The 115,343-nt window shown below is 63.9% G+C and carries 94 protein-coding genes, 1 rRNA gene and 4 pseudogenes (1 of these 99 running past the window's edge); 47 read left to right on the forward strand and 52 right to left on the reverse strand.

Annotated elements, in window-relative coordinates; translation table 11 throughout:
* Positions 1 to 158: 158 nt before the first annotated feature.
* A 5S ribosomal RNA gene (rrf, locus tag ASF84_RS27250) occupies positions 159 to 274 on the forward strand.
* A gap of 188 nt (positions 275 to 462) precedes the next feature.
* A complete protein-coding gene (locus ASF84_RS27255; RefSeq protein WP_056842025.1) occupies positions 463 to 1,323 on the forward strand; it encodes a DKNYY domain-containing protein in 861 nt (286 codons plus the stop codon).
* A 56-nt stretch (positions 1,324 to 1,379) separates the two neighbouring features.
* Here ASF84_RS27255 and ASF84_RS27260 read toward each other — a convergent pair whose 3' ends face one another.
* From ASF84_RS27260 to ASF84_RS27290, 7 genes are all read right to left on the reverse strand, one after another.
* The gene (locus ASF84_RS27260; RefSeq protein WP_056842026.1) at positions 1,380 to 1,856 is read right to left on the reverse strand and encodes an SRPBCC family protein; all 477 of its coding nucleotides are present in this window, start codon (positions 1,854 to 1,856) and stop codon (positions 1,380 to 1,382) included.
* Positions 1,857 to 1,884: 28 nt separating this feature from the next.
* Positions 1,885 to 5,331 (reverse strand): non-ribosomal peptide synthetase, encoded by a 3,447-nt coding sequence (locus ASF84_RS27265; protein WP_056842027.1) that lies wholly within the window; start codon positions 5,329 to 5,331, stop codon positions 1,885 to 1,887.
* The gene (locus ASF84_RS27270) at positions 5,328 to 6,275 is read right to left on the reverse strand and encodes a diiron oxygenase (protein ID WP_056842028.1); all 948 of its coding nucleotides are present in this window, start codon (positions 6,273 to 6,275) and stop codon (positions 5,328 to 5,330) included. The genes ASF84_RS27265 and ASF84_RS27270 overlap by 4 nt, the downstream gene beginning before the upstream one ends.
* Before the next feature lie 37 nt (positions 6,276 to 6,312).
* Positions 6,313 to 7,089, reverse strand: coding sequence for a DUF3050 domain-containing protein (locus ASF84_RS27275; protein WP_056842029.1), 777 nt, complete (start codon positions 7,087 to 7,089; stop codon positions 6,313 to 6,315).
* Positions 7,090 to 7,870: 781 nt separating this feature from the next.
* Complete coding sequence (locus tag ASF84_RS27280) at positions 7,871 to 8,605, reverse strand: GntR family transcriptional regulator (protein ID WP_056842030.1); 735 nt, start codon at positions 8,603 to 8,605, stop codon at positions 7,871 to 7,873.
* 294 nt (positions 8,606 to 8,899) lie between these two features.
* Positions 8,900 to 9,907 carry an aldo/keto reductase gene (locus tag ASF84_RS27285; RefSeq protein ID WP_056842031.1) on the reverse strand — a complete coding sequence of 336 codons (1,008 nt, stop codon included), beginning with the start codon at positions 9,905 to 9,907 and terminating at the stop codon, positions 8,900 to 8,902.
* A 46-nt stretch (positions 9,908 to 9,953) separates the two neighbouring features.
* A complete protein-coding gene (locus ASF84_RS27290; protein ID WP_056842032.1) occupies positions 9,954 to 10,646 on the reverse strand; it encodes an HAD-IA family hydrolase in 693 nt (230 codons plus the stop codon).
* 262 nt (positions 10,647 to 10,908) lie between these two features.
* On the opposite strand from ASF84_RS27290, the gene ASF84_RS27295 reads away from it, so the two are divergent.
* A complete protein-coding gene (locus ASF84_RS27295) occupies positions 10,909 to 12,393 on the forward strand; it encodes a YdgA family protein (protein ID WP_056842033.1) in 1,485 nt (494 codons plus the stop codon).
* A gap of 24 nt (positions 12,394 to 12,417) precedes the next feature.
* Here ASF84_RS27295 and ASF84_RS27300 read toward each other — a convergent pair whose 3' ends face one another.
* From ASF84_RS27300 to tssA, 24 genes are all read right to left on the reverse strand, one after another.
* Positions 12,418 to 13,233, reverse strand: a complete 816-nt coding sequence (locus ASF84_RS27300; protein WP_056842034.1) for a mechanosensitive ion channel family protein — start codon at positions 13,231 to 13,233, stop codon at positions 12,418 to 12,420.
* A 430-nt stretch (positions 13,234 to 13,663) separates the two neighbouring features.
* Complete coding sequence (locus ASF84_RS27305) at positions 13,664 to 13,924, reverse strand: hypothetical protein (protein WP_056842035.1); 261 nt, start codon at positions 13,922 to 13,924, stop codon at positions 13,664 to 13,666.
* The gene (locus ASF84_RS27310) at positions 13,924 to 18,339 is read right to left on the reverse strand and encodes an RHS repeat-associated core domain-containing protein (RefSeq protein WP_082481883.1); all 4,416 of its coding nucleotides are present in this window, start codon (positions 18,337 to 18,339) and stop codon (positions 13,924 to 13,926) included. Before ASF84_RS27310 ends, ASF84_RS27305 begins: the two co-directional genes overlap by 1 nt.
* Positions 18,340 to 18,493: 154 nt before the next feature.
* On the reverse strand, positions 18,494 to 19,324 hold the full coding sequence (locus ASF84_RS27315; protein WP_177339487.1) for a hypothetical protein: 831 nt from the start codon (positions 19,322 to 19,324) through the stop codon (positions 18,494 to 18,496).
* A gap of 58 nt (positions 19,325 to 19,382) precedes the next feature.
* The gene (locus ASF84_RS27320; RefSeq protein WP_056842036.1) at positions 19,383 to 19,685 is read right to left on the reverse strand and encodes a hypothetical protein; all 303 of its coding nucleotides are present in this window, start codon (positions 19,683 to 19,685) and stop codon (positions 19,383 to 19,385) included.
* A gap of 3 nt (positions 19,686 to 19,688) precedes the next feature.
* Positions 19,689 to 20,213, reverse strand: a complete 525-nt coding sequence (locus ASF84_RS27325) for a hypothetical protein (protein WP_056842037.1) — start codon at positions 20,211 to 20,213, stop codon at positions 19,689 to 19,691.
* 62 nt (positions 20,214 to 20,275) lie between these two features.
* Positions 20,276 to 20,866, reverse strand: coding sequence for a hypothetical protein (locus ASF84_RS27330; RefSeq protein ID WP_056842038.1), 591 nt, complete (start codon positions 20,864 to 20,866; stop codon positions 20,276 to 20,278).
* A 75-nt stretch (positions 20,867 to 20,941) separates the two neighbouring features.
* The gene (locus ASF84_RS27335; protein ID WP_056842039.1) at positions 20,942 to 21,550 is read right to left on the reverse strand and encodes an imm11 family protein; all 609 of its coding nucleotides are present in this window, start codon (positions 21,548 to 21,550) and stop codon (positions 20,942 to 20,944) included.
* An 82-nt stretch (positions 21,551 to 21,632) separates the two neighbouring features.
* Positions 21,633 to 22,487, reverse strand: a complete 855-nt coding sequence (locus ASF84_RS27340) for a leucine-rich repeat domain-containing protein (protein ID WP_056842040.1) — start codon at positions 22,485 to 22,487, stop codon at positions 21,633 to 21,635.
* A 148-nt stretch (positions 22,488 to 22,635) separates the two neighbouring features.
* On the reverse strand, positions 22,636 to 23,352 hold the full coding sequence (locus ASF84_RS27345) for a hypothetical protein (protein ID WP_056842041.1): 717 nt from the start codon (positions 23,350 to 23,352) through the stop codon (positions 22,636 to 22,638).
* 61 nt (positions 23,353 to 23,413) lie between these two features.
* Positions 23,414 to 23,716, reverse strand: a complete 303-nt coding sequence (locus ASF84_RS27350; RefSeq protein ID WP_056842042.1) for a hypothetical protein — start codon at positions 23,714 to 23,716, stop codon at positions 23,414 to 23,416.
* On the reverse strand, positions 23,707 to 28,071 hold the full coding sequence (locus tag ASF84_RS27355; protein WP_082481884.1) for an RHS repeat-associated core domain-containing protein: 4,365 nt from the start codon (positions 28,069 to 28,071) through the stop codon (positions 23,707 to 23,709). The genes ASF84_RS27350 and ASF84_RS27355 overlap by 10 nt, the downstream gene beginning before the upstream one ends.
* Positions 28,072 to 28,104: 33 nt before the next feature.
* Positions 28,105 to 28,539 (reverse strand): DcrB-related protein, encoded by a 435-nt coding sequence (locus tag ASF84_RS27360; RefSeq protein ID WP_056842043.1) that lies wholly within the window; start codon positions 28,537 to 28,539, stop codon positions 28,105 to 28,107.
* Positions 28,540 to 28,702: 163 nt separating this feature from the next.
* Complete coding sequence (locus ASF84_RS27365) at positions 28,703 to 30,631, reverse strand: type VI secretion system Vgr family protein (protein WP_056842044.1); 1,929 nt, start codon at positions 30,629 to 30,631, stop codon at positions 28,703 to 28,705.
* A gap of 302 nt (positions 30,632 to 30,933) precedes the next feature.
* Positions 30,934 to 33,627, reverse strand: coding sequence for a type VI secretion system ATPase TssH (tssH, locus tag ASF84_RS27370; RefSeq protein ID WP_056842045.1), 2,694 nt, complete (start codon positions 33,625 to 33,627; stop codon positions 30,934 to 30,936).
* On the reverse strand, positions 33,620 to 34,690 hold the full coding sequence (gene tssG, locus ASF84_RS27375) for a type VI secretion system baseplate subunit TssG (protein WP_056842046.1): 1,071 nt from the start codon (positions 34,688 to 34,690) through the stop codon (positions 33,620 to 33,622). Before tssG ends, tssH begins: the two co-directional genes overlap by 8 nt.
* Entirely contained in the window at positions 34,654 to 36,510 is a 1,857-nt protein-coding gene (gene tssF, locus ASF84_RS27380) for a type VI secretion system baseplate subunit TssF (protein ID WP_056842047.1), read from the reverse strand. Before tssF ends, tssG begins: the two co-directional genes overlap by 37 nt.
* Positions 36,507 to 37,010 carry a type VI secretion system baseplate subunit TssE gene (tssE, locus tag ASF84_RS27385; RefSeq protein WP_421957996.1) on the reverse strand — a complete coding sequence of 168 codons (504 nt, stop codon included), beginning with the start codon at positions 37,008 to 37,010 and terminating at the stop codon, positions 36,507 to 36,509. The genes tssF and tssE overlap by 4 nt, the downstream gene beginning before the upstream one ends.
* Positions 37,011 to 37,118: 108 nt before the next feature.
* Positions 37,119 to 37,568: a hypothetical protein gene (locus tag ASF84_RS27390; RefSeq protein ID WP_056842048.1), complete on the reverse strand. Its 450-nt coding sequence runs from the start codon at positions 37,566 to 37,568 to the stop codon at positions 37,119 to 37,121.
* Entirely contained in the window at positions 37,565 to 38,002 is a 438-nt protein-coding gene (locus ASF84_RS27395; protein WP_056842049.1) for a type VI secretion system amidase effector protein Tae4, read from the reverse strand. Before ASF84_RS27395 ends, ASF84_RS27390 begins: the two co-directional genes overlap by 4 nt.
* An 81-nt stretch (positions 38,003 to 38,083) precedes the next feature.
* Positions 38,084 to 38,572 (reverse strand): Hcp family type VI secretion system effector, encoded by a 489-nt coding sequence (locus ASF84_RS27400; protein WP_056842050.1) that lies wholly within the window; start codon positions 38,570 to 38,572, stop codon positions 38,084 to 38,086.
* 268 nt (positions 38,573 to 38,840) lie between these two features.
* A complete protein-coding gene (tssC, locus tag ASF84_RS27405) occupies positions 38,841 to 40,334 on the reverse strand; it encodes a type VI secretion system contractile sheath large subunit (protein WP_056842195.1) in 1,494 nt (497 codons plus the stop codon).
* 15 nt (positions 40,335 to 40,349) lie between these two features.
* The gene (tssB, locus tag ASF84_RS27410; protein ID WP_056842051.1) at positions 40,350 to 40,865 is read right to left on the reverse strand and encodes a type VI secretion system contractile sheath small subunit; all 516 of its coding nucleotides are present in this window, start codon (positions 40,863 to 40,865) and stop codon (positions 40,350 to 40,352) included.
* Positions 40,866 to 40,951: 86 nt separating this feature from the next.
* Complete coding sequence (gene tssA / locus ASF84_RS27415; protein WP_056842052.1) at positions 40,952 to 41,986, reverse strand: type VI secretion system protein TssA; 1,035 nt, start codon at positions 41,984 to 41,986, stop codon at positions 40,952 to 40,954.
* 390 nt (positions 41,987 to 42,376) lie between these two features.
* Between tssA and tagH the strand changes: the two genes are divergently transcribed.
* The 17 genes from tagH to ASF84_RS27495 all read left to right on the forward strand — a co-directional run bounded on the left by tagH (position 42,377) and on the right by ASF84_RS27495 (position 64,637).
* The gene (gene tagH / locus ASF84_RS27420; protein ID WP_056842053.1) at positions 42,377 to 43,876 is read left to right on the forward strand and encodes a type VI secretion system-associated FHA domain protein TagH; all 1,500 of its coding nucleotides are present in this window, start codon (positions 42,377 to 42,379) and stop codon (positions 43,874 to 43,876) included.
* 21 nt (positions 43,877 to 43,897) lie between these two features.
* Positions 43,898 to 44,401: a type VI secretion system lipoprotein TssJ gene (gene tssJ / locus ASF84_RS27425; protein ID WP_056842196.1), complete on the forward strand. Its 504-nt coding sequence runs from the start codon at positions 43,898 to 43,900 to the stop codon at positions 44,399 to 44,401.
* 15 nt (positions 44,402 to 44,416) lie between these two features.
* Positions 44,417 to 45,751, forward strand: coding sequence for a type VI secretion system baseplate subunit TssK (gene tssK, locus ASF84_RS27430; protein WP_056842054.1), 1,335 nt, complete (start codon positions 44,417 to 44,419; stop codon positions 45,749 to 45,751).
* Positions 45,752 to 45,756: 5 nt separating this feature from the next.
* A complete protein-coding gene (locus tag ASF84_RS27435) occupies positions 45,757 to 47,049 on the forward strand; it encodes a DotU family type VI secretion system protein (RefSeq protein ID WP_056842055.1) in 1,293 nt (430 codons plus the stop codon).
* Positions 47,046 to 50,570: a type VI secretion system membrane subunit TssM gene (gene tssM / locus ASF84_RS27440; RefSeq protein ID WP_056842056.1), complete on the forward strand. Its 3,525-nt coding sequence runs from the start codon at positions 47,046 to 47,048 to the stop codon at positions 50,568 to 50,570. Before ASF84_RS27435 ends, tssM begins: the two co-directional genes overlap by 4 nt.
* Positions 50,567 to 51,232 carry a type VI secretion system-associated protein TagF gene (tagF, locus tag ASF84_RS27445; protein WP_056842057.1) on the forward strand — a complete coding sequence of 222 codons (666 nt, stop codon included), beginning with the start codon at positions 50,567 to 50,569 and terminating at the stop codon, positions 51,230 to 51,232. The genes tssM and tagF overlap by 4 nt, the downstream gene beginning before the upstream one ends.
* Entirely contained in the window at positions 51,232 to 51,948 is a 717-nt protein-coding gene (locus ASF84_RS27450) for a PP2C family protein-serine/threonine phosphatase (RefSeq protein ID WP_056842058.1), read from the forward strand. Before tagF ends, ASF84_RS27450 begins: the two co-directional genes overlap by 1 nt.
* An 8-nt stretch (positions 51,949 to 51,956) precedes the next feature.
* On the forward strand, positions 51,957 to 55,184 hold the full coding sequence (locus ASF84_RS27455) for a serine/threonine-protein kinase (RefSeq protein ID WP_056842059.1): 3,228 nt from the start codon (positions 51,957 to 51,959) through the stop codon (positions 55,182 to 55,184).
* Positions 55,184 to 55,903 carry an ABC transporter ATP-binding protein gene (locus ASF84_RS27460; RefSeq protein ID WP_056842060.1) on the forward strand — a complete coding sequence of 240 codons (720 nt, stop codon included), beginning with the start codon at positions 55,184 to 55,186 and terminating at the stop codon, positions 55,901 to 55,903. The genes ASF84_RS27455 and ASF84_RS27460 overlap by 1 nt, the downstream gene beginning before the upstream one ends.
* Positions 55,900 to 57,108, forward strand: a complete 1,209-nt coding sequence (locus tag ASF84_RS27465) for an ABC transporter permease (RefSeq protein WP_056842061.1) — start codon at positions 55,900 to 55,902, stop codon at positions 57,106 to 57,108. Before ASF84_RS27460 ends, ASF84_RS27465 begins: the two co-directional genes overlap by 4 nt.
* Positions 57,101 to 58,828 (forward strand): formylglycine-generating enzyme family protein, encoded by a 1,728-nt coding sequence (locus tag ASF84_RS27470; protein ID WP_056842062.1) that lies wholly within the window; start codon positions 57,101 to 57,103, stop codon positions 58,826 to 58,828. The genes ASF84_RS27465 and ASF84_RS27470 overlap by 8 nt, the downstream gene beginning before the upstream one ends.
* An 86-nt stretch (positions 58,829 to 58,914) precedes the next feature.
* Positions 58,915 to 59,862: a type VI secretion system-associated lipoprotein TagQ gene (tagQ, locus tag ASF84_RS27475; RefSeq protein ID WP_056842063.1), complete on the forward strand. Its 948-nt coding sequence runs from the start codon at positions 58,915 to 58,917 to the stop codon at positions 59,860 to 59,862.
* A 247-nt stretch (positions 59,863 to 60,109) separates the two neighbouring features.
* Positions 60,110 to 61,015, forward strand: a complete 906-nt coding sequence (locus ASF84_RS27480) for a hypothetical protein (RefSeq protein ID WP_056842064.1) — start codon at positions 60,110 to 60,112, stop codon at positions 61,013 to 61,015.
* Positions 61,012 to 61,452 (forward strand): hypothetical protein, encoded by a 441-nt coding sequence (locus tag ASF84_RS27485; protein WP_056842065.1) that lies wholly within the window; start codon positions 61,012 to 61,014, stop codon positions 61,450 to 61,452. The genes ASF84_RS27480 and ASF84_RS27485 overlap by 4 nt, the downstream gene beginning before the upstream one ends.
* A 64-nt stretch (positions 61,453 to 61,516) precedes the next feature.
* Complete coding sequence (locus ASF84_RS27490; RefSeq protein WP_056842066.1) at positions 61,517 to 63,664, forward strand: M48 family metallopeptidase; 2,148 nt, start codon at positions 61,517 to 61,519, stop codon at positions 63,662 to 63,664.
* A 208-nt stretch (positions 63,665 to 63,872) separates the two neighbouring features.
* Positions 63,873 to 64,022 carry a hypothetical protein gene (locus tag ASF84_RS29345; protein ID WP_156684418.1) on the forward strand — a complete coding sequence of 50 codons (150 nt, stop codon included), beginning with the start codon at positions 63,873 to 63,875 and terminating at the stop codon, positions 64,020 to 64,022.
* A 186-nt stretch (positions 64,023 to 64,208) separates the two neighbouring features.
* Entirely contained in the window at positions 64,209 to 64,637 is a 429-nt protein-coding gene (locus tag ASF84_RS27495; RefSeq protein ID WP_056842067.1) for an acyl-CoA thioesterase, read from the forward strand.
* Between the two features lie 75 nt (positions 64,638 to 64,712).
* Here the strand turns inward: ASF84_RS27495 and ASF84_RS27500 are convergent, their stop codons facing one another.
* The 4 genes from ASF84_RS27500 to ASF84_RS27515 all read right to left on the reverse strand — a co-directional run bounded on the left by ASF84_RS27500 (position 64,713) and on the right by ASF84_RS27515 (position 69,645).
* Positions 64,713 to 65,192 (reverse strand): YMGG-like glycine zipper-containing protein, encoded by a 480-nt coding sequence (locus tag ASF84_RS27500; protein WP_056842068.1) that lies wholly within the window; start codon positions 65,190 to 65,192, stop codon positions 64,713 to 64,715.
* A 301-nt stretch (positions 65,193 to 65,493) separates the two neighbouring features.
* The gene (locus tag ASF84_RS27505) at positions 65,494 to 67,827 is read right to left on the reverse strand and encodes an FdhF/YdeP family oxidoreductase (RefSeq protein WP_056842069.1); all 2,334 of its coding nucleotides are present in this window, start codon (positions 67,825 to 67,827) and stop codon (positions 65,494 to 65,496) included.
* Complete coding sequence (gene fdhD / locus ASF84_RS27510; protein ID WP_056842070.1) at positions 67,824 to 68,663, reverse strand: formate dehydrogenase accessory sulfurtransferase FdhD; 840 nt, start codon at positions 68,661 to 68,663, stop codon at positions 67,824 to 67,826. Before fdhD ends, ASF84_RS27505 begins: the two co-directional genes overlap by 4 nt.
* 94 nt (positions 68,664 to 68,757) lie before the next feature.
* Positions 68,758 to 69,645, reverse strand: a complete 888-nt coding sequence (locus ASF84_RS27515) for a LysR family transcriptional regulator (RefSeq protein WP_056842071.1) — start codon at positions 69,643 to 69,645, stop codon at positions 68,758 to 68,760.
* 133 nt (positions 69,646 to 69,778) lie between these two features.
* On the opposite strand from ASF84_RS27515, the gene lysM reads away from it, so the two are divergent.
* Positions 69,779 to 70,222: a peptidoglycan-binding protein LysM gene (gene lysM, locus ASF84_RS27520; protein ID WP_056842072.1), complete on the forward strand. Its 444-nt coding sequence runs from the start codon at positions 69,779 to 69,781 to the stop codon at positions 70,220 to 70,222.
* A 240-nt stretch (positions 70,223 to 70,462) separates the two neighbouring features.
* Here the strand turns inward: lysM and yrfG are convergent, their stop codons facing one another.
* Positions 70,463 to 71,125, reverse strand: a complete 663-nt coding sequence (gene yrfG, locus ASF84_RS27525; protein WP_056842073.1) for a GMP/IMP nucleotidase — start codon at positions 71,123 to 71,125, stop codon at positions 70,463 to 70,465.
* Between the two features lie 93 nt (positions 71,126 to 71,218).
* Here yrfG and nudE point away from each other — a divergent pair, with 93 nt between their 5' ends.
* Both nudE and cysQ read left to right on the forward strand, forming a co-directional pair.
* Positions 71,219 to 71,785, forward strand: coding sequence for an ADP compounds hydrolase NudE (gene nudE / locus ASF84_RS27530; RefSeq protein WP_056842074.1), 567 nt, complete (start codon positions 71,219 to 71,221; stop codon positions 71,783 to 71,785).
* Positions 71,782 to 72,624, forward strand: coding sequence for a 3'(2'),5'-bisphosphate nucleotidase CysQ (gene cysQ, locus ASF84_RS27535; protein WP_056842075.1), 843 nt, complete (start codon positions 71,782 to 71,784; stop codon positions 72,622 to 72,624). The genes nudE and cysQ overlap by 4 nt, the downstream gene beginning before the upstream one ends.
* Positions 72,625 to 72,804: 180 nt before the next feature.
* Here cysQ and ASF84_RS27540 read toward each other — a convergent pair whose 3' ends face one another.
* The 7 genes from ASF84_RS27540 to rfbB are packed head-to-tail and all read right to left on the reverse strand — an operon-like array spanning position 72,805 to position 79,882.
* Entirely contained in the window at positions 72,805 to 73,263 is a 459-nt protein-coding gene (locus ASF84_RS27540) for a YiiD C-terminal domain-containing protein (RefSeq protein WP_056842076.1), read from the reverse strand.
* On the reverse strand, positions 73,260 to 74,645 hold the full coding sequence (locus ASF84_RS27545; RefSeq protein WP_056842077.1) for a sigma-54-dependent transcriptional regulator: 1,386 nt from the start codon (positions 74,643 to 74,645) through the stop codon (positions 73,260 to 73,262). The genes ASF84_RS27540 and ASF84_RS27545 overlap by 4 nt, the downstream gene beginning before the upstream one ends.
* A complete protein-coding gene (locus tag ASF84_RS27550) occupies positions 74,642 to 76,456 on the reverse strand; it encodes a sensor histidine kinase (RefSeq protein ID WP_056842078.1) in 1,815 nt (604 codons plus the stop codon). Before ASF84_RS27550 ends, ASF84_RS27545 begins: the two co-directional genes overlap by 4 nt.
* Before the next feature lie 54 nt (positions 76,457 to 76,510).
* Positions 76,511 to 77,386 carry a dTDP-4-dehydrorhamnose reductase gene (rfbD, locus tag ASF84_RS27555; protein WP_056842079.1) on the reverse strand — a complete coding sequence of 292 codons (876 nt, stop codon included), beginning with the start codon at positions 77,384 to 77,386 and terminating at the stop codon, positions 76,511 to 76,513.
* Entirely contained in the window at positions 77,383 to 77,931 is a 549-nt protein-coding gene (gene rfbC, locus ASF84_RS27560; RefSeq protein ID WP_056842080.1) for a dTDP-4-dehydrorhamnose 3,5-epimerase, read from the reverse strand. The genes rfbD and rfbC overlap by 4 nt, the downstream gene beginning before the upstream one ends.
* Entirely contained in the window at positions 77,928 to 78,803 is an 876-nt protein-coding gene (gene rfbA / locus ASF84_RS27565; RefSeq protein ID WP_056842081.1) for a glucose-1-phosphate thymidylyltransferase RfbA, read from the reverse strand. Before rfbA ends, rfbC begins: the two co-directional genes overlap by 4 nt.
* The gene (gene rfbB / locus ASF84_RS27570; RefSeq protein WP_056842082.1) at positions 78,800 to 79,882 is read right to left on the reverse strand and encodes a dTDP-glucose 4,6-dehydratase; all 1,083 of its coding nucleotides are present in this window, start codon (positions 79,880 to 79,882) and stop codon (positions 78,800 to 78,802) included. The genes rfbA and rfbB overlap by 4 nt, the downstream gene beginning before the upstream one ends.
* A 257-nt stretch (positions 79,883 to 80,139) precedes the next feature.
* Here rfbB and ASF84_RS27575 point away from each other — a divergent pair, with 257 nt between their 5' ends.
* The 4 genes from ASF84_RS27575 (at position 80,140) to ASF84_RS27590 (ending at position 86,267) form a co-directional block, all read left to right on the forward strand.
* Positions 80,140 to 83,052: an aminotransferase gene (locus tag ASF84_RS27575; protein ID WP_056842083.1), complete on the forward strand. Its 2,913-nt coding sequence runs from the start codon at positions 80,140 to 80,142 to the stop codon at positions 83,050 to 83,052.
* Positions 83,053 to 83,249: 197 nt separating this feature from the next.
* Complete coding sequence (gene aguA, locus ASF84_RS27580) at positions 83,250 to 84,362, forward strand: agmatine deiminase (RefSeq protein WP_056842084.1); 1,113 nt, start codon at positions 83,250 to 83,252, stop codon at positions 84,360 to 84,362.
* Positions 84,363 to 84,610: 248 nt separating this feature from the next.
* Entirely contained in the window at positions 84,611 to 84,745 is a 135-nt protein-coding gene (locus tag ASF84_RS27585; protein WP_330219676.1) for a hypothetical protein, read from the forward strand.
* A 241-nt stretch (positions 84,746 to 84,986) separates the two neighbouring features.
* Positions 84,987 to 86,267: an OprD family porin gene (locus ASF84_RS27590; RefSeq protein ID WP_056842086.1), complete on the forward strand. Its 1,281-nt coding sequence runs from the start codon at positions 84,987 to 84,989 to the stop codon at positions 86,265 to 86,267.
* An 80-nt stretch (positions 86,268 to 86,347) separates the two neighbouring features.
* On the opposite strand, the gene ASF84_RS27595 is transcribed toward ASF84_RS27590, so the two are convergent.
* The 3 genes and pseudogenes from ASF84_RS27595 to ASF84_RS28865 all read right to left on the reverse strand — a co-directional run.
* Positions 86,348 to 86,859, reverse strand: a 512-nt coding sequence (locus tag ASF84_RS27595; RefSeq protein WP_156684425.1) for an isochorismatase family protein, incomplete at its 5' end; no start/stop codon positions are given.
* 1 nt (position 86,860) lies between these two features.
* A pseudogene (locus tag ASF84_RS27600) lies at positions 86,861 to 87,254 on the reverse strand (isochorismatase family protein); the annotation flags it as partial.
* Between the two features lie 19 nt (positions 87,255 to 87,273).
* Positions 87,274 to 87,426: pseudogene (locus ASF84_RS28865) on the reverse strand (hydrolase); the annotation flags it as partial.
* Between the two features lie 222 nt (positions 87,427 to 87,648).
* Between ASF84_RS28865 and ASF84_RS27610 the strand changes: the two are divergent.
* The 3 genes from ASF84_RS27610 (at position 87,649) to ASF84_RS27615 (ending at position 89,919) form a co-directional block, all read left to right on the forward strand.
* A complete protein-coding gene (locus ASF84_RS27610; protein WP_056842088.1) occupies positions 87,649 to 88,446 on the forward strand; it encodes an AraC family transcriptional regulator in 798 nt (265 codons plus the stop codon).
* Between the two features lie 309 nt (positions 88,447 to 88,755).
* Positions 88,756 to 88,929: a DUF1427 family protein gene (locus ASF84_RS28870; RefSeq protein WP_082481885.1), complete on the forward strand. Its 174-nt coding sequence runs from the start codon at positions 88,756 to 88,758 to the stop codon at positions 88,927 to 88,929.
* A gap of 30 nt (positions 88,930 to 88,959) precedes the next feature.
* Positions 88,960 to 89,919 (forward strand): quinone oxidoreductase family protein, encoded by a 960-nt coding sequence (locus tag ASF84_RS27615; protein ID WP_056842089.1) that lies wholly within the window; start codon positions 88,960 to 88,962, stop codon positions 89,917 to 89,919.
* 2 nt (positions 89,920 to 89,921) lie between these two features.
* On the opposite strand, the gene ASF84_RS27620 is transcribed toward ASF84_RS27615, so the two are convergent.
* Positions 89,922 to 90,458, reverse strand: a complete 537-nt coding sequence (locus ASF84_RS27620) for a hypothetical protein (RefSeq protein ID WP_109513800.1) — start codon at positions 90,456 to 90,458, stop codon at positions 89,922 to 89,924.
* A 133-nt stretch (positions 90,459 to 90,591) separates the two neighbouring features.
* On the opposite strand from ASF84_RS27620, the gene ASF84_RS27625 reads away from it, so the two are divergent.
* Genes ASF84_RS27625 through ASF84_RS27635 form a run of 3 tightly spaced genes read left to right on the forward strand, consistent with a single transcriptional unit; the run spans position 90,592 to position 92,288 of the window.
* Complete coding sequence (locus ASF84_RS27625) at positions 90,592 to 90,954, forward strand: SMI1/KNR4 family protein (protein ID WP_056842090.1); 363 nt, start codon at positions 90,592 to 90,594, stop codon at positions 90,952 to 90,954.
* Between the two features lie 17 nt (positions 90,955 to 90,971).
* Complete coding sequence (locus tag ASF84_RS27630) at positions 90,972 to 91,925, forward strand: ankyrin repeat domain-containing protein (RefSeq protein WP_056842091.1); 954 nt, start codon at positions 90,972 to 90,974, stop codon at positions 91,923 to 91,925.
* Between the two features lie 21 nt (positions 91,926 to 91,946).
* Positions 91,947 to 92,288: a DUF5713 family protein gene (locus ASF84_RS27635; protein WP_056842092.1), complete on the forward strand. Its 342-nt coding sequence runs from the start codon at positions 91,947 to 91,949 to the stop codon at positions 92,286 to 92,288.
* Between the two features lie 375 nt (positions 92,289 to 92,663).
* On the opposite strand, the gene ASF84_RS27640 is transcribed toward ASF84_RS27635, so the two are convergent.
* Positions 92,664 to 94,004 (reverse strand): aminotransferase-like domain-containing protein, encoded by a 1,341-nt coding sequence (locus ASF84_RS27640; RefSeq protein ID WP_056842093.1) that lies wholly within the window; start codon positions 94,002 to 94,004, stop codon positions 92,664 to 92,666.
* A gap of 249 nt (positions 94,005 to 94,253) precedes the next feature.
* Here ASF84_RS27640 and ASF84_RS27645 point away from each other — a divergent pair, with 249 nt between their 5' ends.
* On the forward strand, positions 94,254 to 95,378 hold the full coding sequence (locus ASF84_RS27645) for an MFS transporter (protein ID WP_442963095.1): 1,125 nt from the start codon (positions 94,254 to 94,256) through the stop codon (positions 95,376 to 95,378).
* 184 nt (positions 95,379 to 95,562) lie between these two features.
* Here ASF84_RS27645 and ASF84_RS27650 read toward each other — a convergent pair whose 3' ends face one another.
* Both ASF84_RS27650 and ASF84_RS27655 read right to left on the reverse strand, forming a co-directional pair.
* Complete coding sequence (locus ASF84_RS27650; RefSeq protein ID WP_056842095.1) at positions 95,563 to 96,921, reverse strand: ATP-binding protein; 1,359 nt, start codon at positions 96,919 to 96,921, stop codon at positions 95,563 to 95,565.
* Positions 96,918 to 97,583, reverse strand: coding sequence for a response regulator (locus ASF84_RS27655; RefSeq protein WP_056842096.1), 666 nt, complete (start codon positions 97,581 to 97,583; stop codon positions 96,918 to 96,920). Before ASF84_RS27655 ends, ASF84_RS27650 begins: the two co-directional genes overlap by 4 nt.
* Positions 97,584 to 97,739: 156 nt before the next feature.
* On the opposite strand from ASF84_RS27655, the gene ASF84_RS27660 reads away from it, so the two are divergent.
* The 10 genes from ASF84_RS27660 to ASF84_RS27705 all read left to right on the forward strand — a co-directional run bounded on the left by ASF84_RS27660 (position 97,740) and on the right by ASF84_RS27705 (position 110,051).
* Entirely contained in the window at positions 97,740 to 98,006 is a 267-nt protein-coding gene (locus tag ASF84_RS27660; RefSeq protein ID WP_056842198.1) for a PepSY domain-containing protein, read from the forward strand.
* On the forward strand, positions 98,006 to 98,560 hold the full coding sequence (locus tag ASF84_RS27665; RefSeq protein WP_056842097.1) for a cytochrome b/b6 domain-containing protein: 555 nt from the start codon (positions 98,006 to 98,008) through the stop codon (positions 98,558 to 98,560). Before ASF84_RS27660 ends, ASF84_RS27665 begins: the two co-directional genes overlap by 1 nt.
* Before the next feature lie 18 nt (positions 98,561 to 98,578).
* Positions 98,579 to 98,788, forward strand: coding sequence for a hypothetical protein (locus ASF84_RS27670; protein ID WP_056842098.1), 210 nt, complete (start codon positions 98,579 to 98,581; stop codon positions 98,786 to 98,788).
* Between the two features lie 1,170 nt (positions 98,789 to 99,958).
* Positions 99,959 to 101,248, forward strand: coding sequence for an MFS transporter (locus ASF84_RS27675; protein ID WP_082481888.1), 1,290 nt, complete (start codon positions 99,959 to 99,961; stop codon positions 101,246 to 101,248).
* Positions 101,249 to 101,389: 141 nt separating this feature from the next.
* On the forward strand, positions 101,390 to 102,751 hold the full coding sequence (locus tag ASF84_RS27680) for an SWIM zinc finger family protein (RefSeq protein WP_056842099.1): 1,362 nt from the start codon (positions 101,390 to 101,392) through the stop codon (positions 102,749 to 102,751).
* Positions 102,748 to 104,361 (forward strand): DUF5691 domain-containing protein, encoded by a 1,614-nt coding sequence (locus ASF84_RS27685; RefSeq protein WP_056842100.1) that lies wholly within the window; start codon positions 102,748 to 102,750, stop codon positions 104,359 to 104,361. The genes ASF84_RS27680 and ASF84_RS27685 overlap by 4 nt, the downstream gene beginning before the upstream one ends.
* 13 nt (positions 104,362 to 104,374) lie before the next feature.
* Positions 104,375 to 105,457: an ATP-binding protein gene (locus ASF84_RS27690; RefSeq protein ID WP_056842101.1), complete on the forward strand. Its 1,083-nt coding sequence runs from the start codon at positions 104,375 to 104,377 to the stop codon at positions 105,455 to 105,457.
* Between the two features lie 6 nt (positions 105,458 to 105,463).
* Positions 105,464 to 107,839, forward strand: coding sequence for a DUF5682 family protein (locus ASF84_RS27695; RefSeq protein ID WP_056842102.1), 2,376 nt, complete (start codon positions 105,464 to 105,466; stop codon positions 107,837 to 107,839).
* On the forward strand, positions 107,836 to 109,032 hold the full coding sequence (locus ASF84_RS27700) for a VWA domain-containing protein (protein WP_056842103.1): 1,197 nt from the start codon (positions 107,836 to 107,838) through the stop codon (positions 109,030 to 109,032). Before ASF84_RS27695 ends, ASF84_RS27700 begins: the two co-directional genes overlap by 4 nt.
* 323 nt (positions 109,033 to 109,355) lie before the next feature.
* Complete coding sequence (locus ASF84_RS27705) at positions 109,356 to 110,051, forward strand: DUF6933 domain-containing protein (protein WP_056842104.1); 696 nt, start codon at positions 109,356 to 109,358, stop codon at positions 110,049 to 110,051.
* A 79-nt stretch (positions 110,052 to 110,130) separates the two neighbouring features.
* On the opposite strand, the gene ASF84_RS27710 is transcribed toward ASF84_RS27705, so the two are convergent.
* Positions 110,131 to 110,982: a DUF4087 domain-containing protein gene (locus tag ASF84_RS27710; protein ID WP_056842105.1), complete on the reverse strand. Its 852-nt coding sequence runs from the start codon at positions 110,980 to 110,982 to the stop codon at positions 110,131 to 110,133.
* A gap of 455 nt (positions 110,983 to 111,437) precedes the next feature.
* Between ASF84_RS27710 and ASF84_RS30390 the strand changes: the two are divergent.
* Positions 111,438 to 112,472, forward strand: a pseudogene (locus tag ASF84_RS30390) (methyl-accepting chemotaxis protein); the annotation flags it as partial.
* Positions 112,473 to 112,733: 261 nt separating this feature from the next.
* A pseudogene (locus tag ASF84_RS30395) lies at positions 112,734 to 113,333 on the forward strand (methyl-accepting chemotaxis protein); the annotation flags it as partial.
* Positions 113,334 to 113,411: 78 nt separating this feature from the next.
* Here ASF84_RS30395 and ASF84_RS27720 read toward each other — a convergent pair.
* Complete coding sequence (locus ASF84_RS27720) at positions 113,412 to 113,930, reverse strand: GAF domain-containing protein (RefSeq protein ID WP_056842107.1); 519 nt, start codon at positions 113,928 to 113,930, stop codon at positions 113,412 to 113,414.
* A gap of 426 nt (positions 113,931 to 114,356) precedes the next feature.
* On the opposite strand from ASF84_RS27720, the gene ASF84_RS27725 reads away from it, so the two are divergent.
* Positions 114,357 to 115,343, forward strand: the 5' portion of a protein-coding gene (locus ASF84_RS27725; RefSeq protein WP_056842108.1) for a DUF1963 domain-containing protein. It continues 567 nt past the right edge of the window; 987 of the gene's 1,554 nt are visible here — the first part of the coding sequence; its start codon is at positions 114,357 to 114,359; its stop codon lies off the right edge, out of view.

Here is a 115,343-nt window from a genome sequence, read left to right on the forward strand (position 1 = left end):
CGCCGATGGTAGTGTGGAGCTTCTCCATGTGAGAGTAGGTCATCGTCAAGATTCAAACCCAGAACCCCTGATCGCTCTGCGATCGGGGGTTTTGCTTTAAGTAGAAGTCACACGAATTCGCTGGAACGTTGTCATCGACGCGCCGGCACACAGAATTTCTTGACGACAATAGAGCGCTGGAACCACCTGATCCCATCCCGAACTCAGCAGTGAAACGGTGCATCGCCGATGGTAGTGTGGAGCTTCTCCATGTGAGAGTAGGTCATCGTCAAGATTCAATTCCGAAACCCCTGATCGCCCTGCGGTCAGGGGTTTTGTTTTTGGGTCGAAAAAAGTATTTGGCCCCCCAAGGTAGCCCCCAGCAGGAGTCATGCAGTGAACACGCAATGGATATGCACGGCCGCCTCATCCAGAACAGCCACCGCATCGGCTCTGGCCGCCCTCGGCCTGCTTTGTGGCATATTGACGGCACCCCCCGCCGCCCAGGCATTCGAGCGCCATACCTGCACTGAAAAGTGGTACGACGGTAATATCCACGACTCGATCCGGGACCGCCGCGTACCCTACAAAACCCAGGATTGCCCTGCACCCAAGGACAGTGAGACCCCCATCCCGACCGGTTACCAGGTCATCGATGGGCGTATCTTCTATGTCACCTCGTCAAGCAATCGTTACAACGACTGCGGCGGTACCGGTGTCGGTTCGCTGGGCAAGATCCTGATGCCCAAGTGTTATATGCCCGACAAGCTGCAAACCCACGAAAACGTCGAAGAGCGCACGTTCTGGCTGGTCAGCGAGGACGGTGCCCACCTGCGCACGCTGGCGTCCAGTCAGACCAACCTGACGCCCGTGCAGCGGCGTAGTGCCGCGTCTTATGCGATGGACAGCACGTCGGTGTACCTGGATTCGGAAAAGATCAATGGAGCCGACCCTGAAAGTTTCGAGGTGATCTTCCCCTTCGAGGACGACACCCGCCTGGACCGGTTCTCGTTCGCCAGGGATCGCCAGCACCTGTTCATCAATGGTGCCCCCGTGCCGCTCCTCGACCTGGCGCAGCTGAAGTGGCTGCCTGTACCCTGTACTGGCGAGAAAATGGAGTGTGACAACACTCAGTACTCAGCGCCCATGATTGGCAAGGTCGGGCGCGACATCCTGTATCTGGATTACGGGACGAGCCCTACCGTCTTTCCCAGCCTGGCCACGCCGGATGTGGAATGCTCGCGCAAAGGCTTCAAGAATTATTGTGCCAGCGCCGGCAAGCGCTACCTGTTCGATGCGGGGGTCATGACCCCGGCCACCCTGGTAGTGCAACCGGCTGAATAAAGCGCACTTGAGTGCCCGCCCGGTGCCAGGCACCGGGCGGGCTCAGTGAGCACGTGTCAGCCGAACAGGCCGCGCAGGTTATTCATCGAGGTGTCGGCAAAGCCCTGCAGGAAGGCTTCAAAGGCCGCCAGGTCCTGCGCGGCGCCAGGCAGAGGGTCGGCAACAATGGTCCAGGTCACCATGCTGGCCTGGTCATCGACCGCCGCCACCGTCATGGCCGCCCACAAGTTGCCGACCGGCAGACTGGTATGGATCAGCGTCCAGGTCATGCAACGGGCCTGGTCATCGCGGGTGTTCAACTGCTCGATGGCCACATGGCCGTCCTTGAAACGCTTATGACGCACCGAGCCCGGCCCTTGGCCGATCACCTCGGTGCTCTCCATGCCTGGGACAAAGGCCTGAAAACCACCAAAGTCGCCCGCCACGGCCCAGGCACGCGTGGCGTCGGCCGGCACATGCACACTGGACACGACACGGCAGGCCGCGGCGTTGTGGATGCGAGTGTCGGGTTGCAGCGTAGTGAATACAGTCATGTCATTCTCCGTTGTCTTAAAAACAAGATCAGATAAAGGCGATTTCTTTCAGGTAGGTGCAGCCCTTGCTCAGCAGCGCCGGCGTCTTGGGCGGGTAGTGCTCGCCCATCCGGTGAATACCGGCCAGGGCGTTGTGGTACTCGATCATCGAGATGTCACCGATGTCCTCCTGGAAGCCGTCCAGATAGAACCCCAGCACACCGAACAGCGCGTTCTGGCTGTCGACCCGATTCAGTTGGGTCTGCCAGTGCGCCACGCTGACCAGCTCGAATTCCCGGCCGGCGTCCCGGAAGGCCTGCACATAGCTGTCCCAACTCAGGGGTTCAGGGTTGTGCAGGTTGAACACCGCCTTGTCGGGCTGGTGGCGACTGGCATGAAAACCGATGAAGCGGGCCAGGAAATCCACCGGCATCAGATCGAAATTGATGGCGAAGTCCGGCACCTGGCCCAGTTGCAGCGAGCCCTTGAGCATCAGCATCAGCCGATTCTTCTGCGGCTGGCAGACCCCGGTGACGCTGTTGAAGGCGATGTTGCCGGGGCGATAGATATTCACCCACGCCCCTAGCGCTCGCGCCTGCTCCAGCACCCGCTCGGCCACCCATTTGGACAGGTTGTAGCCGTTCTTGATGTAGATCGGTGGCGTGGCGGCGGCCGGTTGTTCCAGCACGCTGCCCGCGGCATCGACGGTACTGGACGCCGACAGCGTCGAGACAAAATTGAACACTTTCTTGCTGCGCCCCTCGCACAGCTTCAGGCACTCGAAAATCGGCGCCACGTTGTCGCGGGCCAGGGTCTCGTAGTCCTGTACGTGATTGACGTTGGCGGCGTTATGCACCAGCGCCCCGAACTCACGGTCCAGCCGTTCATAAACCGTGTCATCCAGGCCCAGCTGCGGCCGGGTAACGTCGGCGGCATGAATGCTCACCCGGCTCAGGTCCAGGTGCGCCAGGCGGTTTTCCTGCAGCGCCTGGATGAAACGCTCGCGCGCACTCAGGCCGTTGCCCTCACGCACCAGGCAGGCCACTTCGGTCGCGCCCCAGTCCAGCAGCGCCTGCACGATGTGCACACCGAGAAAGCCGTTGGCGCCAGTGACGATGACCTTGTGCACATCGCCCAGGGCACTGACCGGCAGCACCGGCAGGTGCAGCGGTGCGCTGGCATCACGCAAGGCCTGCGGACTGACTGTCCAGCCCGTGCCCTCGTCACTGGCGAGCAACCGGGCCAGGGTCTGGATGCTCGGCGCTTCGATAAAGCGATTGATCGGAATGCTGCGCCCGAACTGCTCACGGACCCCCAGCAACAAGCGCGACAACAGAATCGAATGCCCGCCCAGATTAAAGAAGCTTTCATCGGTGGCAATGTCCTGCGCCGGAAGCTCCAGCAGCTCGGCCCACAACATCAGCAGCCGCTGCTCCTGTTCGTTGTCGGGCTGCCGACGCACACCGGCCCCGGCAATCTGCAGCGGTATCTTCAGCAGCGCCACACGGTCGACCTTGCCATTGCTGGCAAACGGCATGTGCTCCAGCACGGTGTACAGCGTGGGCTGCATGTAGTCCGGCAACAGGCGCTGCACATGATCTTTGAGCGTTTGCAGGGTGGTCGTCAGCCGGGCGTCGTGGGGCTGGGCGACAAAGGCCAGGACCCGCCGCTGCTCGTCGATGACCACCGCCACCTGGCGAAACAACTGTGCGCTGCGCAGGCCATGCTCGATCTCTTCGGGCTCGACCCGAAAACCCCGGATCTTGACCTGATTGTCCCGTCGCCCGCCCAGCTCGATGCCTTCCGGGGTCCATTTGCCCAGGTCACCGGTGCGATAGACGCGCAGGTGCTGGCCATCGGGCAACTGCAGCTCGACATAACGCTCGGCGTTCAACTGCGGGTTATTCACATAACCCAGGCCCACGCCGGGTCCTGCGATATACAACTCGCCCTGCACCTGCTCGGCCACCGGCTGCAGATCCTCATCCAGAATCCACACCTGGCTGTTGGCAATCGGCCGCCCCAGGCTACGGTTGCTGCTGCCGGCCTCGAAGGGCCGGGCCGTGACCAGCACCGTGGCCTCGGTCGGCCCGTACAGGTTGTAAAAGTGACACTGGCCGGCCAGGCGTTCAATCACGTACGGCTCACAGACATCACCGCCGGTCACCAGGTGTGTCAGGCCCAGCGGCTCCTCAAGCGGCAACAGGCTCAGCAGCGCCGGTGGCAGAAACGCGTGACTGATGCCCTGGCGCAGCAGGGCCAGCAATTGCAGCGGGTCGCGGCGCTGATCCTCGTCGGCCACCACCAGCTCGGCGCCACTGAGCAGCGTAGGGAAGATATCGATCACCGACGAGTCGAAACTCAAGGTCGAGAACTGCAAGACCCGGCTGTGCTCGGACAACGCCACGTAGTCGGCATACCAGGCCGTGAAGTGGCTGAGGTTGTGCTGGCTGAGCAACACCCCCTTGGGCTGGCCGGTGGTGCCTGAGGTGTACAGCGCCATGCACGGGCTGTCGCTGGCAAACGCCACGCGCGCCAGCGGCTGATCACACGCCGTCACCGCGATGTCGGTGATAGCCAGCGCCGGAAACCCGGACGCTGCCAGTGAGTGCTCGCCATCGTGCAGCAGCAACACGGCCCCGGCATTTTCCAGGATGTACTGCTGGCGTTGCAGCGGCTGGTTGGGGTCCAGCGGCAGATAGATTGCGCCGCTGCCCAGAATCGCCAGCACACCGGCAAACAATGCTGCCGATTTGGGCAGGCAGATGCCGACTACTGGCACCGCTTGCCCTTGGCGCAGCGTGGCCAGGCGATCCAGCAACGGTTGCTGGATGGCCACCGCCTGTGCCTGTAGCTGCCGGTAGCTCAGCGTCTGCCCGCCCAGCGTCAGCGCCGGGCGTTCGGCAAACACGGCCAGGCTGTGCGCCAGACGGATGCTCAGCGGCGTGGCGGCCACTTCCAGCAGGGCCGGATGTGCGGTCTGGTTCAAGCGATGCTTGAACACCAGGCAATCGAGCGCCTGCAAACCCTCTACAGTCTCGATCGGTGTCGCGGCCACCTCGCTCAAGCCGGCAAGGTAATTCGCATCCCGGGACAGTCGGCTGACCTGCAAGGCCAGCAGGTCCACCAGCGTCGCCACGGTGTCATCGCGCAATTGCCGGCCATTGCCCGCCGCCTGTTCGGGCTGCCACTGGCGCACGATGAGGCGCCGGCCATGCCAGCACAACAGTTCCAGCGCTGGCAGGTCCTGCAAGGCGTCGGTCTTGAAACCGACCCGCACGCTCAGGCAATGCTCGGCGGCAAACGCACCCAGACACGTTTCATCCAGTGCCAGGCTGCCGTCGTCGATCAGCAGTGCCGGCTCATTGACTGCAGCCGCGCGCACAGCCTGCGGCTCGCGCAGGTGATGCACGGCATGGCCATGCTCCAGCAGCTCACGGTGCAGCGCCTCCAGCACGCCGCTGCAACCGGCCAGTACAATCTCCAGGCGTCTCATGCGCACACCTCGCGGGCCGGAAGGTAGTCGACCAGCGCTTCGCGCACGCACGCGGCTTCAAGCAGCGTGCTGTTACGAAAGAAGCGCACGATATTGCTCACCAGCGGGTGATGGCTGTTGATCGGAAAACTCAACGCCAGGGTTTCGGCCTTCAGGGCCTGCTTCACGGTGTCGGCCACCGGCAGGTGATCGATGAGGGCAAAGTCGAAGCCGTTCTGGATCTCGTTGGTCAGGTACTGATGGATGAACACCGGCAGGATCTGTGCAATCGCCTCGCGGTCGGCCTGCGCGGCGGTCTGCCAGTAGATGCGCACCAGCCGTGTCCAGAAGCCCGAATGACGGCCTTCGTCGAGCAGGTGATCGGCCATCAGGCCCTTGACCGACTGCTTGACCGAATCGTCCTTGGCAAACGCAGCCACATCATTGGTCACGGTGTTCTCGGCAATGGCCACGCAAATCAGCTCCACGGCACTGCGCAGGTGATCAGGGGCCTGTGCCAGGGCCGCCGGAATGGCCCGGCTCAGCTCGATCTCGGTGGGCAGCGCAATGGGCTCGATGCCGGTCAGGGCGATGGTCTGCTGCATGAAGTCCATCGCCACCAGGGCGTGATAATCCTCATCGACCACCACGCTCATGGCATCGAAGCGGCACGCGAATGGAAAACGGATCGCGAAGCGGTCCTTGGCGATGCTGCGGGCGGTCTTGTCGACGATTTCGGTCTCGAAAATCACCACATCGTTGATGAACTTGTAGAGGCTCTGCACCAGGGCGTAATCGCGCAGTTCCGGGCACTGGCGGGTGAAGGTTTCGCTGAGCACCAGGGGCTGGCGGCTCAGCGGGTAGATCAGGCGTTCATCGTCCTCGACGATACGCCGTGGGCGCGTGCGGATCGTGGCGCGTGCTTCCCAGGCCTCGACGAATGACACGTAGTCTTCAGCTTTCATGATGGCGTCCTTTCAGGCTGCAAGGGGAGGCGGCGCGTCATGCACTGGCCTGCATCAACGGGGCGTGCAAGTGCAGGCGCAAGGTGTCCCACAGCGCCATGCGGCTCTCCACGGCAGCGATGGCGGCCTGGTAGACCTCGCGCTCGCGTTGCTCATCGCCGGCGACCAGGCGTGCCAGCAAATGCTCGGCCGCCGGCCCGTGGTCCTCGGAGTCGAGTTCGATATGCCGTTGCAGGTAATAGCGAAAGGTCGGGGCCTGTGCGGTGCCGATCTCCCACTTGTCGAGCAGGGCCTGGAACATCGCCGGTATCACGCTTTCACGGCCGTGCAGGAACGAGGCGGCGACGCAGTGCGCCGGTGCATGCAGTGCCGTGGCCAGGGTCTGGGTGACGAACAGGGCGGCGGCCGGATCGGCATTGACCCGTTGCAACGCGGTGGTGTGGTGCACGCCCTGGCGCTGCAACTCGATGAAGCGCTCGGCCTGGGCGGTGCTGGCACCGATCTCACGCATGGCATCCAGGTACAGTTCAAAGTGGCTGTAGTGACCGTGCCCGGGCCGGTCATCCGACTCTTCGCCGAGCACGATGTCATTGATCAGACGTGCGGCGGCAGGGTCGCGCGGCGGCAGCCACGGCAGTTGCGTGCACGTCAGCTCCTGTTGCAGGCGCTTGGTCAGCGACATGAAGTCCCACACGGCGAATACATGGACTTCCATAAAGCGCCGTAACACGGGTAATGAATCAATTTCAGCAAAAACGGGGTGCTGGCTAAGTTCTTGTTTCTTACGTTCAAGTCGCGTTTTCTGACAAGTCATGACGGTATCCCGGTGGTTGTAAATACGCCGGAAAGTTGCAACTCTGTAGGCCTGTTTCGCCGTTGACAACATTCCATGTTGGTTGCAGTCACCCGGGGTTCATGAATAGGAAAGGCGAGCGCAAGCCGACGTCCGTACACGTCAATGCTCTGGAGACACGCCAGTATTCATGAGGGTTGGGCGCCTTTGTCAGGCACGGGTGGTCTGCGGTACAGCCGGTGGGCAGAACAGACGAAGTGTTTCCCGATCTGTTCATGACCGGCTGCCCATAAAAGTTAAAGCACTTGGAATGCGTCTCGCAATGTTTTTTTGTATTATTTTAAATGCACTTTTTTCAAGTATGAAGAAGGGCGTGTAAAACATTTAATTATGATTTACAGGCGCGTGAGTGATCCTTTCAGCTAATAAAAGCCAAAATTGAAGTTAATGAACGAATGCCTCGTTCGGCGTCACTCGTATGATCGGATTATCAAGGTCGTGATAAAGGGGTGGGCGATAGCGCAACTGACACGCGCGATCATGCGGCCCTGGGCAAGCACTCCTTTTGCCGTGTCGTTCAAACAGATGAACACTGTCCTGTGCCATAGAGGCAGTCAGGGATGCCCCGACCGGTGCCATGCGCATGGCGCAGCCGGGGTCACCGCGAGTTTGCCTTATCCGCAGGACAGTCCAAGCAAGTGGCCAGAAAAAAGGCAAGCGCACAGCCCGGGCGATATACCGGGCTGGCGAATGGCGTCAGATCACGATCAGGGGCGAGCCGGGCTGCGTGCAGCCCGGTGCATCACGCGAGGCTTTTCTTGCGTTGCCGCTTTGGCCGGGTTTCGGCTGCCTTGCTGGCCAGGTAGCCGGTAATGGCATTGACGGCGCGATTGAGGTGAAGCTGCAACTTGGCCACGGTCTGCTCGACATCCCGGGCTTGCGCCAGGCGCAGCAGCTCCCAGTGGTCATCCTGAGCCAGCTTGCCCAGGCCCATGGCCGACAGGTTGAAGCGCAGGAAGCGCTCCTCCTCGTTCAGGCCGGACTCGACCAGGCGCATCAGGCGCTTGTTCGGGGTCTTGGCGTACAGCGCCATGTGAAACAGACGGTTGAGGGTGCCGATCCGGGTGTAATCGGTCTCGACTTCCAGCGCCTCTATATAGCCGCGCGCCTGGGCGTAGTCGTCCTCGTCCAGCAGCGGAATCGACAGGCGCAGCGCCTCGCATTCAAACAGCATGCGCAGGGCGTAGGCCTCGACGGCATCCTCGGTAATCAGCGGCGCCACCACGGCGCCCTTGTGCAGCTCGACCCGCACCAGCGACTGCGCCTCAAGCTGACGCAAGGCTTCGCGTACCGGCATGCGGCTGACGCCGAACAAGGTGGCCAGTTCCTGTTGTCGCAAGGCCGTGCCACTGGGCAGGCGGCCATCGATAATGGCGCTGCGCAGCTTCTCTTCGATCACGGTCCTGGCAAGGTGCGCAGGCGGCTGCTCGTTACCGAGCACCTCGTATAAAAAAGCTTCTCTATCGATCTTGCGCATCGCCATAAATCTTTATCAACCTGGCCGAATAGGATCCAATTAACAAGCGGGCTGTCCATAGACTAGCCAAAACCCCTGCAATGGGTAGAAAAAATACGGCATGACCCGCATCAGCGCCCGGCGCAGCCCTGTGGCGCGCAAAGCGAGACGCATTTTTCGGATTCAAGGGGCATTCATCAACACATTCGTTGCGTATTTTAATGTCGTTCGTCGGCCTGTCTGATATGAGCATTTACCTACATACCAGAAAAAACGCAGCCGCCATGCCGGTTCAACCCTGCACGGCGGAACGCATCAGCGCAGCAGACGACCTGACACAAAGTGCTGAACATCGTTGAAGCCGGGCGTCGAGGCGTGGCCTGGCGTCACCAGCGAGTCGATGAACGCTTCGTCTTCGGCACTGATGCGCACCTCCAGCGCCTTGAGGTAACTGTCCCATTGCTGTTCGGTGCGCGGACCGACGATGGCCGAGGTCACCGCCTGGTTGTTCAGCACCCAGGCAATGGCAAACTCGACGATGCCGACGCCCTTGTCGCGAGTGTAGTCCTGGATCTGCCGGGCGATGCGCAGCGACTCCACGCGCCATTCGGTCTCCAGCAGGCGCTTGTCCTGGCGCCCGGCCCGGCTGTCGCCGCTGGGGGCGATGTCCGGTGCGTACTTGCCACTGAGCACCCCCCGCGCCAGCGGGCTGTAGGGCACCACGCCAAGGCCGTGGAAGGCCGCTGCCGGGATCTGTTCAAGCTCGGCCTGGCGGTTGACGATGTTGTACAGCGGCTGGCTGATGATCGGTTTGTCCACCCCCAGGCGCTGGGCGACATTGGCAATCTCGGCGATGCGCCAGCCACGAAAGTTCGACACGCCCCAGTAACGGACCTTGCCCTGGGCGATCAGGTCGCCGATGGCCGACACCGTCACCTCAAGTGGCGTGTCGTGGTCCTCCTTGTGCAGGTAGTAGATATCCACGTAATCAGTATCCAGCCGGCGCAGGCTGTTCTCGATGGCGTTGAAAATGTGCTTGCGGTTGAGTCCTGCGCGATTGGGGATACCGTCGTGGGGACCCACGGCCACCTTGGTGGCCAGCACCCACTCGCTGCGGCGTGCGGCAATGGCTTCACCGACGATTTCCTCGGAACGCCCACTGTTGTACACATCGGCCGTGTCGATGAAATTGACCCCCTGGTCCCAGGCCTTGTCGATGATGCGCAGCGACTCCTCGGTGCCGGTCTGTTCGCCGAACATCATCGAGCCCAGGGTCAGCGTGGAAACCTTCAGGCCCGATTGGCCCAGTGTGCGATAAGTCATGTTCAACACCCTCCATGTCATTGAATAGATTTGCAGGTGCGCAGCGTTAGGCCGGCATGGCAGGCAGGCCCCATTGCGCCAGCGGCGCCTCGCCTAGCGAGCCCAGGATCAGGTCGGCATGCCGGTAGCGCTCGGGCGGCATGTGCACATCCGGGATGGCCACGGCCATCATGCCGGCGGCCTTGGCGGCGGTCACGCCGAACGGCGAGTCCTCGAACACCAGGCAGTCGGCAGGATCGATGCCCAGGCGCTCGGCGGCCACCAGGAAGATGTCCGGCGCCGGCTTGGCGGCCGTCACCTGCGGGTCATCGGCGGTGACCACGGTGTCGAACAATTCGAACCAGGCCTGGTGGCGGGTGATCTTGGCGTGAAAGTAATGCACCGACGAACTGGTACCCACCGCAATGGGAATGCCGTGGGTGGCCAGATGGCGCACCAGCGCTTCGGCCCCGGGCATGGCCTGCGCCTGCGGGAAGCGTTCGTCGAGCATGGGCTGGCGCATGGCGAGAAACTCATCCACCGACAACGGCAACTGCAGGGTGTCGATGATGTAGCCGGAGAAATCCCGGGCGCCACGCCCGATGGTGTTCTGCTTGATGCTCCAGTCGAAATGCTTGCCATAGCGGCGGGCAATCATTTCGGTGACCTCGGTATAGATCCCTTCGGTGTCCAGCAACAAACCATCCATATCGAAAATCACGGCCTTGATCGGCCGGCGGTTGTCCTGCTGTGCACTCATGTGATCGGCCTCTGTGTCAGTCCGCATCCAGCCTAACGCGACAAACGAGACTATGGCTACCCGATAACCTTTTCCGCGACGTGCAACGAAATCTCCAGAAATGTGTCGAACCGCGCATTCAGGCCACGTCGCCGCGTCATCGGGCGCGGTGCAGTGTTAATCTCCTGCAACTTTTTGTCAGGCCTCCACCGGTCCGGTGCCGTGTTGTGATCGGGTGCAGGGAAGGCTTATCAACCATCAGAACGGACATCTCCAGGTCGACATGAATAAATCAGCAGGTATCGTTGCAGGCGTCATCATCGTAGTCGGCGCCGTGGTAACCGGGGGCGCCTGGTACACCGGCCAACAATTGCCCGGCGTGCTCAACGACACGCTCGCCAAGGGCAATCAGGAACTGGCCAAGGCATTCGCCGGCAGCGAGTACAAGGCCACGGTGCAAATGGAGTCGCTCGACAGCGGCCTGTTCAGCAGCACCGCGCGCTACCGCACCACATTCCAGGCGCCAAACGCGGAAGGCCAGATGCAGACCCTGGAGCTGTACTTCGTCGACCATATCGAACACGGCCCGCTGCCGCTGTCGCGCCTGACTTCGCTCAAGCTGCTGCCGGTCATGGCGGTCAGCAATGGCGAGATCGAAAAGACCAAGGACTCCGAAAAATGGTTTGCCTTGAGCCAGGGCGCGACGCCGTTCAAGAGCCAGGCCAGCATCGGTTATGACCGCGCCGTCAATGGCTCGCTGACCTTCGCCCCGATGCAGATGAAAGACGCCGATGGCGAGTTCAACTTCTCCGGCATGGTCCTGCACAGCGATGTGTCGGCCGATGCCGAGAAGATCAAGGTCACCGGCAACATGGACAGCCTGCAGCTCAACGTCCAGTCCCCGGATGGCCCGGTGGCCATGCAGGTCAAGGGCATGAGCTTCGACACCGGCGGCACCAAGGGCAAGGTCGGTTTCTACCTGGGCCACAGCAACGTCAAGGTCGAGCAGATGACCTTCCAGCCGGCCGGGGCCGCAACGGTGCAGCTTGATCAGCTCGCCAACACCAACCTGATGCAGGAAGAGGGCGACAAGCTCTCGGCGCAGATCAACTACGACATCGGCAAGATCGCCTACAACGGCAAGGAAATCGGCGCAGCGCACATGGGCCTGCGTTTCGGCAATTTCGACATTGTCGCCACCAAGGCGCTGTATCAGTTGTTCCAAGAGAAAGTGGTGCCGCAACAACAGGCCGCCGCCGCCGCCCAGGAGCCGCTTGATATCGAGCTGACCCCGGCCGACCAAGCCTTGGTAGATGCCCAGATGAGCAAGCTGCTGGCCGGCAAGCCGCACCTGGAGCTGGAAAAACTCTCGCTGCGTACCGCCAACGGTGAAAGCCATGCACGCATCAGCATCGACCTGGCCGATCCGGGCCCGCTCGACCAGCCACAGGATGAGCTGGTGAGCAAGAGCATCGGTGCGCTGGACGCGCGCTTCGTGCTGTCCAAGGGCATGGTCCAGGACCTGGTCGGTCTGCAGGCCTCGATGCAAGGCATGACCGATGCCAAGGAAATCAGCGAGCAAGCCACCACCACCAGCGAAATGATCGGCGCCATGGCCCAGGGCATGCAGCTGGCCAAGGTTGAAGGCGACAACATCGTCACCTCCTTGCAGTACGCCAATAACAGCGTCGACTTCAACGGCCGCAAGATGACCGTCGAAGAATTCGTTGCCTTCGTCATGGCCAGCTCTGGCGCCATGGGCCAGTAAGCGCCGCTTCAGCGGCGCACAGGTTCAGCCCCTGTCGCCGCCTGCCTGCTCGCGCAGCAACCGGCGAATCACCTCCAGGCTCTGGTGATACACCGGCCAGTAATGATCGTTGTGGCAATACGGCCTGACCGCCAGGGTCAGGCTGTCGGCGCTCATACTGGTCAGCTGCACGTCCACCGGCGGCGTTGCCAGCACATGCGGGATGGCCTGCAACTGCTCGCTCAGCCGGGCACTGACGGCCTGCTCATCCACGGTCGCCGGCAACGTCGCGGTCAGTTCCACGCGGCGATAATCGTTGACCGAGTAGTTGACGATGGTGCTTGAAAACACCTTGTTGTTGGCCACCAGCACCCGCACGTTTTCCGCTGTATCCAGAGCGGTTGAAAACAGCCCGATCTCTTCCACCCGTCCACTGACCGTGTCCACGGCAATCGAGTCGCCCACCTTGAACGGGCGCAGCACGATGATGAAGCCACCTGCCGCCAGATTGGCCAGCAACCCCGACCAGGCCATGCCGATCGCCAGGCCCACCGCCGCCAGCAAGGCCGCAAAGCTGGTGGTCTCGATACCGCAATACCCCAGGATCGCCACCACCAGGATGATGTTCAGGGTCACCGTCACGAACGAGCCCAGGTAGCGCAGCACCGTCGGGTCGAACCGCTGTCGGGTCAGGTAGCGTTGCAGCATCCGCACCACCATGCCGATCGACCAGCGCCCGACAATCCATATCAGGGCGGCGACCAGCAGCTTCAGGCCAAAGGTGGCCGCGTACTGTAAAACCAGATTAAGCAACGAATTGACCTTGTCGGTCCCGATGTTGATGACATTCAGCGCATCCATGGGTGGCACCTCCGCAGGTAAGGCCACACAGGCTCCCAGGCGCACTCAGGCACCGCCCGTGCGACAGAACCCCACAGTGTGCAAGGGCGCTGGCAAACGTCTACTGACAGTTCTGACAGGAGGCAAAGTGCCTTGCGCGGTCCTGCGCGACCCGCTGCAACAAGTGGCCAAGCAACACCTCGCCATCGTCCTGGCAGGTGTCGATCACAAACTCCGGCGCCAGCGGGGCTTCATAAGGGCTGTCGATACCGGTGAAAACAACGCAGGTAGTTTTTAGAGGTGCCCGAAACAGACGTGGCGGTTTTTCTGGCCCTGTCACCGGCCACTCTCACTGTATTGAGGCCGGGCACTCATTCCAGCAACGACATTGATCTCTGTGGGAGGCGGCTTGCCGGCGATGGCTGCGCGGCAGGCACCGCCGGCCTCCCGGTCAGGGCGTGGTCAGGCACTCATGGGCCAGGTCGACGACCTTGCCCAGCAGCGCTTCCTGTTCCAGCGAGAAGTCGCCGTACTGGGCCATGGCCATGCAGGTCGACAGGCGCTTGAGGCTTTCATGATGCCCGGTGGCGCCCAGGTTGGGCTGGCGCAGTTCGGCGGCACGGTCGGCAAAGAATTCGGCCGAGGGCTTGCCGTCCTTGTTCAGCGCCTGGATCAGGTTATCCAGGGCAATCAGCAGTTCGTTCAAGGGCATTACCAGGGCACTCCTTTGGTATTGATGACCCAGGCGCGGGGCAGGTTGGTGACGACGCCTTGATATGCACCACCGGGATAACCCGGGCCTTGCGGGGCGGCGGTGCCTTCGCTGATCCAGGTGCCTTTGGGCACCTCGAACTCCGAGACCTTGGTGATCTTGATGTTCCAGGCCCGGTCGATGGCCAGGTCCTTGCGCAACTGGTCTTCGGTGCCGAATTTCTTGTTGGCCAGCCACGACACCTTGCGCCCGGTGCGGTTATCCACGCCATGGTACTTGTAGTAGCGCTCGTTACGCGTCAACTGCCGGTTCTTGTACACGCCACCGGTAAAGCTGTCGGTGGTGCGCTGGTCATGCACAGGCCCCGGCGGGCGCTTGCCGCTGGCGGTGCCGCACTTGCTCAGGCCCAGCGGGTCGGCCCATACCAACGGGTTGGGCGCATAGGCATACAGGTTCAGGCCGCCGGCCAGGCCGATCGGGTCGGGGGTGGTGAAGCGGCCGATGTCCGGGTCGAAGAAGCGCAGGGTGTTGTAGTGCAGCCCGGTCTCGCGGTCCAGGTACTGGCCCTGAAAGCGCAGGTTCTGCTCTTCGACATAATGCGCGGCGCGACGCTCGCGCACGGTGTTGCCCCACACCTGGTATTGCGCCTGCCACACCGGCTGGCCGTCGCTGTCGGTCAGTTGTTCGGGCAGGCCGTTGAGGTCGTTGTGGTAGTAGCGCACCTGTTGCTGGCTGCCGCTGCCATCGACCCGCGCCAGCGGCTCGAAACTGCCCTGGGTATAAAGGTACAGGCTGGTCAGGTGGTTCTTGTGCTCCTGCAACAGGCGCATGCCGTCCCAGACAAAACGGGTCTCGCCCAGCACCAGGCCGCTGGCGTGCCGCTCGACCTTGGCGATGCGCCGGCCCAGCGGGTCGTACTGCATGCACACGCGATGACCGTTGGCGTTGCGCACCTCGATCAGGCGGTGTTCGGCGTCGTAGGCAAAGCGTTGCACGCCGTGGCGGGTGCTGCGCTTTTCGATCAGCCGGCCAAAGCCGTCGTAGTAGTAGCGCTTGTCCTGCCACACCAGCAGCCTGTTATGCCGTACCAGGCCGCCGTTTTGCGGCCCGTCGAGCAAGTTGGCGGCGGCGTCGTAGGCGAAGGTTTCGCTCTGGCCGGTCAGGCTGTCCTGGCTGGCGATGATGCGCCCGGTGCTGTCATGGCCCAGCAACTGGCGCCCGTCGCCGGGCGGCTGGCGATCGCGCCGGATACGGGCCACCAGGTTATCGATCTGGTCGAACTGATAGTCGGTCTCGCCCAGCCCCGGCAAGGCCGCCGGCTGGCCGGTCGGTCGGCGCAAGCGGCTGCGCAGCCGGCCACTGCGGTCGTACTGGCTGCGGGTGCTGATCTGCCCCTGGGTGCGCAGCACTTCGCGGTGCAGGCGGTCGCGCTCGAAATCGCTGATCACCCGGCCATCGAGGTTCAACTGGTGTAAATGCCCGCTGCCGTAATACAAGCGGTTGAGCCAGCGCCCGTCAGGCAGGCAGGTCTGCACCAGATTGCCCAGCTCATCGTGACGATGCGCCAGGCGCCCGGCCGCACTGCGCTCTTCGCGCAACTGGCCCAGGGCGTCATAGGCAAAGTCCAGTTGTTGCCGCTCGCCAGCCGGGTCGGTGAAACTCACCGCCGTCAGGTTGTCCAGCGCATCGTACTGGTAGTCGGTGCGTCCGTTGCCGGTGATCTTGGTCGTCAGACGGCCGGCGGCATCGTGCTGCAACTCGTGGATGATGGGCGCCGCGGGCGGCTCGACCAGGGTCGCCACGGCGGTGGCCAGCAGCGCCGGCAGGTGCTCGACACGGGTCAACTGGTCGCGGGCGTCATAGGCATAGCGACGACGTCCGCCATCAAGGCCCTGTTGCTCGACCAGCCGGTCGCCGGCGTCCCAGGCAAAGCGGTAGCGCTCGCCGTTTTCATTGCTCAGCGCCAGCAGCCGCGCATAAGCGTCGTATTCGAACTGCACCTGCCGGCCCTGGGCATCGATGCGCTGGCGCACCTGGCCACGGCGGTCATAGCGATAGCGGGTGGTGTGGCCGGCCGCATCGGTATGGCCGATCAACTGGCCGTGGGCGTCGCGCAGGTACTGCTCGCGGCGTCCGTCAGGCAACTCGTGCGCCAACAGCCGGCCCTGGGCATCGTGCTGATACAACGAGCGTTCGCCCAGCGCATCGGTGATGCAGGTCAGGTTGCCGTGCCGGTCGTAGGCGTAGTCGGTGGGGTAGCCGGAACAGTCACTGCGCTGGATCAACTGGCCAAAGCGGTTCCAGCGCAACTGCTGGCGCTTGTCGGCGGCATCGATGATCTCAACGGTCTGGCCATGGGCGTCGTAGCGGTAGCGGGTCACCTGGCCAAGCGGATCGGTCTCGCGAATGCAGTTGCCGCGGGCGTCATAGTGAAACTGCCAGGTGTTGCCGGCCGCATCGGTCTCGGCCTGCGGCAGCGCCCAGTGCTCCAGCCACACCGTGGTGGTGCGCCGGCCCAGCGGGTCGAGGCTGGCGCTGAGGTTGCCAGACTCGTCGTAGTCAAAGCGGTACTGCCCGCCTTGCGGGTCGGTGGCGCCGAGCAACTGGCGCTCGTCGTCCCACTCGAAGCACCAGGTCTGGCCGAGGTTGTCGCGGTATTCAGTGACCTGATGCCGGGCGTTCCACCGGCGCTCGCTGGTGCGGCCCAGGCCATCGCGCACGGTGGTGCGCCCGGCCTCCAGGTCGTAGTCGAAAGCATACTCGTCGCCGTCATCGGTCCAGTGCCGCACCACCCGCCATTCGCGATCCTCGACCAGTGCCCAGGCATAGAAACAGCGCAACCCGGACGGCAACTGATGCTCGACCATGCGCCGCCCGGCGTCATAGGCAAAGCGCCGGCGTACCTGATCCTCGGCGTCACGCACTTCGCTCAGGTCGCCGGCCGCATCGTAGGCATAGCGGCTGAGCACATCGCGCAGGCCGTCCGGATGCAGACGCTCGATATGGCTGACCCGTTGTGGCCATTGCGCGCTGTAGCCCAGTTCGACCTGCACCGCGTTGTCGTCGTCGTGCAGGCGCTGCAGGCGGCCGTGCTCGTCGTACACCAGGTAGATGCGATTGTCGTTGCGGTCGCCCTGTTGGGTCAGGCGCAGGTGCCGGGTGTCGTGGGGGCTGGGCTCGAACAGACGGTACAGGCCGTCGTCGCTCTCGATCAGCAACTGGCCATTGCTGTGCCGGCGTACGACCAGGCCTTCGCCGGCACTGAATACCGCGCCACCCAAGGGGATGCTGCCCATGTCGATGCGCCGGCCCTGTTCGTCGACATACAGCAGCGACTCACCGCCGTCGGCATGCGCTTCAAGCGTCACGCTCACTTCCCAGCCCACGCTCCAGCCGGCGCCGAACAGGCCATCGCGGCGCTCGTCACGGCTGTTGTAGACGCGCTGCCAGTCGATGGGCAGCAAGGCCGGCACAACAAAGTCCAGCTCCATCGCCTCGCCCAGCACCTTGGCGCCAGTGGGCGCATGCACCGGGTTGGGCGAACCGACAATGGCCTGGGTGAGGGCATTGGTGGCCTGGCCGACGACAAAGGCATTGACGCCCCCGAGCAGCATGCACGGCAGGTTGCTGAGGAACTTGCCCTTGCTGCCCTTGAGCATCAACAGTGCGGTCACCGCCAGGCCCACGCCCGGGGTCTTGCCGCTGCGAATCTCGCGCACAGTCAGCGTGCCGCCGCCGATGCGCACATTCGACGAAATCGGCCCGGACGACACCACCACCGCCTCGCAGGTGCTGCGGTCGCCGCTGCGCACCGCCGGCTGGCTGTTGATGGTGACCTTGTCCGAGCCTTCGGCCAGGTATTGCGGCGGCATCGGCGGGTGCTTGGCGCACAGCACCAGGTCCTCGGGCAGCGGCTGCGCCCCTGGTGCCGGCATGGCCACCGTAGGCCGCCACATCTGCGAAAAGAAGCCCTTGGCGATGTCGAGGTAACTGGCTTCAGCGTCGTCCGAGCCTTCCTGGTCACTGGGCGCTGCACCGGGCGGCACCCAGCCGGCGGCGCGCGCGGCCGGACGGCTGTTGGTCAGGGTGTCGAGCGAGCCGGTGCTGATGGTGGCCTGGACGGTGGGCGGGAACAGGCTGTTGCCGATGCCCTCGCATAATCGCGACAGCCCGGTGTCGGCACCGGTCTTGGCCATGACCACGCCGACCACCAGCCCGACCACCGCCCCCAGCAGGCAGGCGCCCAGCCCGCCGGTGGCGACCGTGATCCCGGTGGCGGCGACCACCGCTGCGGTGGCCAGTGCGCCAATCGCTACGCTGGCGGCCACCTCCAGCACGCCGCCGACAATGTCGGCCAGCATCGAGGTGTGTTCGAGTCCATCCCCCAGCCGGGCGGCCCAGATCGCGTCAGACATGCCGGCAGCTCATCAACGCGCTGCAAGCGGTGTGGACGGCGGCTTGCCGGCGATGACGGCGGTACAGGTCTAGCAGGCTGAAACGTCGAGATCGAGCCAATTGAGTGGCCATCCATTCTGGCAGGCTGAGTGTGGCTGTAGAAGTCGCGGCACCTTACCGCAAGTCGGGGTATTGCACCTGATTTACCACGCCAGGTCGCCGCTTTTTGACTGCCGAAAACAGAACGTGGTTCTCCTCAAACACAAAATAACCTACTGATTTTTCAGGATATGAATTCACCGCTTGTAGGAGCGCGCTTGCCCGCGACCGAGTGCGCAGCGCTCGCAAAAATTGTGTAGACGCTGAAAATTTACGACTGCTAACGCAGCCGGTCGCGGTGGTCAGGGCAAGGTCGAACGCCTTGTTTTTGACAATCGCCCGGCGCGTCCTGAGGGTTTCCATCAGCCCTGAGGCCAGCAGGTCCGGATTGCATGCGGCGGCACAATGAATGAACACGGCGGGGTAGCTGTAATCCCCCGGCGCCTCCAGCACATGGGCCAGGGTGGACTCATCCGGAAAAATGCACCTGGTGATCAGCGGGATGTAGTGGTTTTCCAGCACGCCCTTGATGTGCTCGCACACCTGCGCCGTGGCGCTGGCCGGCGGAATGGGAATCACACCATCGATGCGCGGGCTGAATTTCTTGTCCTGCCTGCCGCTGGTGCAGAAAGAAAAACACCCCGGGTTGCCCGCATTCAGGTTGCTGCGGTAGGGCGGGCTGATGCCTTGCATGCGCTCGAACACCGGACCACCTGTGACCATGCCACTCAAGTAATAGGCCCGCGAGTTGATCGAATAGAGAAAATACAGCTCGGCCACCACGACCTTGTTCAGGCGAAACTTCAGGTGGAATTTGGAAGCACTCATGGGCAGCGCCGAGCATTTCAGGGTCTTGAGCATGCTGTTCAGGGCGGTCTGGAAGGCGAGCTTGTCGTCGGCGAACATGATTTTCCGGGTCCGGGTAATTGGGCAATGAGGGGGCGTTGCGATTGCGCAACAGACCCTAGTCACCGGCGAATGCAATCTCTGCCAGATCAACGTCGCCAAGCAGAGCCAGCACATTCTCCAGCGCCTGGGCATGCTCTGCAGGCAGACGGGTTTTCTCTGATTCGAGCGCCGTCACAAGCCTGAGAATCTCGTCGTTCCTGAATGAACAGTCGGTCAGGTAATAGTCCTTCAAATGATAAAGAATGGATGTTTTCCTGATCCTCACGTCGTTCCTGAACAGGGCTTGATGAAGACCCTCCGGGAATTCGGCCCTCGACGTGGTGCCGTCGGTTTTACGAATCATGATATCCAGCGCCATCGTTCAACCTCGTACCTGTTCGGTTCCCGTGTCCATCGCTTCCTGTTCGACCCTGGCTTCGTAATCTTCAGGATGCTGCTCCAGCGGCGCCGGTGCCCATGCTGTGTGCGTTTTTTCATAGCAGGCCGCACGGTAGGCGTAGCGGGCAACTATTTGGCTGATCTCACGTTGTAGAGCCGCTTCGTGATACCACTGGCTGCCGCACTCGCCGCAACCCAGAAAGGCAGGCGTATCAGCAATCCACTCGACCCACCCGGAACACTGCGCAACAGGGCACCGGTAGGCACCCGATTGCTCCTGCGGCGACACCTGAATGTCGCGACTGTCCACATACTGCGTAGAAGTGCCGCAATAAGGGCACTCGATCATCATGAAAGGCTGCCCTTTATCCTTCATTGCCTTAACGAATACCTGCTGTTGTTCGTCAAGGTTGAAGGCGTGCCTGCACACTTGGCAGCGTGCACGTTCAAGGGTGTCCACAAGGCGTTCATCCGGTTTGGGTATGCGTTTGGTCTGCGACTTTTGCATGCAGTGCCCTCCTTGTATTTCAATCGCTTTTTTCGTCAGGGCAGGCGATCAGCCCGGCCCCATCAGCACGACTGTTGAAGGGTGAGATAAGAGTGGTCATGCGCGTTGAAAAAAACGTAGGCCTGTGAGGTGTCATGACTCAGCCCGCTGACATCCAGTTGCCCGACAAACACCAGGGGTTTGCCCTGGTCAATAGGCCAGGCAGGCGCCTGTAGCCACTTGGGCGGTGTTTTCAGGTAGCGAAATTCATGTTTGATCCTGTCTTTGAGCCAGGCCTGTAGCGCCTTGGGTTTTTGCGACGGCGCACTGTCCAGAAGGGTCGATAGATAATCAGCCGACAGGCTCAGCCATTTTGGCTGGACGCTGAGCAGCAGATTGAATAAATCCTCATACTTCTGGCTGCGTTCATGCTCGACAGAGCGGCTGTTCAAGAACCCGGACAGCAGGACTTGAGTGTTGAAGATTGACGCGATATCGGTGTAATCCTGCTCGCTTAAAAACGTATGCAAGTCAGGCGCCTCGACATAGGCCGGAAGCGCAAATGGCTCTTTGAGGACTGTCAGTAATGTGGGCGTTTCTGCCACGTGGTGCGCGAACGCTGCAGGCGTTATCGACCCGTCTACGAATGCCTTTATGAGGCTCAGCGGTGGCATGGAGGTCTCCTTGAATGTCCCTTCACCAAGGGCGTAGCTCGGTACCGCGTACGCTTGAATAACATAGGGAACGATTCAATTCTGAGCGTAGGGAATAGGCTTGCGTTGCAGGCTATAGAAGCTTATTCCGGTTCCCGTATCGAACCCGCCAGCAATAAGTTTTTCCGCCAATATTTCCGAGACAAGAAGATCCAGGGATTGTGCCTCCCTGGCAATGGCGTGCTGAGTCATGGCGTCCTCCATCAAGTGGATTTTTTTGAAATAAATAATCATTCCTTCTTCGTCAGCTTTCGCATCGGATTTTTCAAGGTCGATGGCATTTATTGCATGCGTGGCATTGAGGATTAAATAGTCAAGTTGCGTCTTGCTGCCTGCCGCATGAATGGCCTTGGGGCGGACAGTTTGAATATCTGCGCTCACCTGTGCGAGAAGAAACTCAGCCAGCCGGGCGCTGACCAACGGGATGCCACCCAACAGCCACAAACAATCAAAACGGCTTATTTTTTTCTCTGGATCAGCAAAATAAAGAGTGGGGATGTCCCTGTCGACAGGGTAACGCTTGCCTTGTAACAGCGCGAGGTAATCGAAGTCTGAGCCGGGCGCCTCATAAGCCCCTTCTTCATTATCGTAGGCGCCAATCGATTTTCCTCGGTAGTCGATGGGGGCTTTCCAGGTCAGTGTCATGGTGTCTCCTCGATCATCAAGGCGCCTGGCACAGGGGCAGGCGGACAGAAAAGTGGCCGTATCAGCGGCCTATCCGACCTGCTCAGCTTCTTTTCTTCAGACACTGCTCAACCTCAGGCCGGGTATGCGTGTAGTGTTTTTTCTGGGGAAAAAAGTCGACCTGTTCCAGGCCGACAGCCGCCAAGAGTGGATTTAAATTGCCATCCTTCAAATCCCAAAACTTGAAGGCCTTCAATGATTTCATCGCGGGAACAAAAGCGACGGAGTCAAGCGAGGAAATAAAGACATGTTCCAGACTTTCCTGTCTGGCCAGCAGACTGAAATCAGTTAATCCTTTGCATTTTTCAATGGCTAGACGGCGCAGGTGAGCCAGTCCGTTTATCGCGGAAATGTCGTTCAATTTACTGCAATGATCAATGTTCAGATAATCGAGCTGCTTGAGCCTGTCCAGACCGTCAAGAGTGCTTATCGAGCCTCCGCTGATTCTTAATGTCGTCACGCCGGGCGCATCAAGAAATGAAAGGTTCGTATTCTTGAGCCCCGTCAGGAGCAGGTCCTTGACGCCAGGCAGTGACAGGGGGGCGATAACATCGCTCGAACGCGTCAAGTAAAGCGTATTCAGTGTGTGCAGCCGACCATAGTCCAGCGCTCCGGCGAGGTGGGGCAGGCTCAGCGAGGTCAGGGATCGACACGCATAAAGGGGCGACAGGTCAGTCTTTTTCAGGTTGATGTCACTGGCAATATCCAGTGAGAAGACATCATGGTCATCGGCCAGGGGGCTCAAATCCAGAGGCGTGTCAGACGCACCTGCGGTTTCGTCCTTGAGGACTCTTATGCGGTGATGGCCTTTGCTTTTGGCCTGTTTGAAGCCCGACGAAAAGTAGGGGGCAAGAATATCAAAGGTGTCGATTTCTTCATTGTAGGTGTGGTTTTTCATCTTCGGATTATCCCGCAATCAGGCTGGCGGCTCGTCAAGACACTGGCCGTCTGGAGGGTCGATCAGCACGACTGCTGGTCTTTCAGGTGAGAAAGGGCACAGCTTTCTTGATCCATGGCGATGACTTTTCATGACAACCGTTTGCCTTTCAATTATCCAACGCGCTAGCGTGCTGCCCGCTGTTGTTGTCGGTGGACTCTTTCGCTTGCGTTATATCGGAGCGAGTGGCGATGAAGGCCAGAAGGGCCTCCTTTTCTGCCGCCTTGAGATGATTGGCATGCAGGGCACAAAGGCGGGCATCGTCAAACTCATGGTTCAAGGCATGGATAATGGACAGGTATTGTGGGTAGCCGTATTTATAATCCCAGGTCAGGCCTGTGCCAAAGTTTTTGCGCAGGTGCGGTGTTTTCATAAGGCGCTCATTCGAGAGTTTACGAATGTCGACCAGGCTCGATGCAAACTGATCAAACAGCGTAATGTCCTTTATCAAGACCTCAAGGTGGGTATCCTCGTGCGTGGAGAGATCAACGTAGTAATTAGTGTCCTGTGCGCTATTGGCAGGTGTGAAAAGTCTGATATTGCCCCACAGCGTAGCCGGATTGACAGCAGGCGGCACAAACAGGCTTGCCCCCAAGGCGTTGACATCAAGTAAATCAATGAATACCAAAATATTCACGGCAATGATATTTTTCGGATAGCCAGCCGTATTGAGATCACAGGCTATTCTGATTTCAAGGCGGTCCAGCGCCTTTACATAGGCGGCCCGCTTTTTTTGCTCGCTGTACCCAAGGCCTGCAAGCGTGTCTGCCAAGCCTTGGGAAACTGTTTTTTTCAATGCGGTTTTTAGGGGCTTTAGCGATAGCATAGTTGCCTCATTGGACGATGGGTCCAGCCAATACGCGCCACCAGCGATCGATGATCGAGCCTCAATCACCCGCGAATGAAACCTCTGCCGCATCAACCTCAGTGAGGGCAGTGAGTACATTTTCCAGTGCCTGCACCTGGTCTTCAGGCAGTCGGGATTTTGCTGATTCGAGAGCCGCTATAAGCTTGGGAATGTCGTCGCCCCTAAATGAACAATCGGTCAGGTAGTAATCCTTCAGGGGAAAAAGAATGTTGTTTTTCTTGATCTTGACGTCTTTCCTGAACAGTGACTGATGAAGGCCTTCCGGAAACTCATGCCTTGATGTGGCGCCCTCTCGTTTACGAATGATGATGTCTAAGGCCATTCTGTTATCTCTCCTCGTTCCAGCGGTTTGAAGTCTTTTTGCGGAAAACTGGTAACAATGTCACCATTTTTCTCGACGACGACACGCACCTTGCTCAAGGGCGCTCCGTCAGGATCAACCCCGAAGACCTTGCCCTTGTAGTCTTTTTCATAAATGTATCGATCACCGGATTTCACGATCCTGTCAGGATTTCGAAACACATTGCGCGCTGTTTTTTTCCACTCTGCATTGGAGACCGTCCATTTGCTCTTGTGAGCCTTGCCTGGCCGGTTGCCAACATGGCCCTCCTTGATATGTGCCACACCTTTCCTGCTTAGTTTCAGCTTGGTTGGCCGGCAACTCCACCCCCACGGATCCACCCACCCCAGCGGATTCGGCGCGTACTGGTACAGGTTGATCCCACCCGCCAACCCGATCGGGTCGGGCGTGGTGAAGCGTCCGATGTCCGGGTCGTAGAACCTGAAAGTGTTGTAGTGCAGGCCGGTTTCCCGGTCCAGGTACTGGCCTTGGAAGCGCAGGTTCTGTTCTTCGACGTACCAAGGCTCGCGCACTTCGCGCAGGGTGTTGCCCCACACCTGGTACTGCGCCTGCCACACGGTCTGGCCGTCGTGGTCGGTGAGTTGTTCGGGCAGGCCGTTGAGGTCGTTGTGGTAGTAGCGGATGCGCTGTTGTTCGCCGCTGCCATCGACACGGGCCAGGGGTTCGTAGCTGTCTTCGCGGTAGACGTAGAGGCTTTGCAGGCCGTTGCGGCATTCCTGCAGCAGGCGCAGGCCGTCCCAGGTAAAGCGGGTTTCGCTCAACAACTGGCCGTGGCGGTCGTGTTCGGTCTTGGCAATGCGTCGGCCCAGGGGGTCGTAGTGCATGCGCAGCCGGTGGCCATTGTCGTGGCTCACTTCGATCAGCCGGTGCTCGGCGTCGTAGGCGAAGCGCTGCACGCCGTGGCGGGTGCTGCGCTTTTCCACGGTGCGGCCGAAGGCGTCGTAGCGGTAGCGCTTGTCCTGGTAGGTTAGCACCTGGTTGTACCGCACATATGCTGCGCCATCCAGCGGGCGGTCGAGCAGGTTGGCGGCGGCGTCCCAAGTGAAGGTTTCGCTGTGCCCGGTGAGATTGTCGTGGCCGGCGACGATGCGGCCGCTGGCGTCGTACTGCAACAGGTCGCGGCGGTCCTGGCGTGTGGCGCGATCACGCTGCAGGCGCCCGACCAGGTTGTCGGCCGGGTCGAAGTCGTATTGCTTTTCAGCCTGGGCCGGCAGTTGCGGCGGCTGCTGGGTCGGCCGGCGCAGTCGTGCGCGCAGGCGGCCGGCGCGATCGTACTGGCTGCGGGTGCTGACCTGCCCTTGGGTGCGCAGCACTTCGCGGTGCAGGCGGTCACGTTCGAAGTCGCAGATCACCTGGCCGTCGAGGTTGACCTGGTGCAAATGGCCGCTGCCGTAGTACAGCTGGTTGAGCCAGCGCCCGTCGGGCAGGCCGGTACGGATCAGGTTGCCCAGTTCGTCGTACTCATGCTGCAAGGTGCCGTCGCGGCTGTGCTGCTCGCGCATCTGCCCCAGGGCATCGTAGACAAAGCCCAGTTGCTGCACCTGGCCGTCAAGGCCGGTGAAGTCCACCCCCGCGAGCAGGTCCAGCGGGGTGTAGCGATAGGCGGTCAGGCCATCGGCCGTGGTCTTGGCCACCAGCCGGCCCAGGGCGTCGCGTTCGAAGTGCTGCTCAAGCGCCGGCAGCGGCTGCTCGGGCATCAAGGCCAGGCCATTGCCATGCGCGGCCGGCAGGTGCACCAGGCCGATCAGGTTGTCTTGTGCGTCATAGGTGTAGCGTTGGGCGCTGCGGTCCAGGTCCTGCTGCTCGACCAGGCGGTCGGCGGCATCCCAGGCAAAGCGGTAGCGTTCGTCGTTCTCGTTGCTCAGCGCCTGCAGGCGGCCATAGGTGTCGTACTCGAACCGCACCCGATGCCCGAGCGGGTCGAGGCGCTGCTGCACCTGGCCACGGCGGTTGTAGCCATAGCGGGTGGCGTGGCCGGCCGGGTCGATGTAGGCGGTCAGCAGGCCGCTGGCATCGCGCTGGAACTGCTCCACCCGGCCATCGGGCAGCTCGCTGCGCAGCAGGCGGCCCTGGGCGTCGTGTTCGAACAGCGTCTGTTCGCCCAGGGCGTCGGTGATGCTGCGCAGGTAGCCATGATGGTCGTAGACGTAATCGGTGCTGTAGCCTGTGCAGTCGGTGTATTGCAGCAACTGGCCGGTCGCGTTCCAGCGCAGGTGCTTGTGCCGGCCGGCCGCGTCGGTGATCGCCACCACCTGGCCCTGGCTGTCGTAGCGGTAGCGGGTCACCTGTCCCAGCGGATCGGTCTCGCGGATGCAGTTACCGCGCGCGTCGTAGCGATACTGCCACTGGCCGCCGGCCTTGTCGGTGTCGCTCTGTGGCAGCGACCAGTGCTCCAGCCACGCGGTCGACTCGGTCTGCCCCAGCGGGTCGCTGGTGGTGGTCAGGTTGCCGGCCTCGTCGTAGCTGAACTGCCATTGACCGCCCTGCGGGTCGGTAGCGCCCAGCCACTGGCGCTCGTCATTCCACTCGAAATGCCAGGTGTGGCCCAGCGGATCGACGGACTCGACGATCTGGTGCTGGGCGTTCCAGCGTCGCCGGCTGACGCGGTTCAGGCTGTCGCGAATGGTGGTGGTGCCGGCCGCCAGGTCATAGTCGAACGCGTAGTCCTCACCCTCGTCGGTCCAGTGCCGCGTCACGCGCCATTCACGGTCCTCGACGTGCGCCCAGGCGTAGAAGCAGCGCAGGCCGGTGGGCAACTGGTGCTCGACCATGCGCAGGCCGTCGTCGTAGCAGAAACGCCGTTGCACCCGGCCGGTGGCATCGCACACCTCGGCCAGTTGTCCCAGATCATCGAAGGCATAACGGGCCAGCACCAAGGGTGGCGCGTCCGGGTAGAGGCGCTCGACATGACTGAGCCGGCGCGGCCATTGCGCGCAGTACACCAGCGCCAGGCGCACGTCGTCGAAGGTGTCGCGCAGGCCGCTTATCCGGCCCAGTTCGTCGTAGTCGATGAAAATGCGGTTGTCATTGCGATCGCCCAGCTGGCTCAGGCGCAAACAAGTGGCCTCCAGCGGACTGGGCTCGAACAGCCGGTACAGGCCGTCGTCGCTCTCGATCAGCAGCGTGCCACGGGCATGGCGGCGCACCACCAGGCCTTCGCCGGCGCTGAACACCGCCCCGCCCAAGGGGACAGTGCCCATGTCGATGCGCCGGCCCTGTTCATCGGTATACACCAGCCGTTCGCCGCCCTCAGGGTGCGCCTCGACCTGCACGCCGACTTCATAGGCCACGCTCCAGCCGGCGCCGAACAGCCCGTCGCGCCGTTCATCGCGGCTGTTGTAGAAGCGCTGCCAGTCGATGGGCAGGATGCCGGGCAGGACGAAATCCAGCTCGTCCTGGCCGCTGAGCACCTTGGCCCCGGTGGCGGCATGTACCGGGTTGGGCGAGGCGCTGGTGGCATTGACGATGGCCTGGGTGGCCTGGCCCATCACGTAGCTGTTGGCCAGGCCCAGCGCCATGCACGGCAGGTTGCTGAGAAACTTGCCCTTGCCGCCCTTGAGCATCAGCAGCACGGTCACCGCCAGGCCCACGCCTGGGGTCTTGCCGCTGCGAATCTCACGCACGGTCAGCGTGCCACCACCGATGCGCACGTTCGACGAAATGGGCCCGGCCGACACCACCACCGCCTCGCAGGTGCTGCGGTCGCCGCTGCGCACCGCCGGCTGGCCGTTGATGGACACCTTGTCCGAGCCTTCGGCGAGAAACTGCGGGGGCATGGGCGGGTGCTTGGCGCAGAGCACCAGGTCCTCGGGCAGCGGTTCGGCACCGGGGGCCGGGGTGGCGACGGTGGGGCGCCACATCTGCGAAAAGAACTCACCGGCCATATCGAGGTAGCTGGCCTCGGGGGCCTCGCCTTCCTGTTCGACAAGCTGCACACCCGGCGGCACCCAGCCGGCGGCACGGGCGGCCGGGCGGTTATTGGTCAGGGTGTCGAGCGAGCCGGTGCTGATGGTGGCCTGAATGGTCGGGGGAAACAGGCTGTTGCCGATGCCCTCGCATAATCGCGACAGGCCGGTGTCGGCGCCGGTCTTGGCCATGACCACGCCCACCACCAGCCCGACCACCGCCCCCAACAGGCACGCGCCCAGCCCGCCGGTGGCGACGGTAATGCCGGCGGCGGCGGCCACGGCGGCGGTGGCCAGTGCGCCGATCGCCACATGGGCGGCCACCTCCAGCACGCCGCCGACAATGTCGGCCAGCATCGAGGTGTGTTCAAGGCCATCGCCCAGGCGGGCGGCCCAGATGGCGTCAGACATGCCTGCGGTCCATCACATTCACCCCGTCCAGGTTCAGATCACCGTGTTGAAGCTCAGTGACTGCTTGATGCCTGCCCAATGCGCGGCTTCCGCCGCCCCCAGTGGCTGGGCCTTGACGTAGCTGAGCGCCAGCATGCGCCGGGTGTCGGGCAGCACCAGCGCCAGCTGGAATTGCCAGATCTTCTCGTTGCCCTTGCTGAACTGGCTGCGCAGCTCGATGGCTTCGATTTCCTGGTTCAGGCCCACGTGCAGCGTCTGCACCGGCTCATGGCGCAGGTCCTGCACCTGCTGGCCCAGGCGCTCCAGTTGCGCGGCAAAGTTGCTGTGCAGCGTCTCGCCGTCGGCCAGCACACTGCGGCTGACGATCAACGATGTGCCCAGCTCGCCGAACTTAAGGATGTTGATGGTTGCATCCTGCACCTGTGGGTCGGGCAGGGCGAAACTGAATTCATTGAGGCGGTAAGTCATAAAACGATTCCGTCTGGTTTACACAAATGACGCGCGTAGGAGCGCGCTTGCCCGCGACCGGCTGCGTTAGCAGTCGTAAATTTTCAGCGTCTACACAATTTTTGCGAGCGCTACGCACTCGGTCGCGGGCAGAGCGCGCTCCTACAGGGCCCAGGCACTGGCGTCAGGTCTTGGGAAATATTTGCTTTACCGCCGCGTCGATCTCGCCCTTGACGCCCTGGCCCTTGGGTTCGGTGCCGGCGCCGGAGCCGTTGTTCAGGTGCAGGATGTCGCCGGTGTTGATCGTCGCGGTGCCGCTGGCGTAGACGCTGATGTTCACCCCCGTCAGGTTGATCTGCCCGCTGGCATTGAGCTCCAGCACGCTTTTACCGCACACCAGGCGCAGGTTCTCGCCGACCTCGATCAGGTAGCTGCGGCTGATGGCATCGGTCTTGGTATTGCCCACCAGCAACAGGTCGTCATGCGCCACCGCACGGATGCGGTCGACGCCGATGGTCACCGTCTCGGTGTGGTCCACCACCTTGGTGCGGTTGTTGCCCACCCAATGACTCTCGTCGTTCTCGACCTCGATGTCCTGGTTGCGCTCGGCATGAATGAACAGCTGCTCCTGGCCCTTCTTGTCCTCCATGCGGATTTCGTTGAAGTTGGCCGGCGTGCCGCCCTTGCTCGAGCGGCTCTTCATGCCGCTCTGGGTCGCGTTGGCCGGCAGGTCGTAAGGCACGGTCTGCTCGGCGTTGTACACCCGCCCGGTGATGATCGGCCGGTCGGGGTCGCCTTCGAGAAAGCTGACAATCACTTCCTGACCGATGCGCGGCACCTGCATCGAGCCCCAGTTCTTGCCGGCCCAGGACTGTGACACGCGAATCCAGCACGAGCTGTTCTCGTTGGACTGGTCGTGCCGGTCCCAGTAGAAATGCACCTTGACCCGGCCGTATTGGTCGGTCCAGATCTCTTCGCCGGCCGGGCCCACCACGCGCGCGGTCTGCGGGCCCATGACCTGCGGCTTGAGGGTGCTGGCCAGCGGCTTGAAGCTTTGCTGGGCGTCGATGCAGGTCAGCCCGACCTCGAACTGCAGGCCGCCGCCACCGCCGGTTTCCAGACTCTCCTGGGCCACGTAGTAGCGCGCCGCGACAATCAGGTATTCGCGGTTCTGGTCCTGGCGACCGAAGCCGGTGAGGCTGAACAGGTGCCCGGCACTCACGCCACGGGCGTTGCCGCTCAGCTCGATGCGCTCGTGCAGGCTTTGCAGGGCTTCCAGGCGCGTGCGGGCATAATGCTCGCCGTCCTGGTTCTGTTCGTAGGCGCCAGGGTAGTCGTACAGCGGGTAGTCGCCGGCAGTGTGCGGGCGCGGCATGCTCGAGCGCACTTCCAGGCGCGCACTGGGGCGCTGGAAGTCATAGTCGTTGAGCTCCAGCGAACCTGGCTGCACTTCCTGGGCCAGGCGCCAGTCGTTGAAATGGTCGCGCTCGCGGTGCTGGCCGTCAGGCGGGTAGTACGGCACCGACTCATAGCCCGGTGCACTCTGGTGCGCGCCATAGGCGTCGGCCAGCACCAGCACGTGGCGGTCTTTTTCATGGCGGAAAAAGTAGTAGATGCCTTCGTGTTCCATCAGCCGGCTGACGAAATCCAGGCTGGTCTCGCGGTACTGCACGCAGTATTCCCACTCCCGGTAGGGGCGGCTGAGCGCATCTTCGAAATCGGAAAAGCCCAGGTCGCGAAACACCTGCTTGATGATCTGCGGCACGCTCTGGTGCTGGAAGATCCGGCAGTCCGAGGTGCGGCTGAGCAGCCATAGCCACGGCCGCAGGGTCACCTGGTAGCTGGCGAACTGGCCACGGTCGACGTTCTGGCTGCAGCGCGCGACGATGCCGTGGAAATGCCGCTGCGCGCCGCCGGTCAGTTGCAACGACAGGCACATCGGCTTGCCGAGCAACTGGTTGAGGTCCAGGGCGCCGTCGGTGGAGGTCAGCTGCAGTTCATAGTTGAACAGCCGCCCCAGCTCATCGCCGCCGCCCATATCCTTGAGCAACAGCACATCCGGCCCCAGGGGGCTGGTGATCTGCGCCATGCGTGTGAGTTGCTGGAAATTCATGGGTTATCTCGTCATGCGAAATTCATCGGCTATACACGAACGCTGTTGCTGTGCAAATGACGCTCCTGCACGAACGCCGCTGTTCCTGTGCGAATGACGCTGTGTAGGAGCGCGCTTGCCCGCGACCGAGTGCGCAGCGCTCGCAAAAATTGTGTAGACGCTGAAAATTTACGACTGTAAATCTGCGAAACGCCACAAATTTACGACTGTAAATCTGCGAAACGCCACAAATTTACGACTGCTAACGCAGCCGGTCGCGGGCAAGCGCGCTCCTACAACAGATCATGCCGGGATACAACGGGTCATGCCGGCGCGTCATCGAATTCATAGTGCAATTGTCCGTCCTGCTGGCGGATGCGTACGCCGGCCAGGGGTTTGCCTTCGAGCATGCGGGTCAGGAACTCGCGGCTCATGTCCGGCAACAGGGTGTTGGTCAGGATCGCATCGATCATCCGTCCGCCGCTTTCGGTTTCGGTGCAGCGCGAGACGATCAGGTCGATCACCTCGGCATCGTAATCGAAGGCCACCTTGTGGGTGCTTTCCACGCGCTTCTTGATCCGTCCCAGTTGCAGGTCGGTAATCGCCTTGAGCATCGTGTCGCTGAGCGGGTAGTACGGGATGGTCACCAGGCGGCCGAGCAGGGCCGGCGGGAAAATCTCCAGCAGCGGGCCGCGCAGGGCCTTGGCGATCTCCTCAGGGTCAGGCACGTTGGCCGGGTCCTGGCACACACGCGCAATCAGCTCGGTGCCGGCGTTGGTGGTCAGCAGGATCAGGGTGTTCTTGAAGTCGATCACCCGGCCTTCGCCGTCTTCCATCACGCCCTTGTCGAACACCTGGAAGAACATCTCGTGCACATCCGGGTGGGCCTTCTCCACCTCGTCGAGCAACACCACACTGTAGGGCTTGCGCCGGACTGCCTCGGTCAGCACGCCGCCTTCGCCGTAGCCGACATAACCGGGTGGCGCGCCCTTGAGAGTCGAGACCGTGTGTGCTTCCTGGAACTCGCTCATGTTGATGGTGATGACGTTCTGCTCGCCGCCATACAGCGCCTCGGCCAGCGCCAGCGCGGTTTCGGTCTTGCCCACCCCGGAGGTGCCGGCCAGCATGAACACGCCGATCGGCTTGCTCGGGTTATCAAGCCCGGCGCGCGAGGTCTGGATGCGCTTGGCGATCATCTGCAAGGCATGGTCCTGGCCGATGATGCGCTTGCTCAGGTGCTGGTCCAGCTTGAGCACGGTCTCCAGTTCGTTGCGCGCCATGCGACCCACCGGAATCCCGGTCCAGTCGGCGACCACCGAGGCCACCGCCTGATAGTCCACGGTGGGCAGGATGAGCGGCGTTTCGCCTTGCAGCACGCTCAATTGCTGCTGCAACTCGACCAGCCGGATGCGCAGTTCATGGCCGCTGTCGCCGGCGGCCGCGGCGGTCACATCGCTGTCGACCACTCCCACGCTGTCGCGCAGTTGCGCGCGCAGCTTGAGCAGTTCGTCCACTAGGGTTTTTTCATCGGCCCAGCGCACTTCCAGCCCGGTCAGGCGTTCCTGCTCGGCGTCCAGCAGCGCCTGGGCCTGGCCCTGGCGGCTGCCGGTGTGCACGCCGATGGCGTGCTCGCGGGCGATGATCTGCAATTCGGTCTGCAGCGCTTCGATGCGCCGTCGGCTGTCGTCGACCTCGGCCGGCACCGCATGCAGGCTGATGGCAACCCGGGCACAGGCGGTGTCCAGCAGGCTGACCGACTTGTCGGGCAACTGGCGCGCCGGAATGTAGCGGTGCGAGAGCTTGACCGAGGCTTCCAGCGCTTCATCGAGCACCTGCACCTGATGGTGCTGCTCCATGGTCGAGGCCACGCCGCGCATCATCAGCAGCGCCTTGTCTTCGGACGGCTCGGCCACTTGCACGACCTGGAAGCGCCGGGTCAGCGCCGGGTCCTTCTCGATGTGCTTCTTGTACTCGGCCCAGGTGGTGGCCGCCACGGTGCGCAGGCTGCCGCGGGCCAGCGCTGGCTTGAGCAGGTTGGCCGCGTCACCGGTGCCCGCCGCACCGCCGGCACCGACCAGCGTGTGGGCTTCGTCGATGAACAGGATGATCGGCCTGGGCGAGGCCTGGACGTCCTCGATGACCTGGCGCAGGCGCTGTTCGAACTCGCCCTTCATGCTGGCGCCGGCCTGCAACAGGCCGACATCCAGGCTGCGCAGCTCGACGTCCTTGAGCGCCGGCGGCACGTCGCCGGCGACGATGCGCAGGGCAAAGCCTTCGACCACGGCGGTCTTGCCCACGCCGGCTTCGCCGGTGAGGATCGGGTTGTTCTGCCGGCGGCGCATGAGGATGTCCACCAGTTGGCGGATTTCTTCGTCACGGCCGACGATCGGGTCCAGCTCGCCGTTGCGCGCCTGGGCGGTCAGGTCGATGGTGTACTTGTTCAGCGCTTCCTGCTTGCCCAGCGCGCTGGGCGCCATGGCGCCGCTGGCTTCGCCGGGCACGGCGCCGGCATTGAAGCCGTCGCTGGCGCGCAGGGCGTTTTCCGGCGAATCACCGACGTACTCGTCGAAGCGCTCGGTCAGGCTTTCGATCTTCAGCTTGCCGAACTCGGCCGACAAGCCCAGCAGGGCATTGCGCAGGCTCGGGGTCTTGAGAATGCCGATCAGCAGGTAGCCGGTGCGCACCTGGCTTTCACCGAACATCAGGCTGCCGTACACCCAGCCGCGCTCCACGGCTTCTTCGACATGCGACGACAGGTCGGTGATCGAGGTCGAGCCACGGGGCAGGCGGTCCAGCGCCTCGGTCAGGTCGCTGGCCAGGCGTGCCGGCTCCACGTTGAACTGGCGGATGATGCGGTGCAGGTCCGAGTCCTGCAGCTGCAGCAACTGGTGCAGCCAGTGCGACAGCTCCACATACGGGTTGCCGCGCAACTTGCAGAACACCGTGGCCGCTTCGATGGCCTTGTAGGCCACGCTGTTGAGTTTGCCGAACAACGCGGCGCGACTGATTTCACTCATCTGACAGGTTCCTTGAAGTGGGGGTCGAACCGGGCTGTCGGGCATCGCCAGCCTGATCGGCGTAGTGCCGGGCCAGGATCAGTTCGTCGGCATCTTTGTTGCGGTGCCCCAGCCAGGTGTTGAAACCCAGCCGCTGGCGCCCGTTGAGTTGCAGGCGTGGTACCTGTGGTTGCTCCAGCACCAGGTTCAGGTCCCAGTCCAGTTCAAAGCCCAGGTACTCGGCGACCCAGGCCACCAGCTCGCGAAACGGCTGGCCACCGGGAAGCATGCCCATGTACTGCTCAAGCGTGAGCGGTCCCAGGCGAATGCGAAACTTATGCTGGCGGTCCCAGACATGCCGGCCCAGGCACAGGTCGACGCCCAGCCGGTTGGCACTGACGCTCACGCGACTGCGCTCGGGCAGTTCCAGCCATTGGCCAACGTATTCCTCGATGTGCACCGGCAGGCCGAAGTACTCGCCCAGGATCGCTTTCAGGCCATCCGGGTAACGGGTCTGCGCGGCCAGGTGGCCGCTGTAGTGCAGCTTGGCGGTGCCGGGCAGTTCGCCCTGTTCCAGCTGGCCGGGCAGGCCGCGCCCGCACAGGGCCGCCAGGCGCCCGGACCAGTAATCGTCATCGGCGCGGTCATGGCTGACGGTCGGCCGGGCCTCGGCCCACGCGCGGTAGAACAGGCTCAGCAGGCGATGGTGAAACACATCCAGGAAGCGCTTGCTGGTGCTGTCGGCGTGGTTGCGCTGGCGCTCGCGCACGTATTCGGTCAGGTGCAGCGGCAGCGGCCCGTTGGGCCCGCCCAGACCAAAAAAGAACTGCTCCAGGCGCGCCGCGTTGTCGTCGTCGCCCGGCTGCACGCTGGCGAGCGTGGAGGGCGCAAAGGCACTGTCCTGGCGCTGGCCGAGGCGCACCGGGTCATCGCCCAGGCGCAGCGAATGGCCAAAGCGCGGCAGCTCGGGGTGCTCGCACTCGATGCGTCGCAGGGCCTGGAAGAAGTCGTACTCCCAGGGCTGGTCGTGCATGGCATCAAGCGTACTCACAGCGTCGGCCGCCGGCCGGGCTGGGCTTTCCAGCGCATGATCTCGCCACGCTCGGTGCTGCGCAGGACGGTTTCGGTAAAGCTGTTGATCGACACGTAGCGGCTCAGAAAGCGCTCGAACACCGCGCCCAACAGAAACACGCCGGTGCCCCGAAAGGCGTTTTCATCGAATTCCAGCGTGATCTCCAGGCCGCGTCCGAACACGATCGGCCCCGGCATCGGCAAGCGCCGCGTGCACGGCTTGCTGCTGACTTCGCGCAGCCCCTCGATCTGCAGTTGCAGCGCCGCGTCCTGATCATCGCCGTACAGGCGCAGCAGTTCGCGCAGGGCGGCGGCGCCCTGGCCTTGCTCGCTCAGCGACAGGTAGTTGAGCGACAACTGGCTGATCAGGCGCCAGGCCTTGTTGTCGTGGGCATGGCTGGCGCGGGGGCGGCTGGGCCCGGCCAGGCAGCGAATGGCTTGCACCGGCGCGCTGTCGGCCAGGGTGAAGTCACTGGCACCGCCCAGGCGCATGAACAGCGGCAGGTCGCGGTTGGTGCACAAGGCCGTCAGGCCCAGCTGGCGCAGGTCGTGGCGATAGGGCGCCTGCTGGCTGTCGACCAGGCTGATGAAGCTTTCGCTGCCCACGTAGGTCGAGCGCGTGCCGGTGCGCCGTTGCTCGCTGGACAACACCCGTGGCTCGCGGCGCAGGCTGTAATAGGCCTTGTCGCGGCCATAGCGCGACGGGTCGCGCACCGCGTAGAACGGCAGGAACGGCTGGTCGGGCCCGGTGCCAAAGCCGGTCACACCGGTCAGCGAGTGAATCTCGAAATCCATCGGCCGGGTGCGGTCGGCAATGGCATGGTGCTCATGCACCCGGTCGGTCAGGTGAATGCGGTCCAGGCGCTTGGGAAACAGGTTGATCGCCGGGGTGCAGTAGGGCACGAACTGCTCGCGTCCCACGCTGTTTTCCAGGCTCTGGTCAAAGCGTTCCAGCAGCACGATCAGTTCCAGCTCTTGCCCGGTGCAACGGCCCACTGCGCGTTCCAGGCCACTGAAGTCGATGAACAGAAAACGCTGTGGCAAGGCGAAGTATTCCTGCAGCAGGCGATAGCCCTGGAACGCCTGCGGCACCACCGGCAGCGCCGCCTCGCGGTCATCGAAGCCGCACGCACGCAAGGCATCCACCGGCAGGCGCTCGACCCAGTCGCTGCCGGGCTGGCGGGCAAACACCGCGCAGGTGTTGGCCAGCAGTTGCTCATACAGGCGATAGGGCAACTCATCGGCGCCGTGCAGGTACAGAGGCAGATTGCTCAGGGCCAGGCTGTCGAACGGCAATTCGGCGCCGGTGCGCAGGGTGATGCGCAAGGCCGCCCTGGCCTTGGGTTCGCTGGCGGCCAGGCGCCCGAGCACGGCCGCCGGGTTGCCGAAATAGTCGGCCTGGCTGACTTGCACCGGCCACAGGGTCACCGCCTGGGTGCTGCGGTATTCGCACGAAGTCTGCGAGTCGCGACCCAGGGCGGCGCGCAGCACGCTGTCGCGCGGCAGGGTAAAGCCATCGGCCAGCGAGCCTTCGTCGGGGTCGGCGTGCATCTGCACTACGGTCATCGATGGCGTGGGCGCCAGGTAGTGCGGGTAGGCGATTTCCAGCAGGTTGTGGGTGAAAGTCGGGTATTCGGCCTCCAGCTTGAGCTGCACACGGGCGGTCAGGTAGGCAAAGCCTTCGAGCAGGCGCTCGACATACGGGTCGGCGCAATCGAGCCCCGACAGCGTCAGGCGCCCGGCGATCTTGGGGTACTCGCGGGCAAACTCCTGGGCGCTCTCGCGGATGTGCTGCAGCTCTTGGTTGTACAGCCCGAGCAGGCGCGGATTCATGGGCGTCTCCGTTGTTCGGCAGGCAAGACTTTTACATGGCCCGATTCCAGGTCCAGCTCGGTGCGCAGCAGCAGCGGCAGGGCCACCGGTTGCGCCCACAGGTCGCCCTGGATCTCGAAGCTCAGGGCGTTATGGTTCATCTGTTCATGCCCCACATGGGCGCGCACCCGTACGGTGTGTGCCAGCAGGCGTGGCTCGAAAGTGGTAATCGCCCGATGGATCAGGCTTTCGAGCACCGCAATGTCGACCCCCGACACACTGCTGCCGGCCAGCGCCGGCAGCCCGTAATTGACCACCGAGGTGCCCGCAGGCGTGTGCAGCGTGGCGTCGGCGTCGAGCAACGAGGTGGTGTTGAGCAGCCAGGTCAGGTCGCGCAGCACCGAAGCCTTGAGCTGGCTCAGCGACAGCACGCGCTTGTCCGTGCCCTCTTGCAGGTTGCCCGGATCATCATCAGTGAGGCGATCCAGCAGGGAAGGCTGCAGGCGCTCGCGCGGGGTCATGTTGGTCACCAGTCGAAATTCCAGATCAAGGCTTTCTGATCCCAGTGAGCAGGGCCACACCCCGCAATCCGGCTGACAGGGCTGTAACTCGGCAAAGTGCCTTCGTGGTTACCAACGGAACAACCCCGTGAACATTTTCTGATCTTGCTGACCGATATGGCACATAGCGCTTCTGTTCACCCTTGAGGTTTCCAGTGTGTTGTCACGCAACCGCACGGCTTGAGATGTTTTCACGCAGTCTGTGTCAGGTGCCGGGTTGGGCTGACTGTGCTCTACCAGCACGATAGGGACCGAATTGTGCACTTCAGTCTGAACCTTGCCCTGTTTGTCCGGAGTGAACTGGCAAGGCCAGTTCATCTCCAGTTTCAGGTCACTGTTGTCTGGCTTGCGCAGCACACATTGCCCCTCATGCTCTACCAACTGCAAAGGCTGGCCGGCGAGCGTGGCCTGGGTCAGAGGCGTCGACGGTGCGGGTACTTGCTCTTGCGGCTGTGCACAAGCGCTGAGGCTGAACAGAGCTCCCATGAGGAGGGTAATGCCTGAGTATGTTCTGGTCATGGCAGCTCCCAGAACCAGATTTTCTTGGACATGTAGTTGCCGTCGTCAAAGCCTTGAGTGATACCGCGATTCCATAGGTCAATGTGGTCTCCGGTGCGGTCCTCCAGTTTCTCCGAAGCTCTGGCAAAACAGTCCTTGAAAAAGATGATGCCGCGCTTGTCACGAATAGTCTGTCGAGCGCTGGCAGTACCTTCAATGATCAAGGGCCTGCCCAAATGATGGCGCCATAACCAGTTGGCCAGAGACTCGGCACCGCGAGCGTGTTCATGCTTGCATTTCGGATCTGTGTAGGTGGAGTTGTTGACGCGGATGCTTCGCTCACCGTTCAGGGCAATGCTCATGCGAATGGCGCACTGGTTTCCCCACGGTTGATCACAAGGGCTAGCCACTTTGGGATAGGCCTGCTGCAAATTGATAAACGAAGGTTTGGCCATCTGTGTGTCTCCTTACCGCCTGCCTGGCAGGCATCCTGATGCCAATTGCCCCCGGCCGGAGCGGCCGGGGACGCCAAGACCTTAGCGCTTGGTATTGGAGCGGATGTTCCAGCCGTACTTGATCGGGCCGCCTTCCTTGCTGCCGTCGGCTTTCTGAGGCTGGTAGTCGACCAGGACCTGGGCGAAGTTCAGGGTCACGTTCTCGATCAGGCGGTCATCGGCGCCCGAGCCACCGGTGCTCAGCGAGGTGACCAGCACTTCTTCGAGGTTGATGATCAGGTACTCGACCTGGTTGTCGCCGCCGGCCTTGCGCACGGTCAGGGTGACCTTGTCGATGTGCTTGCCGCTGGAGCAATGCATCATCAGGTTGGGGGTCGCCTTGTCGACGTACTTGGTAATCGACAGGTCCTGAATGTTGACCTTGCCCGCACCGCCACCGGTGCCCATGTGCATGTTGCCGGACTGGGACATGCCCCAGCTCCAGTTCAGCACTTCGATTTCGTCCTTGTGAGTCTTGTCGACCGACTCGCCCTTGATGTCACCGATCTTGATGAAAATATCGACAGCCATGGTTTCTCCTGATGTGGCACAGCGCCACTGAGTGATTTGTGCGACAACACCGCTTTTCTAACTACGCCGCCTATGACGCCTATGACGCCTATGACGCCTATGCCGCTTACGCCGCTTACGCCGCCTATGCCGCTTACGCCGTCTATGTAGGAGCGCGCTTGCCCGCGACCGGCTGCGTTAGCAGTCGTAAATTTTCAGCGCCTACACAATTTTTACGAGCGCTACGCACTCGGTCGCGGGCAAGCGCGCTCCTACGGCGGTTTCAGGGTCAGGCGCCTTTTGTCGATGGCAGCTTGGATACCAGGCGCAGCGACACGGTCAAGCCTTCAAGCTGGTAATGCGGACGCAGGAAGAACTTCGAGGTGTAGTAGCCCGGGTTGCCTTCGACGTCCTCGACCACCACTTCGGCGGCAGCCAGCGGATGCTGGGCCTTGGTGGTTTCGGTGGAATGCGCCGGGTCCCCGTCGACGTAGTTGAGGATCCAGTTCTGCAGCCAGCGCTGCATCTCGTCGCGCTCTTTGAACGAGCCGATCTTGTCGCGCACGATGCACTTGAGGTAATGCGCAAAGCGGCAGGTGGCGAACAGGTACGGCAGGCGCGCGGCCAGGTTGGCGTTGGCGGTGGCGTCCGGGTCGTCGTATTCGGCCGGTTTCTGCAGCGACTGGGCACCGATGAACGCGGCAAAGTCAGTGTTCTTCTTGTGCAGCAGCGGCATGAAGCCGTTCTTGGCCAGCTCGGCCTCGCGGCGGTCGGAAATGGCGATCTCGGTCGGGCACTTCATGTCCACGCCACCGTCGTCGGTGGGGAAGGTGTGCGCCGGCAGGTTCTCGACCTCACCACCCGATTCCACGCCACGAATGCGCGAGCACCAGCCGTAGTGCTTGAACGAGCGGTTGATGTTCACGCCCATCGCGTAGGCCGCGTTGGCCCAGGTGTACTTGGCGCTGTCGGCGCCGTCGGTGTTCTCTTCGAACGCAAAGGCTTCGACCGGGTCGGTCTTGGCGCCATACGGCAGGCGGGCCAGGAAACGCGGCATGGTCAGGCCGATGTAGCGCGAATCTTCGGACTCACGCAGCGAGCGCCAGCCGGCGTACTCGGGGGTGGTGAAGATCTTGGTCAGGTCGCGCGGGTTGGACAGCTCCTGCCAGGAACCCATGCCCATCACTGTCGGCGAAGCGGCGGCAATAAACGGCGCGTGCATCGCGGCGCAGACCTTCGACAGCTCGCCCAGCAGCTCGACATCCGGGGGCGACTGGTCGAAATAGTAATCGCCGATCAGGCAGCCATAGGGCTCGCCGCCGAACTGGCCGTATTCCTCTTCGTACATCTTCTTGAACAGCGGGCTCTGGTCCCAGGCCGTGCCCTTGAACTTCTTAAGGGTCTTGTGCAGCTCCGGCTTGGAGATGTTCAGCACGCGAATCTTCAGTTGCTCGTCGGTCTCGGTGTTGTTGACCAGGTAATGCAGGCCGCGCCAGGCACTTTCGACCTGCTGGAACTGCGGGTGATGAATGATCTGGTTGACCTGGGCGGTGAGCTTGGCGTCGATGGCCGCGATGATCGACTCGATGGACTTGATCGCGTCGTTGGACACCAGGTCGGTCTGGGCCAGGGCCTGTTCGGCCAGGGTGCGCACGGCGGTCTCGACCGCTTCGCGGGCGCGCTCGGTCTTGGGCTTGAATTCCTGCAGCAGCAGCGAGGCGAACTCGTTGGTGTGCTCTACGGTGCCCGCCGGGGCCTGATTGTCACGCTGTAAATCGGTCATGGTCATGGGTCCTGATCAAGCGGAGGGCTCGGAGTCCTTGGGCTTAGGCGCACTGGCCAGGGCTTGCAGCAGCGCCGGGTCCTTGATGGCTTTCAGAATGATTTCTTCGGCGCCGGTCTTGCCGTCCATGTAGGTCAGCAGGTTGGCCAGCTGGGTACGGGCTTCGAGCAACTGGTTCAGCGAGTCGACCTTGCGCGCCACGGCCGCCGGGCTGAAGTCGTCCATGCTCTCGAAGGTGATGTCCAGGCTCAGGTTGCCTTCGCCGGTCAGCTCGTTGGGCACATGAAAGGCCACCCGCGGCTGCATGGCCTTGAGCCGCGAGTCGAAATTGTCGACGTCGACTTCCAGGAACTTGCGCTCGTTCACCGGCGCCAGGGGTTCTGCGGGCTTGCCGGTCAGGTCGGCCATCACGCCCATCACGAACGGCAGCTGCACCTTCTTCTCGGCGCCGTACAGTTCCACGTCGTACTCGATCTGCACGCGAGGCGCACGGTTGCGCGCAATGAATTTCTGCGAACTGGTTTTCGCCACGTTGCTTCTCCTGGTCGCTGCTGCGACGGTGTTGGCCTCAAAGCCGATAACAGGTTGCGCATCCCAAGCGTGATCCGCCTCGCGGGTCAGTCAGGCTCGGGACCGCGCAGGGTTTCAAACTGGGACATGCCGTCGGGAATCAGGTTGCGCACGATCGCCTCGAAGTCGGCATTGACCAGGCTCTTGGCACGGTTCAACAGCATCGGCAGCGGGCTGGAGGGCTCGTGGCGGGCGTAGTAGGCCAGCAATCGGTCGAGGCTGCGCAGCACGTCTTCACGGCTGTTGATCTCGGCACTCGGACGCGGTGCGGCGGGTGCGGCAAAGGCCTGTACCTGGGCGGTGCCGGCGTCGTCGGCGGCCTGCGGGGCCGGGACCTCGTCGTCGGTGCCCGCTTCAGCGGCCGGGGCATGCTCGCCCAACACCTGCAAGGCCTGGCGCAAGGGCTGTTTCAGCGCGGCCAGGTCGATGCCATGCTCGGAGCCTACATGTTCATTGACGAACGCTTCGATGGCCGCTGCCCGTTGCAAGGCCTGGCGCAGGGCCGCGTGGGTGTCCTGCAGGGTCTGCGGGTCGCTGTCGCGCAAGGCGGCGCCCAGGGCTTCGAGGCTCAGCGACTCGTCGCTGGCGTGTTGCAGGCCACCGGCGTGCAGCGCGGCGCGCACGCTCAAGGTGCCGAAGGCGCGTGAGCGCACCAGCGGGCTTTCACGCAGCAGGCGCAGGTTGGTGTCGCAGGCCAGGCCCGCCAGTGCATTGATACGCAGGGTCGGGTCGTTGTCGTCATCGGCGTCCAGCAGCGGGTACAGCGTGTCCCAGTACTGGCGCAGCAACTGGTCGATCAGGTCGAGGGTATTGGCCAGGCCGGCAATGCCGTCCAAAGCCACGGCGCTCTGCACCAGAAAGTGGGTGATGCGCAGGTCCTTGCTGCGTTGTAGCAAGCCGCTGGCCGACTGCTCGATCAAGCGCCAGGCAGGCGGTTCGGCAGCTTGCACGGCATCACCCATGACGCGCTCGGGTTTGCCCTGTGCGTCACGCTCCAGCTGCAGGAAGTCGGCGTCGTATTCCAGATCCTCGCCACAGGGCGCGTCGGCTGAAACAGCGCTGAGTAACAGTGCGACATCCATCAAACGTGATCTCCTTATCGACTCAGATGATGTCTACGGTTATGTGGGAAAATTTTTGGAACTATTTGAAGAGGCTGTAGTCAGCCATAACTTGCTAGATGTCATAGTGACACTATCGAGTTTTTAAAGTGGTGCATTTTTGGAGTAGTTAAAGGGCAATGTCAAGGTTAGGATAGGCGCCCTTTCGGGAAGTTGTGACACAGCTAACAGCTTGCATGTTATTTTGACATCGCTTGGCGGGGCGTGATTATCATGCGCGCAAAGTCGCCGATCTGCAGGCTTTTAGTTGTTATCCCGGAGATTGAACTTTTTCGGAAGTTGCCGGTCAGGCTTGGATTGTCAGGGCGCAGAGCGGCCATTTGATCAAATGCGATATAGCAGGGAGGCACGATGTCGCTGTGTTTGACCATCACCAGTTACCACAAGATTACGCCGGGCCAGTGTGCAGAAAAGACCCTGGATCAAGGCGTAATGGCAATTGGCCGTAGTTCGGAAAATGACTGGATACTTCCTGACCCGGAGCGACTGGTGTCGTCGCGGCACTGCGTCATTCAATATAAGGACGGCCGTTATTACCTGACCGACCACAGCACCAACGGCGTCGAACTGGTCGAGGCGGGTATTCGCCTGCGGCGCGGTAACAGCGAAGTGTTACAGGACGGTGAACTTGTGCGCATCGGCGAATACGAGATTCGCGTGCGCATCGATTTCAACATGCAGTTGCCCGAGGCAGGGCTGAAGGCGGGTGAAACGGCGAACAGTTTCGAAGCGCTGATGAGCCGCCAGGACAACCACTGGCAGGCGTCGCCCTGCGCTCAACATCCGGGTTTGCCACCGATCGACGCCCCCGGCATGGCCCGGCTGCAAGGCGGTTCGGCGCAGGACACCTTTGCCGACCTGTTCGATTTCCTGGCACCGGGCAGTGTCGCGCCGGCCACCCAGCCCGACCATGTGCCGGCCCGCCAGCATGACTTCCGGCCACCGACACCAGTGCTGCCTGCCGCCCCGGTTGCCGCCCCTGTCGAAGCGCCGCCACCGGCACCGACCGCTGCCGCGCCGGGCATGATTCCCGATGACTGGGACCCGCTGGCCGATCTGGTCGCGCCAGCGCCTGTCCCTGTTGCGCCGGCGCCGGTACGCCCGGCCGTGGTTGCCGCGCCAATCCTGCCCGCCGCCCCGGCGCCTGAGCCCGTTACCGCCTTGCCGCCGCCGGTTGAGCCTGCACCTGTGCCACCCGCCGCCGTGCAGCCCCCGGCGGCGCCCGTTGCACAACCTCCGGCGCCACCGCCGGGTGCTCAGCAGCAGGACCTCTTGCAAGCCTTCCTGCGCGGTGCAGGCCTGGACCAGTTGACCCTCGACCCCGCCCAGGCCGCCGCGCAGATGGAAGCCATCGGCCGCAGCTACCGGCTGATGGTCGAAGGCCTGATCGATGTGTTGCGGGCCCGCACCAGCCTCAAGGGCGAATTCCGCATGCAACAGACCATGATCCGCCCGGTGGAAAACAACCCGCTCAAGTTCGCCCCGAATGCCGATGAAGCGCTGCTGTTGCTGCTGCGTCATGGCAACCAGGCGTTCATGGGGCCCGAACAGGCGATCGAAGACAGTTTCGACGACCTGCGCGCCCACCAGCTGGCCGTCATGGCCGGGGTCGAAGCGGCCATCAAGCACCTGCTCAAGCGCTTCGAGCCGGCCGCGCTGGAAACCCGCATGGGCAAGCCCGGCGGGCTGACCAACCTGTTTGGCGGCACGCGCCAGGCGCAGTACTGGCAGCAATTCACCGCGCTTTACCAGCGCATTTCGCAGGAAGCCGAAGACGACTTCCAGGACCTGTTCGGCCGCGAGTTCAGCCGTGCCTACGAAGCGCACAGCCAACGCTTGCGCCGCCCCTGAGACCCTGCCGTGAGCATTGCGATGTTGCGTATCTTTGCCCCCCTGATTGCCCTGGCCTTGCTGCTCGGTGGCTGTTCGTCGAAGCCTGGCGAGCCGCCCGCGCTGGCGCCGGTCGAGGCCGCCGAAGACGGTGCCATCACCCTCTACCTGCAAGCCGCGGCCGGCCTCAATCCTGGCGCCAGTGGCCAGCCGGCCCCGGTGCGGGTGCGGATCTTCGAACTCAAGAACAGTGCGGCCTTCAGCCGTGCCGATTATTTTGCCCTGGCCGAACGGGCCGGCGATGCGCTGGGCGCGGACCTGATCGATCAGGACGAAGTGCTGGTGCGTCCCGGTGAAAGCCGCCGCGTGACGCGCACCCTCAACCCGGCCACCCGGCACATTGGCCTGGTGGTCGGCTACCGCGAAATCGACCGCGCCCTGTGGCGCCTGGTGTTGCCGGTCGCGCCCCGACAAGACCCGCCTTACCGCATCGAACTCGATGCGCAGGCTATCCGCAGCGCCCCTGTAACCCTTCCTGCTCACTAGGCAATCGGAGAACCCATGTCCTGGAACAATCGTGTGGTCTGGTCGGAAGGCATGTTCATTGGAACCCAGCATTTCCAGCAGCATGACCGCTACCTGGAAAACCTGGTCGACGCCCGCAGCCGTCCGCTGTCGGCCGCGGCCTGGGGGTTTTCCGAACTGCTCATCGACCAGGGCCTGCTGGCCCAGGGCAAGCTGGCGATCATCAGCGCGCGCGGGCTGCTGCCCGACGGCACGCCGTTCAACATTCCCCATGACGACCCGGCACCCAGCCCGTTGATCCTCGACGACAACGTGCGCGACGGCCTGGTGTACCTGGGCCTGCCGCTGCGCCGCGCTGGCGTGCGCGACACGGTCGATGAAGGCGAGGCCGCCGGCGCGGCCCGCTATGTCAGCCAGGTGCGCGAAGTGCGCGACGACAATGCACCGTTCGAAAACCGCGCCCCGGTGGCCGTTGGCGCCCGCGCCTTGCGCCTGCTCACCGAACAGGAAGGCCTGGGCGACTACGCCGTGCTGGGCGTGGTGCGGGTCATCGAGAAACGCGCCGACCACGTCTTGCTGCTCGACGAGCAGTACATCCCGCCGCTGCTGGACATCGCTGTCAGCCGTCCGCTCAGTGCCTTTCGCAGCGAGCTGCAAGGCCTGCTGCGCCAGCGTGGGGAAGCCCTGGCCGGGCGCGTGGTGGCCTCCGGCGCCGGCGGTGCTTCGGAAATCGCCGACTTCATGCTGCTGCAACTGGTCAACCGCGCCGAGCCGCTGGTCCAGCACCTGGGCCACCTTAGCCCGCTGCATCCGGAGCGGCTGTACAGCGAGCTGGTCAGCCTGGCCGGCGAGTTCGCCACCTTCTCGACCCGCGAGCACCGCCCGCAGGAATTCCCGCGTTACCAGCACGACGACCTGCAAGCCAGTTTTGCCCCGGTCATGCAGGCGCTGCGCGAAGCCTTGTCGATGTTGATCGACAGCAAGGCGGTGCCGATCCCGATCGTCGAGAAAGCCTACGGCGTGCACGTGGCCATGCTGGCCGACAAGAGCCTGCTGGACAATGCCAGCTTCATCCTGGTGGTACGTGCCGACATCCCCGGCGAAACCCTGCGCGGTCGCTTCGGCCAGCAGAGCAAGGTCGGTTCGGTGGAGCACATCCGCGACCTGGTCAACCTGCAATTGCCGGGCATCGGCCTGTTGCCGCTGCCGGTGGCGCCGCGCCAGTTGCCGTTCCATGTCGGCTCGACCTACTACGAACTCGACCGGGGCAGCGAGCACTGGCAGCAATTGAGCCGCTCCGGCGGTTTTGCATTCCATATCGCGGGTGAATTCCCGGGCCTGAACCTGGCGTTCTGGGCAATCCGAGGATAAGCGGCATGCACCCCACCGATGACCGTACTCAATTCATGCCGCGCCCCGGTGGCCGCCCGGCCAGCACCGGCGAGGCCGCGCCGGCTGCGCGTGAACCCGAGCCGCAAGGCCCGGCGCTGACGCCCGGCCAGGCTCAAGGCCTGAACCCGCTGGAGGCGGCCGCCGGCCCCCTGCTGGCCTTGCTGACCCGCCTGCGCAACACCATCGCCCACCCGGCGCCGGCCAGCCTGCGCGCCCAGTTGCTGGCGCAGCTGCGCCAGTTCGAAGAGCGTGCCGAGGCGGCCGGTGTGGCGCGCAATGACGTGCTGCTGGCGCGCTACGTGCTGTGCACCGCGCTTGATGAAGCGGTGATGAGCACGCCATGGGGCAGCAGCAGCGAGTGGACCCAGCAAAGCCTACTGATCACCGTGCACAACGAAGCCTGGGGCGGCGAAAAGTGCTTCCAGCTGCTGGAGCACTGCCTGCAAACCCCGCGTGAGCGCCTGTACCTGCTGGAGCTGTTGTACCTGTGCATGAGCCTGGGCTTCGAAGGCCGCTACCGGGTCATGAACAACGGCCGCAGCCAGCTCGACGCCCTGCGTGAACGCACCAGTGCCGCGATTCGCAGCGCCCGTGGCGAGCGCGAGCAGGGGCTGTCGCCGCGCTGGCGCGGCCTGCTGATGGCCCGCGACCGCCTGGCGCAGTTCATGCCGCCCTGGGTCGGCGTGGCCATCGGTATCGCGCTGTTGCTGCTGTTGCTGTTCATCCTGCGCCTGCAACTGGCCGCCGAGGCCGAGCCGGTGTTCAAGCGTATCCATCTGTTGGGCGAGATCCCGGTGCAGGCCATCGACCGGCCGGTGGTGCAGCCCAAGCTGGTTGAGCGTCCGCGCCTGGCAGGATTTTTGTCCGACGAGATCCGCGCCGGCAAGGTCGCCGTGCAAGACGCGGTGGACCGCTCGGTGGTGACCATTCGCGGCGACGAGCTGTTTGCCTCCGGCAGCGCCACTGTGGTCGACGCCTACCAGCCGCTGATGCTGCGCATCGCCGAGGCGCTGGGCAAGGTCAAGGGTGAGGTGCGCATCACCGGCCACAGCGACAACCGGCCCATCGCCACGTTGCGCTTTCCGTCCAACTGGGCCTTGTCCCAGGCCCGGGCCGAACAGGTGTTGCAGATCCTGGCGGCGCGCACCGGGCAACCACAACGCTTCACCGCCGAAGGGCGCAGCGACACCGAGCCTCTGGCCCCCAACGCCACCAGCGAAGGGCGCGCGAAGAATCGCCGGGTTGAAATCACGGTATTGGCGGAGGGCGTGGAGTGAAGGCGTTTCTGGGGTTTGTCATTCGCTGGGTGATCCCGGTGCTGGGGCTGCTCGCCCTGAGCCTGATCATCTGGTTCGTCGGTCCGCTGCTCGATGCGCTGGTGCCCGAAGGCCGGCGCTGGCTGATTATCGGCCTGCTGTGGGCGGTGTGGATCGGCTGGCGGGTGTTTCGCATCATCCAGGCCCGGCGCCAGGCGGCGCGGGTCATCGAAGGCCTGGCCGCCGAGACTGAACCGGACGCGGCCAGCGTGGCCACCGCCGAAGAACTGGCCACCCTGCGCCAGCGCATGGACGAGGCCCTGGCCCTGCTGAAAAAGGCGCGGCTGGGCGGTGATCAGCGGCGCAACCTGTATGAACTGCCGTGGTACGTGATCATCGGCCCGCCCGGTTCCGGCAAGACCACTGCGCTGGTCAACTCGGGGCTGGACTTTCCGCTGGCCGCGCAAATGGGCAGCGGGGCCATCCGTGGCGTGGGCGGTACGCGCAACTGTGACTGGTGGTTCACCGACCAGGCCGTGCTGCTCGACACCGCCGGGCGCTACACCACGCAAGACAGCCATGCGCAGGTCGACAAGGCCGCCTGGCTGGGCTTTCTCGATTTGCTCAAGACCCAGCGGCCGCGCCGGCCCATCGACGGCGCGTTCATCGCCATCAGCCTGTCGGACCTGCTGCTGGGCAGCGACGAAGAGCGCGCCGCCCATGCGGTGGCGATCCGCAGCCGGGTGCAGGAGCTGCACGACCAGTTGGGCGTGCGCTTTCCGATCTACCTGATGCTCACCAAGCTCGACCTGCTGCCCGGCTTCATGGAGTTCTTCGATGCCTTGAGCAAGGAAGAGCGCGCCCAGGTGTGGGGCACCACCTTCGCCTTGGACGACGGCAAGCAGGCCGCCGGTCCCCTGCAGGATTTCCCGGCCGAGTTCGCGGCGCTGGAGCAACGCCTCAACGAGCGGCTGGTCGAGCGTCTGCAACAGGAGCGCGACCCGGCCCGCCGCGACCTGATCTATGGTTTCTCACAGCAGTTCGCCGCCTTGCGCCAGGCGCTGCAAGGCTTTCTCGAAGGCGTGTTCAAGCCCAACCCGTACGAAGAACGGCCCCTGCTGCGCGGCGTGTATTTCACCAGCGGTACCCAGGAAGGCAGCCCTATCGATCGCCTGATCGGGGTCATGGCGCAGAGCATGAGCCTGGACCGCCAGCACCTGGCGCGGCAGAACGGCACCGGGCGCAGCTACTTCATCGAGAAACTGTTTACCGACGTGGCCTTTGCCGAGCAGGGCCTGATGAGCGCCGACCCCAAGGTCGAGCGCCGGCGGCGCTGGATCGCCCGCGGCGTGCTGGCCGCCACCGTGGCGGTGGTGCTGACCGTGGCCTCGCTGTGGTGGGTCAGCTACCGCGCCAACCAGAACTACATTGCCCAGGTCGACGGCAAGGTCGCACCCCTGGGCCCGCAAGTGCAGAACCTCAGCCCCGCACAGCGCGACGTGCTGGCGGTGCTGCCGCTGCTCGATGCGGTGCGCAACCTGGCCGGTGACGCACCGGACTGGTCCGAGGGCCTGGGGCTGTACCAGGGCGACATGCTCGAAGCCGAGTCCGGCAGCGTCTACCGCAAGCTGTTGATCGCGGTGTTCGCGCCACGCCTGGTCAGCCGCATCGAAGAGCAATTGCGCTCCGGTGGCTCGTCGGACTACCTGTACGAAGGCCTGAAGGCCTACCTGATGCTTGCCGACCAGGAGCACTACGACGCCGACTTCATCAAGGCCTGGATTGCCCTGGACTGGGAGCGCAGCCTGCCGCGCGATCTGCCGGCGCAGCAGCGCCAGGCCCTGGACGGCCACTTGCAGGCGCTGTTCGAGCGTCATCCGCCCAAGGCGCGGCTGGACCAGCCGCTGATCGACGACCTGCGCCGCCAGTTGCAGCAGTTGCCGATGGCCCAGCGCGTCTATGACCGGGTCAAGCGCCAGAAGCTGCCGGCCGGCGTGCCGGATTTTCGCCTCAACGAAGCGGCCGGGCGCGATGCCGCGCTGGTGTTCAGCCGCAAGAGCGGCAAGCCGCTGGGCGAACCGCTGAATGGCCTGTTCACCGCCAAGGGCTACCGCGAAGGTTTCCTGCGCAACAGCCTGAGCCAGGCCGGCACCCTGGCCGAAGAGCAATGGGTGCTGGGCGGCGGGCAGGGCAGCGTGCCTGGCGCGGCGCTGGACGTTGCCAGCCTGGCCGGTGAAGTACGGCGCCTGTACTTCCAGGATTTTGTCCGCGAATGGGACGCGCTGCTGGCTGACATCGACTTTGTGCCCATCACCAGCGTGGCCCAGGCGGCCGACGTGCTGCGGGTGATTTCCGGCCCGGATTCGCCGCTGAAAAAACTGCTGGTCGAGGTGGCGAAACAGACGGACCTGCAAGAAGAACAACGCTTGCTCAATGCCCAGGGCAAGAAAGCCGACGACGGCGTCGACCAGCTCAAGCAACGCCTGGGTTCCTTGCTCGGCCAGGAACAACAGAGCGGCGCGGCGCCGACCCCGGCAACCACCGACGACCCGGTCAGCGCGCACTTTGCCGAGCTGCGCCGGCTGGTCGGGCAGGGCGCCGACAACAATCAACCCGCCGGCATCGACGCCCTGCTGGCTGACATGAATGCCCTGTACGTGCAGGTCAGCGCCATGGTCGGCGCCAGCGGCGATGCGCTCTTGGGCGAGGCCAAGAACCAGACCACCGCCGCGGCCAACCGCGTCAACCTCAGTGCCGAACGCCAGCCGGCGCTGGTGCGCGGGCTGGTCAAGTCGGTAGTCAACTCCACCACCAACACCATGATGGGCGGGGTGCGCAACCAGTTGAACGCAGCCTGGACCAGCGAGGTGCTGAACGTCTATCGCCAGTCGCTCAGCGGCCGCTACCCGATGTCGCCCGGCAGCAGCCGCGACGCCACGCTGGATGACTTCGGCATGTTCTTCGGCGTCGGCGGGGTGATGGACAATTACTTCCGCAAGTACCTGCAACCCTACGTCGACACCTCGACCAACCCGTGGCGCTGGCAGCCGGGTGCGGCGCAGAAGCTGGGCATCAACAGCGGCGTGCTGCAGACCTTCCAGCGCGCCAGCGTGATCCGTGATGCGTTCTTCCGTGCCGGCGGCACTCAGCCGGTGGTGCGTTTCGAGCTCAAGCCGGTGGCGATGGACGCCTCGATCACCCAGTTCCTGCTCGACCTCGACGGCCAGCAGATCAGCTACGACCACGGCCCCAGCCGCCCGGTGGCCATGCAATGGCCCAACCCCGGCAGCATCGGCGTGGTGCGCCTGTCGATCAGCCCGCCCTCGGCCAGCGGCCGCTCCGGCGTCACCCTGGATGGCCCGTGGGCGTGGTTCCGCCTGCTGGAGCAATCGGACCTGACCGGCGGCAACGGCCCTGACCGCTTCAACCTGCGCTTGCGCGTCGACGGCGCCAGCATTGCCTACGAGTTGCGCGCCAATAGCGCCTTCAACCCTTTCAAAAGCCGTGTCCTGAGCGGTTTCAGCCTGCCGGAGCGGTTATGACCTACGCCGGGTTCTACGGAAAACTGGCCAGCCGCGGCGACTTTGTCAGCCGCGACTTGCCGCAATCGTTCATCCAGCCCTGGGACCGGTGGCTGGCCGCCGGCCTGCTGGCCAGCCAGCAGCAACTGGGCAACGACTGGTTGCAGGCCTACCTGGTCAGCCCGCTGTGGCGCTTCGTGCTGGCGCCAGGGGTGTGCGGGCCGCAGGCCGTGGCCGGGGTGCTGATGCCGAGCATCGACCGGGTCGGGCGGTACTTTCCGCTGACCGTGGCCGTAGTACTGGATGAGTCGCAACCGATGAATGCCTGGCTGGCGGTGGACGACTGGTTCGAACAGGTCGAGGCGCTGATGCTCGACAGCCTGACACCGGACAACCGCTTCGAAGCCTTCGAGGCCGGCCTGCAAGCCTTGCCGGTGCCGGCGTTCGACGCCGTGGCGGCTACCGAGGTGCAGGGCGACCTGCAACGCCTGGCCGCCACCACCGCGCCGATGCGCCTGGCCGCATTGGCCGAGCAGGGCTGCGTGGGCGCCAGTCTGTGGTGGGGCCGCGGTGGCGAGCACATTGAGCCTGGTCTGTGGCGCTGCCACGGGTTGCCGGCGGCCGCCGACTTTGCCCGGGCCTTGCTGGGGCTCGACAGCGTCGGTCAGGAGGGCCAGGCCTGATGGCACTGACTTTCCAATCGGCCAGCTACAGCCACACCGGCATGGTTCGCCAATTGAACGAAGACGCCTGCCTGGCGCTGTCCGAACGCGGCCTGTGGGTGGTGGCCGACGGCATGGGCGGGCACGCCGCCGGCGACTATGTCAGCAGCCTGATCGTCGATGCCCTGCGCGGGGTGCCGCCTTTGGCGGACCTGACGATCTACGGCGAGGCGCTGGTGCAGCGCCTGCAGGACCTCAATGCCGAGGTGCGCCAGGAAACTGCACGCCGGGGGCTGTCGATGATGGGCAGCACGGTGGTGGTGCTGGCTGTGCGCGAGGATCAGGGCGAGTGCGTGTGGGCCGGCGACAGCCGCCTGTACCGCTTGCGCGACGGCGTGCTGCAAGGCTTGTCGAGCGATCACAGCTACGTGCAGGAACTGATCGACAGCGGCCTGCTCAACGAAGCCCAGGCGCGGGTGCACCCGCGGGCCAATATCGTCACCCGCGCCATCGGTGTCGAGGCGCGTCTGGCGCTGTCGCGGGTGACGCTGGACATCCTGCCCGGCGACACCTTCCTGCTGTGCAGCGATGGCCTGAACAAGACCGCCGAGGACCATGAGATCCGTGACGTCCTCGCGCACCCCAACCCTTATGAAGTGGTTCGCAGCCTGGTGCACCTGGGGTTGACCCGTGGTGCGCCGGACAACATCACCGCCATCGTCGTCAAGGCCACTTGAGAGCCGTTATGGACATGCAGATTCCTGGATTCGACATCGACGGTGAAATTGGCGAAGGCGCCATGGCCACGGTGTACCTGGCCACCCAGCGTTCGCTGGAGCGCAAGGTCGCGCTCAAGGTCATGGCTGCCAGTCTCGCCGAAGACCCCAGCTTCTGCGAGCGCTTCCTGCGCGAAGGCCGCACCCTGGCGCGGCTGTCGCACCCGCACATCGCGACCATCCATGACATCGGCAATGTCGGCCCGCTGTATTACATGGCGATGGAATACCTGCCCAGCGGCACGCTCAAGGAGCGCATCGGCGCCGGGCTGGCAGCCGAATACGGCCTGGTCTATATCCGCCAGATCGCCGCTGCGCTCGGCTACGCCCATGCCCAGGGCCTGGTGCACCGCGACGTCAAGCCGGCCAACATTCTGTTCCGGGCCGACGGCACCGCCGTGCTCTCAGACTTCGGCATTGCCAAGTCGATGGACGACCGCACCCAGTTCACCCAGGCCGGCTTTGCCATCGGCACGCCGAGCTACATGAGCCCGGAGCAGGCGCGTGGCCAGGACATCGACGGTCGCGCCGACCTCTACGCGCTGGGCGTGGTGCTCTACGAAATCCTGGTCGGACGCCTGCCGTACAGCGGCCCCGACGCGCTGTCCACTGCCCTGGCACACCTGACCGAGCCGCTGCCGGAGCTGCCGCTGCAGCATGACCGTTACCAGGACATCCTCAGCCGCCTGCTGGCCAAGGACCCGGCCGACCGCTTTGCCACGGCCCAGGCGCTGGTCGCCGCCCTTGATGAACTGGCCCAGGCCGACCCCGTCCGCGACAGCGAGCGCACGCAGTTCCGGCCCTTGCCCGACCCACAGGCGATCAAGCCGCTGCCGGCCCCCGGCGACGACCTGGCCGGGCTGACGCCGGTGTCCATCGATATTCCGGGTCAGGCGCCGTTGAGCCTGGACAAGCCGCACGCCGGGCCGTCATCGCCGCCGCAACCCGCGCCAGGCCCGGACAAGCCCCAGGCTCCGCCACCGCCCAGGCCCGGCTCGTCGCCGCAGCCATCGCCATCACCGAACCGCCGTGGCCCGGCCAAGGCCCTGCTGGCCGTGGCGGTGGCCGCCGCGCTGGGCATCGGCATCGGCGGCTACCTGTGGCTGGGCGTGGGCCAGCCGCAGCCGGCGGCGCAGCCGCCCTCGAACGTCGACTATGCCACGAGCGCCGACACACCGGCCCAAGGCGGCACGGCCCCGGTGCCGGCCTCGACGCCCACTACGCCAGCCACTGCCACGGCCCCCACCACCGCCGCCGCGCAAGCCCCTGGCGATACCGGCCGGCCCTTACTGATGGCCGGCAAGAAGACCCTGTACCAGCGCGTGCTGAGCAAGCCCGACGCGCAACTGGCCGCCGAGCCAGGCGGTGCCGGAGGGCAAGCCTTGCCGGCGTTTTCGGTGCTGTATGTCTATGAGCGCCGCGACGCGGCCGACGGCCAGTGGCTGCGGGTCGGCGCCGGCAGTGACGGGCGCAGCGAGGGCTGGTTGCCGGCCGCGCAGGTCAGCGACTGGAAGCAGAGCCTGGTGCTCAAGTTCACCGAACGCTCTGGCCGTTCGCCGGTGATGTTCGTGCGCGACGCCAAGCAACTGGAAAATCTGATCGCCAGCCCGATCACCGCGCGCAAATTGCTGATGCAGGCGCAGAACGACCCTCAGGACAACAGCCAGGTGCTGGCCCTTGAACCGACCGCCAGTGCGGTGCCGCAGGAGCAGTTCTACCTGCTGCCGATCTTCGAGGCCAAAGAAGGCTTCGACGAAGACGGCCAGCCGATGCAGATGCTCAACGTGGCGTCCATCGACCCCGGTCGCCAGGCCGCCGGAAATGACCTGAACCTGGCCGGCGCCCTGGGTGCCAGCGCCGCCAACCAGGCTCACGGCCAGACCCAGGCCGCCCAGGCCCAGACACAAGCCCAGGCCCAGGCCAAAGCCTTTCGCACCGCCGTGGTGCTGGTGGTCGACACCTCGGTGTCGATGCAGCCCTACATCGATCAGGTGCGCGAGGTGGTGCATCAGTTGCAGAGCAAGATCGCCCAGCGCGGCGAGCTCGACAGCGTCAGCTTCGGCCTGGTGGGCTTTCGCAACAACACCACCAAGACGCCGGGCCTGCAGTACCTGGCCAAGACGCTGGTTACTTTGGAGCAGGGCAGCGACCCGCAGCGCTTCATGCAACTGGCGCAACAGGTCAAGGCCACCTCGGTGTCCAGCCACTCGTTCAACGAAGACGCCTTCGCCGGCATCATGCAGGCCGTCGACGGCATGGACTGGTCCGGCTACGGCGGGCGCCTGATCCTGTTGGTCAGCGACGCCGGTGCCCTGCGCAAGAGCGACCCGCTGAGCAGCACGCAGATGAACGAAGCCGAAGTGCGCCAGGCCGCGCTGGGCAAGCAGATCAAGATCTACGCCTTGCACCTGCGCACCGACGCCGGCAAGAAAAACCACGACTCGGCCGAGCAGCAATACCGGGTGCTGACCGCCGACGCCAACCCGCGCATCGGTGACCTGTACGTGCCGGTGGCCGGCGGTGACGTGGCGCAGTTCGGCCAGCGGGTCGACGAGATCGGCACGGTGTTCGCCGACCTGGTGCACCAGGTGCGCAGCAACCAGCCGCAGGCCGTGCCGCTGCTGGCCAAGGCGCCAAGCCTGGGCGAAAAATCCGCCGCCGTCGGCTACGCCATGCACATGGACTTTCTCGGCCGCAAGCAGGCCAGCCAGGCGCCGCAGCTGGTCAGCGCCTGGGCCGCCGACCGCGACCTGACCAACCCGGCGCTGCCAGCCTTCCAAGTCTGCGTGATGCTCACCAAGCTGCAGCTCAACGACCTGCAACAGTCGCTGAAGCTGATCGTCGATGCGGCGCGCAAGACCCAGAGTTCGCCCAAGGATTTCTTCCAGGAAATCGCCAGCGCCAGCGCCTATATGAGCCGCGACCCGCAAGCCCTGCGCTCGGGGGCCAACCTGGCCCGTGGCGGGGTGCTGGGTGAGTACCTCGAAGGCCTGCCGTACCGCAGCAAGTCGCTGAACATGACCCAGGACCTGTGGCTGTCGCTGAGCGTGGCCGAGCAGGAAGACTTCATCGACGAGCTGGAATCGAAGATCCGCCTGTACGAGACCTTCCACAACGACCTGGCCAACTGGGTGCGGTTCGGTGACGCGGAGCCGGGGGACGCGCTGTACCGCGTGCCCCTGTCGACGCTGCCGTGATGCTCAGCCTGCGCGACGTGCGCAAGACCCGTGGCGTCGGTGCCCAGCGCTACAGCCTGGAGGTCCCGCGCCTGGAACTGCAAGGCGGCCAGCACTGTGCGCTGGTCGGCCCCAGCGGCTGCGGCAAGAGCACCTTGCTTGACCTGCTGGCGCTGGTGCTGGCGCCGGATCATGCCCAGCGCTTCGATTTTTCCACGCCGCAAGGCGAGTTCGACATCAAGGGCCTGTGGCGCGAAGGCCAGCAGACCCAACTGGCCGCACTGCGCAGCCGGCACCTGGGCTATGTGCTGCAGACCGGCGGGTTGCTGGGCTTTCTCGATGTGCGCGGCAATATCGATCTGTCACGGCGCCTGCTCGGGTTGGGCAACGACGGCAGTGTCGAGCACCTGGCCGAGCAACTGGAAATCGCCGATCAGTTGCGCAAGAAGCCCGGCGCCCTGTCGGTGGGCCAGCGCCAGCGGGTCAGTTGCGCCCGCGCCCTGGCGCATGGCCCGCAATTGCTGCTGGCCGACGAACCCACGGCCGCGCTGGACCCGCTCAATGCCGGTCGGGTCATGCAACTGCTGCTCAAGCAGGCGCACAAGCAGCGCGCCTGCTGCATCATCGCCACCCATGACGAAGGCCTGGCGCGCCAGGCCGGCTTGAGCGTGCTGCGCATCAGTTGCCGGCGCGACGCCGATGGCGGCGTGACCGCGACCCTGGGCGAGGTGCGCGCATGAAGCCGGCCACCCACCTGATGCTGGTGGCCAGCCTGGCCTGGCAGGATTACCGTGCCGACCGGCGCTTGTCGGCCTGCAGTGTGCTGGCGCTGGTGGCGGTGATCGCGCCGCTGCTGGTGCTGTTCGGGCTCAAGTTCGGCCTGATCGGCAGCCTGACCGAGCGCCTGGAACAGGACCCGGCTGTGCGCGAAATCATTCCGCTGGGCGGCGGGCGCTTCAACGGCGAGGCGATCACGGCGCTGGGGATGCGTGCGGACGTCGCCTTCGTGGTGCCGCGCACCCGGCAGATCGCCGCCACGGCAGACGTGAGCCTGCCCGGGCAGGCAGCGCTGAACGTCGAGATGATCCCCAGCGCCGAGGGCGACCCGCTGCTGGGCCCGATCATGCCGCCGCGGGGCCTGGACAGCGTGCTGCTGAGCAAGACCGCCGCTGAAAAGCTCAAGGCCCAGACCGGTGACTGGCTTGATGCAGTCTTCACCCGCCAGGTGGCCGGAAGGGTCGAATCGCGCCGGGTGCAGGTCAACGTCATGGCCGTGCTGCCGCTTGAAGCGTTCCAGCGCGATGCCCTGTTTGCCGACCTGGCGCTATTGCAGGCGGCCGAGGATTACCGTGACGGGCGCGCGGTGCCGGCGTTGGGCTGGCCGGGCGAGCCTCGTAGCGACGTGGCGCGTATCTACCCGGCGTTTCGCCTGTATGCCCGCAGTCTGAACGATGTCGAAACCCTGCGCCGGCATTTTGCCGACGCCGGCTTGCTGGTGTCGACCCAGGCCCAGGCCATCGCCCAGGTGCAGTCGCTGAGCCGCAACCTGTCGATCGTGTTCTGGGTGATTGCCGCCCTGGCCATGGGCGGCGGCTGTGCGGCCATCGTCGCTGGCACCCTGGCGACCATCGAACGCAAGCGCCGCGAGCTGTCGGTATTGCGTTTGCTGGGGTTTGGTACGGGGGCCTTGCTGGCCTTCGTGGTGTTGCAGGCGCTGTACAGCGGTGTGATGGCCGCCGCAATTGGCGCACTTTTATATGCAATTGCAGAGCTGGGGCTGAACCGTTTATTCGTTCAGGTGTCTGGCGAGTATGCCAGTCAGCTATTGCCTCGCCATTACCTGGTGGCACTGGTGGCAGTGCTCGGCATCAGCGCCGTCGCGGCGCTGCTGGGCGGCTGGCGCGTATCACGGATCGAAGCTTCGGAAGGAATCAGAGATGTTTGAGTTGCGCAGGGCCTCACAGGCACTGGCGGTCGCGGCGTTGTGCCTGGCGGCGACAGCCGTGCAGGCCGAAGAAGTCCCGAACAAGCTGGATAACCCCAAGCCCTTGCCCGATGACGTCAGCCTGCCGCTGCCGTGCGGTGGCGAGATGGTCATGCGCTATGTGTACATCCTCGCCGAAGGCAGCCTGGACGACCGCGAGATCAGCCTGGGCTACCCGTTCAACGAGGGTGAAGCCGGCTACAAGCAGTCGTTCATCTCCGGCTACCGGCGCGACTTCATCAATGGCCAGTTCACCTTGCAGGACCTGTCGGCCGACTGGCGCAAAAGCATCGGCCCGATGCTGCCCAAGGCCGAGGCCGGCACGCCGCTCAAGCCGATGATGTATTTCATTGGCAAATATGAAGTGACCCAGCGCCAGTACAGCCAGGTCATGGCCCAGGCGCAATCACTGGCCAGCGGCGAACCGGCCCCGGCTTGCGAAGCGGTCGAGGGCATGGCCGGGCGTCTGCCCCAGGTCAGCCTGTCGCGCTTCGAGGCCGAGCGCTTTGCCGCGGTGTACAGCGCCTGGCTGATGAAAAACCACCGTGACCTGCTGCCGGTCAGCGGCCGGGGCAAGAGTGACGACGACGGCGGCATCGGCTTTGTGCGCCTGCCCACGGAAGTGGAGTGGGAGTTCGCCGCCCGTGGCGCCCAGGCGGTCAGTCGCCAGGACCTGGAGGGCCGGTTGTTCCCGCGCCGCCAGGAAGGCCAGGAGGGCGATGGCCCGCTGGCCGACTGGGCGGTGTACAACCAGGTGGCCGGTGGCACCGGCCAGGCGGCGCGGCTGATGCCCGTCGGCACTAAACAACCCAACCCGATCGGCCTGTTCGATGTGATCGGCAACGCCGCCGAGATGGTCCAGGAGTCGTTCCAGCTGGTGCACGCCGGGCGCCGCCAGGGCACCTACGGCGGTTTTGTGGCCAAGGGCGGCAACTACCTGGAAGGCGAGGGCACGCTGTTCACCGGCATGCGCCGCGAGTACCCGCTGTTCGCCGCCGACGGCACCGAGCAGCGCAACGAGACCACCGGCTTTCGGGTTGCACTGGGCGCCTTGTCGGCGCCGCGCTCGCGCTACAAGGAGCTGTTCGAGCAATGGCAGAAGGACGGTCGGCTGGCCTCGCTGACCGACGATATCGCCGCCGTCAATGACCCGACCCAGCGCCTGGACACCCTGATCGGCACCACCGCCGACCCGCGCCTGCAAGCCGAGCTGGGGCTGGTCAACGAAGAGCTCAAGCGCAACGTGGCGCTGATCGCGATGCAACGCGAAGAAGCCGCCGGCAACCTGATCCAGTCGGCGGCCCTGGTGGCCGAGACCATCAATAACTACAACATCCGCCTGACCAACCTGCAGAAAAGCCAGAAGCAGGCGGCTGACGCCAAGGACCAGGCCAGCGCCGCGATGTTCGACGCGGCCATTGCCAACGGTCGCAGCGCGCTGGACGGCGCGGTGGCGATCTACATCGACAACCTGGCCACCGGCACGCGCTACACCGATGCGGTGATCCAGGCCCAGTTTCAGCGGGTCAAGGAAGAGCTCAATCGCAAGCCGGTCATCGGCAAGAGCCTGATGAACCGCGCCACGCTGTTCGTGCGTCATGTCGGCGAGTACCGCCAGAACAAGCGCGCCGACCCGGCCTTGATCCTCAAGCAATTGCTTGCATCGGTCAGCACTCAGTGACTGTCCGTTGCAAGCAGGCAACGCAAGAAATCCGGACGGCATGGGGCCGTACCGGGTTGGTTGAAACCTCAAGAAGAGAAGCCGTCATGTCCCTGTCCCGCAACCCCCTCGCAAGCTTCGTGAAAAGCCGCACCCTGATGATGGCCACGGCCGGATTCAGCGCTGTCCTGCTGACCGGTTGCGCCAGCTCCCCGGTGTCCAAGGTTGGCGCGACCACCAAGGTCGAGTACTACCCGAGCTGCTACGAGCCGGTGCAGCACCTGCGCCAGACCGACTCGGACATGACCAAGTCGGTGGTCACCGGTGCTGCGATCGGCGCTGTCGGCGGTGCGCTGACCGGTGTGCTGACCGGCAACAAGGAAAATCGCGGCCGCAATGCCGCCATCGGTGCGGCCGGCGGCGCTTTGGTAGGCGGTGCGGCCGGTTACTACACCGAGCGCCAGAAGCAGATCGCCGATGACAACCAGCGCATTGCCTCCTACGCCACCGACTTCAGCAAGAGCTCGGCCGACATCGACCGCAGCACGGCCTACGCCCAGGCCTCGCAATCGTGCTACCAGCGCGAGTTCACCAGCCTGGTGTCGGGTCGCAAGGCCAACACCATCAACGAAACCGAAGGCCGCAAGCGCCTGGCGGAAATCGTGGCCGGCCTGAAGGAGTCCAACGACCTGATCGCCGCCGTCAACGGCCGCGCCAGCGAAGACCTGAGCAACTACACCCAGGCCTACGAGGCCGACCTGCAGCAAGTGGGCGTCAAGCGTAACGACGTCGTGGTCGTGGCCGCAGCCGAAGAGCCGAAAGTGGTGACCACCTCGAGCAACGGCGGCAAGAAACCGCCGGTCAAGAACCCGAAATCCGGCGGCAAGCTGCCTGTCGTGCCAAGAGAAGCGGTCAGCACCGAGAAGTCCCTGCGCGACGCCAAGGACAAGCAGGAGCAAGGCAAGCAGGTCGCCGCTGCCGGTCAGACCCAGGTCAACAGCATGTGCAAGAACCCCGACGTGGGCGACTGGGCACCGGTGCCTTGCCCGGCGTGATCTGATCCAGGCTGACGCCTGATCCGGGCTGACGCCTGATCCGGGCTGACGCCTGACTCGGGCTGACGCCTGATCCGGATAGGCGCCTGTAGGAGCGCGCTCTGCCCGCGACCGGCTGCGTTAGCAGTCGTAGATTTTCAGCGTTTCCGAGATTTTGCGAGCGCTTCGCACTCGGTCGCGGTGGTCCGGCATTCCGGCAAGCGCGCTCCTACCAGGGCGTCTGTTTCTATCGTTTCAAGGAAGACCCATGTCTGAAGTCATGATCGGGCTGCGTAACAGCCCTTCGCAAGTAATGGCCCGGCAACGGATCGAGGCCAGGATCAATACCCGCAAGCTGTTCGCCGCCATTGACGCCGACCCTGCAATCGTCGGCGCCGGGGTGGTGTACATCGATGCCGATTTCAATGTCGTGACGCTGCGCGAATTTACCCCGCTGTGCAGTCTCAAGCCCAAGCGCATCATCGTGCGCGAGGCGCAGCGCAATATTTCGCCGCAGCAGTTTGCCCAGCATGTGCAGAGCAACCCGCGCGAATCGCGGCTGCTATACGAGGGTTTCAATGCCACGATGGCCTGCACCGGCGCCGTACTGGGCTGGATCGCGGTCATCGGTGGTACGGCCATCGTGCCGTTTACCGGCGGTGCGAGCCTGGTGATCACCTCGCTGGGGCTGGCCGCCACGGCGGCCAGTACTGCGCAGTGCGGCATTGGCCTTGCACGGGTCGGTAATGAAGTGCTCAGCCCGGCCAACAACGACGCGCTCGACAGCAACGAGTGGTACCAAGGCATCTCGCAAGCGCTGGACATCGTGGCCCTGTCGGGCGTGGGTGCGGCAGGACTGACCGTTGCCAAGCTGCTCAATGCGCGCAAGGCCATGACCGGGCGTAGCTGGTTCCAGAGCCTGAAGAATCTCAACCGGCAGGAGCGCAAGCGTCTGACCGATGAGCTGCTGCAGATCGAGAACCCGACCCTGACGCCCAAGTTGCGCAAGGCGCTGCAAGAGGCCGGCGCCATGCCCAAGCGCTACGGGGCTACGGAAATCTCGGCGAAGTTTGCCGTGACGCTCAAGGATGCTCTGGGCATCGGCACGGGACTGGCCGGCAGCGGCATCGTGCAAAGCTATGCGATCGGCCTGTATGAGGAGCTGGGCGAGTGAGGCAGGACACGGACTTTCTGACGATCCTGCGCCGGCATTTTCCCGTGTTCATCGGCGCCTTCTTCCTGGCGCTGTTTGCCTTGTCAGTGTCCCTGATCCTGCTGTTCGCGCTGTACCCTTCGGCACAGGCCGACTACGCACAGCACCTGGTCATGGCCAACCTGGGCCTGGCGGTCTACTTGTGCTCGGCCAATTTCCTGGTCATTCGCGGACGCCCCTGGGGCGTGTGGCCGGTGGTGGCGGCGATGGTGGTGTGCCTGCTGGTGGTCGTCTTCAACTGGGGCCACCGGGGCGTGCCGCAGGCAATGTACATCGTTGGCGTGCTGCTGCCGCTGCTGACCTTACTGGTACTCAACAGCTCCCGCTACCGGGCCATGCTGGCCGCCATGGTGCAGGTGCGCGAGCAACGGACCCTGGCGCGCAAACAGAAAAAGTAACCGCTGTATTCCATGAACGGGCCATCGCCCCTGTGCGGCTCATGCCGCTTTTCAAGTGAAGCCCATGAAGAACCTGAAGCTGATTGCTGTTCTGGTCCTGCTGCCCTTGTGCCTGGTGTTGCTGGGCGGCTGGCAGCTGCAGCGCAGCCTGTCGAGCGACGCTGAGCACGAAAGGCGGCTGGCCGAAATGACCACACTGCGTCCGGCGCTCATTGCCATGCAGGCACGCTCCAGCACCGCGACGCTCGACGTCGGCTCCCAGCGCATCTCGATCCCTGAGGCCTTGAAGCGCCAGGCGCGTGTCAGTGCGCACCTGGAGACGCAGCTGTCGATCGACAGGGCCCGGCATGGGCTGGCCATCATGGTGATGGTGACCAGCCTTCTGGCGGCGCTGATCGGCTTGATCGGGTTGCTGGGGGTATCGCGGGCGGCGGCGCGGGCCGCGCACTCGCGTGAGCGTCTGCTGCAGACCTTTACCTGGGTCAGCCAACGGCTGCCGTACGTGCTGATGGGCCATGTCCTGGCCATGAGCGCCGCCGTCGCTGGCATCATGGGGTTCGAAGCGCTGAGCCTTTGGCCTGAAGGCAAGCTGTCGCAAATGCGGCTTGGCGTCATGATCGTGGTCGGGGCATTCGGGCTGCTGTGTGTGTACATGCTGTGGCGCGCCATCCGGCAACTGCGTGTCATCCTGCACATGTTCGAGCCGGCGCCCTTGCCGGTGCTTGGGCAGGCCGTGGGTCGCGAGCAGGCCCCTGGCCTGTGGGCGTTCGTCGACACCCTGGCCGAGCGCCTGGGCGCGCTGGCGCCGCAGCATATCGTCGTCGGTCTCAGCGAAGGCTTTTACGTCACCTCCAGTGATGTTCAACTGCAGCCGTGCGGCACGAGCGTGTCCGGGCGCACGCTGCATGTGCCCATCACCTACCTGGGGGTGCTCGACAGCGCTGAGGTCAGTGCGGTGATTGGTCATGAGCTGGCGCATTTCGCCGGTGAAGACACCGAGTACAGCCTGCGCTTTCTGCCGATCTACGACGGCATTGGCCGCAGCATGACGGTGATGGTCGATATCCTGGTCGAAGGCGGGCTGCTGCAACGCTTGATCATGCAGCCGTCCTTCATGCTGGGGCTGCATTTCCTGGCGTCGTTCGACCACTCGGTGAGCCACTGGAGCCGCCAGCGCGAGCTGGCCGCCGATGCGGCCGGCGCGCAACTGGGCGGGCAACTGGCCGCCGCCTCGGCGCTGGTCAGAATCAGTGCCATCGAGCCATTGCTCGTCCAGGGGCTGGAGGCGCGCATGGTCCCGGCGATGGCGGCCGATCCCGAACAGCCCCGGGAGGTCGACCTGCCGGCCAGCCTGCTCAACGAGCTGGCGCAACAGGCGCTGGTGTTGCCCGACGACTACCTGACAGTGCAACTGCCGCACCCTTCCGACACCCACCCTTGTAACGGCGAGCGCCTGGTGGCCTTGCAGGTCGAGACCGAGGTGGCCATCAGCCGCGGGGTGCGGCCTGTGGATGCCGTGCAGGCCGGGCACGTCCTGCACGGGTATTTCAGTGATGCGCCAGGGTTGTGCGCGCGCCTGGGCCAGGACTTTCTCGACTATTACGCCGTTCAGGATGCCGAGCTGGTCCAGCAACTGCGCGACACGGCCGGTCGGGTCGAAGGCGAGGTGCACCTGCACGAAGGCGCCAGGATCCACGGCTGGGTGACGACTGTGCTGTTCGGCCTGATGACCGGGGTCGGCCTGGTGGCGCTGCTGGCGCCGCTGTTTTTGCCGCAGGAAACCTCGGACGCCAAGGACGTGCTGCTGATCGTCGGCTTCATCGCCACCGGGGTCGGGGCCTCCTTGCTGCCTTCGTCCGTGCGCCTGATCCGCCGCGCCGACCAGACCGCACTGTCATTGACACCCGATCACCTGGTGTTTGCCAATATCAAGACACCGGTGCCGATCTGGGACATTGCGCTCTTCAATCTGGAGATTCATCAGGGCACCCAACTGAGCTTTATCCTGGAAGAACAGGTGCCCTTGCCCGAGATCACCCGGCGTGGGTATTTCCAGCCCGGGGCCAAGGTTGACCGCAAGCAACGATTGGTAACCCTGAAGCTGGAGAAATTCTGCCGCGATGGCAAGACGCTCCAGATCGATGAGCTGGCCGAACTGGTGCAGACCTACATCAATGCCGGCCATGCCCGGCACGTGCTGCAGCAACTGTAGGAGCGACCAACGGTCGCGACCACTGACTTGACCGCAGGCAATAAAAAACCCGCCGAGGCGGGTTTGTTGTCCAAAACCATTCCAACTCCCTGTCAGCAGCGTCCAGGCAATGGTTGATCATCCTTGATCCTGACCCGCGTCCTGCTTGTCAGTGGATTGGATCCAATATATGCGTATCCGGACGGGCTTCAAAGAGCGATTATCCTAAATGCGTGTAAGCCTTTGGCTATACATGCTGATCGGCCTGATTCGCATTTTCTTTTTCACGGGCAATAAAAAACCCGCCGAAGCGGGTTCTTGTTCCAAGACCATTCCAACATCCTGTCAGGAGCATCCGGGCATGGTCGATCGTCCTTGATCCTGGCGGGCTTCCTGCTCACCAGTGGTTGGATCCAAATATAGGCTTATGCGCAGGGTGTGCAAAGGGCAATGTTGCTCTATTGCGTGTAAGCCTTTGGCTATACATCACCTCCCGGGCGGTCGGCAAACACGCTTTGTCCCTGTACCGTAGTCAGCCGTTTCGCCGTCTTCATGAGCCCGGACCATGTCTGAAGAGATTCCAGCACGCCATCACTATCGTCACTTCCAGCCCATCACTACGCGCTGGCAGGACAACGATATCTACGGCCACATCAATAACGTCACCTATTACGGTTTTTTCGACAGCGCCATCAATGCCTGGCTGATCGAGCGCGGCGCGCTGGATATTCACGACGGCCCGGTGGCAGGGCTGGTGGTGAGTTCGTCCTGTGACTATTTCGCGTCCATCGCCTACCCAGAACTGATCGAAGTGGGGCTGCGCGTGGCGCGTTTCGGCGGCAGTTCAGTGCAATACGACGTGGCGGTGTTCAGGGTCGGTGAGCCAGAACCCTGCGCGGCCGGGCGATTCGTACATGTGTTCGTGGACCGTGTGTCACAGCAGCCAGCGCCGCTGCCCGAAGCCCTGCGCGAGGCGTTGCAAGCGTTGTCCTGAAAGCGTTGCCCTGAAACCAGACTGGCCGCTCGAGAGCGGCCAGTGGGCTTTATGCAGCAGGTTGTGCGTCCGGGCTTAACGATGACGCCAGTGGCGATCGTGCTTGCGGTGACCGTAATGATTGCCACGGTTGCCGCGGCCGCCACGGTACTCACGACGGTCATTGCCGCCACGGTAGCGACGGTCGTCGTCGCGGCTTTCGTTGCCCATGTAGTTGCCCAGCGCACCACCGGCACCGCCGCCGGCGGCCGCGCCGATCAGGCTGCCGGTGTTGCCGCCGACGCTGCGGCCGACGACGTTGCCGCCCGCTGCGCCCAGGCCGCCACCGATGGCTGCTTCAGTACGGTTACGGCGATCGGCACCGACCGCACCACCGGCTGCGCCGCCCAGGCCGGCGCCGATGGCCGAACCTGTGCTGCCGCCGATCTGCTGACCGACGACCGAACCCAGTACCCCGCCCAATGCACCACCAACGCCCGCTTCCAGGTTACTGCCCGCCAGGGCGGAACCGGTCACGAGAGAAAGAGACAACAACAGAATCGAGGAGAGTTTCATAAAGGAATCTCGGATTGATGACGAGGCGATCCTGCAATTAACAAATGCTTCATGCAATGCAAATCCGACGAGTAACACGATTGCCGCACAAAGCGCTAAGTTACTGTTTTTACTAGGGAACTTAATTGTTTTTTAACAGTCATAGCTCACTTGATCACGGCCTGTTTCTTTAAAAAACAGGCCTTTTTTGTGCCTGCAGCCTGAAAGGTAACAGTTTGTTACAGCCGCTTGGGAAATAATTCAGCGCATAAAAAACGCCTGTTTTTGCAGGCGTTTTTTGCAGGCCGCTATTGGACCGTGATCAGACAATCCGTGCCGACGCGCCCGAGCGTTCCAGGCGGATGGCCACGAACTTCGACGTTGGCGTATGGCTGCCGTCGCCGACGCTCTCCAGCGGTACCAGCGGGTTGACCTCCGGGTAGTAGGCCGCCGCCTGGCCGGCAGGAATGTCGAAGGCCAGCAAGGTGAAGCCCTTGACGCGCCGCTCGTGCGCATCGCCCCAGATAGAGATCAGGTCGACCTTCTGCCCGGGCTGGAACCCCAGGCGAACGATGTCCGCCTCGTTGACGAATACCACGTCACGCTGGCCCTTGACCCCGCGATAGCGGTCATCGAGCCCGTAGATGGTGGTGTTGTACTGATCGTGCGAACGCATCGATTGCAGGATCAGGTCCGGCACCTGGCCGGTGGCATGCACACGCTCGTCGATCAGGCTGCCGGGCAGCGGGTTGGGCTTGAAGTTGGCGCGGGCCGTGGCGGTGTTCCAGTGCCGGGCGCCGGCCGCGTTGCCCAGGTAGAAGCCACCCGGGTGCTTGAGCCGCTCGTTGAAATCCTTGAAGCCGGGCAGGGTGTCGGCAATCAGGTCACGGATGCGGCGGTAGTCCTCGACCAGCCACAGCCAGTCCACCGGTTGCTTGCCCAGCGTGGCGTTGGCGATGCCGGCCAGGATCGCAGGCTCCGAGCGCATCTGCTTCGACAAGGGCTGCAACTGACCATTGGAGGCGTGGACCATGCTGAACGAGTCTTCCACCGTCACCGCTTGCGGGCCGTCGGCCTGCAGGTCGATGTCGGTACGACCCAGGCACGGCAGGATCAGGGCCTGCTTGCCATGAAACAGATGACTGCGGTTGAGCTTGGTGCTGATCTGCACGGTCAGGTCGCAGTTCTGCAAGGCGGCGGCGGTGCGTGGGCTGTCGGGGGTGGCCTGGGCGAAGTTGCCGCCCAGGGCGATGAACACCCTGGCCCGGCCCTCGGCCATGGCATGGATGGCCTCGACCACGTTATGGCCGTTGACGCGCGGCACCTTGAAGCCGAAGCGCTGTTCCAGGGCGTCGAGCAGGAACGCCGGCGGGCGCTCGTTGATGCCCATGGTACGGTCGCCCTGCACGTTGCTGTGGCCACGCACCGGGCACAGTCCGGCGCCTGGCCTGCCGATATTGCCGCGCAGCAGCATCAGGCTGGCGATTTCCTGGATGGTCGCCACCGAGTGGCGGTGCTGGGTAATGCCCATCGCCCAGCACATGATGACGTTCTTGCCCTTGGCGTACATGCGCGCGGCGCGCTCGATGTCTTCCATCGGCAGGCCGGACTGTTCGACCAGGACGCTCCACGGCGTGTCGTCGACCACGGCCAGGTAGTCGAGCAGGCCATGGGTGTGCTCGTTGAGAAATGTGTGGTCGAACACCGGCTCGCTGTTGCTGGCCTGGGCTTCGCGCTCCCACTGCAACAGGAACTTGGCCATGCCGCGCAGCAGTGCCATGTCGCCGCCCAGTGCCGGGCGCAGGTAGGCGGTGTTGGTCGGCTTGTCGCTGTTGGTGAGCATCTCCAGCGGGTGCTGCGGGTGCTGGAAGCGTTCCAGGCCGCGTTCCTTGAGCGGGTTGACGCACACCACCTGGGCACCGCGCTTGACCGCATCGCGCAGCGGATCGAGCATGCGCGGGTGGTTGGTGCCGGGGTTCTGGCCCAGCACGAAAATCGCATCGGCGTGTTCGAAGTCATCGAACGTCACCGTGCCCTTGCCGACCCCCACGCTCTGCGACAAGGCCACGCCGCTGGCCTCGTGGCACATGTTCGAGCAGTCAGGGAAGTTGTTGGTGCCAAAGGCGCGTACGAACAACTGGTACAGGTACGCCGCTTCGTTGCTGGCCCGGCCCGAGGTGTAGAACTCGGCCATGTTCGGGTCAGGCAGGGCATTGAGGTGCCGGGCAATCAGCGCAAAGGCATCATCCCAGGCGATGGGCTTGTAGCGGTCGCTCTGCGGGTCATAGACCATCGGCTCGGTCAGGCGGCCCTGGTATTCGAGCCAGTAGTCGCTCTGCTCCAGCAACTGGCTGACGCTATGGCGGGCAAAGAACGCGGCGTCGACGCGGCGCTTGGTGGCCTCCCAGTTGACCGCCTTGGCGCCGTTTTCACAGAACTTGACCATGCCGCTTTCCGGCGAGTCGCCCCAAGCGCAACCGGGGCAGTCGAAGCCGCCGTTCTGGTTGGTCTTGAGCATGGCCCGCAGGTTTTTCAGGGCGTTGTCGCTGCCCAGCCAGGCCTGGGTCACGCTGATCAGTGCCCCCCAGCCGCCGGCCGGCCCTTTATAGGGCTTGTAGCGCGGGGTCGGGGTCTTGTCGGCTTGATGATGAGTCACGGTCGGTTCTCCATCGCAGGGCTGTAAACCCGCGGCGCGCTGTGCTGCGGCAGGTGGATCAGGTTGAGGTTATGGCTGCGCGCCCATTGCAGGGCCAGTACCGTGGGCGACGACAGGCTGACCAGGGTCTGGAGGCCGGCGCGCAGGGCCTTCTGGATCAGTTCCAGGCTGCAGCGGCTGGTGACGACGGCCACGCCGCCGTCCAGAGCAATGTTCTGCCGGACCAGCGTGCCGATGAGTTTGTCCAGGGCGTTGTGCCGGCCGATGTCTTCGCGGCCCAGCAGCAACTCACCTTGATCATTCATGAACAAGGCGGCATGCACCGCACCGCTGTGCTGCCCCAATGGCTGAAAGGCGCCGATGCGCTGGCGCAGGCCGTCCAGCCACGCGGCCGGCGGCAGGGGTGCGCCGGGTAATACGGCAAGCTCCGGCAGGGCCTGATCGACTGCCTCCACACCGCACAGGCCGCAGCCGGTGGTACCGGTCAACTGGCGACGGTGTTCTTTCAGGGCCCAGAAAGCGCGGCTGGCGATCTCGACTTCGGCCTGCATGGACGAGCCACAGCCACTAAGGGTGAAATCGTAGATTTCGTCGGCCGAGGCCACGATGCCGCTGCCCAGGCTGAAACCGACCACGAAGTCTTCAAGGTCGGTGGGGCTGACCAGCATCACTGCCTGGCTGATGCCGTTATAGGCGATGGCCAGGGCGACTTCTTCGGCCAAGACGGCTTCGGCTGTTGGCGAGCCGTCGAGGCTGGCGTACTGATAGGCCTGGCTGGCGCCGGGCGCGGGCGCTTCCAGGGCCGACGCCGTACTGATCGTGCGCTTGGCATGCATGACTGGAGTACCGGCAGATTGATGGCTGTAAGCCTAGGCCGGTTGCCGCTGTGCGTCTAATCGCTAGTTCCGATGCCGTGATAGAGCAGGTCGATCATTGCGGGCCCAGGGATTGCTTCATCAACTCGAAGCACACTTCGGCCAAGGCCGAGCGCGGTGCGGTGTTACGCATGATCAACCCCAGCCCGGCCAGGGTGCGGGCGTCTTCGATGGGGTGCAGGCGCAGGGTTTCGCTCAGGGTGTCGAGGCCGCCTTCCAGCGGCATGATGGCGCAGCACAGGCCGCCCTGGACGGCCTGCAACAGTTGGTGCACCGCGTCGGTCTGCAACAGCGGTTGTGGCTGCAGGCCACGGCTGTGGAAGTTGTGGTCGATGGACTGGCGAAAATGCATGCTGCCGGTCAGCAGGCCCAGCGGCAGCTCGATCAGGTCGGCCCAGCCCAGCGGCGCCTCGGTGAACTGGAAGTGGCGAGGGTCATACAACAGGCCCATGCGCGTCTCGCCCAGGGGCAGGGCTTCGAAGCGCTTGGCGTCCAGGCGCTCGAAGTACGACACGCCCAGGTCGATGCGATTGCTCGCCAACTGTTCCAGGATCTGTTCGGAGCTGAGCGACGACAATTCGAAGCTCAGGTTCGGGTGCGCCTGATGCAAGCGTTGCAGCAACGCCAGCGGATCAAAACTCGACAGCGGCACCACGCCCAGGCGCAAGGTGCCTACCAGATTGCCGCGGCAGGCCGCAGCCTCGGCCTGCAGCCCTTCGTAGGCGGCCGCAACGGTACGCGCCCAGGCCAGCACCCGCTCACCCGGTGCGGTAAAGCCTTCGAAACGCTGCCCACGCGTGACCAGTTCCAGCCCCAGCTCCTGCTCCAGGCTGCGCAGGCGCATCGACAGGGTCGGCTGGGTGATATTGCAACGCGCCGCCGCCTGGCCGAAATGCCGGGTCTCGTCGAGGGCGATCAGAAATTTCAATTGCTTGATGTCCATGCTCACTCCGGGGGACAGGCGGTCGATCGATTCTACGCACTGGCGCTACGTTTGTCGGGCCGGCACTCGGACCGGGCGTCGCGGTCTATGGTTGAAGGGGCACCTATGCTTCGTATCTTGAGGAGGAACCACAGTGAGTATTTTCAGTTTCCTGAAAGACGCCGGAGAAAGCATCATCGATGCGCTGACACCCGGCGACGCACACGCCGATGCGCTGAAAGATCATATCGCCAAGGTGGGCCTGGGTAATCCCAACGTCCAGGCGAGTGTGGAAGGCGACACCGTCACCGTCACCGGCGAAGTGGCCAGCCAGGAAGAAAAGGAAAAGATTCTGCTGGCGCTGGGCAATATCAAAGGTGTGGAAAAGGTCGACGACCAGATGACCATCGCTGCCGGCGCCCCGGCTACGGCCGCTGCAAAATTTGTCACCGTCGAAAAAGGCGACACCCTGAGCGCCATCTCCAAGCGTGTGTACGGTGACGCGAACAAGTACCAGAAGATCTTCGACGCCAACAAACCCATGCTCAAGGACGTGAACAAGATCTACCCCGGCCAGACCCTGCGTATACCGGAGTAACAACCGTGGTAGGAGCGCGCTTGCCCGCGACCGGCTGCGTTAGCAGTCGTAAATTTTCAGCGTTTCGCAGATTTATAGCCGTGAATTTTCAGCGTTTCGCAGATTTACAGCCGTAAATTTTCAGCGTTTCGCAGATTTACAGTCGTGAATTTTCAGCGTCTACACAATTTTTGCGAGCGCTGCGCACTCGGTCGCGGGCAAGCGCGCTCCTACGTCGGACATCCATACCCTGTGTGGATGTCATAAGCCTTCGATCAACACCCGGTAATCCTCCACCGCTGCAAACTCCTCAGTGTCCTTCGGGCCCTTGCTGCTGTCCGGTTCGCTGACCGCCAGCAGGTGGGCGATGCCGTAGGTGCGGGCGCTGCGCAGGATCGGCAGGGTGTCGTCGATGAACAGGCTGCGGGCCGGGTCGAAGGCGGTGTCGGCGTGCAGGGCGTCCCAGAACTGCTGGTTTTCCTTGGGAAAGCCATAGTCGTGCGAACTGATCAGGCGTTCGAAGTAGGGCGCCAGCTCGATGCGTTCCATCTTCAGCGACAACGAGTCGCGGTGGGCGTTGGTGATCATGATCACCCGCTTGCCGGCGCCTTGCAGCGCCGCCAGGAACGTCTCGGCGTCCGGGCGCAGGGCGATCAGGTGGGCGACCTCCTGCTTGAGCTCGCGGATCGGCAGTTTCAGCTCGCGGCTCCAGAAATCCAGGCAGTACCAGTTCAGGGTGCCGGCATGGTCGACGAACAGCGGTTTGATCTCAAGCCACGCCATCGCCAGGCTGATGCCGTGCAGCTCGGCATAGCGCTGCGGCAGGTGATGCAGCCAGAAATGTTCGTCGAAATGCAGGTCGAGCAGCGTGCCGTCCATGTCCAGCAGGACGGTGTCGATCTCGCTCCAGGGCAGGGCAGGCATACGGGGCTCTCTTGACGATGAAGGGGCAATATATCTGAGACAGATGACGGAAAAAGCCACGTATAGTACCGCGCTCATGCCAAGGAGTTTGTCATGCGTCAGAAACCCACTGTACTTGACCGTGAAATCGTCGCCAGCAGCCGCCTGTTCCGTGTCGAGGCCGTGCAGCTGCGCTTTGCCAACGGTGTCGAGCGCACCTACGAACGGCTGGTCGGGCGCGGCAACGGGTATGGCGCGGTGATGATCGTCGCCATGCGCGATGCCGACCACGCCCTGCTGATCGAAGAGTACTGCGGCGGCACCGAAGACTACGAGCTGTCATTGCCCAAGGGCCTGATCGAACCTGGCGAAGACGTGCTGGCCGCCGCCAATCGCGAGCTCAAGGAAGAAGCCGGCTTCGGCGCCCGCCAGCTTGAACACCTGACCGAACTGTCGCTGTCGCCGGGCTACATGAGCCAGAAAATCCAGGTGGTGCTGGCCACCGACCTGTACGAAGAGCGCCTTGAAGGTGACGAGCCCGAGCCGATCCGGGTCGAGGCCATCAACCTGCGCGACCTGGCCAGCCTGGCGCAACACCCGCACTTCAGCGAAGGTCGTGCCCTGGCCGCCCTGTACCTGGCCCGCGATCTGTTGACCCAACGAGGAACCTTCCTGCCATGACCGACGTGCTCGACAACCTGCCTCATCCACTGCTGGCGCCGGTCGTGCGCCTGGCCCTGAAGGCAGGTGAGGCGATCCTGCCGTTCTGGCGCAATGGCGTGGCGGTGACGGCCAAGGCCGATGATTCGCCGGTGACCGCCGCCGACCTGGCCGCGCATCAGGTGCTGGTCGACGGCTTGCAGGCACTGGACCCGAGCATTCACGTGCTGTCCGAAGAAGACGCCAACATTGCCCAGGCCGAGCGCGCCACCTGGGAGCGCTGGTGGCTGGTCGATCCGCTGGACGGCACCAAGGAATTCATTGCCGGCAGCGAGGAGTTCACCGTCAACGTCGCGCTGATCGAGCGCGGGCAGGTGGTGTTCGGCGTGGTGTCGATGCCCACCAATGGTCGCTGCTGGCTGGGCGGCAAGGGCCTGGGCGCCTGGCGCCGTGAAGCCGACGGGGCAGGCCAGGCCATCAGCGTGCGCACCGGGCCACCGGCCGGGCAGGGCGTGACCGTGGTTGCCAGCCGCCGCCATTCCAGCCCCGATCAGGAGCGCCTGCTGGCGGGACTGGCCGAGGCGGTGGGCGAGTTGCAACTGGCCAATATCGGCAGCTCGCTGAAATTCTGCCTGCTGGCCGAAGGCAGTGCCGATTGCTACCCGCGCCTGGCCCCGACCTCGCAATGGGACACCGCGGCGGCACAAGGCGTACTCGAAGGCGCCGGCGGCGTGGTATTGCAGCTCGACGGCCAGCCGTTCAGCTATCCGTCGCGTGAATCACTGCTCAACCCGTTCTTCCTCGCCCTGCCCGCCAACGCCCCCTGGCGCACCCGGCTGCTGGAGCTGGCCAGGGCGTGATGCCACCATCGTGGTTCGCGACCGATGGTCGCTGCTGCGTAATCCGCGTCATGACAAAGCCGTGGGAGCGACCAACGGTCGCGAAAGGGCCGATGCAGGCATCGCCTCTTCTGCATGGGATCGTCATTAGTCGCGGCTGAAGCGGATCGCCGCCCGGCCGCTCCTACGGTGCGTGCCTTGTTACCGATGCACCACGAATTGTCCGACAAACCGCACCGCGGCTGCCTCACTGGCCTGTTCGTGGATAAACGTGTGCAACGCCAGCCGCGCACGGCCACGGCGCTGGTAGGTGGCGAGAAACCGCTCCCATGACGCCGGCAGCGGCGCCTGGCACACCGCCACCGCGTCGCCGCGCACTGGCAGCGGGTAGCTGATCTGCCCGTCCTGAATCACGATATGCCCGTCGGTGATGCCCGCCTCGCGCAGGCGCAGGTGCAGCCAGCCCCAGCCGGCCAGCACGGCGCCGCAATACAGGCTGCCGCCGAACAGCGTGCTCTTGTGGTTGACGTTGGGTGCCAGTGGCAGGTGCAGACGCAGGCTGTGGTCCTGCCAGTCGATGACCTTCACGCCCATGTCGCGGGTCAGCGGAATGTCGTGGTGCAGCAGTTGCTCAAGGGCTTGCGCGGTGTGGGCGCTCATTCGTTGTCGTCCGGGTGGGTGCTGTGGTCACCAAAACTCAGGCCGTGCTTGCGCAGCTTGTCGTGCAGGGTCTTGCGCGGCAGGCCCAGGGCCTCGGCCAGGCTGCGCACCGAGGTGTGCGGGCGGGTCAGTTCGGCGGCGATCAGGGTGCGCTCGAAGTGCTCGACCTGCTCGCTCAGGCCGCCGCTGCTCAGCGGTGCCGGCGTGCCGGTCATGCCTTCCAGTTCCAGCTCCAGGCCCAGGGCAAAGCGCTCGGCGGCGTTTTGCAGCTCGCGTACATTGCCTGGCCAGTTGTGGCGCAGCAGCAAGGCCCGCTGGCCGGGCGTCAGCTCACGCTTGGGAATGCCATGGCGCTGGCTGGCGGCGTCGCTGTAGTGCTCGAACAGCATCAGTGCATCTTCACCGCGCTCGCGCAGCGGCGGAATGCGCAGCGAGGCGACATTGAGCCGGTAATACAGGTCGGCGCGGAAGCGGCCCTGGTCGGCGGCCTGACGCAGGTCTTCCTTGGTGGCGGCAATGACGCGGATGTCCAGCGGGATCAACTGATTACTGCCCATGCGTTCCACGGCGCGTTCCTGCAGCAAACGCAGGAGCTTGACCTGCACGTCCAGGCTCATGCTTTCGATTTCATCGAGAAACAGCGTGCCGCCATTGGCGAATTCGAACTTGCCGATGCGCCGCTTCTGCGCGCCGGTAAAGGCCCCCGGCTCATGGCCGAACAGCTCGCTCTCGACCACCGATTCAGCCAGGGCGCCGGCGTTGATGGCCACGAACGGCCCGTTGCGCCGTGCCGACAGGTCGTGCAGCGCGCGAGCAACCACCTCTTTGCCGGCGCCGGTTTCGCCCAGGATCAGCACGTCGGCGCGGGTGCCGGCCAGCGCGCCGATCTGCTCGCGCAGGCGCAGCATGGAGGCCGACTGGCCCACCAGGCGGGTGCTCAGTTGCTGGCGGTCGCTCAGGGCCAGGCGCAGGCTGCGGTTGTCCAGCACCAGCCGGCGCAGGGCCAGGGCGCGGCGTACGCTGTCGAGCATGGCGTCACTGGGGAAGGGTTTTTCCAGAAAGTCGTAGGCGCCGGCGCGCATGGCCTTGACCGCCAGCGGCACGTCGCCGTGACCGGTGATCAGCAACACCGGCAGTTCCGGGTCCTGCTCGTGCAACTGGGCCAGCAGCTCCATGCCGTCCATGCCGTCCATGCGGATGTCACTGATCACCACCCCCGGCCAGTCGCGGCCGATGCGGCTGGCAAGGCCGGTGGCCGCCGGCAGGCTCAGGACGTTCAGGCCGGCCAGGTCCAGGGTCTGTTTCAGGGCCTGGCGCAGCAGTGAATCGTCGTCGATCAGCACCACTTGCACCTGGCTGTCGATGGCGGTATCGGCACTCATGCAGAAAGATCCTCGGGAGGTTGAAGGTTGGCTCCGGACAACCCGGCGCGCAGCCGCAGGGTGATCAGCGCGCCGCCGCTGGTGTGATTGGCGAACAACAGCTCGCCGCCCAGCGCCCGCATCAGCGTGTCGCAGATCGCCAGGCCCAGCCCCAGGCCCTGGGTACGGGTCTTGGTGGTGAAGAACGGCTCACGCGCCCGCGCCATCGCTTCTTGCGAGAAGCCCGGGCCGTTGTCACGAATGTACAGGTTGACGCCCTCAGGGGTCGCCTCGGCACTGATCCACAGTTTACGCGGCGGCCCTTTTTCGGTCAGCGCGTCCAGCGCGTTGGCCAGCAGATTGCCCAACACCTGGCGCAGGCGGGTCTCGCCGGCCTGCACCCACAAGGTGGCCGCCGGCAGGTCGCGAATCAATTCTACCTCCATGGCCCGGCGACGCTTGGCCAGCAAGGCCAGGGCGTCTTCGAGCGCCGGTTGCAGGGCCACGCTTTCCGGGGCATGCGCGTCGCGCCGGGCAAAGGCGCGCAAGTGAGCGATGATCGAAGCCATGCGCCCGGTCAGTTCGCCGATCAGCTTGAGGTTGCCCCGGGCGTCGTCGGTGCGCTGGTGATCAAGCAGGATCTCGGCATTTTCCGCGTAGGTACGGATCGCCGCCAGCGGCTGGTTGAGCTCGTGGCTGATGCTGGCCGACATGGTGCCCAGCGCCGACAGTTTGCCGGCCTGCACCAGTTCGTCCTGGGCGCGCACCAGTTCCTGCTGGGCCTGTTCGCGTTCCAGCACTTCCTGGCGCAGGCGGCTGTTGAGGCCTTCCAGGTCGCTGGTGCGCTCCATGACCCGGCGCTCCAGTTCGCGGCGGGTCTTGCCCTCGAAGGCGATGCGCTCCAGGTAGTGTCGGCGGCGCTGCATCACCAGGCTGAGCAACAGCATGAGCACCAGCAAGGCGGCGCCACCGACTGCGACCACGGTGCGCACGGGACGGTCGATCAGCACGCGCGGGGCCAGGGCGTTGACCGTCCAGCCGGTTTCATCGATGGTCCGGGTCTGGGTCAGCCAGGCGCGTTCGTCGAGCTTGAGCGGGCGCGGGTCGCGGGTCGGGTAGGGCTGGATGGCGACGATGGCTTTCTTTTCTTCATCGCTCAAGGTCCGGGTGGCGTGGAAGCGCCAGGCCGGGTTGGAGGTCAGGATCACCACGCCGTTCTGGTCGGTCAGCAACAGCTGCACCGGGGTCTTGCCCCACAGGGTCTCGGTGTAGTCCAGGTCGATCTTGATCACCAGCACGCCGATCACGCTGTCGCCGTCGCGCACCGGGGCGGCGAAGAAGTAGCCGCGCTTGACCGAGGTGGTGCCCAGGCCGAAGAAACGCCCCAGCTTGCCGGCCAGCGCGTCGTTGAAGTACGGCCGGAACGAGAAATTGCGCCCCACGAAGCTGTCGTGCTGGTCGAAATTGGACGCCGCCAGGGTGCGGCCTTCCTTGTTCATCAGGTAGATGACGTCGGCGCCGGTCTGCCCGGTGATTTCGCGCAGCGCCTGGTTGGCGCCGTCGATGGCGCCGGGGTCGGCCGGAGTGCCCAGCGCGGTGCGCAGCGCCGGCAGATCGCCCAGAATCGGCGGCAGGGACTCGTAGCGGTGCAGGGTGCCCAGCAGGTTGGCGACGTACAGGTCCAGGGTCTGTCGGTTCTGGCTGGTCAACTCGCTGTGGTAATAACGCTCGGCCAGGTGCTCCAGCGGCCACAGCAAGGGCGCCAGGCACAGCGCCAGCAGGGCAAGGCTGCGCCAGCGAGGGCGGCGCGCAGGGGCGGCAGGTGTGCTCATCGATCCAGGGCCCGGGTGGTGGCCCGGGATCGGCGCCCGGGCATCAGGCCCGCATTATGCCTGCCGGGCGCTGGCCAGGCACTCCAGTAATGCGTGCTGCCAGTCGGGCTGGCTCACGCCCCATTCACGCGCCAGCCGGCTACAGTCCAGGCGTGAATTGAGCGGGCGGGCCGCCGGCGTCGGGTAGGCGCTGGAGGCAATCGGCTCCAGCACCGCGCAGGGCTTGCCCTCGGCCAGCAACTGTTTGCCGATGGCCTGGGCAAAGCCGTACCAGGACGTCTCGCCACTGGCCGTCAGGTGGTAGACCCCCCAGGTCCCCGGCTGGCCGTCACGCCAGCGCTCGATCAGTTGCCGGGTGCTGTGGGCGATGGTGCCGGCCCAGGTCGGCGCGCCGATCTGGTCGGCGACCACGCTCAGGGTTTCGCGCTCCTGCAGCAGCTTTTGTATGGTCAGCAGGAAGTTGCGCCCGTGCAGTGAATACACCCAGCTGGTGCGCAGGATCAGGTGCTGCCCGCCCACCGCCTGGATGGCCTGTTCGCCGGCCAGCTTGCTGCTGCCGTAGATGCCCAGCGGGTGTGGTGCATCCTGCTCGGTGTAGGGCGAAGCCTTGCGCCCGTCGAACACGTAGTCGGTGGAATAGTGGATCAGCGGCACGCCAAGCCCGGCCGCCGCTTCGGCCAGCAGGCCGGGGGCAGTGGCGTTGATGGCGCGGGCCAGGCCCGGCTCCTTCTCGGCCTGGTCGACCGCCGTGTGCGCGGCGGCATTGATGATCAGGTCCGGTTGCGCGGCCTGCACGGCCTGGAGAATGGCATGTGGCTGGCTCAGGTCCAGTTGTTCGCGGCCCAGCACCTGCAGTTCGCCCAGGTCGGCCAGGCTGTGCTGCAAGTGGCGTGAAACCTGGCCGTGCTGGCCGGTAATCAGGATTTTCATAGGAACAGGTCAGCCTCGCTCAAGCGTTTGCCCTGCCGGTCCTTGGCCGACAACTGCGGCACCAGGCCGTCGAGCTGCCAGTCGATGGCCAGTTCCGGGTCGTCCCAGCGGATGCAACGCTCGGCGTCAGGGGTATAGAAGTCGGTGGTCTTGTACAGGAACTCGGCGCTTTCGCTCAACACCAGAAAGCCATGGGCAAAGCCCTCGGGAATCCATAGCTGGCGAAAATTGCTGCCCGACAGCCGGACCCCGACCCATTGCCCGAAGGTCATCGAGCTGCGGCGGATGTCCACGGCGATGTCGAGCACCTCGCCGGCGGTGACGCGCACCAGTTTGCCCTGCGGGTTGTCGATCTGGTAGTGCAGCCCGCGCAACACGCCTTGCTGCGAGCGCGAATGGTTGTCCTGGACGAACTGCGGGCGCAGGCCGGTGGCTTGGTTGAAGGCACGGGCGTTGAAGCTTTCGTAGAAGAAGCCCCGCTCGTCACCGAACACCTTGGGTTCGATGATGAGCACTTCGGGCAACTGGGTGGCAATGACATTCACGGATGTTCCCCTGCAATCTTGAACAGGTAGCGGCCGTAGCCGGTCTTGCCGAAGTATCCGGCGCGTTCGAGCAACTGGTCGCGGTCGATCCAGCCGTTCTGGTAAGCGATTTCTTCAAGGCATGCGACCTGCAGACCCTGGCGATGTTCGATGGTTTGCACATAGGCCGACGCATCGAGCAGGCTGTCATGGGTGCCGGTGTCGAGCCAGGCGAAGCCGCGACCGAAACGCTCGACACGCAAGGTGCCGCGTTGCAGGTAGGCGTTGTTGACGTCAGTGATCTCCAGCTCGCCGCGCGGCGAGGGCCTGACGTCCCGGGCGATGCGGATGACGTCGTTGTCATAGAAATACAGGCCGGTGACGGCATAGCTGGACTTGGGGACGGCGGGTTTTTCTTCGATCGACAGCGCCCGGCCCTGGGCGTCGAAGTCGACCACGCCGAAGCGCTCCGGGTCCTTGACCCAGTAGCCGAACACCGTGGCGCCTTCGGTCCGGTCCGCCGCCTGGCGCAGTTGTTCGCTGAAGTGCTGGCCGTGAAAGATGTTGTCGCCCAGGATCAGGCACACCGGATCGGTGCCGATGAACGACTCGCCGATCAGGAAGGCCTGCGCCAGTCCTTCAGGGCGGGGTTGTTCGGCATAGTGGAAGTTGACGCCGAACTGGCGGCCGTCCCCCAGCAGTTGCCGGTATTGCGGCAGGTCCTGCGGGGTGGAAATCACCAGGATGTCCTGGATGCCGGCCAGCATCAGTACCGAGATCGGGTAATAGATCATCGGTTTGTCGTAGACCGGCAACAACTGCTTGGAAATGCCCAGGGTAATAGGGTGCAAGCGGGTGCCGGAACCTCCGGCCAGAACAATCCCTTTTGTCATGCAATCAGATCCTTGTGTTCGGTAAAGCCCAGTCGTTGGCCTTGATAGCTGCCGTCCTGGACCCGGCGGCACCACTCCAGGTTGTCCAGGTACCACTGCACGGTCTTGCGCAGGCCGGTTGCAAAAGTTTCTTCAGGTGTCCAGCCCAGCTCGCGCTCGATCTTGCCGGCGTCGATGGCATAGCGCTGGTCGTGGCCGGGACGGTCGACCACGTGGGTGATCAGGTCGCTGTAGCGGGCCACGCCGGCCGGGTGCTGTGGCGCCAGCTCTTCAAGCAGCGCGCAGATGCCGCGCACCACGTCGATGTTCTTCTGCTCGTTATGGCCGCCGATGTTGTAGGTCTCGCCCACCGCGCCTTCGGTGACCACCTTGAGCAGCGCCCGGGCATGGTCTTCGACGTACAACCAGTCGCGCACCTGCAGACCGTCGCCATACACCGGCAGCGGCTTGCCGGCCAGGGCATTAAGGATGATCAGCGGAATCAGCTTCTCCGGGAAATGGAACGGGCCGTAGTTGTTCGAGCAGTTGGTGACGATCACCGGCAGCCCATAGGTGCGCTGCCAGGCACGTACCAGGTGGTCGGACGCCGCCTTGCTGGCCGAGTAGGGCGAGCTGGGCGCGTAGGAAGTGGTTTCGGTGAACAGGTCGTCGACACCGTGCAGGTCGCCGTACACCTCGTCGGTGGAGATGTGATGGAAGCGAAACGCCTCGCGCTCGGCCGGCGCCAGGGTCAGCCAATAGCCTCGCGTGGCTTCGAGCAGGCTGTAGGTGCCGACGATGTTGGTGTGGATGAACTCGGCCGGGCCGTCGATGGAGCGGTCGACGTGGGACTCGGCGGCCAGGTGCATGATGGCGTGCGGTGCAAAACGTGCCAGCACCGCACTGACGGCGGCCTGGTCGGCGATGTCGGCCTGCACGAATTCATAACGGGTGTCGCTGGCAATGCCGGCCAGCGATTCGAGGTTGCCGGCGTAGGTCAGCTTGTCGAGGTTCAACACTTCATGGGCGGTGTGCCGGATCAGGTGGCGGATCAGCGCGGAGCCGATGAAACCTGCGCCGCCGGTAACGAGAATTCGCATGGATGGACCTTTTCCTTGTGAACAATGAGGGTTTGATGGACATTCGCCACAGCATAGCGCGATCCCCCTGTGCGCAAGCAGGATCAGCCAAGACGACCGGCGGCCGTAATGAAATTATTCGATGGCAGGCGGCATAAGTGCCGGTAATCCGCCGTCGTCAAATCGCTGCGATTTTGGCCAATGGCCTGCCGCATCCTATAGTGCTCAATTGCATTGTCATGCCGGTCTGCTCCAGCAATCACTCCCTGAGGTCTTCCATGCCGCTTGCCACCCTGATTCGCCGTTCCAGCCTGCCTTGCCCGCTCGTCAGCCTCGATCAGGCCCGGATGCTGTTGGCGCAGCATTACGGCCTCGGCGGTACGCTCAAGGTGCTGGGCAGCCAGCAGGACTGCAACCTGCTGCTCGACACCGGCGAGGCGCGCTATGTGCTGAAAATCTGCCACGGCGACTACAGCCCGCTGGAGCTGGACGCCCAGCATGCCGCCTTGCAGCACCTGGCCGGCCAGCCGGGTATCTGCGTGCCCGAGGTGGTCACCGCCGGCAATGGCGAAACACGACTGTCGTTGAATCTGGAGGGGCAGGCGGTGCATGCCCGGCTGCTGACGTTCATCGACGGCCAGTCGCTGGGCCATGCCGGTTACCTGGGGCATGACGTGGTGACGGCCCTGGGCGAGCTGTGCGCACTGGTCGACCGGGCGCTGCAAGACTTCACGCACCCGGGCCTTGAGCGGGTACTGCAGTGGGACCCGCGCCACGCCAATGCCCTGGCGCGCCACCTGCTGCCGGTCATCGATGACACCGACGAGCGCGCCTGCCTGCACGAAGCCGTCGAGCAGGCCCGCCAGCGCCTGGTGCCGTTGATTCCGGCACTGCCGTTACAGGCGGTGCACCTGGACATCACCGACCACAACGTGGTCTGGGCCCGCAGCCCACAGCGCGCCTGGCACGTACAGGGGCTGATCGACTTCGGCGACCTGCTGACCACCTGGCGGGTGGCCGACCTGTCGGTCACCTGCGCCGCCTTGCTGCACCATGCCGGCGGTGACCCGCTGTACATCCTGCCGGCCATCCGTGCCTACCACGCGATCAACCCGCTGTGCCTCGAGGAGCTCCAGGCCCTGTGGCCGCTGATTGTCGCCCGCGCCACCGTGCTGGTGCTCAGCAGCGAGCAACACGTCAGCATCGAGCCAGGCAATGCCTATATCCAGGCCAACCTGGACGGCGAATGGTCGATTTTCGACGTTGCCACCTCGATGCCGATGGCGCTGATGGAGGCGGCGATCCTGTATGCCGTGGGCCTGGAGGCACCGCCCAAGGTCCAGCCCGCCTGGCGCCCGTTGCTGCCGGGCCTGGCCGGGCGCGGCTTCTGCACGGTGGACCTGGGTGTGCTCAGCGAGCATTTCGAGGCCGGCAACTGGGAGCAGGACGGCATCGACGAACGCCTGCTGGCGCAGACCGCCCGGCAGACCGGGCTGGCCGCCAGCCGCTATGGCGAATACCGCCTGTCACGCACGCTGCCCGATTGCAGCCGCGAGCCCGACACCTGCGCACTGCACGTCGAGTTGCACCTGCCGCCGGACACGGTGGTGCATGTGCCGTTTACCGCCACCCTGCGCCAGACTGCCGATGCCGCCCTGGTACTGGTCGGCGAGACCTTCAGCCTCAAGCTGTGGGGCGTGGCCTGCGACCTGCCGTCCGGCTGCCCGCTGGCGGCAGGTCAGGTGCTGGGGGTCAGCGACGGTGTATTGCTGTTGCAACTGTGCAGTGAGGCCGGGATCACGCCGCCGTTGTTCACCACCCCGGCCTGGGCGCCGGCCTGGCAGCAGCTGTCGCCGTCGCCGGCGGCCCTGCTGGGCTTTGATTGCAATGCCCCGGCGCTGCAGGACGCGGCTGTGCTGCTGGCCCGGCGCGACGCCAGTTTTGCCCGCTCGCAGAAGCACTATTACCAGGCGCCGCCCCAGATCGAGCGCGGCTGGCGCAACCACCTGATCGACATGCAGGGTCGCTCGTACCTGGACATGCTCAACAACGTGGCAGTGCTCGGCCACGGCCATCCACGCATGGCCCGTGAAGCGGCACGCCAATGGTCGCTGTTGAACACCAATTCGCGCTTTCACTACGCGGCCATTGCCGAATTTTCCGAGCGCCTGCTCGAACGCGCCCCGGCCGGCATGGACCGGGTGTTCCTGGTCAACAGCGGCACCGAGGCCAACGACCTGGCGATCCGCCTGGCCTGGGCCTACAGCGGCGGGCGCGACATGCTCAGCGTGCTGGAGGCCTACCACGGCTGGTCGGTGGCCACCGATGCGATTTCCACCTCCATCGCCGACAACCCGCAAGCGTTGACCACCCGGCCCGACTGGGTGCACCCGGTCACTGCACCCAACACCTATCGCGGGCCGTTTCGCGGTCCTGAGAGCACTGCCGACTATGTGCGCCATGTCGATGAAACCCTGGCCACGCTGGACGGGCAGGGCCGCCAGGTGGCCGGGTTCATCTGCGAGCCGGTGTATGGCAACGCCGGGGGTATTTCCCTGCCGCCGGGCTACCTGCAACAGGTGTATGGCCAGATTCGTCAGCGCGGCGGGGTGTGCATCGCCGATGAGGTGCAGGTTGGCTATGGCCGGCTGGGCGAATATTTCTGGGGCTTCGAAGAGCAGGGCGTGGTGCCGGACATCATTACCCTGGCCAAGGGCATGGGCAACGGCCACCCATTGGGCGCGGTGATCACCCGCCGCGAGATCGCCGAGGCGCTGGAAGCCGAGGGTTACTTCTTTTCGTCCTCCGGTGGCAGCCCGGTCAGTTGCCGCATCGGCCTGGCGGTACTGGACGTGATGGCGCAGGAAAAACTGTGGGACAACGCACGCATCGTCGGTGGCCACTTCAAGGCGCGTCTTGAGGCGCTGGCCGATAAACATCCGCTGGTGGGCGCGGTGCATGGCATGGGGTTCTATCTGGGCGTCGAACTGGTGCGCGACCGCCAGACCCTGGAACCGGCCAGCGAGGAGACCGCCTACCTGTGCGAACGCTTGCGTGAGCTGGGCATCTTCATGCAACCGACCGGTGACTACCTGAACATCCTCAAGATCAAGCCGCCAATGTGCACCACGGCGCAGAGCGTGGATTTCTTCGTCGACAGCGTGTCGAAGGTGCTGCGCGAGCTGGAATAAAACCCCGCTATCGCGTGCCAGGCAGGCACACTATTTCATGGATTTATATCTGGATAAATACCGATTGTTGAAGCAGTAAAAATCCAGAACGCTTCAAATACCGATTATTATCGGCTATAACACGCTTCTCAAATCGTCATGGCCTGTCTGTCATGATGGTCCACCGTTCTCGACCGCTTACCGGAGTCTTGACAGCCATGACCACCCTCACCAGCACACCGCGCGCCGATGGCTTTTACATGCCGGCCGAATGGGCGCCGCAGACCCAGGTCTGGATGCTCTGGCCCGAGCGGCCGGACAACTGGCGGCTGGGCGCCAAGCCGGTGCAGGCGGCGCATGCCGAACTGGCCCATGCCATCGCCCGCTTCGAGCCGGTGACCGTCGGGGTGTCCGCGGCCCAGTACGACAACGCCCTGGCGTACCTGGACGCGCCGAATATCCGGGTTGTGGAGATCAGTAACGATGATGCCTGGGTGCGCGACACCGGTCCGACCTTCGTCATCGACCACCACGGCCAGGTGCGCGGCGTGGACTGGGATTTCAACGCCTGGGGCGGTTTCGACGGTGGCCTGTACTTCCCCTGGAACCGCGACGCCCAGGTGGCCGGCAAGATCCTCGGCATGGAGCGCACGGCGCGCTATGCCACGCCAGGCTTTGTACTTGAAGGCGGTTCGATCCACGTCGACGGCGAAGGCACCCTGATCACCACCGAAGAGTGCCTGCTCAATCGCAACCGTAACCCGCACCTGAACCGCGAACAGATTGAGGCAGTACTCAGCGACACCCTGGCGGTCGACAAGGTTATCTGGCTGCCCGACGGCCTGTACAACGACGAAACCGACGGGCATGTGGATAACTTCTGCTGCTACGTGCGCCCCGGCGAAGTGCTGCTGGCCTGGACCGACGACCCGCAGGACCCCAACTATCCGCGTTGCCAGGCTGCCTTGCGGGTGCTGGAAAACACCCCTGATGCGCAAGGCCGCACATTGATCGTGCACAAGATGCCGATTCCCGGCCCGCTGTATGCCACCGCTGAGGAGTGTGCCGGCGTCGACAAGGTGCACGGCAGCCAGGAACGCGACCCTTCTGTGCGCCTGGCGGGCTCCTACGTGAACTTCCTGATCGTCAACGGCGGCATCATCGCGCCGTCTTTCGACGATCCGTTGGACGAAACTGCACGGCAGATTCTGCAACGGGTATTCCCGGAACACCTGGTGGTCATGGTCCCGGGCCGTGAATTGCTGCTGGGCGGGGGCAATATTCATTGCCTGACCCAGCAGCAGCCGGCTTCCCGAGTCGATCAGGACTGAGGGCCGGTCAGGTTGGTCCTGTTCTTGCTGGCAAAAGCCCATCTATTGATGGGCTTTTTTTCGGGTAACGCTTTGTAGCACTAATCCGGGCGTCCATTTCTGGGTAGTCAGCCAGTTGTTTCGCTTGCCTGTCACACGCAGGCGGTACAGTTGGCCCCCTCATGACAAGAGGTTGTCCCACTATGAACGCAGGTATTATCCCGAACGCTCCACGGGGTCTGTCCGTCAGTAGCGAGGCTCGCAAAATCATGGCTGACTGGCTGCGCAGGACCCGCCTGCCCAGGCCGCGCCCCGATACTCGATTGATGCTGATCGAGCGTTATCCACGAGGGCTGTTCAGCGAAGCAGAGCTACAGGCTCTGGTCACCATTATCGAAGAATGAAGCCTTGGGCCACCCTGAAATGGCTCTGGACCAGGCCTTTGCCTGTTTGACACCCCCCGAGGGCGCGACTAGGATTCGCCCCCAACGCCTGTGGCCACGCGCCGCGTACGTGCATCAGTAGACCACTGCGATGATTTCGTTCGGCCTTTATGCCCTGCACTCTGCACGCGCATGGAGCCTCACGGGTGACCCAAGAGCTGCGGGTCACAGTGCGTTAATCATTCGTCAAAGGAAAACAACAATGCTTAACAAACGTATGGGCGTTCTCGCACTGGGCGTCTTCAGCGCCACCCAGGCCATGGCGCAAAGCCAGGCCCAATCCCAAGGCTTCGTCGAAGACAGCCACCTGACCCTGAACGCACGCAATGCCTACATCAGCCGTGACTACAAGAACGGCAATCAGGACAAGGCCGAGTGGGGCCAGGCTTTCATGGGCAACTTCACCTCCGGTTTCACCCAGGGCACCGTTGGCGTGGGCGTTGACGCCTTTGCCTTGTACGGCGTGCGCCTGGACGGCGGCCGCGGCAAGAGCGGGGCCGGCGGCATCGACTTCTTCAAGCAGGGCGACAGCGGCCAGGCCGCCGACGACCTGGCCCGCGTGGGCGCTGCGGTCAAGGCTCGCGTCTCCAATACCGTGATCAAGTACGGCGACCAGATGCCGCAACTGCCGGTGCTGAGCTACGACAACGGTCGTCTGCTGCCGGAAAGCTTCACCGGTACGTACATCAGCTCCAAGGAAATCGAAAACCTTGAAGTGGTGGCCGGTCGTTTCACCAGCCAGGTGCGCAAGAGCGCCACCGGCCACGACAGCGGTGGCCTGAAAAGCATCAACGTCTACGGTGCCAGCTACAAGTTCAGCGAAGCGTTCAGTGCTTCGGCCTACGCCTCGGACAACGAAGATGTGTTCAAGAAGCAATACGTCAACCTGAACTACGTGTTTGCCCTGCCTTCCGAGCAGTCGCTGACCTTTGACTTCAATGGCTACAAGACCAAGCTTGATCGTGACTTCTCGGCCGACGCTGCCGCCGGCGAACGCGACAACAAGATCTGGAGCCTGGCCGCGACCTGGGCGGTGGGCATCCACAGCTTCACCCTGGCGCACCAGCGCAGCTCCGGCGACACCGGCTACAACTATGGTTTCTACCAGAGTGCCGGCGCGTACAGCGATGGCGGCAACTCTATCTACCTGGCCAACTCGTTCTGGTCGGACTTCAACGCCAAGGACGAGCGCTCCTGGCAAGTGGGCTACGGCGTCGACCTGTCCGGTCTGGTGCTGCCTGGCCTGAGCTACAAGACCGCTTACGTGCGCGGCACCAACATTGATGACGGCACCAACCGCGGCAATGGCACCGAGCGCGAAATCTTCAGCCAGCTGACCTACGTGGTCCAGAGTGGCCCGGCCAAGGATCTGTCGCTGCGCCTGCGCAACTCGTTCTTGCGGGTGTCGGACAACGCCAGCGCCTATAACAGCGAAGGCAACGAAACCCGTATCTTCATCGACTACCCGATCAACGTGTTCTGATCGCGGTTGATGTCGACATGAAAAAGCCAGGGCCCGCATGACGCGGGCCCTGGCTTTTTGTTGGCGCGATTAAAAATCGCTTACCGTGCAGTCAACGCCGCATAGCCATTCATCAGGTTGCGGTAGTTCGGAATCCGCTGCGACAGCAGGTTGCCCAGGCCTTCAATGTCGTTGCGCCAGTCGCGGTGCAGCTCGCAGGCCACCGAGAACCAGTTCATCAGTTGCGCACCGGCCTGGCTCATGCGGTTCCACGCGGCCTGCTGCACGAGCTCGCAGGCCACCGAGAACCAGTTCATCAGTTGCGCACCGGCCTGGCTCATGCGGTTCCACGCGGCCTGCTGCACGGTCTCGTTGAAGGTGCCCGAGGCATCGGTGACCACGAACACTTCAAAGCCTTCAGCCAGCGCCGACAGGGTCGGGAAGGCTACGCACACATCGGTGACCACACCGGCAATGATGATCTGCTTGCGGCCGGTGGCCTTGATTGCCTTGACGAAGTCTTCGTTGTCCCAGGCATTGATCTGGCCAGGGCGGGCGATGTACGGCGCGTCCGGGAACATATCTTTCATCTCGCAGATCGCGCACCAGGCCCNTGAGAAAGGCCAAAGTATTTACTGGGAAGGCTACGCACACATCGGTGACCACACCGGCAATGATGATCTGCTTGCGGCCGGTGGCCTTGATTGCCTTGACGAAGTCTTCGTTGTCCCAGGCATTGATCTGGCCAGGGCGGGCGATGTACGGCGCGTCCGGGAACATCTCTTTCAATTCCGGCACCAGCGGGCCATTGGGACCTTGCTCGAAGCTGGTGGTGAGGATGGTCGGCAGCTCGAAAAACTTGGCCAGATCAGCCAGGGCCAGCACGTTGTTCTTGAACTCGTTGGGCGAGAAGTCCTGCACCAGCGAGATCAGGCCGGTCTGGTGGTCGACCAGCAGTACGATGGCATCGTCCTTGTTCAGGCGGCTGTAGGTTGGGGCGTTGGTAATGAATTATCACAGCCGCCTNATCAGCCAGGGCCAGCACGTTGTTCTTGAACTCGTTGGGCGAGAAGTCCTGCACCAGCGAGATCAGGCCGGTCTGGTGGTCGACCAGCAGTACGATGGCGTCGTCCTTGTTCAGGCGGCTGTAGGTCGGGGCGTTGGTGGCTTGAGTGGTCATGGCGTAGATCCTTTATCTGAGAGTTTTGAAGTTCGGTAATCAGGGGTGTCGCTCAACATGGGTACAGATTAAGGATTCATCGCGAAGGGATAAATCGGCTGAAACGGGTTTTACTGTCCACTGATGGTGGACAATTCACATCAGCCCGGTGTCAGGGGTGTCTATAGGCCCCGGCACTTCGCTACCCTGTGCCACTCTTCTTCTTGGCTGCGATGACCCGCTATGGCCCTGGCCGCTCCGCCCGACCTCACCGACACCGCTGTTCCCGTGCAACCCCTGGCGCGCACCTACCCGCGCGGGCTGTACATCGAGCCGCACCAGCATGTGTGGGGCCAGGTGCTGTATGCCGCTTCCGGGGTGATGTGGGTCGAGACGCCCGGCGAGGCGCTGGTGGTTCCGCCGCAGCGGGCCGTATGGTTGCCGCCGGGTGTGGATCACGGCATTCGCGTGGTGTCGGACCTGGAAATGCGCAATATCTACCTGCGCCCGGCGATTGCCCGCACCCTTGAGGGCACCGTGCAGGTGTTCGAAGTCGGCGGCCTGCTGCGCGAACTGATCATCGGCCTGGTGGCCCTGGACCGCGAAGGCGAGCCGGACTACTACGACGCGCTGGTCAACCTGGCCCTGCTGGAATTGCAGCGCGCCCGGCGCTCGCTGATCCGCATCCCCATGCCCGACGACGCCGACCGGCGCCTGATGAACCTGTGCCAGGCGGTGATCGACGAGCCGTCGTTGAGCATTGCCTTCGAGCAACACGCCGAAACCGCCGGTGCCAGTGTGCGCACCCTGGCACGCCTGTTCCAGACCCGCCTGGGCATGGGCTTTGCCGAATGGCGCCGCCAGGTGCAACTGGCCACCGCCGTGGCCCGGCTGATCCAGGGCCAGCCGGTCAGCACCATCGCCCGCACCCTGGGCTACTCGCCCAGCAGTTTCAGCGACATGTTCCGCCGAGAACTGGGCATGGCGCCCTCGCAATACACCACAACCCCGGTCTTGCAGGAAACCACCCTGTGTCGCTGACACCGCGCCAAGGCGGCACGCTGTCGCACAGCAAACACTGTGCTGTGGGAGGGAGCTCTGCCGGAATGCCGGACCACCGCGATCGGCTGCGTCAGCAGTCGTAAACTTTCAGCATTTCACAGATTTCTGTGAGCGCTTTGCGCTCAATCGCGGTGGTCCGGCATTCCGTCAGACCGGGGCGCGAATCGGTGTCGCATGATCGCCGCCCGGCCAATCCCTCAACCTGGCCGATAACCAGAAGTCCTTGGCCGGCAGCCGTCGCGCCATCTCCCTAGACTGCGGGCATTCCCTGATTGCCCGGAGCTCATCATGAGTTTTGTCATTTCCCTCGCCATTGGTCTCGCTGTCGGCGTGCTGTACAGCGTGCTGGATTTTCGCTCGCCGGCGCCGCCCGCCGTGGCGCTGGTCGGCCTGCTGGGCATGCAGCTGGGCGAAAAAGCCTGGCCGATGGGCAAGCAACTGCTCAGCCAATGGCTGTCCTGAACCTTTCTTCTCTTGCGACTGGAGTCACTGATGAACGCACTGCAATTTTCCCGCACCGGCGACCTGGCGGCCCTGGCCTGTGTCGAGTTGCCCGTCCCGGTGCCTGCCGACGGCGAGGTGTTGATCGAGGTCAAGGCGGCGGGGCTCAACCCCAGTGATGTGAAAAACGTCCTCGGACGCTTTCCGTACACCACCTTGCCGCGTGTGCCAGGGCGTGACTTTGCCGGTGTGGTGGTTGAAGGGCCGCAGGCGTTGCTGGGCAAGGCGGTGTGGGGCACCGGCAAGGAGCCGGGGTTCTTTCGGGATGGCTCACACGCCCGCTGGCTGACTCTGCCGGCCAGCGGCGTGGCGCTCAAGCCTGCAGCGCTGAGCTTTGCCCAGGCTGCCAGCCTTGGCGTGCCGTACACCACCGCCTGGGACGCCTTGCAGCGCAGCCAGGTGAATGCAAAAACCCGCTTGCTGGTGATCGGCGGCAACGGTGCCGTAGGCAGCGCGGCCCTGGCACTGGGGCGCGTATTGGGGGCGCAGGTGCTGGGCGCGGTGCGCCGCCCCGAGCAGCAACAGGCACTGGCCGCCGACGGCTTCGACAGCATCGTGCTGGGCCAGCCAGAGGCCTTGGCCGGGCAAGTAGACGCCCACTTCCAGGGCGCCGCCGATGTGATCTTCGACACCACCGGTTTCTGGTTGCCGGCCTCGGTGGCAGCATTGGCCACTTGGGGCCGCATCGCAATCATCGCCGCGCCCGTCGACGGCCAGGTGCAACTGCCGTCCCTGGCCCTGTACCGCAAGGGCGGCTCGGTGGTCGGCATCAACTCGCTGCTGTATGACTGCCAGGCCTGCGCAGCCATGCTCGATCAGTTCGGCCGCTTCTTCGACCAGGGCCTGCTGGCCTTGCCCACCGGCCTGGTGGAATCCCCACTCAGCGAAGGGCTGGCGCGCTATGCCGAAGTCAACGAGGGCCGCAGCGACAAGATCATCCTGATGCCCTGACCTCAGCTATCGAGGGTCAATATCTGCAGAAAGAGCGCGAAAAAGCCGAAGAACACCCAGAAAATGCTGAACAGCCAGGGCGCCCGCTTGGAAAACAGCAGGGACTTCTTCGGCCCGGTCTCGCTCGATTCCCAGTCACTGAACAGCGGCGAGTCGTCATAGGTCAGGCCGATGACCGGCTCGCTGCTCAGCAACTGCCCCTGCTTGTGGTGCCAGTGCTCGATGATCTCGCACGCTGCACGAATCCCCGGCCAGGCGCTCACGGTGTTGAGCAGCCCCAGCAAGGCCAGCATCGGCGGGATGACCACGGTAAAGATCATGCCCCAGTCGGGGTTGGTGTTGGCCATCGACGAGGCGTAGGCAATCACCAGGAACGACTGCGCCGTGAGGTAGGCGTTGGTGCGGTTGGACAGGTTGGTGGTCTCGTACTGGATCTCGCGCCGGTAGAAATCCAGGCGCTCCTTGGGCGTGCCAAAGAGCCGGGTGTTCTGGTCTTTCACCACTTCTTCGGGTGTTTCGTCGGTAATGATTCTGGGCACGCGGTTAACCCTGCAATGAACGATCAGCCCGGTAGACTGCCGGGGCGGGTGTGGGGTTCGAGTGGTGTGACGCAAGGTCATGTTCAACCGATCGCGTTATCCTGCGCCGATCATTTCTGCCAGGCCCGCCCGTATGCCCCCTTCATTCAACGACGACTTCGCCGCTCTGGAACACTGGCTCGGCCAGCCGCTGGCGCCTGCCTTGCGCACGCACCTGATCCAGGCCAACGGTGCCAGCTGCGGCGACTACGTTTGCTTTTACGCGCCCGCCGAGCTGCTGGAACGTAACAAAACCTATGAGGTGCAGTCTTACTGCCCAGGCTGGTTGACCATTGGTGACGATGGCGGCGGCCGGGCGGTGATGGTGTCGCCCGGCCTGGAACCGGCGACGGTGTTTCTGGTCGATCATGGCAGCATGGCGCGCGAGGAATTTCACGCGGTGGCCGATGAACTGCGGGTATGGATTGATCAGGACTGCCCGTTGCCGATGGACTGAACAGTACGGGGGAACGCATGAGCAAGGCACTGTTGAAGGCCGCTGCGGCCGGTCACAACGAGCAGCTACAGGCGTTGCTGGAAGCGGGCGCCGAGATCGACTTTGCCGAGAAGGGGCTGGGCCGTACGGCGCTGATCGATGCGGCCATTGCCGGGCATATCGACACGGTGCGGCTGCTGATCGACAAGGGCGCCGACCTTGACCGCCATGACGGCGTCATGGGCTTTACCGCCCTGGGCTGGGCGGCGCACTCCGATGACCGGCACATTCTTGAACTGCTGCTGGAGGCCGGGGCGGCGGTGGACCTGACGGGCAACGACTACCAGCGCTCGCCCTTGATGGTGGCGGCGTTGCAGGGCCATGCCGAGGTGGTTGCGGCCTTGCTGGCGGCCGGGGCCGACCTGCAGGCGCAGACCCGTGACGGGCGTAATGCCTTGTCGATGGCGCAGGAGCGCGGGCATGCCGGGGTAGAGGCGTTGTTGCTGAGCCACGGCGCCCGGCCACCGGTGGTGCCTGAAGAGGTGTACCTGCCGTGGCCGCCAGTGGCGCCGGACCTGTCCGATGTCGACCACAGCGACCCGGCCAGTGTGCTGCGCGGCTATATCCTGGCCATGAATCGCTGGGAGACCGACTGCCATGAGCACAGAAAGCAGGTCGATATCCATGACCTGGACTGGGACTTCATTCGTGCCGGAATGGCGCAAGTGTTCGAGCGGTTCTGCACCCTCAAGCCGCGTCCGCAGGGCCGTGGCAACAGCATCGGCTGGCCGCCGGACTACACCCCGGGCGAAGCCCTGGTGAGCATCGAGCCCAAAGGCCGGCGCGCGATCCTGATGACCCGTCAGGACGCGGATGGGCCGATGCGCTACGAGGTGCTTTACACCCTGGTGCGCACCGGCGACACCTGGCGCCTGGACTCCAGAAAGACCCGGCCCTGGGGCACCCTGGAGTGGGAAAAGGGCATTCTGTGAATCACAACCCAAGGAGCTTTCATGAGCCTCGATAACCCCACCATGGACGATCATGTTTTCTTGCAAGGCATGTACGCCGACGACTACTTTCCCGACGAGGTGGTCGACCTGTGCAAGGACGTGTTGATCGACCTGTGCCGTCAGATTGAACAGCAGCAGCCGGCCACGCTTGAGGCGCTGTACGTGCTGAGCCATGCCGCCACCGAACGCCTCAACGCCTTGCAGGACACCTTCGAGGCACACGGCAGCGAACTTGAAACCGCCGCCCGCGATGCCCTGGCCGAGGATTTTTCCTGGATCGCCAGCGCGTATGGCTTTGCCGAGGCCGACCTGGAAGAAATGATGGCGCCGCGGGAATGGTGATGCGTTGCCTACTCAACTATAAAATAACTCACTGATTTTACTGGCTATTGAATTTACCCCGTAGGAGCGCGCTCTGCCCGCGACCGGCTGCGTTAGCAGTCGTAAATTTGTGGCGTTTCATAGATCCCGGATGGGGTAGCAGTCGTAAATTTGTGGCGTTTCATAGATTCCGGATGGGGTAGCAGTCGTAAATTTGTGGCGTTTCATAGATTCCGGACGGGGTAGCAGTCGTAAATTTGTGGCGTTTCATAGATCCCGGATGGGGTAGCAGTCGTAAATTTGTGGGGCTTTCGAGATTTTACGACTGCTGCGCAGCCGGTCGCGGGCAAGCGCGCTCCTACTGGATTTGCATCAGGGCTGATTGCGCGGCCAGTCTCACACCTGGAAATGCTGGGCAACCTGCGTGCTGAAGTGCGTGCAGTTGATGCGCAGGAACGCTTGGTAATTGCGCTCCACGGCAAACACCGAACCGGGCAGCAGCAGGATGTCGTGCTGTGCCAGTCGCTGGATAAACCCCTGTTGATCGGCGATGTCGGGGTGTTCGGCCCAGACGAACATGCCGCTTTCAGGCGCAATCTCGAACTGCCAGCCACGGCTTTTCAATACACGCTGGGTCTTGTTCTGCTGCTCGATCAGTTTCTGGCGCAACTGCTTCATGTGCCCGGCATAGGTGCCGTCGGCCAGGATGGTGTTGACGAAACGCTCACAGAACGCCGGCACCGCCACGCAGGTCAGCAGCTTCAGGCGCGTCAAAGGTTCGACCAGTGCCGGCGGGCAGGCGATGTAGCCGACCCGCAGGGAGGCCGACAGGCACTTGGAAAAGCTGCCGACGTAGATCACCCGCTCCAGGTTATCCAGCTCGGCAAAGGTGTGCCGGGCGCTGGGGCTGAAGTCGCCATAGACATCGTCCTCGACGATGATGACGTCATGCTTGACCGCCAGGCGCAGCACATTGAACGCGTTGTTGGCCGTGATGGTGCCGCCGGTGGGGTTATGGAAGGTGCTGTTGCAGAAAAACGCCCTGACCGGCTGGCGCGCCAGCTGGCTTTCCAGTTCGGCAAGGTCCGGGCCGTCGGCGGTGCGGCGGATGCCGATCACCTGCGCGCCGTTGAGCCGCAACAGGCGGATCAGGTTGCCGTTGCACGGCTCGTCGACCAGTACGGTGTCACCGGGCTTGATCAGCAGCCGGGCGATCAGGTCCAGCGCGTGGGTGGCGCCCAGCGTGGTCAGGATCTGGCCGGGACGGGTGTCGAGGCGGGTCAGGCGCTTGATGTGCGCGCACAGTTGCTTGCGCAGCGGCAGGTAGCCTGAGATGTCGCCGTACTCGACCAGCGAGTGCTGCTCCAGCCGCGCCGTACGGCGAATCGCCTTGGTCAGCAGGTCGGTGTCGGTCCAGGATGAAGGCAACCAGCCACAGCCCAGCTTGGTGTAGTGCGGCCCGCCTTGCAGGAAGTTGAACAGCGCATCGCCCGCCATGCACTCAGGTTCCGCCTGGCTGGCCAGGGCCTGTGTGCGGGGGGCGACAAAATAGCCGCTGCCAGGGAGGGCCACCAGCACGCCTTCGCTGACCAGCCGCGCATAGGCCGAGACCACCTGGTGATAGCTGCTGCCGGTGTCGTCGACGAGCTTGCGAATCGACGGCAGGCGCTGGCCGGGTGTCCATTCGCCGGCGTCCAGGCGAGTCTTGAGAAGGGTGTAGAAACGCTGAGCGCTCATCAGGCATTCCGGCAAGGCGGCTGTTAGAAAAAACAGCCTAACAGTTCATGGCAAAACGTGCCGATTGTGTGACCGCCCGTACCGTACAAGGCGCATGATCGATCTGTCGTCATCGCACCGGATCCCCCGGCTGTGCGCTGTTTCGGGCGACATCGAACACACTGCCAAGGAGCCCGGCCGGTGAATGGATTACCTCGCAGAACCTGGCTGTACTTTGCCGCCCAGTCGATCAACCTGACCTGCGCCGTGATGTCGGTGACCATGGCCGCCACCATCGGCGCGGCGCTGGCGCCTACACCGGCGCTGTCGACGGTGCCTTACGGCTTTCAGTTCCTGTGGCTGATGCTGGCGACTTACCCGGTGGCCTATCTGATGGGCCGCTGGGGCCGCAAGCGTACCTTCCTGCTGGGCAATATCGCCCTGGCCGTGGCCGGTATCAGTGGCTATCAGGCCGTGGTCCAGCAAAGCTTTGCGCTGCTGGTGGTGTGCCACTCGGCGCTGGGTGTGTATGTCGCGTTCGCCAATTTCAACCGCTTTGCCGCCACCGACAACCTGGCGGCACACCTCAAGCCCAGGGCGATTTCCCTGGTGGTGGCCGGTGGCGTCATCGCCGCCGTGCTGGGCCCGACCCTGACCGAGTGGCTGCGTGAAGTCGGTGCCTTTGCCGCGTTCTCCCTGTGCTATGCCGCCTTTATCGGCCTGGCCGTGCTGGCCACCCTGGTTACGCTGTGCCTGCCCAACGACGCCGGCACCGCTGCCCGGCCTTCGCGCCAGGCGTCGCAGGCCAGCACGCGCTCGCCCTTGACCGCGCCGATCCTGCTGGCCATGGCGGTCGCGGCGCTGGGTTATTTCATCATGCACCTGTTGATGATCCAGGCCTCGATGCACATGCAGCACATGCACGAAGACTTCACCGCCATGCGCCTGGCCATCCAGTGGCATGTGATCGCCATGTTCGCGCCGTCGTTCTTCACCGGCTGGATCATCGAACGCCTCGGGCTGAAAATCACGCTGTGCCTGGGCCTGTGGCTGTTGATCGCCAGCACGGCGGTGAATATCGCCTCCAGCCATTACCTGGCGATCAGCGCCGCCCTGATTCTGCTGGGCCTGGGCTGGAACCTGACCTACGTCGGCAGTGGTGCCTTGCTGGCCCGGCAACTCGAAGGCCAGGTGCAGGCATTCAAGGTGCAGGGCCAGAATGACCTGGCCATCGCCATCTGCGCCACCCTGGGCGCCTTTGCCCCGGCCGTGCTGCTCACCGGCATGGGCTGGCAAGGCAGCAACCTGCTGTGCGCCGGCCTGGCCTTGCTGGTGCTGGTGGCGACCATCACCGTGCTGAAGCGGCCGGTGAGGCCGGCCGCTTCGGTGGCGTAGGCATACCGTATGGCAGGTTGTTTTGATTTCTTGCGACGTTGCGTATGCGTTACATCTCACCCGATATGTCACGTATCCATGACATGGACCCTGAAGTCATTGCAACCCGCCTTGGTCGGCAAGTACGCGAAAGGCGCCTGAATCGCGGTCATACATGGCGATGAGGCTCACAGGCAGGCTGCCTTCAGCCCGCCACCGGAATCACCACCTCTACGCACAACCCGCCCTGGGCGCGGTTGGAAAAGGTCAGGGTCAGCCCCAGTCGGCGGCAGACCATGTCGACGATAGCCAGGCCCAGGCCGGCGCCTTCGGGGTTGCCGGCGCTGTAGAAGCGGTCGCACAGGCGGGCGAGGGCCGCTTCGCTCACGCCCGGGCCCTGGTCCAGTACCCGCAGGCGCAGGTGCCGGTCAGGGTGGAGGCTCAGGTGCAGGCGCACCTCGCTGCCGGCCGGGGCGAAGGCCAGGGCGTTGCTGATCAGGTTCTGCGCCATGATGGTCAGCGCGGCCGGTTCGCTGCGCAGCAGGCAGTCATCTTCGCTGTCCAGCACCAGCTCGACGTTCTTGCGCAGCGCCAGCGGGGTCAGCTCGGCCAGCTCTTCACGCATCAGGGCGGTCAGGTTCAAGTGCTGGCTGGGCTGGGCGGCCGGTTCCAGGCGCGCCATGGTCAGCAACTGGCTGGCGATGCGGGTCATGCGGCCCACGCCCTGTTGCAGAAAGCCCAGCGCTTCGGCGCGCTCGCGCGGATCGCTGGCGGCCTGGGCATTGCGCACATGGATGTCGAGGATCGCCAGGGGCGTGCGCAGCTCATGCGCGGCGTCGGCGATAAAGCGTCGCTCGCGCTCCAGCTGCGTGCGCAACTGGCCCAGCAGATGGTCCAGCGCCGAGCGCATCGGTTCCAGTTCCGGCGGCTGTGGTTGATCCGGCAATGGTTCCAGGCTGTCGTACGGGCGATTGCGCAGTTGCCGGGCCAGGCGCTGCAACGGGCGCAGGCCCCAGCCCAGCACGGCCCAGATCAGCAGCGTCAGCAACGGCAGGCCGATCAGGGTCGGCAGCAAGGCGTGGTGGACGATTTTCTGGATCAGGTCCTGGCGCAGGTCGTCGCGTTCACCGGCCCAGATGCGGATGCCCAGTGTCGGGTCTTCGAGCAACACCCCGCACCAGTCCTGGCCCTGGTACATCAGGTCGTGCAGGCCGGGTGCAGGCGGTTCGGCCAGGGCCGGGGCGTGCCGCGAGCGCAGCAGCAGGCGGCCGTCGGCCGACCAGATCTGAAAGGCCACGTTCATTTCATACGGGTGCGAAAGAATGCCCTGCGCAGAGCGGTTGAGCGCGTTGTCCAGCTCCGCCTCAAGGGTGTTCCAGTCGCGTTGCGCGGGGGCTTGTTGCAGTAAGCCCTGCATCAGTCGTGCGGCCTGCACCAGTTGCGCGTCGTAGACGTTTTCGATTTCCCGGTGGCTGTCGCGCAGGGCCAGCAGCACCAGGGTCAGGCTGCCGATGATCATCAGCAACAGGGTGGGCGCCAGGATGCGCGTGCGGATGGAAATCACGTGCTGCGCTCCACCAGATAACCCACCCCGCGCACCGTGCGGATCAGCCCGGCATCGAGTTTCTTGCGCAGGTTATGGATCAACACTTCCAGGGTGTTGCCCGGGCCGCTTTCCTGCCAGCCATACAGGGTGTTGCTCAGCCGTTCGCGGGTGACGACCACACCGGGGCGAGCCAGCAACTGGTGCAGCAGTTGATATTCCATTGGCGTCATGGCCACGCAGGCGCCCTGGTAGAACACCTCCTGGGTGGCCGGGTCCAGGCTGACCCCGCCGTGTTCCAGGCGTGGCTGGGCACGGCCCTGGCTGCGGCGCAGCAGGGCGCGGATGCGCGCCTTGAGTTCATCCAGGTCCACCGGCTTGACCAGGTAATCGTCGGCGCCGGCGTCCAGGCCGGCAATGCGGTCGGCCACCGCGTCGCGGGCGGTGAGGATCAGCACTGGCACGTTGCCTTCAGCCTGGCTGCGCATGCCGCGCAACAGGCTGATGCCATCACGCCGGGGCAGGCCGAGGTCGAGCAGCACCAGGTCGAAGGTTTCGCAGCGCAAGGCGTGCTCGGCCTCCAGGCCATCGGCGACCCAGTCCAGTACATAACCCTCGCCGCGCAGGGCGACCCGGATGCCTTGGGCCAGCGCACGATCATCTTCCACCAGCAATACGCGCATGCGTGTGCCCTCTGTGTGCAGGCCGCAATCATGGCGATTCGGCGCTTACCTGCCAGTAAGCAAATGTTACAGGGCGTTACTCATTAAGACTTCATTAAGCTTGGCGCCGCACCTTAGGGCTTCCAACAAACGGAGACCCGTCCCATGACCCGCCTGCTGCGCTTCGCCCTGATCCCGACCCTGCTGCTCGCCAGCGCCGGCGCCTATGCCGGCCCGCAATGCACCACCGCTGACCGCGCCACCTGGCAAGACCCCGAAGCCTTCCAGGCCAAGCTGCGCGAGGCCGGTTACCAGATCAGCAAATTCAAGGTCACCGACGGCAACTGCTACGAGATCTACGGCTTCGACAAGGACAAGCGCAAGGTCGAGATCTACCACGACCCGGTCAGCGGCAAGGCCGTGAAGACCGAGATCAAGAGCTGATGAACGCGGCGACGATCCGCCTGTGGGATCCACTGGTGCGCCTGTTTCACGGGTCGGTGGCCCTGGTATTCGTCGCCAACTATTTCTTCAACGAGGCCGGTGACGACTGGCACACCTGGCTGGGCTACTACGTTGCCGGCTGGCTGGTGGTGCGCGTGGTGTGGGGCTTCATCGGCCCGCAGAGTGCGCGTTGGGCCGACTTCTGGCCCACACCCACACGCTTGCGCACGCACCTCGGTGCCTTGCGTCACGGCCGTGACAGCCACCGCCTGGGGCACTCGCCCTTGGGCGCGCTGGTCATGGTGCTGATGATGACCGCCCTGGGGGCGCTGGCGCTGACCGGTTTTCTGATGCAGGAAGTCGATGCCCTGTGGGGCGCCGACTGGCCGCAAGACTTGCACCGCTGGATCGCCAACAGCCTGGCGGCACTGGTGGCCGTGCACGTGAGTGCTGCGCTGCTGGAAAGCCTGCGCCTGCGCGAGAACCTGCCACTGTCGATGCTGACCGGGCGTCGCCGCCTGCGCCCTGACACGCACATCCGTGACGACCATTGATCTTTTCTGGATTTCTTCATGCTGCTGAACCTCTTGCGCGCGCCTGCGCACAGCGGCGCCCGTCCGTGGCTGACGCTGCTGGCGCTGGCGACCCTGAGCTGCGCCCTGTTGTTGCTCGACGATTTTCTCCAGCAGCAATACACCGCCAACAACCGCGCCGAACTCGGGCTGTCCTACGTGGCGGCCCTGTGGCTGTGGGAGGCAGCTCTGCTGGCGATGACTGTGTGACAGGCGCAGCCGGTGTGTTGGGCTTGCTGGCCTCATCGCCGGCAAGCCGCCTCCCACAGGTTCGATGAAATCCCGGATCTTGTGCCTGGCATCGGACTGTGGGAGGCAGCTCTGCTGGCGATGTCTATGTGTCAGGCGCAGCCGGTGTGTTGGGCTTGCTGGCCTCATCGCCTGCAGAGCAGCCTCCCACAGGCTCGATGAAATCCCGGATCTTGTGCTTGGCATCGGACTGTGGGAGGCCGCTCTGCTGGCGATGACTATGTGACAGGCGCAGCCGGTGTGTTGGGCTTGCTGGCCTCATCGCCGGCAAGCCGCCTCCCACAGGTTCGATGAAATCCCGGATYTTGTGCCTGGCACCGGACTGTGGGAGRCAGCTCTGCTGGCGATGRCTRTGTGWCAGGCGCAGCCGGTGTGTTGGGCTTGCTNAGGTGTATGGGCCTTGCTGGCCTCATCGCCTGCAGAGCAGCCTCCCACAGGCTCGATGAAATCCCGGATTTTGTGCCTGGCACCGGACTGTGGGAGGCAGCTCTGCTGGCGATGGCTATGTGTCAGGCGCAGCCGGTGTGTTGGGCTTGCTGGCCTCATCGCCTGCAGAGCAGCCTCCCACAGGCTCGATGAAATCCCGGATYTTGTGCCTGGCACCGGACTGTGGGAGRCAGCTCTGCTGGCGATGACTGTGTGACAGGCGCAGCCGGTGTGTTGGGCTTGCTACAGCTCTGCTGGCGATGACTGTGTGACAGGCGCAGCCGGTGTGTTGGGCTTGCTGGCCTCATCGCCTGCAGAGCAGCCTCCCACAGGATTGATGTTGCCCATGATCTCGTGCTTGGCACCGGATTGTGGGAGGCGGCTTGCCGGCGATGGCGATGGGACAGGCGCAGCAGGTGTATGGGCCTTGCTGGCCTCATCGTCGGATCGCTGCCCGGGGCAGAGCCCCCTCCCATCGGTGGATGACAACCCTGGATCGGGTGCCTGACCATGACCGTTTATCTACCTGCGACAAAATGTCCGTTTTTCATGTCGTTTTCAGATTTCATTTAGCCCTTGCGCGCCGTAGAATCCGCGCCCGATTTGCGGGTGCGAAATTGCCAGATCGTCGACAGAAAGACCTCCATCCGACTGCCCCCATCAAACAATTGCATCGATTAGTGCTGGTTGAAAACCGAGGGTGTCGTGTCGCGAAAACTGTTGGCGTTGGTGCTGGGGCCGCTGATCGGCCTGTTCATTGTCAGTCTGGGTAATGGCTTCATTTCTTCCCTGACGTCCCTGCGGCTCGACTCGGCCGGGGTTTCGGACACGATGATCGGCCTGGTGTCGTCGTCCTACTTCGTCGGCCTGGCGCTGGGGGCGATGTTCGGTGACCGGCTGATCAAAAGCATCGGCCATATCCGCGCCTACAGCAGCTTTGCCTCGCTGACGGCGGTGACGTTCCTGTTGCAGGGGCTGATCTTCGACCCGTGGGCCTGGTTCTTCTTTCGCCTGGTCAACGGCCTGGCCATTGTCGGCATCTTCCTGGTGGTGGAAAGCTGGTTGCTGTTGTCGGGCGACCAGAAGATGCGTGGCCGGCTGCTGGCGATCTACATGATTGCGCTGTACGGCGCCGGCATGCTCGGCCAGTTGCAACTGGGCGTGATCAATGCCTGGGGCGAGACGGCGCCGTTCATGATTGCCGGCATGCTGGCGTCATTGTCGGTGCTGCCGATGGTGATCCTGCCGCGCGTGGCGCCCGAGGTCGGCGACATCGAACCCTTGCTGCCCCAGGACCTGCTGCGCATCACGCCCACCGGTGTGCTGGGCACCTTTGGCTCAGGGGTGGCGATTGCCGGCATGTACGCGCTGCTGCCGATCTACCTGCAGCGGGTCGGGATGAACATCACCCAGGTCGGCTACCTGATGGCCTGCGTGATTCTCGGCGCGATGCTGCTGCAATACCCGGTGGGGCGCTGGTCCGACCGCCAGGACCGGCAGGTGGTGCTGATTGCCTTGAGCGTGTTCTGCGCGGTGCTGTCGGTGCTGATCCTGATGCTGCCTGACTCGATGCTGTTGCTGGCGGTGCTGCTGTTCCTGCTTGGCGGCGGGGTTTTTGCCCTGTACCCGGTGGCGGTCAGCCATGCGACCGACACCGTGTCGGCCGGCGAGCTGGTGCGGGTGATCCAGGGCATGCTGCTGATCAACTCGGTGGGCTCGGCCATCAGCCCGCTGATCATTTCGCCGACCATGAAGCATGTCGGTGACAGCGGCTTTTTCTGGTCCTTCGTGGTGCTGAACGTCGCCATGGCGTTGTTCTTCATCTGGCGCCGCAAGGTCCACCCGGCCTCGACCCCGACCGCGCCGTTCGAGGCGGCCACGCAGATGTCGCCGGTGGGCGCCGAGATCCGCGTCACCGATGAACTGGTGCAGGCCACGCTGGAGCGTGAACAGCTGGAAGAACACGCCGCACAACCGGCGCCCCAGGCCGGGTGACTGACCCGATGTCGCGGGCTGGCCCGATATTCTATTCAGGTGATTTGCGAACGATTCCTCATTTTGGGCCTCAAAGGGTTTCCGTGATGTCGGCTTATGCCATCATCGGCATCCTTACCGAATGGAATCCAGTAAGCCTTGATGCAGTTTTCTCGCGAACTCATTCTTCAGCAAGCACCCGATGCCTCGTCAGCCAAAGCGGCGCAGGGCCTGCTCAGCCTCAGTAAATGGCAAACCCTCGGCGTCAACGAGCGGGCCGTGTGGGGCGAGTGCAAAGGCAGCGGCAGCAAGCCGTACCAGGTCCAGATCGACCTGGAAGCCCTGGCGTTCAAGTGCAGCTGCCCCAGCCGCAAATTCCCCTGCAAGCATGGCCTGGCCCTGGCATTGCTGCGTGCCGAGCAAAGCTCGGCGTTCACCGACACCGAGCTGCCGGCCTGGGTCGGCGAGTGGCTGCAAAGCCGCCAGCAGCGTGCCGAAAAGCAGGAGCAGAAAAAGGCTGAGGCCCCGACCGTCAAGCGTACCGACGATGCCGCCGTCTCGGCCAAGCGCCTGCAGCGCATGCAGGCCGGGCTCGATGAGCTGGAGCGCTGGTTGCAGGACCAGGTCACCCAGGGGCTGGCCACGCTGATCGGCAACGAAGGCGCCTTCGAGCAACTGGCCGCGCGCATGGTCGACGCCCAGTTGCCCGGCGTGGCCTACCGCTTGCGCCCGCTGGCCGGCGTGCCCGGCAGCGGTGTGGTCGATGGTGTCGACTGGCCGTTGCGCCTGCTCGGTGCGTTCGGGCGCCTGCAACTGATGATCGACGGCTTTCGCCGTCTCGACAGCCTGCCCGCCACCGAGCGTGCCGACCTGTCCCAGGCCCTGGGCTTGCCGCTGAGCAAGGACGACGTGCTGGGGCAGGGCGAGGCGTGTGTCGATCAATGGCATGTACAAGGGCAGTACGTCGAGGAAGAAGACCGCCTGCTGATGCGCCGGGTCTGGCTGCGTGGCCTGAACAGCGGCCGCATGGCGCTGCTGCAGGACTACGCCCATGGCTCGCGGCAGTTCGAGCAGGTGTTCGTCACCGACTCGGTGATCAGCGCCGAACTGGCCTTTTACCCCGGTGCCTGGCCGCAACGTGCGGTACTGGCCGCCACGCCCACCTTGGTCGAACCGTCCGTACAGACCTCGCCTTGCCCGGCACACGACGCCTTCGACACCCTGGCCACGGCGCTGGCCGCCAACCCCTGGCAAACCCCACAACCGATGAGCATCGACGACGGCACGCCCGAACTTGACCCACACCTGGGCTGGATGCTGCGCATCAGCAGGCCCGAAGGCGACAGCCAGGTGCCGCTGGAGATGGACAAGCGTGACGGCTGGATGCTGTGCGCCGTGGCCGGTGGCCGGGCGCTGCGGGTATTCAGCGAGTGGCACCAGGGTGTCGACGGCAGCTACCTGCAACCGCTGACGGCCTGGCAGGGCCAGACGCTGGTGTGGTCCTCACGGGAGACAATTGCATGAGCCTGCTCGAACCCCTGGCGGTCACCGCCCTGCTGGGCACCCGCAAGCAGGCGCTGGCGCCGCTGGCCGTCGAAGGCCCTATCGGCCCCTTGCTCGACGCCATTGCCCGCGACTCGGCCAGCGACGAAGCGCGCCTGCTGCGCAGTGCGGCGGTGCTCGACATGTGCCAGCACGCCGGCTGGCTGGCCCCCGAGGCCACCACGGCGGCGGCAGCGCCGGCCCCGGAAGACACCCTGGCCCTGCCGCCCGAGCAAAGCTTCGGCGTACTGAGCCAGATGCTTGCCGAAGGCTACCCGCGCCTTGGCCAGTTGACCCTGTTGCAACTGGCGCAGCGCCAGTTGCGCCTGCCGCCGTCACTGTTGCCCGAGCTGCTGGATCGGGCTCGCCGTGACGCGTACCTGCGCGGCCTGCTCGCGCCGGTGCTGGGCGAGCGCGGCCGCTGGCTGGCCGAGCGCAACCCGGCCTGGCAGGTTCAGGCCATCGACCGCCGCGAGGCCCTGAACGACGAGATCTGGTCGCTGGGCAGCCTTGAACAACGCCAGGTTTACCTCAGCGCCCTGCGCGAACAGGACCCGGTCGCCGCCCGCGAGCTGTTGGTGGCGGGCCGCAAGGATTTCGATGCCCGCGAGCGCAGCGCCTTGCTCGCCGCCCTGGCCACCGGCCTGAGTGCCGATGACGAACCACTGCTGGACGAGTGGAGCCGCGACCGCAGCAAAGAGGTGCGCCGCGTGGCCGCCGAGTTGCTGATGGACCTGCCGGATTCGGCCTATCGCCGGCGCATGGCCGCGCGCCTGGCCCTGTGCGTCAACGTGACCCCGGCGGCGGCCGAACCGGGTGGCCTCAAGGGCCTGTTCAAGCGCCTGACCCATTCGGGCAGCAACGCCCCGACCGTGCAGATCGAACCGCCCCAGGCGTTTTTCGACAACGGCAAGGACGACCAGATTGAAGAAGCCGTGCCCAACGGCGAAGGCCTCGGCCAGCGCGCCTGGTGGCTGTACCAGGTGGTGGCCGCCGCGCCGCTGCAGACCTGGCGCGATCACCAGGGGCTGACCCCGCACGACTGGATTGCCGCCGCCGGCCGCAGCGACTGGGACGAAGCCCTGATTCGCGGCTGGTACCAGTCCACGTTGCGCGAAGGCGATGCCGAGTGGGCCGCCGCGCTGCTGGACCGCATCTCTGCGACCGGCCTTCGTCTGGCGCGCTGTTTCCTCGACAGCCAGCCGCTGATCGCGCTGCTGCCGGTGCCCGAGCGCGAAGGCCACTGGCTGCGCCTGGCGCACCATATCGAAGACCGCAATTCGCTGAGCCTGTCCGAGTTGCTGGCCCAGATCCTGGCCGCCATCCCGGTACAGAGCCGGCCCGGCACCGCCTTTTGCGAGCAATTGCTGCCGCACCTGCGCATCGGCATCGCCTTGCCGCGCAGCGTCTACGACTACAACCTGCGCCATAACCTGCGCGACTTCGCCACGCTGCTGCCGCCCGAGCTTTTCGCGCAAGCCCGCCAGGGCTGGCCGGATGACGAGGCCCTGCACCGTCACCAGAGCGAAGCCCTGCATGACTGGCACAACACCCTGAACCTGCGCGAACACCTGCAGACCCTTCTCGATTGAAACGGACCGATCAATGACCAGCTCAGTACTGCGCCAGCACGCCGAACAGCAATTCGCCGAAGAGCTCGATGAACTGCGCAAACAGGACACCCGCCAACGCCCCACCAACTGGGAAATGTCGCCCTGGGCGGTGGTCACCTACCTGCTGGGCGGCAAGCTGGAAAACGGCTTTGAAGTCAGCGCCAAGTACATCGGCAGCCGTCGCCTGATCGAAACCGCCGTGGCGACCCTGGCCACCGACCGCGCCCTGTTGCTGTACGGCGTGCCGGGCACCGCCAAGTCCTGGGTGTCCGAGCACCTGGCGGCAGCCATCAGCAATGACTCGACCCTGATCGTGCAAGGCACCGCCGGCACCAGCGACGAGCAGATGCGCTACGGCTGGAACTACGCCCAGTTGCTGGCCAAGGGCCCCTCGCGTGAGGCGGTGGTCGAAAGCCCGCTGGTGCGGGCAATGGAGCGCGGCAAGACCGCCCGCATCGAAGAACTGACCCGTATCCCGGCCGACGTGCAGGACACCCTGATCACCCTGTTGTCGGAGAAATCCCTGCCGGTGCCGGAACTGGGCACCGAGATTCAGGCGGTGCGTGGCTTCAATGTCATTGCCACGGCCAACAACCGCGACAAGGGCGTCAACGAGCTGTCGTCGGCGCTCAAGCGCCGCTTCAACACGGTGATCCTGCCGGTGCCGTCCAGCGAAGCGGAAGAAGTGAACATCGTCACCAAGCGCGTGGCCGAAATGGGCCGCTCGCTGGAGCTGCCGGCCCAGCCGCCGGCCCTGGCCGAGGTGCGCCGCGTGGTGCAGATTTTCCGCGAGCTGCGCAACGGCCTGACCGAAGACGGCAAGGCCAAGCTCAAGTCGCCCAGCGGCACGCTGTCGAGCGCCGAGGCGATCTCGGTGATCAACAACGGCATGGCATTGTCGGCTTATTTTGGTGACGGCACGCTGCACGCCCGTGATGTGGCGGCCAGCATCGTGGGGGCGGTGATCAAGGACCCGGTGCAGGACGCGGTGGTGTGGCGCGAGTACCTGGAAACCGTGGTCAAGGAACGCAGCGAGTGGAAAGACCTGTATCGCGCTTGCCGCGAGATCGAGTAATCGCGCATGTCCGACGCGATCCACCTGTTTGGCATCCGCCACCATGGCCCAGGCTGTGCACGCAGCCTGTTGCAGGCGCTGCACACCCTGCAACCTGACTGCCTGCTGATCGAAGGCCCGCCCGACGCCGAGGCGGTCCTGCCGTTCGTGCTCAGCGAAGCGATGCAGCCGCCAGTGGCGCTGCTGGTGCACGCCGAGGGCGACCCGCGCCAGTCGGCGTTCTACCCGTTCGCCGAATTCTCTCCGGAGTGGCAGGCGCTGCGCTATGCGCTGGGCCAGAACATCCCCACGCGCTTCATCGACCTGCCGGCCACCCACCAGTTCGCTCTGGAAAAGGCCTGGCGCGAAGAGCAGCAGGCACAAGCCGAGGCGGCTGAGGCGGTCGAAGCGAGCGAGGGTGATGAAACGACCGAGGACGATGAAGCGGTCGTGGTCGAACTGGAGGCCGCCGACTTTGCCGAAGCTGACGGCACCGCCGTCGGCGAAGAAATCCCCGAACATGAGTTGACCCACGACCCTCTGGGCTGGCTGGGTCGCGCCGCCGGCTACGCCGATGGCGAAAGCTGGTGGAACCACATGGTCGAAGAGCGCTGCGACGGCGAGCAATTGTTCGCCGCCATCGCCGAAGCCATGCAGGCGCTGCGTGAACAGGCCCCGACCGAGCGTTCGCCGTACTACGTGCGCCGCGAAGCGTTGCGCGAGGCGCATATGCGCAAGTGCCTGCGCCAGGCGCTCAAGGACGGTTACCAGCGCATCGCCGTGGTCTGCGGCGCCTGGCACGTGCCGGCGCTGGCAACGATGCCGGCTGCCAAGCTCGACAACGACCTGCTCAAGGGCCTGCCCAAGCTCAAGGTGGCCGCCACCTGGGCGCCGTGGACCTACCGCAACCTGAGCAGCGCCAGCGGCTATGGCGCCGGCGTCGATGCTCCGGCCTGGTATGCGCACCTGTGGAACGAGACCGACAGCAGCCAGCGCGCCGTTACCTGGCTGGCTCGCGCCGCCCGGCTGTTTCGCGATGACGGGCTGGATTGTTCGTCAGCGCACATCATCGAAGCCACACGCCTGGCCGATGCCCTGGCCGCCATGCGCGAGCGGCCTGCCCCCGGCCTTGAAGAACTCTTCGAGGCGTTGCAGACCACTGTGTGCATGGGCGACGCCGCGCCGATGAGCCTGATCCGCGACCGGCTGATTGTCGGTAACCGGTTGGGTGGCGTGCCGCCCGATGTGCCGGCAGTGCCGTTGCAGCGCGACCTGGAACAACTGCAGAAAAGCCTGCGCATGAAGCCCCAGGCTGCGCAGAAAACCCTCGATCTTGACCTGCGCGAAACCGGCGACCTGGCGCGCAGCCACCTGCTGCACCGCCTGGCGATCCTCGGCATCGGCTGGGGCGAGCTGGCGCGGACCGGAGTCTCGGCCAAGGGCACCTTCCACGAAATCTGGAACCTGCAATGGCAGCCGGAACTGGCCGTGTCGATCATCGAGGCCAGCCAGTGGGGCAGCACCGTCGAAGACGCGGCCAGTGCCCGCGCCATCGGCCAGGCCAAGGACGCCACGTCGCTACCCGAACTGTCGGCGCTGGTCGACACGGTGCTGCTGGCCAACCTGCCACAGGCGGTGGAGCCGGTCACCCATGCCCTGGAAGACCTGGCCTCGGTGGCCACCGACGTAGCCCAGTTGCTCGACGCGGTGCCGGCGCTGACGCGTATTGCGCGCTACGGCAACGTGCGCCAGACCGACACCGGCATGGTGCGCCATGTACTCGACGGCCTGATCGCCCGCGCCGCCATCGGCCTGGCCCCGGCCTGTGCGTCACTGGACGATGACGCCGCCATGGCCATGCGCGAGCGTATCGGCAAGGCCGACGCCGCCATTCGCCTGCTCGACGACGCCGCCCGCAGCCAGGACTGGCAACAGGCCCTGGGGCGCCTGGCGGTGTTCGGCGCCACTCACGGCCTGCTGGCCGGGCAGGCGGCGCGGTTGCTGTTCGATGCCGGGGTCGATGATGTCGACACCAGTGCCTCGCGCATGACCCTGGCGCTGTCACGCAGTGTCGAGCCCGCCGCCGCTGCCGGCTGGCTGGAAGGCTTCCTCGACCAGAGCGCGCTGATCCTGATGCACGACCCACGCCTGTGGACCATGGTCGACGGCTGGCTGGCGACCCTGAGCAAGGACCACTTCGACGGCATCATTGCGCTGCTGCGCCGCACTTTCAGCACCTTCTCGGCCGCCGAGCGCCGTGAACTGGGCGAGCGTGCCCGGCGGCCGGTGCAGGACGCGGCGCCTGTGCCGGTGGCCGCACGCATCGATGCGCAGCGTGCGGCACGCCCCGTGCCCTTGCTTGGCCGCTTGCTGGGCCTACCCCACGATGGAGCGTCTTCGTGAACGACGACACCGAACTCTCGCAACACGACGAACAGGCGCGCCTGCAACGCTGGCGCCTGGTGCTCGGCGAAGCGGCCGCGCCCAGCCTGGGCGACTGCGGCCTGGACAGCGCGCAGATGAACATCGACGCCGCCCTGACCGCACTCTACGACCCTGACGGGCCGGGTGGCCTGCGTCGCGGTGGCAGCGCCAAGTCATCGCCGAAGGTCGCGCGCTGGCTGGGCGATATCCGCAAGTACTTCCCCACCCAGGTCGTGCAGGTGATGCAGAAGGACGCCCTGGAACGCCTGAACCTCAAGAACATGCTGCTGCAACCGGAAATGCTTGAACTGGTGCAGCCCGACGTGCACCTGGTGGCCTCGCTGGTGTCGCTGTCGGGGGTGATCCCGGCCGAAACCAAAGAGACCGCGCGCATGGTGGTGCGCAAGGTGGTCGACGAATTGATCAAACGCCTGGAAGAGCCGATGCGCAGCGCGGTCAGCGGCGCGCTCAACCGTGCGGTGCGCAACAACCGCCCGCGCTACGCCGAGATCGACTGGAACCGCACCATCCGCGCCAACCTGCGTCACTGGCAGGAGGAGTACCAGACCATCGTCCCGCAGACGCTGATCGGTTACGGACGCAAGTCCCAGCGCAGCCAGCGCGACATCATCCTGTGCATCGACCAGAGCGGCTCGATGGCCGCCTCGGTGGTCTATTCGAGCATCTTCGGCGCGGTAATGGCCTCGCTGCCGGCGGTCACCACGCACCTGGTGGTGTTCGACACCGCCGTGGTCGACATGACCGAGCAACTCGACGACCCGGTCGACTTGCTGTTCGGCGTGCAACTGGGCGGCGGCACCGACATCAACCGTGCCGTCGGCTACTGCCAGAGCCTGATCCGCGAACCGCGCAACACCATCATGGTGCTGATCTCCGACCTTTATGAAGGCGGCGTGGAAAAGAACCTGCTGCAACGCGCCGCCGAGCTGGTGGCCTCGGGCGTTCAGGTCATTACCCTGCTGGCGCTGAGCGACGAAGGCCGCCCGTTCTACGACGCCGACCTGGCCGCCAAGCTCGCCGCGCTGGGCGTACCCTCGTTCGCCTGCAGCCCCGACCAGTTCCCGGCGCTGATGGCGGCGGCGATCCGCAAGGAAGACATCGGCCTGTGGGCCGCCAAGCAAGGCATCGCCACGGCCCGTGCGGCTGAATAGGGCAGCGCTCGAGTCGGCGTCTTTGGTGGCTGATACCCTGCATTCGCGACCGTTGGTCGCTCCTACACTAATGCCGTGTCGAACGCCTATTCAGCGCACGGCACCCATCCCGTAGGAGCGACCAGCGGTCGCGAAAGGACCGTTACATTCAACACCTGACCGTCAGTATTTGCTCGGTCCCACAGGATTGTGTAAACACGGGATTTTGGATTCGGTTTCTGTATATCGCACCAAAGACGCCAACCAGAATCAGTCCCAGTACCACCCAGCCGCTGTTTTCAGGCATTCTGAGCCGGTCATCCCCTCCTGGAGCCGCGCGCCCCATGCTCGTACTGAACTGCACACAGGCTGCCTGTGATTTTTTCACCCGCAAGGTCAAGGGCTCGACCGTCACGCCAGTGCAGCCCGCGCCCTCCAAGAAATGGCAAGACGACGCCTTCAACGATGCCGACGGCCGTCCCCTGCCGCAGGACCAGTGGCAAGTGCACTGCGTCACCCGCAAGCGCAAGCCGGTGCTGATGGTCATGCACATGCCCACGCGCTATGCCATGGTCTTTACCGATATCAAGCGTGCCGACCTGGCCGGCTTTCTCCAGCAATTCGTCGAGCGGCTGCTCAACCAGATGATGACGCTGGGCATCATGCTGGGCCTGCTGCGCGAGGATGAACACGCCGGTGTGATCGAGCGTTTCATGCAGTCGCACGATCAGTTCCAGATCTTCGCCCGCAGCGACCGCAGTGTGCAGAGCCATATCAACCAGGCGCTGTTCCATTTTGACCTGATGCTTGAAGACATCGGCGTCTTGCCCGCCAATACGCAGGAAGCGGCCGGTTTCGATGCCCAGGTCAACCGCACGATTCGCAAGATCGGTCCCAAGGAAATCGGCTACTTCTGCCCGGACGAAGCCATGCTGGCGTACTGGTGGGAGCGGGTCGGGCACCTGGACCGCGCCTCCTCGCAAGAGGCGCAGCTGCGGTTCAAGCTGTTGAAGAACGAAAGGCCTGAAGGGCAGCCATAACCACAGCGTCCTGCGGAGCATCAGGCCAGCCAGTACCGCAGGGCTGCCGGCAGCTTTTCACCGTCCCGGCAGGAAGGCACTACTGCCCGGCGTCGAACCGCACCGACCGGATGATTGCGCCGATCGTTTCGAAGTTCTGGTAGTACCCCACGGTTTCGAACAGCAACTGTGTGGAGTCGGTGTAGACAATCGCCATCAGGCAGGTACCGCCGGCGGCATGAAAGCCGGTTTCCGGGTCCCCGACGCCACAGGTCTGAGTGGTCAGCAGACCTTTCCAGCCCGGCCCCTGGATAACATCCACCGGGCTGGGTTCGTCCATGCCCGCATTGCGCATCCAGACGCCGTCTTCCAGAGAAAAGATCAGGCTGTCGGCGGCCTGTTCCAGCGTGCCGTGTTGCAGGCACAGGCTGAGGGTGTATTCCTCGTTGTTGGCCATGGAGGGTTCATCGAGTTTCAGGCACTGGTTCTCCCTAGTGACCTTCCAGCCATGCGGATAGCGAAAGCTGAAACCATCGGTCTGGTAGGTCTTCAAGGCCCTGAGCGTCATCGGCGCCGCCGCCTGCGGATTGGCCGGCTCGTGCAAGGCGGCATCGTTGCGGCAGGCGGCCAGCGGGCGGGCGGTGGCCTGCGTGAGGTTGTCCAGGCGACGGTTCGCGACATCGACACTGGCGGTCACGCAGGCACAGCTGTACCCATAGTGGCCGTTGTTGCGGATCCACTGGTCATCCGCAAAAAGCGGCAACTCGCCCCTGGCCTGATGGCCGCCTTGCCTGGCGATTTCCCAGGTGCCGTCCCGGTCGGTGAGTGTGATGTTGCCCAGTGACGGTTTCTCGAACCAGCCGCAGCGGCGCTCGGTCTTGTCGGCGGCGTGGGCGGGGAGCCAGGCCGTGCTGAGCACCAGGGTCAGGAACAGTAGCGAGGGCCGCAGCATGAGACATCCTTGTGGGTAAGCCGCCTGTGGGCGCGGGGAGGCTTGATCATAACGAGGGTGCGGGGGTTTCTGTAGCGCGATGTGAAGCCGGTATCGAAGGCCAAGGGTCAAGGCACTGGCCGCGTACAGATAAACGTGCAGTAACGTATGACATCTGATGCCTTTAAATAGTGCATGATTCAATGCATGCATAACTTTTAAAAAGGATCCAATTCGCCATAAGTTGAAGTGTTTTATTGTTGATAAACTTGAGACAAAAGGCCTGAAGAGAATGGACTCTGGCGAGCATTGAAAATATCCGTACACGGTGAAGAAATATTTTTCTATTGGGCTTATTAAGCCGGTTTTCTTAAAGAAAGCTTTTAAAAAGCCGATAGCTGCATCACCTGCGGCTTTTGCTGCCAAACCGTATCAATTCTTATTAAGGTGGCGTCATGCACTCTCGCCGATGGACAATGCTTAGCGACCTAAGTGTTCGATCTAAACTCATGCTTGGATTTTCGTTGCTGATCGGGATGATTTTATTGGTGGCCTATACCGGCTGGAAAGCAACGGAGACCCTGCGTGACCGCAGCGAGCGTATCGAAGACATCGCACGCTTCAGTACGCTGGCCCGCGACATGCGAATAGAACGGTTGGTTTATCTATTGACCCCGTCGGATGCACAAGCCGAAAAGTGGTCCAGCGCGCTGGGAAAGTCTGAAAGCCAGTTAACGGCAATTATTCCAAACTTTGACTCGGCAGAGAATCGTGCACTGTTGGCCGAAGCCGACGCCATTCTTAAACGCTACCGTGAATATTACAATCAGGTCGTCGCCGCTACGCGCGAGCGTGAAAGTATTCGTGTTGTCGCGGCCACCGCAGTCGAAGCGATCAATACCAGCATGCTTCGCCTGGCAGAAATCACTAACTCGGACGCGGGCAACTTTGCAGAGCGTCAACAGCTGACGGGGATTTTTATTGCGGTCCAGAGAATGCGCGTAGGGTTTCGTTCCTACTCAGCGGCGCCCACTAAAGAATCCGAAGAGGCTGTTCGCAGCGCCATCAGCAATGTGGCCGCGTTGGTAAAAGCCCTGAGCGCGACAGGCTTGCCACCGGTGTCGATTGAGACCTTATCGCTTGAAGTCTCGGCGTATGAGAAGCAACTTCAAACATTGGTGGCTGCTCAGGCAAAAGTAGAGACGGCGCAGGCGGGTATCACCACGTCCATTACCGCACTGCTTGGCATCACCGGGAAAATGTCGGATGTGCAAGTTGCGTTCAGGCTTTCTGATGTGACCGACTCCCAGCACATGCTGTTGATCTGGTTGTTGCTGGCCATTGCGCTGGGAATGATGGCGGCCTGGCTGATCACTAATTCCATCGTGACGCCCCTCAAGGAAACGGTGCGCATCGCTGAAACGGTGGCGAACGGTGACTTTACCTATAACGCCGTGGTCAGCAGAAAAGACGAACTGGGTGCGCTGCAAAACAGCATGCAGTCGATGACCGCCGGCTTGAGGCGTTTGATCGGTGAAATGCGCGACGGAATTGTTCAGGTCTCAAGCGCTGCTGAAGAACTGTCTGCAGTCACTGAGGAAACCAGTGTCGGCGTCAACGCGCAAAAGGTTGAAACCGACCAGATCGCGACGGCCATGCAGCAGATGACGGCCACCACCCATGAAGTGTCCCGCAATGCCGGCTTGGCGGCGAAAACGGCAGTAGATGCCAGTCATCAGGCCCTGCAAGGCGATGAGGTGGTCGGCAAGGCGGTCAAGCAGATCGAATTGCTGGCCGGCGAGATGGAGAGCACCAAAGAGGCCATGGTTACGCTGCGCAGCAACGCTGAAAGCATCGGTGGTGTCCTGGACGTCATCAATGCCGTGGCCGAGCAAACCAACCTGTTGGCGCTGAACGCCGCGATCGAAGCGGCACGAGCCGGTGAAGCCGGGCGGGGTTTTGCCGTGGTCGCTGACGAAGTTCGCAGCCTGGCCATACGCACCCGGACGTCCACGGACGAAATCACCCAGTTGATCAGCGGCCTGAACCGCAGCACCGACCGCATGAGCGCGGTGCTGCAGCAGAGCATTCAACTGACCGACAGCAGCGTGCAGCATTCACGGGACGCACGCACCATGCTCAAAGGCATTACCGAGTCGGTCAAGACCATCGAAACGATGAACGAGCAGATTGCCTGTGCGGCGGAGCAGCAAAGCGCGGCGGGTGAGCAGATCAGCAGAAGCGTGACCAATGTGCGGGATATTTCGGATCAAACGGCCGCCGCCAGTGAAGAAACAGCGTCGTCAAGTATGGAACTTGCCCGCATCAGTGTGCAACTGCAGGAAATGACCAACCGATTCAAAATACAGTAAGTTGACAGCGGCCTGAGGCGGTGGTTTTAACACACCGCCTTTTTTAGGCGCTCACTGTAGGGGTATTCAGGGGCTGGATCATGCACGTTCTGGCACTTGCGGTAATGACAGGTTGGCAAAAAAGATACAGCCGATCAGTTTGGCAAAGATCGACAAGACTTCACGCACGTCAGGGTCTTCACATGTGATGTATTGCGAGTCAAGAATGCAGAGCGCGCCGAACAAACGACCGTCAGGCAGGAAGATAGGCAGGCCGGCATAACTTTCAAGGTCAAAGCGTTTAACAATAGGGCGCAGGGCGTGGCGCGGTGACTGGCTGATCTGCGGAATGAATAACGCTTCGGGGTTGATACAGAAGTCACTGCAAATAGTCGTTTCCAGATCAAACGTACTTTCGGCTTCGATCCCCAGGTTGGAAGGGTCATAGACCGAGCATGTCACCCATTGGTTATCACTGAACTTGGCAATCGCCGCAAACCGCATTCTGGTCAGTTTGGTCACGAGCCTTAGAATATCGGTCGTTGCTTCGATTTCGGCAATGGCCGCGCGTTCGGCCACAGAGAGTATATGGTGGGAGAGCCTTGTTTCAGCGTTCATGAGTGCCGGTCCTGAGAGAAGGGTGGGGCCGTTGAATAGTCGTCCAGCACGCATGAGCGTGTCGTTCTTCGAGTAGGGCTTGAATGAAGTAAGCACACGACCGAGCCTGGTGGCTGAGTCACTGTAGAGTCTGAAGGACGTTTGAAGTAAGGCGCCATCATCGCATAGGCACAGGCCGACCACCATAAGGCGAGCGGCTGTTCTCATGGGGCGTTCGGGACCCCTTCGGCATGGCGCGTGGGGCCGTTACCCGTGCTGAATGTTTCTCATCTCCAGAAACCTGCCATAGTACCCACCAGCGAAATTTCGATGCCCTCGCACAATGGCAAGCCTGAAACGAAATCCGCCGTTAACGAGGGCTGAACAAAGGGTGTGACCGAAAGCAAGCGCCGGCCACACGCTTCGGACTTGAACCCGAGGTGCAGTATGAATCAGCAGGTAAGGTGGTTGACGCGCGACTTCGTCTTTGCAGCGCCCGCCGCGTTTCCCAACGTCATCGCCCTGGAGCCTGAACGTTTCAGGCTTGGGCCCGCTACGCACACCGAGGTATCGCCTGGCTTGTTCGTGCTGGCGCTCGACGCGCCCGGCGGGCTCGATCTGGACGGCGCATTCGCGGCGCTGGCAGCCGATCTTCTGGGCTTGAACAGTGAGGTGGACTGGCTGGTTGAGCCAAAGCAACTGTTCGGACGAGACGCCCGGCGGGGCATGGCCGGGATGGCCACCGCAGGCGTCACGGAAATCGTCGAGGTCCTGCTGGTCCGTGGCCCGGACGAGCGTGCGTGGGGCTTTGGGCGTCGATCACGCGAGATTGATGAGCGCATCGCGGCTCAGGGCTTTGCAACCCTGCTAGACAGTTTGCAGGCGCTTGCGAGCAGCACGAGTGCCAGGCTCCTGCAAAGCCAGTTTCACACACAGCAAAGAAAACGCCTCCAGATTGCCGAGGCGCAGACGCGTCCCGAGCGGAACCTGCCTGACCCGACCGACCCCGTCTGGAAGAAACGCTTCGCGGCGGCGATGGCCTTCGACGAGGAGGCTGCCGTCGAACCGATGATGACCGCTGCCGTGGCCCTGGTAGAGGAGCCTTATGGTGATCCTGCACCCCTTGGCGCCAGTCGGATCGGCGGCGGCCCCGATCTGCAGCCCGGTGCCTGGCCCACGAATGCGCATGGCATGCGCCACCCCTTCCTGATGCAGATCGACCTTGCCGAGGTGACGTCCGCCTGTGGGCCGATGGCACCCCTGCCGCAGGCAGGCCTGCTCTCTTTCTTCGTGCATGACGACGCCCTGCTCGTTGACGTCGTCTACTCGCCGCCGGGCGCCCGCCTGGTCAGATTCCCCATGACACAGGCGCTTATCGAGGCCTCGCAGGCGGCCATCCGGCTCATCGATGACCTTGCCGATAACACAAAGCCA

The sequence above is a fragment of the Pseudomonas sp. Leaf127 genome, from assembly GCF_001423155.1.
Classification (GTDB): Bacteria; Pseudomonadota; Gammaproteobacteria; order Pseudomonadales; family Pseudomonadaceae; genus Aquipseudomonas; species Aquipseudomonas ovata.

Bases quoted from the DNA above. Each gene is read 5' to 3' on its own strand.
- ASF84_RS27295 (WP_056842033.1), top strand. From the start codon at position 10,909: ATGAATAAATCAGCAGGTATCGTTGCAGGCGTCATCATCGTAGTCGGC.
- ASF84_RS27710 (WP_056842105.1), bottom strand. From the start codon at position 110,982: ATGCTGCGGCCCTCGCTACTGTTCCTGACCCTGGTGCTCAGCACGGCC.
- ASF84_RS27310 (WP_082481883.1), bottom strand. From the start codon at position 18,339: ATGTCTGACGCGATCTGGGCCGCCCGGCTGGGGGATGGACTCGAACAC.
- fdhD (WP_056842070.1), bottom strand. From the start codon at position 68,663: ATGCATGCCAAGCGCACGATCAGTACGGCGTCGGCCCTGGAAGCGCCC.
- tssF (WP_056842047.1), bottom strand. From the start codon at position 36,510: ATGAATCCGCGCCTGCTCGGGCTGTACAACCAAGAGCTGCAGCACATC.
- tagQ (WP_056842063.1), top strand. From the start codon at position 58,915: ATGTCCCTGTCCCGCAACCCCCTCGCAAGCTTCGTGAAAAGCCGCACC.
- ASF84_RS27575 (WP_056842083.1), top strand. From the start codon at position 80,140: ATGCCGCTTGCCACCCTGATTCGCCGTTCCAGCCTGCCTTGCCCGCTC.
- ASF84_RS27265 (WP_056842027.1), bottom strand. From the start codon at position 5,331: ATGAGACGCCTGGAGATTGTACTGGCCGGTTGCAGCGGCGTGCTGGAG.
- ASF84_RS27615 (WP_056842089.1), top strand. From the start codon at position 88,960: ATGAACGCACTGCAATTTTCCCGCACCGGCGACCTGGCGGCCCTGGCC.
- ASF84_RS27365 (WP_056842044.1), bottom strand. From the start codon at position 30,631: ATGAATTTCCAGCAACTCACACGCATGGCGCAGATCACCAGCCCCCTG.
- ASF84_RS27305 (WP_056842035.1), bottom strand. From the start codon at position 13,924: ATGCCCTTGAACGAACTGCTGATTGCCCTGGATAACCTGATCCAGGCG.
- tssC (WP_056842195.1), bottom strand. From the start codon at position 40,334: ATGACCGATTTACAGCGTGACAATCAGGCCCCGGCGGGCACCGTAGAG.
- ASF84_RS27260 (WP_056842026.1), bottom strand. From the start codon at position 1,856: ATGACTGTATTCACTACGCTGCAACCCGACACTCGCATCCACAACGCC.
- ASF84_RS27285 (WP_056842031.1), bottom strand. From the start codon at position 9,907: ATGACTTATCGCACACTGGGCCAATCGGGCCTGAAGGTTTCCACGCTG.
- ASF84_RS27345 (WP_056842041.1), bottom strand. From the start codon at position 23,352: ATGCTATCGCTAAAGCCCCTAAAAACCGCATTGAAAAAAACAGTTTCC.
- ASF84_RS27390 (WP_056842048.1), bottom strand. From the start codon at position 37,568: ATGACCAGAACATACTCAGGCATTACCCTCCTCATGGGAGCTCTGTTC.
- ASF84_RS27705 (WP_056842104.1), top strand. From the start codon at position 109,356: ATGCTCGTACTGAACTGCACACAGGCTGCCTGTGATTTTTTCACCCGC.
- ASF84_RS27480 (WP_056842064.1), top strand. From the start codon at position 60,110: ATGTCTGAAGTCATGATCGGGCTGCGTAACAGCCCTTCGCAAGTAATG.
- tssK (WP_056842054.1), top strand. From the start codon at position 44,417: ATGTCCTGGAACAATCGTGTGGTCTGGTCGGAAGGCATGTTCATTGGA.
- ASF84_RS27495 (WP_056842067.1), top strand. From the start codon at position 64,209: ATGTCTGAAGAGATTCCAGCACGCCATCACTATCGTCACTTCCAGCCC.
- ASF84_RS27545 (WP_056842077.1), bottom strand. From the start codon at position 74,645: ATGAGTGCCGATACCGCCATCGACAGCCAGGTGCAAGTGGTGCTGATC.
- ASF84_RS29345 (WP_156684418.1), top strand. From the start codon at position 63,873: ATGCGTGTAAGCCTTTGGCTATACATGCTGATCGGCCTGATTCGCATT.
- ASF84_RS27290 (WP_056842032.1), bottom strand. From the start codon at position 10,646: ATGAGTGCACAGCAGGACAACCGCCGGCCGATCAAGGCCGTGATTTTC.
- ASF84_RS27400 (WP_056842050.1), bottom strand. From the start codon at position 38,572: ATGGCTGTCGATATTTTCATCAAGATCGGTGACATCAAGGGCGAGTCG.
- rfbA (WP_056842081.1), bottom strand. From the start codon at position 78,803: ATGACAAAAGGGATTGTTCTGGCCGGAGGTTCCGGCACCCGCTTGCAC.
- ASF84_RS27665 (WP_056842097.1), top strand. From the start codon at position 98,006: ATGAACGCGGCGACGATCCGCCTGTGGGATCCACTGGTGCGCCTGTTT.
- rfbB (WP_056842082.1), bottom strand. From the start codon at position 79,882: ATGCGAATTCTCGTTACCGGCGGCGCAGGTTTCATCGGCTCCGCGCTG.
- aguA (WP_056842084.1), top strand. From the start codon at position 83,250: ATGACCACCCTCACCAGCACACCGCGCGCCGATGGCTTTTACATGCCG.
- ASF84_RS27360 (WP_056842043.1), bottom strand. From the start codon at position 28,539: ATGACTTACCGCCTCAATGAATTCAGTTTCGCCCTGCCCGACCCACAG.
- ASF84_RS27435 (WP_056842055.1), top strand. From the start codon at position 45,757: ATGCACCCCACCGATGACCGTACTCAATTCATGCCGCGCCCCGGTGGC.
- ASF84_RS27635 (WP_056842092.1), top strand. From the start codon at position 91,947: ATGAGCCTCGATAACCCCACCATGGACGATCATGTTTTCTTGCAAGGC.
- tssA (WP_056842052.1), bottom strand. From the start codon at position 41,986: ATGGATGTCGCACTGTTACTCAGCGCTGTTTCAGCCGACGCGCCCTGT.
- ASF84_RS27330 (WP_056842038.1), bottom strand. From the start codon at position 20,866: ATGCCACCGCTGAGCCTCATAAAGGCATTCGTAGACGGGTCGATAACG.
- rfbD (WP_056842079.1), bottom strand. From the start codon at position 77,386: ATGAAAATCCTGATTACCGGCCAGCACGGCCAGGTTTCACGCCACTTG.
- ASF84_RS27320 (WP_056842036.1), bottom strand. From the start codon at position 19,685: ATGGCGCTGGATATCATGATTCGTAAAACCGACGGCACCACGTCGAGG.
- ASF84_RS27340 (WP_056842040.1), bottom strand. From the start codon at position 22,487: ATGAAAAACCACACCTACAATGAAGAAATCGACACCTTTGATATTCTT.
- ASF84_RS27395 (WP_056842049.1), bottom strand. From the start codon at position 38,002: ATGGCCAAACCTTCGTTTATCAATTTGCAGCAGGCCTATCCCAAAGTG.
- tagH (WP_056842053.1), top strand. From the start codon at position 42,377: ATGTCGCTGTGTTTGACCATCACCAGTTACCACAAGATTACGCCGGGC.
- tssJ (WP_056842196.1), top strand. From the start codon at position 43,898: ATGTTGCGTATCTTTGCCCCCCTGATTGCCCTGGCCTTGCTGCTCGGT.
- yrfG (WP_056842073.1), bottom strand. From the start codon at position 71,125: ATGCCTGCCCTGCCCTGGAGCGAGATCGACACCGTCCTGCTGGACATG.
- ASF84_RS27450 (WP_056842058.1), top strand. From the start codon at position 51,232: ATGGCACTGACTTTCCAATCGGCCAGCTACAGCCACACCGGCATGGTT.
- ASF84_RS27610 (WP_056842088.1), top strand. From the start codon at position 87,649: ATGGCCCTGGCCGCTCCGCCCGACCTCACCGACACCGCTGTTCCCGTG.
- ASF84_RS27300 (WP_056842034.1), bottom strand. From the start codon at position 13,233: ATGGATGCGCTGAATGTCATCAACATCGGGACCGACAAGGTCAATTCG.
- cysQ (WP_056842075.1), top strand. From the start codon at position 71,782: ATGACCGACGTGCTCGACAACCTGCCTCATCCACTGCTGGCGCCGGTC.
- ASF84_RS28870 (WP_082481885.1), top strand. From the start codon at position 88,756: ATGAGTTTTGTCATTTCCCTCGCCATTGGTCTCGCTGTCGGCGTGCTG.
- ASF84_RS27470 (WP_056842062.1), top strand. From the start codon at position 57,101: ATGTTTGAGTTGCGCAGGGCCTCACAGGCACTGGCGGTCGCGGCGTTG.
- ASF84_RS27355 (WP_082481884.1), bottom strand. From the start codon at position 28,071: ATGTCTGACGCCATCTGGGCCGCCCGCCTGGGCGATGGCCTTGAACAC.
- ASF84_RS27325 (WP_056842037.1), bottom strand. From the start codon at position 20,213: ATGCAAAAGTCGCAGACCAAACGCATACCCAAACCGGATGAACGCCTT.
- ASF84_RS27460 (WP_056842060.1), top strand. From the start codon at position 55,184: ATGCTCAGCCTGCGCGACGTGCGCAAGACCCGTGGCGTCGGTGCCCAG.
- tssH (WP_056842045.1), bottom strand. From the start codon at position 33,627: ATGAGTGAAATCAGTCGCGCCGCGTTGTTCGGCAAACTCAACAGCGTG.
- ASF84_RS27680 (WP_056842099.1), top strand. From the start codon at position 101,390: ATGCAGTTTTCTCGCGAACTCATTCTTCAGCAAGCACCCGATGCCTCG.
- ASF84_RS27645 (WP_442963095.1), top strand. From the start codon at position 94,254: ATGTCGGTGACCATGGCCGCCACCATCGGCGCGGCGCTGGCGCCTACA.
- ASF84_RS27280 (WP_056842030.1), bottom strand. From the start codon at position 8,605: ATGCGCAAGATCGATAGAGAAGCTTTTTTATACGAGGTGCTCGGTAAC.
- ASF84_RS27550 (WP_056842078.1), bottom strand. From the start codon at position 76,456: ATGAGCACACCTGCCGCCCCTGCGCGCCGCCCTCGCTGGCGCAGCCTT.
- ASF84_RS27515 (WP_056842071.1), bottom strand. From the start codon at position 69,645: ATGGACATCAAGCAATTGAAATTTCTGATCGCCCTCGACGAGACCCGG.
- ASF84_RS27585 (WP_330219676.1), top strand. From the start codon at position 84,611: ATGGCTGACTGGCTGCGCAGGACCCGCCTGCCCAGGCCGCGCCCCGAT.
- ASF84_RS27655 (WP_056842096.1), bottom strand. From the start codon at position 97,583: ATGCGCGTATTGCTGGTGGAAGATGATCGTGCGCTGGCCCAAGGCATC.
- ASF84_RS27315 (WP_177339487.1), bottom strand. From the start codon at position 19,324: ATGTTCGCCGACGACAAGCTCGCCTTCCAGACCGCCCTGAACAGCATG.
- tagF (WP_056842057.1), top strand. From the start codon at position 50,567: ATGACCTACGCCGGGTTCTACGGAAAACTGGCCAGCCGCGGCGACTTT.
- ASF84_RS27350 (WP_056842042.1), bottom strand. From the start codon at position 23,716: ATGGCCTTAGACATCATCATTCGTAAACGAGAGGGCGCCACATCAAGG.
- ASF84_RS27690 (WP_056842101.1), top strand. From the start codon at position 104,375: ATGACCAGCTCAGTACTGCGCCAGCACGCCGAACAGCAATTCGCCGAA.
- nudE (WP_056842074.1), top strand. From the start codon at position 71,219: ATGCGTCAGAAACCCACTGTACTTGACCGTGAAATCGTCGCCAGCAGC.
- ASF84_RS27720 (WP_056842107.1), bottom strand. From the start codon at position 113,930: ATGAACGCTGAAACAAGGCTCTCCCACCATATACTCTCTGTGGCCGAA.
- ASF84_RS27670 (WP_056842098.1), top strand. From the start codon at position 98,579: ATGCTGCTGAACCTCTTGCGCGCGCCTGCGCACAGCGGCGCCCGTCCG.
- ASF84_RS27490 (WP_056842066.1), top strand. From the start codon at position 61,517: ATGAAGAACCTGAAGCTGATTGCTGTTCTGGTCCTGCTGCCCTTGTGC.
- ASF84_RS27630 (WP_056842091.1), top strand. From the start codon at position 90,972: ATGAGCAAGGCACTGTTGAAGGCCGCTGCGGCCGGTCACAACGAGCAG.
- ASF84_RS27625 (WP_056842090.1), top strand. From the start codon at position 90,592: ATGCCCCCTTCATTCAACGACGACTTCGCCGCTCTGGAACACTGGCTC.
- tssE (WP_421957996.1), bottom strand. From the start codon at position 37,010: ATGACCCCGCGCGAGCGCCTGCAGCCTTCCCTGCTGGATCGCCTCACT.
- ASF84_RS27455 (WP_056842059.1), top strand. From the start codon at position 51,957: ATGGACATGCAGATTCCTGGATTCGACATCGACGGTGAAATTGGCGAA.
- ASF84_RS27685 (WP_056842100.1), top strand. From the start codon at position 102,748: ATGAGCCTGCTCGAACCCCTGGCGGTCACCGCCCTGCTGGGCACCCGC.
- ASF84_RS27465 (WP_056842061.1), top strand. From the start codon at position 55,900: ATGAAGCCGGCCACCCACCTGATGCTGGTGGCCAGCCTGGCCTGGCAG.
- ASF84_RS27500 (WP_056842068.1), bottom strand. From the start codon at position 65,192: ATGAAACTCTCCTCGATTCTGTTGTTGTCTCTTTCTCTCGTGACCGGT.
- ASF84_RS27540 (WP_056842076.1), bottom strand. From the start codon at position 73,263: ATGAGCGCCCACACCGCGCAAGCCCTTGAGCAACTGCTGCACCACGAC.
- ASF84_RS27590 (WP_056842086.1), top strand. From the start codon at position 84,987: ATGCTTAACAAACGTATGGGCGTTCTCGCACTGGGCGTCTTCAGCGCC.
- ASF84_RS27275 (WP_056842029.1), bottom strand. From the start codon at position 7,089: ATGACTTGTCAGAAAACGCGACTTGAACGTAAGAAACAAGAACTTAGC.
- ASF84_RS27335 (WP_056842039.1), bottom strand. From the start codon at position 21,550: ATGACACTGACCTGGAAAGCCCCCATCGACTACCGAGGAAAATCGATT.
- ASF84_RS27270 (WP_056842028.1), bottom strand. From the start codon at position 6,275: ATGAAAGCTGAAGACTACGTGTCATTCGTCGAGGCCTGGGAAGCACGC.
- ASF84_RS27640 (WP_056842093.1), bottom strand. From the start codon at position 94,004: ATGAGCGCTCAGCGTTTCTACACCCTTCTCAAGACTCGCCTGGACGCC.
- ASF84_RS27695 (WP_056842102.1), top strand. From the start codon at position 105,464: ATGTCCGACGCGATCCACCTGTTTGGCATCCGCCACCATGGCCCAGGC.